The following is a 115343-nucleotide window of genomic DNA, read 5'->3' as shown; positions in this document are numbered from 1 at the left end:
GGGCGAGGGGGATCTGGAGGAGGGCGCCCGCGAGCACACCGATGGCAGCGACGAGGTAGTCGGTGCAGTAGATGGTGACGAGCCCGCCGGCGATCGCGGCGCCCAGCGTGGGGCTCAGGAGCGAGAGCGCGGCAATGACCAGCACGTGCACGGACCAGTGCTGCGGCTCGAGGCGGTCGGCGGCCCAGTAGAAGTACTGCAGCGGCACATCGGCCATCGTCGGCACGGCCGCGTCGGTGACGGTGCGCGGCTCGGGTGTGCCGGGCTGGTCGTGGCGCTGGAAGAAGGGCACGAGCACGCTGGCCGTCTGCGCGGGGTGCGTGAGGGGCAGGAAGTGGTTGGCGTCAAGCAGGGCGAGCGAGGAGTTGTCGACGGTGGCGTGGTGGTGGAACGCCGCCTTGACGGGCAGCATGCAGTCGCGCCGCCCGTGCACGATGAGGGTGGGGGCGGTGAGCCGCTTCATGATGGCGCGGAGGGGGCGCTGGTCGCTGTCCCAGAAGTTGCGGAGGAAGGCGGTGCGGCGGGTGTAGGTGTCGTAGTGGCCGAAGTGGGGGAGGAGGTCGGGGATGGCGAAGCCCGCGAAGCCGATGGCGTACTTCACGTGCTCGAGGGTGTAGCTGCCCGAGCCCTCGACCTTCTGGTCGCCCACGGCCGCGAGGAGGGTCAGGCTGGCGACGCGGTCCTTGAGGGCGTCAGCCAGGTGGAGCACGACGCCGCCGCCGTTGGACCAGCCGACGACGTGGGCGCGGGTGATGTGGAGCTGGTCAAGGAGCTGCGCGATGCGCCGCGAGTGGGCGAGCATCGAGTGGTCTTCGATGTCGCGGGAGGAGTCGCCGAAGCCGGGCAGGTCGACGGCGATGACGCGGTAGCCGTGCTCGGCGATCAAGGGGGCGAGCTTGTCGAAGAGGGAGGCGCGGCCGGGGGAGCCGTGGATGAGGAGGACGGGGGGACGGGAAGTCGGAACTGGGAAGTCGGAAGTGGGAATGTTGGGGGTGAGAGCGGAGGTTGTTTGCGTGGGTGAGTCGCTCCATAGCGACGAAGACGTCGCCATGGCACCCATCGGAGCCATGGCACGCGGGGAGGCAATGTCGCGGTCGGGGGTCCACTCGAGGTAGGCGACGCGTTCGTCGGGGGCGCCTTGGGTGGGGCTGGTGACGGTGACGGTCTTGGCGCCCGGCACCGGTGGGGGTGGGGGCTTCATGAGCGTCACGGCGTGCGACGCGGCGAGGGTGACGAGGTAGGCGAGGACGAGCCAGAAGCGCCAGGAGTGCTTTGGTTGCGGCTGCGGGAGGGGCGCGGGAGCGGGGGTCGTATCCGGGCGCGGGTGGACGTGCACCAGCGTGCGGCGCTCGACGAGGCGGCGGCCACGGACGCGGTGGGCGTGCCGCGCGGGCCCGAGTTGGCTCGGTGGTTCGCTCACGCGTGCGGGGTTCCGGCGGCGGCGCTCTCAGCGGAGATCGTGGGCGTGATGGGGGTCACGAGCTTGCGGGCGCGGATGTGGGCGGCGCCGAGCTGGCCGCAGGCGCCCATCATCTGGCGGCCCTTGGTGCGGCGGCGCTTGGCGAAGATGCCGGCGTTGATGAGGGCCTGCAGGAACTGCTCGACGTGCTCCTCCGTGGGGGCCGGCCACGGCGAGTTGCGGCGGGGGTTGTAGGGGATGAGGTTGAGCAGGGCGCGGGGCTTGCCGCGGTCGGCGGTCTTGAAGGGGAGCAGCCACGCGGCGAGCTGCTCGACGTGCTCGGGGCGGTCGTTGACGCCGGGGATGAGCACGTACTCGATGCAGAGCTTGTTGCCCGCGAAGCGGGGCCAGTCGAGGAGGACCTGCTGGAGGTCGGCCATGTTCCACGACTTGTTGATGGGCATGATCTGGGCGCGCACCTCGTCGTTGGGGGCGTTGAGCGAGAGGGCGATGTTGAGGCGGTGCCAGCCCTCCTGCTTGATCTGCTCGGCCATCTTGCGGAGGCCGTCGACGTTGCCGACGGTGGAGATGGTGATCTGGCTGATGGGCACGTGGGGGCCGTTGTGGTCCTTGAGCACGGCCACGGCCTGCATGACGGCGTCGTAGTTGTGCATGGGCTCGCCCATGCCCATGAAGACGATGTTCTTGGGGGCGATGCCGACGACGTGGCGGGCGTTGTACCACTGCGAGACGATCTCGGCGGGCGTCAGCGAGCGGATGAGGCCCATCTGCGCGGTCTCGCAGAAGCCGCAGCCCATGGCGCAGCCGACCTGGCTGGAGACGCACAGGGTGTAGGTGCTGAGGCCGAGGGAGCCGATCATGGGGATGAGGACGGACTCGACTTCAAGTGGAGGAGTGGAGGAGTGGGGGAGTGGAGGAGTAGTGGAGGTGGGGAGGTGGGGAGGTGGGGAGGCTGGTTTGAGGGCGGGGGTGCCTTCGACCTGGGTGAGGAACTTGACGACCTGGCCCTCGGGGGAGTCCTCGCGGAGGGTCTTGGTGATGGGTGGCAGGGCGGCGTGGGCGATCCCCGACTCGAGGGTGCCCTGGCGGAAGACGGCGCGGTAGGCGGCCAGGGCCGCGGGGCGGAAGACGCCCTGCTCGCGGCAGGCACGAACGAAGTCCTCACTGGTCAGGCCCAGGGGGTCGATCGGTGTTTGCAGCGGTTTGAGGTGGGGTGCGGGCGGCACGCCCCGAGTGTAGGTGGAGGTGCAAGCGGGCCCGGGGCGGGTGTTTGACTCAATGGAGCGGTGGCGCGGAGCGAGCGTGGGGAGTGGGGGGTCCGAAAACCCCCCTGCACGGAGGGCGGAGCGGGCATCGGAAGGGTTTGAACGATCCGTCGAAGGGTTTGAACGATTGGTCGAAGGGTTTGAGGTGTTGGTCGAAGGGTTCGAACGATCGGTCGAAGGGCTTGAGGTGTCGGTCGAAGGGTTCGAACAATCGGTCGGAGGGTTCGAGGTGTTGTTCAAACGGTTCGACAGCCCCTCCAAACGGTTTGATGGAGCCTGCGAAGGGCTTGATGGCCCCTCCGAACGGTTTGATGGACCCTCCAAAGGGCTTGATGGACCCTCCAAAGGGCTTGATGGACTTTCCGGAGGCTTGGGGTGCTGTCCAGACGGCCTGAGCGGCGGGCGGCGGGGCTGTTTATGCCGGTTGCACGGGGCGGGCGCATCTGTAGACTGGGGGTGCACCCGGCCGGGTTCCTGGCCGGGGGGTTGTCGTAGCGCGGCGTGGGGAGCAGGTCGTCGGCATGCCGTCACGGCAGAGGGAATCGGACCATGAAGACCGGGCGTCGGGCGTTCACGCTGATCGAGCTGCTGGTGGTGATCGCGATCATCGCGCTGCTGATCGGGATCCTGCTGCCGGCGCTGGCCAAGGCGCGGGAGTCGGGGCGGACGGTCAAGTGCCTGAGCAACATCCGGCAGATCGGCACGGCGTCGTTCAACTACGCCACCGATTACAAGGACCAGATCTGGCCGATCGCGCCGCGGGTGAGCTGGCCCAGCGGCGCCCGCCAATGGAACCCCACGACGGACCCGACGATCGAGCCCGAGGACCGCAACGTGGCGATGTGGGCCCAGATCGTGCCCGGCATCTACTACGGCCGGCATCTGCCCAACCACGGCATCCGCCGCCCCGGGTTCCTGTTCGAGTACGCGAGCAACGCCCACGAGATCGCCGAGTGCCCGACGAACAAGCGCAAGGCCGCGAACGGCGCGGACCGCACCAACATGTGGAACCTGCGCACGGGCGTGCAGTTTGACTACACGATGATCGACGAGCTCGAGGGGCTGAAGCTGGGCACGCAGGCCAAGGTGGGGTACGTGCCGCCGCAGGCGCCCACGCCCAACATCCTCACCTCGCTGGCGCAGGTGCAGTCGCTGACGATGATGCCCGGCGTGCCGCTGTTCATGGAGGAGAGCACGCTGATCTGGAACCAGGTGTACCGCGACGGGATGTTCGGGAACCAGGACCAGATGGCGGTGCGGCACGGGTTCGGGGCGCACGTGGCGTACGTGGACGGCTCCTGCGGCCTGTTCCTGCCGCCGAGCGACCGCAACGAAAAGGTGCAGAACCAGGTGCAGGACTTCGAGGCCAACGACCTCTACATCAGCACGCGGTTCACGGCCAACTCCTGGTTCAAGCTGTCAGACCCGGCGACGGACTTTGAGTACGGGTGGGCGAACAACCCGCGGTAGGGTCGGGCTTTTCTCGGACAACTCGCGGGGTGTGGACAAGGGGACACCATGCGCACGCGTGCCTTCACTCTCATCGAGCTGCTCGTCGTCATCGCGATCATCGCGCTGCTGATCGGGATCCTGCTGCCGGCGCTGGGCAAGGCGCGGGAGGTGGGGAAGGACACGGTGTGCAAGACGCGGCTGGGGCAGGTGGCCAAGGCCGTGAACCTGTACGCCAACGACTACAAGGAGCGGGTGTGGCCGCAGTTTGACTGGAACAAGGCGCCGTACCAGCTCACCGGCGGGCCGCCGTCGGTGGGCAAGGGCGTGGCGTACGCGTACATCGAGAACGTGGGGCAGACCTTCGAGTGCCCCAAGAACAAGCGGGCCAACATCACGGGGACGCAGGCGACGTTCATCAACCCCGACGACGCCCAGCAGTACGGCATCACGCCGATGGGCGTCTTCTTTGACTACACGATGATCGGGCGGTTCCAGGGGTACCAGATCGGGCGGCAGGTGCAGGTGGCGTACTTCAACACGCCGAGCATCTACGCGCCGACGGTGAAGCCGCCGCTGATCCTTGGCAACAACACGGTCATGACGCCGATGAACGGCATCCCGATCTACGCCGAGGAGAGCTCGTACTGGAACAACACGGGGATCACCGACGGGCTGTTCGGCAACGGCGACCAGGTGACGCACCGGCACTTCGGCAAGAGCAACGCGGCGTTCGTGGAGGGGCACGCGGGGACGCTGAACGTGCCGTATGCGCAGCAGGGGGAGACGCCGCGGAGCCCGTACGACTTTGACTGCAACGACCTGTACGTGAACGCGAAGAACACGTGGCTGCGGCTGGAGCCGGACAACGTGGACAACCGGGTGAACTGGCAGGTGGGGTTCGGGATGCGGCCGTACGGGTGGGTGAACAGCCCGACGCCGTAAGGCGGGGAAACCGAACACGGAGGGGACAGAGGGAGGACGGAGGACACAGAAGGGAATCAGGGGGGATAAACAGGGTGACGGCTCATTCGAGCTTCCTCCTCTGTTCCCTCCGTCTCTGCTTCGTGCACTCTGTGTTCGGCCTTGGCCTTACCTCCCCGCCTGCATCCAGAGGTTCATGCCGAGCTCGAAGTGGCCGATGCGGGTCTTCGCGGGGTCGAAGGGGGTGCGCTGCATGATGGCGCGGACCTTGGCGGGGGAGTAGCTGTCCTCGTGCTCGTCGATCTCTTCCTTGCTCACGGCGCCGACGGTCTTGAGGGCGTCGAGCACGGGTCCGGTCCAGCCGGCGGGGGTGGTCATCACGTAGACACCGCGGGGTTTTAAGACGCGGTGGATGTCGGTGATGAGCATCACGAGGCGGTCGACGCGGATGTGCTCGAACACGGCGAGCATGGTCACGGCGTCGAAGTAGCCGCTCTCGTAGGGCAGGCGGTCGCTGGCGTAGGTGTCGAAGTTCCTGAGCTGCACGCCGGGCACGGCGTCGTGGACGTTGACCAGCTTGTCGACGCCGTGCTTCTCGGCGAAGCGGGTGGTGGTGAGGAAGTAGGGGAAGCTGCCGCAGCCGATGTCGAGGATGCGGCCTTGGCGGAGGGGCTCGGGGATGAGGGCGTTGGCCTTGCGGGCGCGGAGTTTGGAGAGGGTGTGCTCGAGGAAGCCGTGGCCGCGCGTGACGCGGGTGGGGGCCTGCGGGGCGGTAGGGGCGGTGGGGGGCTCGAGGGTTTGCGTGGGCACGGGGGGGTAGGGTACACGGGGGAGATGTCGGATGTCGGAAGTCGGATGTGGGTCAGGAGGTGGTCCGTGGGTCCCTCGCACCCATCTGGGAGGGGGAGGTAGGATGTTGGTTTGTCCGCGCAAGGAAGCGTCCGCATGAAGCTGTCGATTGTGATTCCGGTGTACAACGAGGCCGCGACGGTGGAGGGGCTGCTGTCGATCGTGCGGTCGGTGGACATCGGCAACATCGAGAAGGAGATCGTCGTTGTCAATGACTGCTCGCGGGATGGGACGCGGGAGAAGCTGGAGTCGTTGAAGGGGCCGATGGGGCTGACGGTGCTCCACCATGAGGTGAACCAGGGGAAGGGGGCGGCGCTGCGGACGGGGTTCGCAGCGGCGACGGGGGACATCGTGATCATCCAGGACGCGGACCTGGAGTACGACCCGCACGAGTACCCCAAGCTGATCCGGCCGATTCTTGATGGGCACGCGGACGTGGTGTACGGCTCGCGGTTCGTGGGCGGGGAGAGCCATCGGGTTTTGTACTACTGGCACTCGCTGGGCAACAAGTTTTTGACCACGCTCAGCAACATGCTGACGAACCTGAACCTGACCGACATGGAGGTCTGCTACAAGGTCTTCAAGCGTGAGATCATCAAGAACATCGCCATCGAGGAGAACCGCTTCGGGTTCGAGCCCGAGATCACGGCCAAGGTGGCGAAGATGAAGTGCCGGATTTACGAGGTGGGCATCTCGTACAGCGGGCGGACGTACGAGGAGGGGAAGAAGATCGGGTGGCGCGACGGGGTGCGGGCCATTGTGTGCATCGTGAAGTACAACCTGCTGCGGTAGTCAAGGCGGGAAGTGGCAAAGTGGCAGAGTGGCGAAGTGGCAAAGTGAGGTGGAACGACTCGCTTGCGCACTTTGCCACTCAGCCACTTTGCCACTTTGCCACTTCTCCCTACGATCCGCCCTATGCCTACCGAATCCAGATGGCTCCCCGTTTCTCAGGCTCTCAAGGCGGCGCCCGGCACGAACGTGACGGTGAAGGGCTGGGTGCGCACGCGGCGTGACAGCAAGGCCGAGGGCGGGATGTCGTTCATCGCCCTGCACGACGGGACGTGCTTCGACACGATCCAGATCGTGGCCAAGGCGGACCTCGCGAACTACGCGGCGGAGGTCGCGAAGCTGGTCACGGGGGCGTCGATCGAGTGTGACGGCGTCATCGTGACCAACCCCAAGGGGGGCGCGGAGATCGCCGCGACGGCCGTGCGGGTGGTGGGGTGGGTGGAGGACCCCGACAAGTACCCGATCCAGCCCAAGCCGCACAGCTTTGAGTACCTGCGCGAGGTGGCCCACCTGCGGGTGCGGACGAACACGTTCGGGGCGGTGGCCCGGGTGCGGCACTGCCTGAGCATGGCGGTGCACCGCTTCTTCCACGAGCGCGGGTTCTACTGGGTGCACACGCCCATCATCACGGGCAGCGACTGCGAGGGCGCGGGGCAGATGTTCCGCGTGAGCACGCTGGACGTGATGAACATGCCGCGGGTGGGAAGTGGGGGAGGGACGAGCCCGACGCGCGAGCGAGGGTCTGCTTCAGAGCCGCTCAAGGACCAGGGCGACAAGCTGCAGGCTGCCGTTGTCGGTGCGGGCGCGGCGCGTGGCGGTGACGCCCGTACCGCCGAGCAGCACGCCCAGGCCGGCGCCCTCGGCCACGCGATGGGGCACGGGACCGCCAAGAGCACGCCGCAGGAGGTTGGGATCGACTGGTCGCAGGACTTCTTCGGCAAGGAGGCGCACCTGACGGTGTCGGGGCAGCTCAACGTCGAGACGTACTGCTGCGCCCTGAGCAATGTGTACACGTTCGGGCCCACGTTCCGGGCGGAGAACAGCAACACCAGCCGGCACCTGGCCGAGTTCTGGATGATCGAGCCGGAGATGGCGTTCTGCGACCTGCAGCGCGACAGCGAGATCGCCGAGGACCTGCTCAAGTACGTCGTCCGCGCGGTGCTGACCGAGCGGGCCGACGACATGAAGTTCTTCGATGAGCGCATCGAGAAGGGCATCATCGAGCGCCTCAAGCACGTGATGGAGACGCCCTTCCGTCGCCTCAACTACACCGAGGCGATCGAGATCCTCGAGAAGGCGATCAAGGACGGCAAGAAGTTCGAGTACCCGGTGAAGTGGGGGACCGACCTCCAGAGCGAGCACGAGCGCTATCTCACCGAAGAGCATTTTAAGCAGCCCGTGATCCTCATGAACTACCCCAAGGGGATCAAGGCGTTCTACATGCGCCTCAACGACGATGGCAGGACCGTCGCGGCCATGGACGTGCTGGTGCCCAAGATCGGCGAGATCATCGGCGGCAGCCAGCGCGAGGAGCGGCTGGAGGTCCTCGATGCGCGCCTCGACGAGATGAAGCTCGACAAGAACGACTACTGGTGGTACCGCGACCTGCGCCGCTACGGCACCGTGCCGCACGCGGGCTTCGGCCTGGGCTTCGAGCGCCTGATCCTGTTCGTCACGGGGATGCAGAACATCCGGGATGTGATCCCCTTCCCAAGGGCGCCGAAGCAGGCGGAGTTCTAGGTGGCGGCTGCGGTGTCTTTGCGTGCCATGGCGACGTCTTCGTCGCTATGTGTCTTCGCCGCGGACGCGGCGCACGGCCTTAGCCGGGGGTGGCGTCCTCGACACCCCCGGTCAGCGTTGCAGCATCCGACCGCCCCAGCGGGGCGGGTGCTGCCCTCCAGCGCGGGACCAGCAAAGCGATCCCACCTGCTAGGAACAAGAAGCTAGCAACCAGCCATCCATACTGGTGCGGAAGCGTCATGCGGCGGACCACCTGAGCGTGCTGCGCATTGACCAGCCACCGCGCGATGCTGTCGGAGTCGCGACCCGGTGCTTCGAAGCCCGCCATCTTGCATGCCTCCGCAAGGCGATCTGCATCAACAGACATTGCGATGATGCCGGCTTCGGGCGGCTGACGCAGGTAGGCCGACGCGGGCGGGACCGAAGCAAACAATGCTATGACAGCAAGGAAAAGTGCGCAGGGCGCTGCGACGACGAGCAGGATGCCGATGAAATTCCGCATACCTGAGCCTACCACCAGCCGCATCTCGCTGATGCAAAAAAGGCTCCCGCCGCTCTTTCGACTCCGCGCTCAAGGCACCAGGCCGCACTCGGGGCATTGGGCGTTTGTGGCGATGCCCTTGAGGTCGTACTCGCATTGGAGGCAACGGTTCAGCCGACGCAGCTTCCGGTCGCGGAGGATGGGCCACCACCACATCAACGCCCACCCGCCGCCAGAGAGGAGGCCGAGCGCTGCGATCATCAAGTCCGGAAGTGTGGGTCCGTCACGGATGATCGCGATCCCCACGAGTACCAACGTCGCGGCGAACATCAATGTCGCGAACCACTTGACCCAGTGGTACGCCCGCTGATGGTGGGCCGTGCGGCGCATGTCCCCATGGTACAACCGCGGCGATGCAAAAGGGGCTGCCGCTCCTCTTGCGACTCCTTGCTCAAGGCACGCCGCACTGGAGTTGCTCGCACGGCAGGCCGTAGGCCTCAAAGGTACATCGAGACAAGCTCGTGAAGAGGTGGTGGTCGTTACCATGGGCCGATGCGTGGCACCAAGTACTTCTGTATTCTCTTCGGCCTTGTCCTCCTCGTCGGGTCGGTGATCCCGGTGCCGCTCCCGCTGCTATTTCAGACGCGGGCGGGGTTCGCCGCCAGTGGCCTGTTGCACACGTGGCTGCGCGACGGCGTCATCATCCCCGTTCCAGATAAGCTTGCCGCAGAGCCTGAGATGCACAGCATGTCGCCCACACGCGACCCTGCGGGGTACCTCGAGGCACGGCTGCATTGGGCCGCAGCTATTCATGCGGGGGCGCTCGCCCGGTACGTGTGGTTCGGGATGATGGCGACGGGTGCCGCATGGATCGTTGTAGGAATCCGTATCCCTGCTCGATTGCCGGGCGGTCGAGAGAGTCACCTGTCGCCCGCGTGAGGGCTGAGGCAACTGGGCGGCTGTCCCCCTTGCGAGTGCTGGTCAAGGCACCTGGGCGCACTCGGGGCAGCGCGCCTTCGCCTCGATGCCGCGACGGTCGTAGCCGCACGAGGGGCAGAGACCGGGGGCGGTCCTCGTTGTGCGAGGCCACTGCACGAGCGAGATGATCAGCGGGAGTGGCACTAGGGGAAGAATGGTCACGTAGAAGTAGCGGACGCCCGACCAGTTGTGGCCCGCGTCGCACCAGCGGAGAGGCGGGAGGTCAGTGGCGAAGCCGCGGTAGTACCAGGGCCCGCCGGGGGCGAGTGAGCCGGGCGGGCTCAGCGCCGGGTCCCAGGTCTCGATTCCGAATCGCGCCAGATACAAACCGAAGCGCCATCCGTTGCCCTCGATCATGAGCGGGGATGCGTAGCTCCACATGATGAGCAGCAGCAGCGCGAGGTGCGCGGCAAGCCAGATCTTTGCTGCTCGTGGGCGGGGACGCGGCATCGGTCGAGCATGGTACTTGAAGGAGCGCGGGGCGGATCGGTGGCGTCGTTTGCCCGAGACCCGTGCTCCTCCGCCCCTGTCGGGGCGGCTGAAGTTTGCGCCCGCTTTCCACGGGTTGCGCTCGGTCGCTATGGCGACCGTCGCTCCACCCGTGGCAACACTCCTTGGCCCCGTTCGGGGCCCACATGAACGCGGCTACCGCTCGGAACGAGCCCGGAACGCAGTGACGGGGTTGTGGGCGGCCCTGCCGGCATGATCGCAAGGAGGGCCCGCTCACTTCGTTCGGGGCTCGTTACGAACGCCGCGTGACTGTCCTGCCGCACATGGCATCGGGGCGGTTACCGAGCGGATCCTCACTGGGGCGAGATGGTAACCAGGGGCCGGAGAGGGCTGAACTCCGGCTGCCCCCGCCTACACTCCGGCCCCAACCTTTCCAACGGAGAAGAGCCTCATGCGGCGTGCGAAGATCAGCGTCATTGGTGCGGGCAATATCGGCGGCGAGTGTGCGCGGTCCATCGCGATGAAGGAGCTGGGCGACGTCGTCCTGCTGGACATCCCCAACAAGGACAAGCCCGAGCTGCACATGCCCAAGGGCAAGGCCCTGGACCTGGCGTGCTGCGGGCCGGTGGAGAGCTTTGACGCGCGGATCACCGGCACCTTTGACTACGCCGACACGGCCAACAGCGACGTGGTGGTGATCACGGCGGGCCTGCCGCGCAAGCCGGGGATGAGCCGCGACGACCTCGTGCAGGTCAACACGGGCATCGTGAAGAGCGTGGCGGAGAACGTGAAGAAGTACTCGCCCAACGCGGTGGTGATCGTGGTGAGCAACCCGCTGGACGCGATGGTGTACGTGGCGTGGAAGGTGACCGGGTTCCCGGCGCACCGCGTGATGGGGCAGGCGGGGGCGCTGGACGTCGCCCGCTACAAGACGTTCCTGGCGTGGGAGCTGGGCGTGTCGGCGGAGGACGTGCAGGGCATGCTGCTGGGCGGGCACGGCGACGACATGGTGCCGCTGCCCAACCGCACGAGCGTGAACGGCATCCCGGTGTCGGCGCTGCTAAGCCCCGAGAAGATCCAGGCGTGCGTGGAGCGGGCCAAGGTCGGCGGCGGCGAGGTCGTCAAGCTGATGGGGACCAGCGCGTGGTACGCGCCCAGCGCGGGCACGGTGGAGATGGTGGAGGCGATCGTGCGCGACAAGAAGCGCGTGATCGCGTGCGCGGCCTACTGCGGGAACGAGTTCGGCGGCGCGGGTAAGGGCTACTTCGTCGGCGTGCCGTGCGTGCTTGGGGATAAGGGCGTAGAGAAGATCATCGACTTCAAGCTCGACCCGACGGAGCAGAAGTTCATGGACGAGTCGATCAGCCACGTGAAGGACCTGGTGGGGGTGGTGCAGAAGCAGTTCCCCGAGCTGGCCTGAGAGCTGCTTGAGACCCTCGCGGGAGTTGGCCGAACCCCCTCCCGGATCGAGTTCCATCAACAGGTGATGCAGGGCCGCCCGAATCCTCGGGCGGCCCTTTTTTCTTTACGCGGCCCCCGAACAACCCCCTCCACCCGGCAAAGAATCACGGCCACGGGCTTTCCGGCCCGGTTTCTTCCATTGGAACCCGAACCTATGACGCACAAAGCCAACCTTGCTCTGCTCGTGACGCTCGCCGCGGGGACGCTGGCCACCAGCGCGATGGCGCAGTTCCTCCCGCCCAACCAGCCGACGCCGCCCGCCCCGCAGGCCCCGGCCCCAACGCCCGCGCCCGCCCCGCAGAAGGCGCCGGCGTCGACGACGGCCAAGGCGCCCGACATCAAGACCCCGCTCACGTTCAGCGATCAGGAGATCGCGGCGGTGGCGCAGATGCTGACGGGGTGCTGGAAGGCGACGATCCCGGGCTCGGGCGACGTGGTGATGGGCGCGGCCCCGGTGACGATCAAGGGGATGAGCGACTGCCTGTACTCCGAGCTCTCCCGCGCGGACGCGATGAGCCGCCCGTTCCGCCAGACGATCCTGCAGATCCACAAGGTCAACGGCAAGGTGCGGGTGAAGACGCTGGAGTTCGTGAACAAGGAGCGCACGAACCACCTCGCCGGGCTGTGGGCGGCGCCGGACGCCTTCCCGCAGACGATCAGCCCCGACGACCTCAAGATGACGATGGACGTGGAGTTGAGCAAGAACGGCGACACGTACCACGGCAGGACGGTTGAGCCGCACCCCACCAACATCGCCAACGCGGTGGAGATGACGGGCGAGCTGAAGCTCGACGGCAAGACCTTCTGGACCGCGGACCGCGGCTTCGACAAGGAGAAGAAGCAGGTCTGGGGCCCGGCGATGGACGCCGGCTACGAGTTCAGCCGCTTCGACCAGGGGCCGCAGACGATCCGCATCGAGGGCGGCGTGATCGTGGTGGACTACCCGGGCGCGCCCGCGGGCACCCCCGCGGCCCCGGGCCAGACGATCACGGTGGACTACATCGGCTACCTCGAGAACGGGAACCGCTTCGACGCGTCGTACGAGCGCGGCGTGCCGTTCGCGTTTACCAAGGGCGACCCCAAGCTGCAGGAGGGGTGGAACCGCGCGATGTACGACGCACGCAAGGGTCAGGTCCGCCGCATCGTCATCCCCGGGCCGCTCGCAGTCGAGCGCAAGGACGCCAAGGCCCCCGCGAACACGACGCTGATCTACGACGTGCGGGTGCTGGATGTGGGCGCTGCACGCCCGCCGATGCCGATGGTGCAGGGCCCGGGCGCGGTGAAGCCGGGTCTGCAGCCGGTCGACCCCGGCAGCCAGGACCCGGGCTTCCTGAAGGCGCAGGAGAACTTCCGCAGGATGCAGGAGGAGCGGCGCAAGAAGGAGGCCGAGCAGGCTAAGCCGGCGGAGAAGCCGGCCGAGAAGCCGGCCGAGCCCGCGCCGAAGAAGTAAGCTCAACCCGAGGAAGTCCCACGTCAAAGGCCCGCGCGTGCGGGCCTTTTTTGTTTTGCTGGGCGGCGGGGCGCACGCCCGCTCTTCACGGGCCGCCTGCCGCCTCTACGATTGCCGCAGATGGCCAAGGACTACTACGACATCCTGGGGGTGGGCCGCGGGGCGAGCGCTGACGAGATCAAGAGCGCGTACCGCAAGCTGGCCCGCAAGTACCACCCGGACGTGAACAAGGACGCGGAGGCGCAGAAGAGGTTCACCGAGGTGCAGCAGGCGTACGACGTCCTGAGCGACGAGCAGAAGCGGAAGCTGTACGACCAGTTCGGGGCGGCGGCGTTCGAATCGGGGGGGCCGGGCACGGCCGCGGGTCAGCAGCAGCGGACGAGGGGTGGTGGGGGCGGCGGCGGGGCGCACTACACGTGGTCGAACGTCGGCGGGCCGGGCGGCGGGCCTGGCTTCGGGTTTGACCCTGACACCGAGGACATGAGCTCGATCTTCGAGTCGATCTTCGGCGGGCGGGGCGGCAGTCCCTTTGGCGGCGGCGGTGGAGGTGGGGGGGCCGCTGGCGGCGGGCGCACGCGGTCGCGTTCGCGCGGGGGGCCGGGCGAGGAGTACGCGCGACCGGCGCCCGACGAGGTGCGGCAGGACGTGACGATCGACTTCATGACGGCCGCGAAGGGCGGGGTGCAGAAGCTGCGGGTGACCGAGGACGGCAAGAGCCGCACGATCGAGGTGTCGATCCCCTCGGGGGCGGAGGAGGGGCAGCAGCTGCGCGTGCGCGGCGGGGCTGGGGGGCGCGACCTGATCCTGCGTCTGCACATCGGGACGCATGAGCTGTTCCGGCGCGGCGAGGGCGAGCAGGCCGGCAAGGGGCTGGACCTCACGCTGGAGCTGCCGCTGACCATCGCGGAGGCGACGCTGGGGGCGACGGTGTCGGTGCCCACGCTCACCGGGCCGGTGGACCTGCAGGTGCCGCCGGGGACGGCCAGCGGCAAGAAGCTGCGGCTGCGGGGGCGTGGGATCCATGACCCGCAGGGGCGGCACGGGGACCTGTACACGGTGATCCGAATCGTGCCACCAAAGGGCGGGGACCTGACGCCGGAGCAGCGCGAGGTGCTGGCGGAGATCGCGCGGGTGACGCCGCCGGTGCGGCGGGGCGATGGCTGGCCCGCGTCGGGGTAATCGCGCAACTGACGGCGGGGCCGGACCTTGGACCGCGGCACCGCCGTTTCCGCGAATCGGTCAAGGGGACACCCCTGACACTCCGATTGACTCTCGGCCCCTTTGATGTAACAGTGGACCTGCGACCGGGATACGCAGGGGAGGTCGTCCGGGGGTCGGGGGGTTGGCTCGCGAGTCGGGCGCCGCAGCGCGGCCCCGGACCAGGAACGCCCGCCTTTGCTCAAGCAACGACACCAGCTCTTCGTCACGCTCCTGTGCCTTGTCGACGCGGTCGTCATCGCGGCGGCGTGCTATGGCGCGTGGATCGTGCGGCGGCTGGTGATCGAGGGCTCGTTCCCGCGCCGGCCGTTTGACGCGACCACGTGGTGGGACATCGCAACGCCGTGGGTGCGGGAACCGATCGCGCCGTTCGCGGTGCCGATCACGCTGTTCATGCTGTGGAACATGGGGCTGTACCGCCCGCGGCGCGACCGCGGGATGATCGCGGAGCACGGGGAGGTGTTCCGGGCGGCGCTGTTCGCGGTGATTGCGCTGATCGTGGTGACGGCGGCGCTGGGCACGGACTTCGTCGGCGGGTGGGATACCTCGGGGCGGGTCGAGTTCCTGGGCATGTCGCTGGACGCCAGCCGCGTGCAGCTGGGGCTGGTGGCGCTGCTGCTGCCGAACATGCTGGCGCTGCACCGCGTGGCGTTCCGCTGGGGGCTGCGGGCGATCCGTCGCAGGGGCTGGAACCTGCGGCACGTGGCGGTCATCGGCGTCGGGCGGCTTGGGCGGATCGTGTGCCGCACGCTGGACCGCAACTCGTGGACGGGTATTCACGTGGCGTACTTCCTGAGCCACCAGGATCACCACCACGGCGTGCAGACGTGCGTGGGGCGGCCGGTGGTGGGGGGGCTGGCGAGGCTCGAGGAGGTCTTCGACAAGCGCAAGCCCGACGCGGTGTACCTGGCGATTCCCACGTCGCGCTCGGCGATCGTGCCGAGCCTGCTGAAGCGGCTGGAGCGGTACGCGGTGGATGTGCGCATCGTGCCTGACGTGCACCCGCGGTACATGCCGCAGAACATGCAGGTGGGCGTGCTCGAGGGCATGCCCATCCTGAGCGTGCGCGAGAGCCCGCTCAACGGGATGGGCGGGGCGGTGAAGCGCGGGCTTGACCTCGCGGGCTCCTTCGCGGCCATCGTGCTGTTCGCGCCGCTGATGCTGCTGATCGCCGCCATCGTGCGGGCGACCAGCCCCGGGCCGGTGATCTTCCAGCAGCGGCGGGTGAGCCTGGGCGGCGAGACGTTCAATATCTTCAAGTTCCGCACGATGTACCACGCGGAGGACGAGAGCTCGCCCACGTGGACGCGCCGGGATGATCCGCGGGTGACGCCCGTGGGCCGGTGGCTGCGGAAAACGAGCCTGGACGAGCTGCCGCAGCTGTTCAACGTGCTGCTGGGGGACATGAGCCTTGTGGGGCCGCGGCCCGAGAGGCCGGAGCTGATCGCGCGGTTCAGAGACGACTGGCGGGGCTACATGCTGCGGCAGCACGTGAAGGCCGGGATCACGGGGTGGGCGCAGGTGAACGGGCTGCGGGGCGACACGTCGCTGCGGAAGCGGCTGCAGCACGACCTGTTCTACATCCGGCACTGGTCGCTGGGGTTTGACCTCAAGATCCTGTGGCTGACGGTGTTCCGGGGGTTTGTGCACCGGAACGCGCACTGAGCGGACCCGCCAAGGGCAATAGGACCTATAGGACTCATAGGACCTATAGGAATGTACGGTAAGATCGCGTATGAGCATTGCTGCGCAATCGGAGAAGGGTGGTGCACGTTCCCAGTTCGACCGCGAGCTGGAAGAGCGGCTGGTCCGCTACTGCCGCGTTGACACGCAGAGCGACGAGAAGTCCTCGACTTCGCCCAGTACGGAGCGGCAGTTCGGGCTGCTGCGGATGCTCGTCGATGAGCTAAAGGCGATGGGAGCGCAGGAGGTCACGCTCACCGACTACGGCGTTGTGCTGGCGACGATCCCCGCGACGGTTAAGACGACGGCCCCGACGGTCGCGTTCCTCGCGCACGTGGACACGGCGCCCGCGTACAACGCGACCGGCGTGAAGCCCATGGTGCACCGTGCCTACGCGGGCGGTGACATCAAGCTGCCCGACGACGCCGCGCAGGTGCTGTCGCCGAAGCAGTTCCCGTACCTCGCGTCGAAGGTGGGCGACGACATCATCACCGCGAGCGGCACGACGCTGCTGGGCGCGGACGACAAAGCGGGCGTGGCCATCATCATGACGATGGCGAACCACCTGCTGCGGAACCCGTCGATCCCGCACGGCACGATCCGCGTGGCGTTCACGCCCGATGAGGAGATCGGGCGCGGCGTCGACAAGCGGCTGCCGGCTGACCTCAGGGCGAAGTTCGCCTACACGCTCGATGGGGCGGAGGCGGGCGAGGTGGTGTTCGAGACGTTCTCGGCGGACAAGGCCGTGGTGCACATCGAGGGGGTCTCGATCCACCCCGGCAGCGCCAAGGACAAGCTGGTGAACGCGCTGCACCTCGCGGCGAAGATCATCGACACGCTGCCGCAGGTGACGCGCACGCCCGAGACCACCAGCGGGCGCGAGGGGTTCATCCACTTGTACCAGATGAGCGGCACGGCGGCCGCGGCGGACCTGAGCTTCATCCTGAGGGACTTTGAGCGCGATGGGCTGGCGGCGCACGGGGCGCTGGTGCAGCAGGTGTGCGCGGCGGTGCAGGCGACCGAGCCGCGGGCGAAGATCACCTGCACGATCACGGCGCAGTACCGCAACATGCGGTATTGGCTGGAGAACGACATGCGGCCGGTGGAGCTGGCCAATGCGGCGTGCCGCGAGATGGGGCTGACGCCCCTGGCCACGCCGATCCGCGGCGGCACGGACGGCTCGCGCCTCACCGAGATGGGCGTGCCCACGCCGAATCTCTTCACCGGAATGCAGAACATCCACGGCCCGCTGGAGTGGATCAGCGTGCAGGACATGGCGCTGTCGACCCAGATGTGCCTGAGGCTGGTGCAGCTATGGGGGGCGGAGACCGAAGTCAGGACTTGAGGCGTGCGATCGTGGCCGTGGTGCTGCGGCCCTCGACCAGGGGGATCAGCGCCACGCGCCCGCCCGCGCGTTCGACGATGTCGGCCCCGACCACCCGGTCCTTGGTGTAGTCGGCGCCCTTGACCAGCACGTCGGGCTTGAGGGCCCTGATCAGCTCGATGGGGGTGTCGTCGGAGAACAGCACGACCGCGCCCACCGATTGGAGGGCCCCCAGCACGCGGGCGCGGTCCTCCTGGTTGTTCACGGGTCGGGTCGGGCCCTTGAGCCGGCAGACGGAGGAGTCGTCGTTGAGGCCGACGATGAGGAAGTCGCCCTCGGCCGCGGCCTTCTCGAGTAGTGCGACGTGCCCGCTGTGCAGGACATCGAAGCAGCCGTTGGTGAAGACGACCTTCTGTCCCTGCTTGCGGCGGGCGGCGACCTCGAGTTTCGCCTGATCGAGCGTGCGGAGCTTGCCCTCGACGTGGCTGTATTGCATGAGCAGCGAGTGGTGCACGCGCTCAAAGGGGATCGGCTGCACGCCGAAGACTTCGACCTCCAGCCCAGCCGCGGCGTTGGCGAAGCGGACCGAGCCGTCCCAGTCGATGCCGTTGGCCCGGGCCGCGGCGAGGCCGGCGAGGAACATATCGCCCGCGCCGGTGACGTCGTACACCTGGCGGGCGATGGTGGGGATGGCAACAGGTGTGCCGCCGGCCCGCTGATCGCCGGAGCGACCGTCGGCCTCGAGCAGCAGCGCTCCGTGCCGGTCGAGTGTGAGGACGACCGCGTCGAGTTCAAGGTCGGCCAGCAGGCGGCGGGCGAGCGCGGCGTTGTGCTCGGGTGAGCCGCCGTCGTCACAGCGGATGCCGGTGGCGACCTCGGCCTCGGTGCGGTTGGGGGTAATGGCGGTGGCGCCCTTGTACTTGCGGTAATCGACGCCGCGGGCAGGGTCGACGAATACCGGGACGCCCACGCTGCGGCAGCGCGTGATGATGTGCTGGCACAGCGCGTGCGTGCACACGCCCTTGTTGTAGTCCTCGATGCACACCGCGTCGGGCTTGGGCGTGCGGGCGAGGGCTGCGTCGAAGGCGTCGGTCATCTGGCGCACCACGCCCGCCGAGAGGTCCTCCCGCGACTCGTAATCCACGCGGAACATCTTCTGCGGGTGGCGGGCCTGGGCGAGACCGACGAGGTTCTGCTTGAGCGTGGTGGGGCGGGAGGCATCGCGCACGAGCGTGTCGGCGGAGACGCCGTGCTGCTCGAGAGACTCGCGCAGGACACGCCCCGCGGCGTCGTCCCCGATGACGCCGAAGGCCTGCACGCGCCCGCCGAGCGCGGCGAGGTCCATGCAGACGTTCGCGGAGCCGCCTGGCTGGCTTTCTGTGCGGCGGACGTGGAGGATGGGCACGGGCGCATCGGCGCTCAGGCGCTCGGCATCGCCGAACACCTGCTGGTCGAGCATGAAGTCACCGACGACCAGGGCCGTGAACGAACGCCATTGGGCGAGCTGTGCGAGCAGGGCTTCCATGCGGAGCTAAGGGTAACCGCACGAGGCCCCACCCGCCGAGTTCGCAGTCATGGGAGGGTGCCGCGCCCCCGCAGGATGGGCGCGGTGGTGATCGCGAGGACCACGGCCGCGATGCCCACCAGGGTGTAGACGGTGCGGGAGGCGCCGCTGCCATCCCCGAACAGGGCGGCGACAAGGTCAAAGTTGAAGGCACCGACGAGGCCCCAGTTGAGCGCACCGACCAGGACGAGGATCAACGCCGCGACGAAGAGACCTTTCATGACGAGGCTCCTGGAATGCGTGCGGCAGTGCACGCGTCCAATAGCATCGCGGGGCCGCCGAGGACGGATGCTGGTTCCCGGTGAAAACCCCGCGAGGGTGTTCTCAAGGGGCGGGCTTGCGGGCGAGGTCGCCGGCCACGACCACGCGCCCATCGACCCGCACGATCGCGGCGTCCTGCCCGCTGGCGAGGAGAGCTTCGAGCAGGTCGTCGTCGGTCGCGGTTGGGGCGCCAGTGGTGCGGGTCTCAACGCGATGGGCGATGCCCTTGGAGGTTGGGACGAGTTCGAGGGCGACGGTGGGTTCCTGTCGTTGCGCTGAGTGCGTGGTGGTGGGCTGTTGGGCGGGCGTGTGCGTTGATGCGTCGCGGTAGCTGGCCATTGCGTGCTCGGTGCTCGGTGTCAGGGGGGCGGGGTGCGAGGTCGCGAGTGTCCATGCCGCCGCGCCGGTTGCGAGCGCGATTACCAGCAGGCCGCCTGCCGCGGTGAGCCGGCGGCGCACACCGCGACGCACGACCACCGGGCGGAGTTCCTGGAGCAGCCGCTCGCGCCGGTCCACGGCATCGCGTCCCAGGCGTCCCTGATCAGTGGGCTCGAACGTCACGGCCACACCTCCTTCGCCAGCCCGCGGAGGCGCTGGAGCGCCCGCCGAACCCGTCCGTGGGCGGCGTGCTCGCCGATTCCCACCGAGGCCGCGGCCTCGCGGAGCGTGAGTCCGTTCACGACGCGCTGCATGAGCAGCAGGTGCTCGGTTTCGGGGAGCTGACGCAGCGAATCACGCAGCCACTGCAAGTCCTGCCGCATGCCCGCGTCGGCGTGTTGCTCCGAGGTTGCCACTGCCTGCTCGCGCCGCCTGGCCCGCTGCTCGCGGCGGACGAGGTCCACGGCCGCGCTCACGCACGCCCGCGAGAGCCAGGCGGCCAGCGCTGCCTCGGTGTGCAGCTCGGGGATGCTGCGGGCGGCGCGGAGCATGACCTCCTGCGTCACATCGAGGCAGAACGATTCGTCGCGTCCGGTGAGGCCGCGGGCGTAGGCGTAGACGCGCCCGAACCAGGCGCGGTACAGGACCTCGAAGGCCCGTGCGTCGCCGCGAGTGGTGCCGCGGGTGGCCCAGGCGATGTCGAACCCCCCGGCCTGGCCGAGGGGTGACGCGGCAGGCGCGGGGGGCTCGGGTTGCGACTGGGTGGGCATGTGGACCCGCATCGCGGGGTTCATGGTCGTCACCTGTGCTCAGCGGGCGGGCTTCTCATCGGTCGTGGGCCTGGGCCTGGACTTCTGCACGATGGGTCCCTTGGCGGGATTTGCGGGGTCGAGCAGCATGCGGCGGACGAGCCGCTGCGCGGGCTGCCCGCCCGTCACCACCAAGGTATCGCCCTCGGCCCGGATCGCAACGTTGCTCTCACCCCGGAGAAGCTGCGCCGCGGCGGATTCAAGGCTGGTCGCGAGGGCCTTGAGGTCCTTGCCGGTGATCGAGGCGGAGGTGTACTCGACAGTGGAGCGACCCTGGGGGATCTCACCGAGGCCTTCGTCGGAGCGCCCTTCGTGGGCCGCGGCCTCGCCGAAGCGCTTTTCGACCGACGCGACGCGGGCCTGGGCCATGGCCATGTCGATGCGCGAGGCCTCGAGTTCCGCCTTTGCACGATCAAGCACGGCCCGGCCGGAGGACACATCCTCGGGGGCCACATGCCCCTCTTTCCGCATCGCTTCGAGCTTGGCGACCTCCTCGGACGCGCGGACGACGTTCTGCTCCAGCAGGCGTGTGCGGATCGCGTGCTTCTCGGCCTCGGCCCGCACCTCATCGAGGTTCACCTGCCCGGCCATCGCGTCCTTCATCGCTTTGCGGCGGGAACGCATGTCGTTCTGCATGCGGTCGATGACGCTGCTCGCGGCCTGAATCTGCGGGATGGAGCCGCGGACGATGAGCAGGCCCGAGTCGGCGTGGAACTTCATCTCGGCGCTCTCGGCATCGCCGTCGGCCTGGAGGGCGGTGCGCACGGCGGTGATGACGACGTCGGGCTCCACAGTGAAGCGGGCGTTGGGCGGGTCGCCGGGCAAAGGCTCGGTGAGGTCGCGGAGGGAGAGGACCTGGATTTGAGACAATTGCGCAGGCTTGGCGGCGTTGGGGTCGGCCTGCACGCGCCCGTCCGAAACGCCGAAGGAGTTCCTGCCGATGTGGTTCACCAGCAGGGCGCCGCGGGGTTCCACCGCCCATTCGAGGCAGCGGACGGCGCTCTGCACGTCGGCGTCACGGAGGGAGATCTCCCCGACCTTCATGTTGAGCAGGGACTCGGGGGCGACCACGTTGACCGTTTCCGGGCGTGTGGCTTCGCGGAGGGTGGCGATGTACTCGCGGAGGCGTCCACCGGGGAAGTCGATGCTGATGCGGCCGTCTGGGGTGCGGGCGGGCGCCTCCTCGGCGGTTTGCTTTGCGGGGGCTCCGGTCTGTGCCTGAGCGAGCGGGGTGAGCGTCGCGGCGGCGAGGCCGGCGAGGGTAAAGAGGGTGAGGGCGGTGCGGGCCGTGCGGTGGCGGGTCATCGGGGGAATCTCCTGAAGTCAGCAGGAAAACGCCGCGGACGCCCGTTCTTGGCGCGGAATGGTGATGAAATCGGAGGCTGAGGCGGGTCAGCCGTTCTCGAGGGCTTTGACACCCATGGGGAGCGAGAAGCGGTCGCGGGTGCGGGCGTACTCCAGCCCGCCCATGCGGCCGATTGCGTCGAGCCTCGCCGGGTCGATGTGGTAGCGGTCGTTGATGAGGTCGTCGCGGACCCAGACGTGCACCACCTCGCCGAGCACGATGTTGCCGCCCGCGGGCACGCCTGGATTCGTGCGGAGTACTTGTATCGTGCGGCACTCGTAGGAGATTGGCGCTTCGAGGACGCGTGGGGGCTTCACGAGGCGCGAGGGTGCGGGGGTGAGGCCGACGAGGTCGAACTCGCTGTGGCCGTGGGGGAGCGGCTCGGCGGCTCCGGCAACCTGACGCGACATGGCCTCGCTGGCGATGTTGACGACGAACTCGCCGGTGCCGCCCTCGCTCACTGGCCGGGCGTTGAGCAGCGAGTCCTTCTCGCCGCCGTCGGGCTTGTTGGCGGGGCAGAAGAGCATGGTCATGGGGGCGCTGCCCACGGCGCAGAAGAACGAGAAGGGCGCGAGGTTGAGCTTTCCGTCCGGGGAGATGGTGGAAACGAAGGCGATCGGTCGGGGCACTATGCCGCCGATGAGCAGCTTGTAGCGGTCGGCCTGGGAGAGGGCGGTGGGGGAGAGTTCCATGGCGGCCAGTCTAGAGGCGTTCGAGACGTCGGCGGGTGGGGCGGGCCGTGCGTCCGCTACCATGGCGGCGTGGCCAAGCGACCCAAGAAGACGACCGAAGTTGAGCTCCCGCCGCCCGCCCCCCCGGAGGGGCCGCGCCCGATCCCGATGTCGAGCATCATCGGGCAGGACCGTGCGATCGGCATCCTGATGGAGGCGCTCAAGCACAAGCGGATCCACCACGCCTGGATCTTCAATGGGCCGCCCGGCGTGGGGAAGTTCACGACGGCGCTCGCGTTCGCCGCCCTGCTGCTGGACCCCACGACTCAGCTGACCTTCGGCGGCGAACTCCTCGCGGACCCCGACTCGCAGGTGCAGACACTGGTGCGGGCGGGAACGCACCCGGACCTGTTTGTGGTGAACAAGGAACTGGCCCGCTTCAGCGATGAAAAGTCGGTTCGGGACTCCAAGCAGATCTCCATCGCCAAGCAGGTGGTGGACCAGTTCGTCCTGCAGCCGGGGGCGATGGCGCCGAGCGTGCGCAACGAGGGGGCGGCTGGGCGCGTGTTCATCATCGACGAGGCCGACCTGATGAACGCGGCCTCCCAGAACGCACTGCTCAAGTTCCTGGAGGAGCCGCCCGAGCGCATGGTGATCATCCTGGTGACCTCGAGCGAGGAGCGGCTGCTGACCACGATCCGCAGCCGCGCCCAGCGGGTGTACTTCGGCTCGCTCGGTCAGCGGGGGATCGAGGAGTGGCTCGCGCGCCAGGAGCTGGAGATCCCCGACGACGAACGGGCGTGGCTGATCCGCTTCGCGGAGGGCTCGCCGGGCGTGCTGAGGCTCGCGCACGACGGGCGGTTGTACGAGTGGTGGCAGCGGCTCGAGCCGATGCTGCGGGAACTCGAACGCGGGCAGTACGCCGTCGAGCTTGGTCCGACCATGGGCGAGCTGGTCAAGGGCTGGGCGGAGTCATGGGTCGCGGCCCACAAGAATGCGAGCAAGGAAGCGGCGAACAAGGCGGGTGCCGACTGGATGTTCCGCCTTCTCGGCAACCACTGGCGCTCGCGCCTGGCGAAGGCGGCACCGATGGGCAAGTCCGGGCCTTACCTCGCGGCCATCGACGCCGTGCACAACGCCGAGCCGGAAATGGACTCGAACGTGAACATCGAGTTCGTGATGGAGAAGCTCAGCTCGGAGATGACGGCGGTGTTCGCGGAGGCGGCCGCGGCGGCGAAGGCCTGAGCGGCGGGATACGCGAGTGCTTAGCCCTGGAGGCTGAGGGCGGGGCGTGCAGGTGCGTTGGGGGCAACAGTCTCGGCGGGCTTGCGGCCGCGCTCTTCGGCGACCTTCTGCATCAGCAGCACCCACGTCTCCCGCTCGAACTGGAGCAGCTCCACGGCCTTGTCCAGCTTCTCGATGCTGCGCTCAAAGCCGGCCTCAACGAGCAGCTGGAAGATGAACGAGTACACCGCTCGTACCTGGTCGGCCAGCTGCGGGTTGGGCTCGCGGCGGATGGTGGTCATCAGCTCGGTCACGATGTCGCGGCAAGCCGTGAAGCCGTTGAAGGCGTGTTCGGGGTTCTTGTTCGTCAGCCCTTCCCGGGCCTGCATCGCGTACTTGAGCGACCCGTCCAGCAGCATGAGCCGCAGCTCCTCTGGGCTGGCGGTCAGGACCCGCGTCTTGAGGTACTCGTTCGCGGGCTTGCTGGGGGTCGGGGTGGCGGTCACGCTTGGCATGCCTTCCAGATCGGTTCTTATCGGGGGCGACTTAAACCACTACCGCGTGCGGAGGGAGCCGAGCGAGCTGAGGGCGGAGGACTGGCTCTGGAGCTGGCCCACGGCCTGCTCCATGGCGAGGAACTGGCGGCGGAGCGTTTCCTCCTTGGCCGCGAGGCGGACGTCGATGGCGGAGATGCGGTCGTTCTGGAGCTTGATCTGGGCCTCCAGCCCCTTGCCGCGGAGGGTGAGCACGCCGTCGACGGTGTCGAGGTACTTCTCCACCATCTGCTCGAACTTGCCCATGACGCCCAGGGACGAGAACGTGCGGCCGGAGTTGGGGTTGCGGACACGGTTGCCGTTGCCCAGGTCGATGAAGGTGTCGTCGGCCTGCACGCGTGCGGCGAAGAGGGCCTCTACGCCCGAGGGGTCGGTGGCGAGCGCCTCGCGGAACTTGTCCTCGTCGAGCTCGAGCTTGCCGCCGGTTGTGATCTTGAGGCCGACCTCGGTCAGCTGGTCGTACTGGCTGACGATGCTGTCGGCTTCCTCGTTCAGGGTGGCGTAGAGAGTGGAGCGCAGCTCCAACGTGGTGCCGTCGCCGGTGAGGGGGCCGGCTTTGTTATTGGTGGCGTCGTACTTGGTCTGGGCGCTGATGCGGTCGAGCACGGTGTTGAATGCGCTCACGAACCCCTTCACCGCTTCCAGCAGCTTGGTGGTGTCTGAAGCGACGTTGAGCGTGACCGCCTCGGGGCTCGCGGCCTTGAGGTCGATTTTGACGCCCGGGACCAGCGTGTCCACCGTGTTCGTCGTGGCGATGACCGCCACCGCCCGAGCGGGGTCGGACGCGCCGTAGAACACTCGCGAGTTCTGGCCCACGTCGAGGGTGCTGAACCCGAAGTCGGCGCCCACGGCATCGAAGATGAACCGACCCGCCTCGCCCGTGGCGGTGCTCGAGAGGCTGAGGCGGAAGGGCGTCAGGCCCGAGCCGTCGTTGATGATCGACGCGCTCGCGCCGACCTTGGCCGCGTTGATTTTGTCAGCGACCTGCTGCAGCGTGTCCGCCGCTGAGAGCGTGACTGTCCGCTCGTAGCTGCCGTTGATTTTGTTGCTCGCGCCGACATCGCTGGCCTCGCCCGCGATATTGAGGGACTTGGCCACAGTGCTGGAGGTGTCGCTGATCTTGATCTTGGCCGTGCCAGCGGCGCCGCCGCCGGTATCCTCGATGATCTCGATGCCGTCGCCGGTGGCGTTGATCCGGGCCCTGATCTTGAGCGTGGCTGAGCCGGTGCTGGTCGCGTTAATTTCGTTGATGAGGTCGGCCACGGTCAGCGTGTCGGAGCCGATGTCGTACTCCTTGCGTGAGCCGAAGCCGTCGGTGATCGTGAACTTGCCGGTGCCGATGCCGCGTCCGTTGTTGAGGGCCGACACCGGCGTGGCCAGTGAGATGTACTGCCGCTGGAGGTTGCCGGAGGACTTGGTCGCGCTCGCGATGCCCGCGGGGTCGGTGGCAATGCCCAGGCTCGTCGCGGTGTCCTGGCCGTTGGTCCCGGTGATGATGAGGTTGCTAGAGCCGCCGGTGTTGTCGGTAATGGTGAAACCGGTGCCCTTGGAATCCAGCGCGATGGAGAGGCGCGGGCGGCCGTTCGCCCCGGTGCCCGACGCCGTCTCGATCTGGGCGAAAATGTCCGTCAGCGAGGCGGTGGTGTCGATCGTGAGGCTGAACGCCGTGCCGTCGCGGGCGGTGATGTTGAGCACGCCGTCACCCGAGAGCCCGCTGCCGCCATTCAATCCAGTGGCAAGGGTAGTGTTGAGCCCGGCAAACACCCGCCGGCCGACAACGCTGCCGCCCACCGTCGCGGTGGTCAGCCCCAAGTCGCGGGCGGTGGTGGAGTTGTTCTCGGTGATCGTGAGGGGCTGCGTGCCGGTGCCGTCGGTGATCAGCAGGCGCCCGTTGCTTTGGTCGATGGACGCGGTGACGCCGGTCACACCCGCGGCCGTGAGCGCCGCGTTGATGCGGGTGACAACACCGCCGACGGTGGTCACCGCGCCCTCGGTCTTGACGGTCTCGGTGCCTTGCGTGGTGTAGACGTCGCCGAGGTTTACCTGCACGTTGGTGGGCGTGGCCCCGCCGACGCCAATCGTGAAGCTGTACGCTCCAGTGCCGATGGTGCTCTTGATGGCAACGCCGTTGCCGTCATTGAGGGCCGAGAGCGGCGTGTTGGTGCCCAGGCCGTAGATGCTGCTGCCGGTCAGGGTGCCGGCGGTTGCTGAGCCCGCGATGCCGAGGCTGGTCGCGGTGGTGTAGCCAGTCGCGTCGGCGACCTGCATCGTGCCGCCGCCGCCGGCGGTGTCCTTCAGGATCAGCCGCCCGCCCTGCACCGACGCGGTCACCCGCGCCGTGCCGTTAGTATTGATGGCCGCGAGCACCTCGCCCACGGTCACGGTCCGCGACAGGTCAACCGTTGCCGCCGCCCCCGATGAGTCGGTGATCACGATCTTGCCGCGCGACACGCCCTGACCGCCATTCAGCTCCGTGAGCGCCACATCCCGGTCCAGGCGGGCCTTCGTGCTCTCAAACGTGAGGCTGGTCGCGCCCACCGCCGCGGAATCCCGGTTCGCAAACCCGCGGCTGAGCAGCTGCTGGCTGGTGACCAGCCGGTCCACGATGAACGTGTAGCTGCCCGCGGTCGCGGTGGTCCCGGCGGTCGCGGTGAGGATGTCCGAATCGGTAGACGTCGCGGTCTTGAGCTGAAACGACTTGCTGGTGCGGAACGCCGCGGCCGCGGTCTTCAGGGCCGTCAGGCGCGAGTTGAGGTCCAGGTACGCCGCCTGCTGGAACTGCAGCGACTGCACCCGCAGCTGCACGAGCTGCTTGGGCCGCTGCTCCACGGCCATGAGCTGCGAGATCAGCGAGGCGCTGTCGATGCCGCTGAAGATTCCTGTCCCGGTCGTGATCCCTGCCATAACGCTCCCTGCTCAGTTCGGCCCACTTCAGGCCGCCGTCGGACGCCACCGCAGCGCCGGTGCCATGTCCGACTCAATCCATCGCGGCTCGCCGGTCTTCATGCCGAATGCCGGCGTGACCACTTCCCGCTTGCCGCCGCGGTGGCCGGGCAGGTCCAGCCCCTCGCGCCGCAACCGCAGCAGGTCGGAGGCCCATCCCGCGAGCACGCGCGTAAACATCACGCGGGCCTGTACTTCGATCGCGCTGGCGGGCGGGATGGGGGCCGGCATCGCTGTTCCCCTGGGTCTGTGGTTGGCGGCGGTAGGGTCCACCCGGATGGATCGGCGACTTGGGGGGGCCGCCTTCACTCCAAAGGCTGATAACCGCGACCGGGCGTCCGTCTGGCGCACCGGGACGCTCACCACGGCGTACAGATTCCCCCGCCCCGCCCCACGCCGGGCGGCCGCAATCGCCGATGGAATGGAGCCCATGGTGTCCCCCAAGCCGGTCAGACTCGCTGTCGGCCTCCTCTGCGCCGCCCTTGCCCTGAGCGGGCTCGCCCTCGCGGGCGCGGCCGTAGGGATCGCGCCCAAGGTCAACTGGGTGCTGCTGGGCTTCGAGATCGTGATGGCGACCGCGGGGGTGATGGGCGTGCTGTTCGCCTTCGGCAAGTTCCAGGATGCGCCGGGCCTCGCGCTGGCGAGCGTGGCGGGGACGGTGTTCGTCGCGGCGGTGCTGGGCTACTTCGGGTCCGACCGGCGGATCGTGACCAGCAGCGGGGGAGAGGTGCCGCTGAAGTGGTTCCTGGTCTCGCGCGTGCTCGCGGCCTTCGCGATCGCCCTCATGGGCGCGATGATCGTGCTGCTGCGAAGCCGCAAGTCGCTGTCGTACCTCGCCAAGGCAGCGCTGACCGGCGGGCCGGTGCTGCTGGTGGGGGCGGCGTACGTGATCGCTCCGGGGCGGGTGCGGGGGGCGCTGGGCGCGCTGCCGGGGTGGGCGACGCTCGTGGCCCTGGGCATGGCGGGCGTGGTGGGGATCGTTCTGATCTCGGCCAGCATCCACCTGCTGATCCGTGCCTTCGAGGAAGGCAGGACCGAGCAGGCCTGAGCCTCACCGGTAACTCGGCGGAAAATGAAAACACGCCCTCGCGGGCGTGTGTTGTTGCTGGCACGAGGTCGGGGCAGAAGCCTCAGACCGTCATGATCTCCTTGGTCTTCTCCTCGACGCGCTTGTCCACCTCGTCCTCGAACTTCTTGAGGAGGGTCTGGATCTCTTCGTGCAGAGTCTTGATGTCGTCCTCGGGCAGGCCGCTCGCCTTCAGGCCGTCGGCGTGCTTGTTGGCGTCGCGCCGCACGTTGCGGATCGCGACCTTCGCCTCCTCGCCCATCTTCTTGATGCGGGCCGCGTCTTTCACGCGCCGCTCCTGGCTCATGGGTGGGATGTTCAGGCGGATCTGCTTGCCTTCCATGACCGGGTTGATGCCCAGCCCGGCCTTCTCGATCGCCGTCTTGATGGCCGCGACCGCGCCCTGATCGAAGGGCTTGATCAGGAGCTGGCTGGGCTCGGGAACGCTGATGCCGGCGATGGCCTTGATGTCGGTCTGCGAGCCGTAGTAATCGACCTTGATGAACTCGACCATGGCGGGCGAGGCCCGCCCGGTGCGCACGCCGCGCAGCTCGTGCTTGAGGTGCTCGAGCGCCTTCTCCATGGTCTCTTCGGTCTCGAGCAGGATCGTGTCAGGGTCGGTGGCCATTCGGTCAACTCCGGCAGGTAAGGCCGGATCATAGATGCATCGGGTGCGATGCGTGCGGAAGAGCGGTTACAGCAGCCGCAGCGCCCGCAGGTCCTCCACGGGCTCGTCAAACGAGCAGCTGCCGAAGGAGAGGGCGAAGTTCTCCCGCGCCACGGCGGCGTCGGCCACCGTCACCATGTGCTCGCGCCAGGCGAGGACGGTGTCGCTGAACTTGAAGTCGGCGGGGTCCTCGCCCCCGAGAATGGCGAGGGTCACGGCGGGGTCGGGGTCGTGGGCCTGGAGCACGGCCGCGGCCATGAACAGGTTGAGGAACCCGTGCATCTTGGTGGTGGGGGCGTCCTTCTCGTAGGTGAGGCGGTGCACGGATCGGACGGGGTGGTGCAGGCCGGCGGTGGCCTTGAACGGCACATCCGCCTGCGCGCAGGCGTGGAGGAACTGCGCCACTTCGTTGATCGTGGGGAACGCGTTGGCGACTACGCCGCCGGTGCGGATCTTGGCACCGGCGCCCGTGCCGGCGAGGGCCGCGATGAAGCCGCGGCAGTCGCCCGCGCCGCCGACGCTCACTGGGAACTCGAAGAACGCCAGCAGTTCCTCAGGAAGGATGTCGAGGGCGGCATCAATCTGGTTGACGTCTGTCACCTTGAGTTCGACCTGATCGACCATCGCGACGCCGTTGGCTTCTTTGGAGTGATGGGCGTTGAACGCGGCGATCTCGTCCAGGGCCTTGTCGATGTCGCCCTCGATGAGGGCCGAAACCTGCCAGTCGGAGAGCCCTTCGCTTCCGGTGCGGTAGCCGCTCGTCGCAAACGTGCCCGGCATGAGCGGGGCCGCGGCCTTGGAGAACTCCTTGAGGCGGGATACCGGGCAGATGAACCGCCCGAGCATGAACTCGTGCTCACCCATCTTGCAGCGGTTGTAGTTCTCGACCGCCTTGTCCATGTCCAGCTTGGCGGGCGGGAACAGGCCTGCGTAATCGATCAGGTCTGAAAGGAAGGTTTTGAGCGAGCCCTTCATGCACGTCCCTTCGTGCCGCTCACGCGGCTTTTCACTGCGTCTCACCTAGCCCGCTACTTGGCTAACTTGGCCACCAACCGCCAGACATCCCGCTGCGACATTGTGCGCCCGGTCCGCTCGCAGAACGCCTGCACCAGGTGATCAAATCTCGCGTCAAAGGGCAGCTGATCACGCTGCCCCAGCGTACCCACCTGATCGACCACCAGCCTGGTCAGCAGGGCTTCATCCTCCGGCGTCACCTTGGGCGCTGGCTCGGACGCCCGCCCCATCCGCGGGAGCTTGCCCGCCTTGCGGAGGTTGTGCAGGCGGTGGAAAACGGAGCGCCGGTCGCGCCCGGCCGGCTCGCCGGCGGCGGCGTACAGCGTTTCGAACTCGGGTGTGTACGGCAGGTCGTCGAGCGTGCGCCCCGCCGCCTGGTACGCCTCGATCAGCAGCTGGTCCTCCTGCGCGAGGCTGGGCTTGTCGGCGTCGCCGCCACCGAAGAGGCTCATGGCTTGGCCTTCTCCGCGGCGAGCGGGTTGCCCACCCACTCGGCGATCCACAGCTGGCTGCTGGCCTTCTCTTCGCTTTGGATCTTCGGGCCGCGCTGGCTGGTCCACATCATGAGGTTGCCGTCGGGGGAGAAGCTGGGGAGGATGTCGGCGCCGCTGGCCTGCGTGATGCGGACGTGCTTGAGGGACTTTGGGTCCCGGCCGCGCCGGAGGGCGTCCATGTCGCACTCAATGGCGAACACCTCGTAGTTGCCGTGGCTGACCTCGCTGGTGCCGTAGACGAGGTACTTGCCGCTGGGGTGCCAGTAGGGGCACCAGTTCACGTGCTCGTTGTCAGTGAGCTGGTACTCGCGCGTGATGCCTACGGGGACCCCGTCCTTCAACTTGAGGTCGGCGACAAAGAGCTGCAATAGGTCGTTGCCCTTGCGGTCGGAGCGGTAGCAGATGGACTTGCCGTCGGGGGAGAAGAAGGGCCCGCCGTCGTAGCCCTTGGCCGTGACGAGGGCGTGCTGCTTCTTGGTTTGAGTGTCGTAGATGTAGAGGTTCGCGTCGGGCTTCTGGCCCTCCTTGCGGTCCTCGATATGGGCGTAGAGCACGAAGCGCCCGTCGGGCGACCACGAGCCCTCGGCGTCGTAGTTGGGGCGGGTGAAGAGGGGCTTGGCGTCGGAGGCCTTGTACGTGACGACCTCGGTGCGCTTGCCGTCGGGCGACTGGTCCACGGCCAGCTGCTGACCAATACGCGCGGTGACGATCTCCATCTCGTCGGGGAACATCCACACGTACTTGCGGGTGCCGACCTGGAAGCCGGACTTGGCCTCGTCCCTGGGCGGCTGCACGGTCGAGCCGAAAAGGACCTCGAAGGTCATCGGCGACTTTGGATCAGCGGGAGCGAACCAACCGCAGGTGTTGGCCGAGCCCTCGGGGCTGACGCGGATCGGCGTCTCAACGCCGGTCACGAGGCCGGTGAAGCGGTCGCGCTTCAGCTTGGCCACGTACATCGCGTAGAAGGGGCTCGCCTCCTTGCCCTCCTCGGGCACCGGGACCGCTTGGAAGATGATCCAGTTGCCGTCGGGGCTGAAGTACGCCTCGCCCGCCTTGACGAACTCCTCGCGTTTCGTCAACTGCACGTGGTTCCGCAGCACGCCCCTTTCGAGCGACTTCCACTCCAGCGGCGCGGTCGCCTCCGGCTGCGGCTGAGCCGCGGCAGTGGGGGAGAGGCCGGCGAGGCACGCGAAAACAGCCAGGGCAGCAAACATCGGCATGGCCCATTGTTGGCGGGGTGAATGCACCCAACGAGCCCCATGCGCGAGCATGGGAGTGTTCCCGCGAAGGTCGTCATGCCGCTGATGGTCTCCTTTGCTCGCGCAAAGGGCTCGTCAGAGGCATCGGCGCCATCCTGACCGTCCCGACCCGCCTTCCTTCCGTGCTCTCCGTGCCTCCGTGTTTGGTATTACCCTCCCCCGCTGGAACCGATCCCCGTCATCCTCGCCACGCCCCGGTTCGTGGTCGTCGACAAGCCCTCGGGCCTGCTCTCTGTTCCCGGCAAGGGTGAGCACAAGCAGGACTGCGTGCCCGCCCGCGTCCGTGCCATGTTCCTCCACGCCACCGGTCCGCTCGTCGTGCACCGTCTCGACATGGAGACCAGCGGCCTGCTCGTGCTGGGGCTCGACCCCGACGCCCAGCGCGACCTCTCCGGCCAGTTCGAACGACGCGAAACCAGTAAGAAGTACATCGCCCTCCTCCGCGGCGATCTGCCCACCGACCACGGCCAGGTCTCCATGCCCATCCGCCCCGACATTGACAACCGCCCGCACCAGATCATCGACCCCGTGCACGGCCGTCCCTCGCTCTCGCACTACCGCGTGCTCTCGCGCGAGACCGACCGCACGCGCGTGGAGTTCGTGCCTATCACCGGGCGCTCGCACCAGCTGCGCGTGCACGCCGCGTGGGGGCTCAGGCACCCGATCATCGGCGACGTGCTCTACGGCGACGGCGAGGGCGAACGCCTGATGCTGCACGCGAGCGAGCTGGGGTTCAAAGACCCGGAAACGGGCCGCTGGGTCGAAGTGCGCAGCCCCGTGCCTTTCTAGAGCCGCACGACCTCGCTCTCGCTCGCGGTCAGGCCCAACTCAACCAGCACCTGCGTCATCCCCTCGACGTCGCGCTCATCGAACGCGCCCACGTCGTAGCTGTCGACGTCGAGCACGCCCTCGCACCGGCCGTGCTCATCGACGAGCGGGATCACCAGCTCCGACTGGTCCTTGGGGTCGCACGCGATGTAGTTCCCGCCCAGCGTTCGCACGTCTGCGACGAGGATCGACTTCCGCGTGAGGTACGACCGCCCGCACATGCCGTGCAGGCCAATCGGCGAGCACGCGGGCTTGGGCTCGCGGCACACCAGCACCATCTCGTCCTTGTCGTCGACTTTCAGGTAGAACCCCACCCACGAGATCGGCCCCCGCGCCGAGCCGAACTCACCCCATAGAAGCTCCACCGCCTTTGCCATGGCCTGCCCCGGCGTCAGCCCCGTGCACGCCCGCGCCGCCGCGATCACAGGTTCATAATCACGCATGACCAAACGTAGGAACCGCGACCGTCAGGGAGCGATACAGCCCCGCTTCGCAGCTGTGCTCCCCGCCAAAAACAACCCCGCCCGCGTCTTCGCGGGCGGGGGCACAAGTCATTCGTATGTCGGAAAGCCTTACAGCGTGGCCGAGGTGTACGGCAGCAGGGCCATGAACCGGGCCCGCTTGATCGCCTGCGACACCATCCGCTGCTCGCGGGCCGAGGTGCTCAGGCGCTTGCGGCCCAGGATCTTGCCGTTGGGGCTCATCAGGCGGCGGAGGGTCTCGACGTCCTTCCAGTCGACGAAGGTGTCGCCGGTGGCGGAGACGTGGGCGACGCGGATCTTCTGAACGTTACCGAAGCGGGGGAACTTGCTCATGGAGTCTCGTTTCCGTCCTGGTCATTGGGCCCGTCCTTCTGGCCGGCAACACGCCGGGTGGACAGGCGACGGTGGGAGGGGATGTTAGGTCAGGACCCCGGCAGGGTCTACCGGCGTTGGGAAGGGCCAGGAGGGCTCTAGCGGGTCGACTCCCGGTCGATCGCCAGCGGGCCCGGCCCCCACACCAGCACCGGAACCGCCATCGCCAGCAGGACCACGTCCCGCCAGATCTGGCACATGCCCAGCGTCTCGCCGCACGGCCACTCCAGCTCCCCGAAGCAGGTGCACGACACGCTCAGCTGCACGCCCATCTTGATGCGGATCAGCACCGATGCGATCATCACGATGAACGCCACCAGCAGCGCCCCAATGAGCAGTGCCGAGGCCCGCGCCCACAGCCCGATCACCAGGAACGCGCCCGCCAGCAACTCGATCCACGGCATCGCGAAGGCCGTGAACACGGTCAGGTAGTCCGCACGCTCGGGGATGAGCTTGAAGGCCGCGATGGCCTCGGCGAAGCCCTGCGGGTCGCGCAGCTTCATCACGCCGGCCACGATGAACAGCCCGCCCAGCACCACGCGGCACGGCAGCACCAGCCAACCCATCGGCCTCACGGTCGTGGAGGTCGCCATCAGTTCCCTCCGATCGGCGGCTTGCCCGTCTGCGTCGGGTGCCCGGCCTTCACCCACTCCGGGTAGCCGTCGTGCATGATGCGGGCCTGCATGAAACCGGCCTGCTGCAGCAGCCGCACCAGGTTCTTGGAAGCGTCGCACATCCCGCCGCCGCAGTACACCACCACTGGCGCGTCACGGTCGAGCACGCCCATCACCTCGCCGCCGCCGGGCGTCGCGAACGACTCGGTCGTCAGCCACAGCGCTCCCGCCACGTGCCCCTCCTCGTACTCATTGAGGTGGCGGGCGTCGAGGAACACCACGCGGTTGTCGTGCAGCAGCTTCGCCTGCGCGATGGTGATGTTGATCTCGTCCATCGGGTCCGCCGCGGCGGGCGGCGGGGGCGTGGGTGGCTGCGACGCGGGCGTGTTGCCGGTCCTTGCCGGTGTGCTCGAAGGAGCACCCGCAGGCGTGCCGCTGGTCGCAGGAATCCCGCTTGGCGCGGGGGCCGGGTTGCCCTTGTTCGCGTAGGCGTCCCAGTCGATGACGCCGGGCTGCAGCAGCCTCAGCGTCACCGGCTTGTCGCTCACCTTCGCATGGATGGTGGCGTGAAGACCCCCGGCGATCACGCCGAGGGTCACCAGAGCCGCCGCGCGGTAGAGGAGGAGTGAGGGCATGGCTCAGCGGTAGAGCGAGCTGGGATTGGCGGCCCACGGATCAACCGGGGCGCCGGTGGGGTTGTTGAACTTCTGCGCCGGGGCCTGCTGCGGCACGTTGGCGAAGCCGTTGTAGGGGATCTTGAAGCTCTTCTCCTCCGCGCCCTCGACGTTCACCACGATGTCACCGCGGAAGCCCGACTGCACGCTCGGGGCGGTGCCCGCGAGGGTGATCGTCCACGTCTGCGGGTTGCTGCCCGGCACCTCGGCGAAGGTGATCTCGTTGAAGATCTTGGTGCCCAGCGCCGCTTCTTCCGCCGACACGATCTTGAACGGCTTCCCGGCGCGGCTGGTCACCCGCACCGACGAGTTCACCGGCGAGCCCGGGGGCACGTTGAACATCTGCACGATGCGGGGCATCACGTTGAAGTCGCCCACCACCTCGCCGCTCACGCCCAGGTTCAGGAACCGGGCGGGGTCGCTCGTGCGCACCGTGACCTGGCCCACGATGTTGCCGACTTCGGCCGTGGGGAGCAGCGTGACCTCCATCGGGATCACGAACAGCTTCTCGTCGCCCACCATCTCTTCCTTGATCTGGTCGGTCTTGATCTCGGCCTTCACGTTCGGGTTGCTGGCGGTGGCCTGCGTGGGGGCCAGTTCGCCCTTGCGCGAGTAGATCTTGATGGTCGACTTCTGCTCCTTGCCCTTGGGCGCGTTGTAGAACGTCGCCGCGGCGGGGTCCAGGTACATCATCGGGCGGATGTCCGAGTGCACGGCCAGCTGCACCGACGGCGTCGCCGGGTCGTTGCTCTGCACCGTGACCATCGTCTGCTGCTTGCCGCGCCGGTTGTGCGGGTCATAGGTCACGCTGATCTCGCCGCCCTCGCCCGGCTCGTACTCCTTGTCGGCCAGGGCGGGGACGGTGCAGCCGCAGGAGCCCGAGACCGTGCCGATCTTGAGCGTGGTCTTACCGGTGTTGGTGAACTTGAACACCGTGGTGACCTTGTTCTCGTCGGTGATGACGCCGAAGTCGTGCGAGTTCTTGTCGAAGGAGATCTTGGGGGCGTCCGCGGGGATGTTCGCGCCCGGGACGGGCTGCGCGGGCTGGGCCGGGTGCGGGTGCGAGTGGCCGGCGTGGCTGTCCTGCGCACGGGCGAAGGGAACGGCGACGGCGAGACCGGCGACAGCGACGACAGCGGCGGTGCGGAGGTTCATGAGGCTCGTCTCCTGTTGAGTCCAGTGAGGTCTGAGGTGTTCCAGGGCTGCCCCGAGGGGCCGACGCCGGTTGTTTGTCGGTCGGCGCAGCCTGTTCGGTGAGGTTCAATAACCAAATAGGGGAGTCAGCAGGCGCGGGAACCGGGCTCCGGGGCCGTGCAGGCCCTTGGGCCCCCAGCGTAGGTCCGATCAGTCGCGGCCCTTCCGCTTGGGCCACTTACACTCCCGCAGAATGCTGCGGATCGGTCATATCACCCTGCCCACGAACCTGCTGCTGGCCCCCATTGCGGGGTACTGCGACCTGGCCTTCCGCACCGTGTGCCGGGAGTGGGGGGGCGTCGGTCTGGCCTGCACCGACCTGCTCAGCCCGCAGGGCCTGCTCCGCGGCACCGCCACCAGCCTCGACCTCGCCAAGACCAACGACTTCGATAAGCCCGTGGGCATGCAGCTCTACGGCAGTGACCCGGAGATCATGGCCGAGGGCGCCCGCTGGGCGGTGGAGCACGGCGCCACGATCGTCGACATCAACATGGGCTGCCCGGTCGACAAGGTGACCAAGAAGGACGGCGGCAGCAAGCTGCTGACGGACCTCTCCCGCGCAGTGGCGATCGCGGAGCGCGTGAGGAAGGAGCTGGACAAGCTCCCGCTGAGCGAGGACGAATGGCAGCGGCGGCAAGGGCCAGAAGTGGCAAAGTGGCAAAGTGGCGAAGTGGCAAAGTGCGGGCACGAGTCAGTGCCTTCTCCTCACTTTACCACTTTGCCACTCAGCCACTCTGCCACTTCTTCCCGCACCGTCCCCCTCACCTGCAAGATGCGCCTCTGCTGGCACGACGCCGACTACCAGGCGGGCAACGCCTGCTCGCCGCACCTCGCGCGTGCACTCGCCGACGTCGGCGTCGCCGCCGTTACCGTGCACGGGCGCACCACGGAGATGAAGTTCTCGGGCGAGTGCCAGCGTCCCGGCATCGCCCGCGTGGTCGAGGCGGTCAACGGGGCCATCCCCGTGATCGGCAACGGCGACGTGCGCGAGGCGGTTGACGCCGTGACCATGATCCGGGAGACCGGCTGCCAGGGCGTGATGATCGGGCGCGGCGCCCTCTCCACCCCCTGGATCTTCCGCGACTGCTGGACGCTTCTGACCGAGGGTTACGTGCCCGCCCCGCCGGGCGAGACCGAGATACTGGGCACCATGCGGCGCTACTTCGACCTCATGCGGCAGACGCGCGACGACCGCTACGCCATGTTCCAGATCAACCGGCGCGTGACGTGGTTCGCCAAGCGGCTGGGCCCCTGTAAACCCTTCAAGGAGGCCGTCCGGACCGCCCGCGCCCCCGACGAGGTCTACGCCATCTTCGACCGCTACCTCGCCGGCGACCTCCGCGGCGGCCGCCACGAGGTGGAAGAACAGGAAGCCTGAGAGAACAGGAACCCTGAGCGTCAGCAATTGCAAGCCGCGCCTCCGCGGCTTTCCGCCACCGTCGGCTATCCCCGGTTGCCTTCCGTCCCGTGTCCTCGCTGCACCCATCCCACGCGCCCTCTTCAGGCCATTGCTCCACCGACGCCGCCGATCTACGCTTCCTTCCCTGCAAGAGCATGCAGCAGGTGAATATCCACTCGTTCTCTGAGCAAAACACCATGACCACCCACCCCGACGTGTTCGCCGACGCCCTCAAGCGCCTCGAAGTCGCCTCCAAGCACGCCGACGTCCACGCCGAGACCCTCCAGCGCCTCAGCCTCCCCAAGCAGTTCCTCGAAGTCTCCATCCCCGTCCGCATGGACAACGGCAGCCTCCAGGTCTTCACCGGCTACCGCTGCAAGTACGACGACACCCGCGGCCCCGCCAAGGGCGGCATCCGCTTCCACCCCGACGTCAACCCCTCCGAGGTCAAGGCCCTGGCCTTCTGGATGGCTTTCAAGTGCGCCGTCGTCGGCCTGCCCTTCGGCGGCGGCAAGGGCGGCGTCATCGTTGACCCCACCAAGCTCTCCATGGCCGAGCTCGAGCGCCTCAGCCGCGGCTACATGCGCGCCATCGCCTGGGCCGTGGGCCAGGACATCGACGTCCCCGCCCCCGACGTCAACACCAACCCCCTCATCATGGCCTGGATGTGCGACGAGTACGCCATCGTCAAGGGCCACCGCGAGCCCGGCGTCATCACTGGCAAGCCCGTCGCCATGGGCGGCTCGCTCGGGCGCGAGGACGCCACCGGGCGCGGCGGCTTCTACTGCCTTAAGGAGCTGCAGGCCCGCATGGGCTGGGACCTCACCAAGCAGAAGCGGACGATCGCGGTGCAGGGCTTCGGCAACGTGGGCGACCACTTCGCGCGCCTTGCCGCCCAGGACGGCTGGACCGTCGTCGCCGTCTCCGACCGCAACGGCGGCGTATACAACCCCGCCGGGGTGCCCGTGCTCAAGCTGGCGGAGAACAAGACCAAGACCGGCCTGCTGCCCCCCATCTCCGTGGCCGGCGCCGGCTGCACCCCCATCAGCAACGAGGCCCTGCTCGAGCTCAATGTCGACGTGCTCGTCCCCGCCGCCATCGAGAACGTCATCACCGAGGCCAACGCCTCCCGCATCAAGGCCCCCATCATCATCGAACTGGCCAACGGGCCGGTCACCAGCCAGGCCGACGCCATCCTCAACTCCAAGAACGTGATCGTCGTCCCCGACATCCTGGCCAACGCCGGCGGCGTCACCGTCAGCTACTTCGAGTGGGCCCAGAACAAGGCGGGCTTCTACTGGACCGCCGACGAGGTCCGCGAGCGCCTGGAGATGATCATGCGGCGCGAGTTCTCCGCCGTGTACGAGATCATGCGCAGCAAGAAGATCGACATGCGCACCGCCGCCTACGCCCACGCCCTGCAGCGCCTGGGCCCCGCTCTCGAGAGCACGGGCACCGCGCAGCGGTTCGCCAAGGAGTAGACCGGGCGCGATTAAGGGAAGGGTGAAAGCTCTTGCATCCTGGGCCCATACCGCTGGGCGCGCGGTATCTTGCCGCCCGCATGCGTGCTCTGCTCCAACTCAGCCCCGCCGCCCGCCGGCGGGTGGCCATCGAAGTGCTCATCGGCGCCGCTTTCGCCGCCACGGGATTGGGGATGCGGCTGCTCATCGACCCGGCCGTGGGCACCCGCCAGCCTTTCCTCCTTTCACTGTGCGCCGTGATCCTTGCCGCGTATTGGCGGGGGACGTTCGCGGCCACGACGGCCCTCATCATCGGGCTGCCGCTCTGCACACTCCTCTTCGTGGAACCGCGGGGCACGCTGGTGGTCAGCGGAACCGCCGAGCTCCTCAACCTGCTCTTCTCGATCATGATGGGGCTGCTGATCGTGGGCGTAACCCGCCAGCGCGGGCACGCGCGCCGGCGTGCCGCGAACGCCGAACGGGACCTCCGGGATCAGGAGGAGCTGCTCAAGGTCGCCACCGCGGCCGCGCGCCTGGGCGTGTGGAGCTGGGACGTCGCCACCGGGACGATCTACCGCTCCCCGGAGCTCGAGCGGATCGTGGGGCTTGAGCCCGGCAGCGTGGACCGGTCGCGGGAGCCGATGGCCACCCGCGCCATCGACGAGGACAGGGCGCGGGTGCACGCTGCCCTCGCGGAAGCTGTCCGCACCGGCAACGAGTTCGAGGTCGAGGGCCGCTTCCTGCGGGCCGACGGCGTGGTCCGCTGGATGTACTCGCGCGGCCGCCCGCTGGTGGGCCCCTCGGGCAAGGTCGAGCGCGTGGTGGGGGTGGGGCTGGACATCACCGAGCGCAAGGCCGCGGAGGAGAGCCTCCGCCGCAGCGACGAACGCTTCCGCCTGGCCCTCTCCACCAACGCCGTCATCGTCTACGAGCAGGACGAGCAGCTCCGCTACCGCTGGGTCTACCCCGACAACTCCGACCAGCACCGCCGCAGCATCGGCAAGACCGATCTTGAGCTGGTGGGCGAACCCCACGGCACGCGGCTATACGAGCTCAAGCAGCGGGTCCTGCAAACCGGCGTCCCCGAGCGCCACGAGATCGAGGTGCCCCTGGAGGCCGGCGTCTTCCACTACGACCTCATCATCGAGCCGCGGCGGGGGGCGGACGGCAAGCCCAACGGCGTCATCGGCGTTGCCACCGACATCACCGCCCGCCGCGTCGCTGAGGCCGCGGAGAAAGCCAACCAGCAGCGCCTCGACCTCGCCCTCTCGGCCGCCCACATGGGCATCTGGTCGTGGGACTCGCGGCGGCAGCGGCTGGAGTGGTCCAAGGAGATGTTCACGCTGCACCAGGCGGCGCCCGGCGTGACCTCGCTCTCGGGTGAGGAGCTGCGGGCTTTCGCCGAGTCCCTGGTTCACAAGGACGACTTGCCCCGCCTGAAGGCCACCATCGCCCGCAAGCTCGAGCGCAACGAGGACTTCGACCTCGAGTATCGGGTGACGCTCAACGGCGAGGAACGCTGGATGTGCACCCGCGGCCAGAAGATCGACCTGGGCCACGGCCAGTTCCAGGTGCTGGGCGTCGTCATGGACATCACCCACCGCAAGCAGGTCGACGAAGAGCTCGCCCGCTACCGCCGTGAGCTGGAGAACCTCCTCGCCCAGCGCACGCTGGCCCTGCAGGAGCTCAAGGCCTCTCAACAACAGCCACCACAAGCGCCGCGCCCGGTGCGCGCCTCCTAGCCTGACTTATCGCGCCGCATCAACGTGGCGCGCTGCGGATTCGAAGTCGCGCGTGGCAGGGCTCGCCGCCCTGCCCGACCACGCCCCGGCGCAAGCGTGCACCGGCGCCGCCGGGTTTTTGCGGCGCGGGCCCCGCCCCCGCGCCCTCCGCGAGAGGCCCTCTTCCGCAGGAACGACAGAGGGCCCGCGCTCTCCCGCGCGGGCCCTCTTCAATTTCACTGTTCCCTTTTCACTCTTCCCTTTTCAGCACGTCCCCCCGCCCAGCACGCGGAAGAAGGCCTCGATGTCCTGGTCGGTGCCGATGTCGCCGTCGCCGTTGAAGTCGGCGCCCGCGTGCCAGCAGGTGTCGCAGCAGGTGCCGCCCAGGCAGGCGAAGAAAGCCTCGATGTCCTGGTCGGTGCCCGAGTCCCCGTCGCCGTTGAAGTCCTGCGGGCCGCACGAGGGCGGGGTCACGGGCGTGAAGGCCCGCACCCGCAGCAGCGACGCGTTGTTGCTGCCGCCCGCAGAGGCCGTGGCCGCGGGGTCGGACTTGAGGCGCGACGCGAAGTAGCAGTAGCCATCGTCCAGCAGCACGGCCTGCTCCTGCATGAGGTGCACGTACAGGCTATTGTCGGCGGTGCCGTCGGCGTCCAGGTCCACCGGCTGGCTCTCGCGGGCGATGATGGTCGTGCCGTCGGCGACGATGATGTCGTCGGTCAGCGAGGACGCGTTGCTGTTGCCCATGACGACGTAGTGCCCGCCCGCGGCCCCGCGGGCGGCGCGGAAGGGGGTCTCCCACAGCTCGGTCGAGCCGGGGATCACGGGCGCGCCCGAGCGGGCGATCACGACGCCGTTGCGCACCACCCAGCGGACAGCGTCGGCGTTGCGCCCCATGGCGAACCACGTGCCGTCGGGGTCCATCCAGATGCCGCCGCCGCTCACGCTCTCCATCTGCGAGACGGGGGAGGTGAAGCCCGAGCCGGGCAGCACGCTGCCCTCCTGGATCCGCACCACGCCGTCAACGACGACAACCTGGTCGATGGTGGTGTCCACGCCCACCTTGCCCAGGGCGATGTAGTGCGTGCCGCTGTCGTCCACCATCAGCCCGTTGGTGTCCAGGTCCTGCCAGTTCTGGTCCGTCGGGGTCGACTGCCCGGTCGGCGCGCTGTTGAACATGTCGATCAGCACCGAGTCGCCCGAGAAGGCCGACTCGCTCGTCCCCTGCACCGGCCCCACGGCCGCCATGAACGAGACTGTGCCGTCCGCGGCGATGTTCGCCCCATTGAAGCTGCCGGTGTACAGGTTGCCGCCCGGGGCTGCTTCGCCCGGGCGCACCAGCGTGAAGGCCGAGCCGTTCCACGTCGCCAGCCGCTGGTCGGTCGCGGTGGCGCCCGCGGGCCCGAAGCCCATGGTCCACCGCCCGCCGTCGTTCATCCGCGGCACCGCCAGCCCGCTGAAGTTGATGAACTCCTCCAGCCCCGTGAACGGGTTGGTGCCGATGGAGGTCACGCCCTCCTGCGCCAGCACCTGTGTGGTGCGTCCCGTGCCGAGCACGAACACCTGGTCCTGCGCCCCCACGCCGGTGTTGGTCGTCGCGACCGTGTACCACTGGTTCGTGGTGGCCGTGCGGTACAGCTTGTTGCCGAAGTTGGTGTACTTGGCCTCCGGGAAGTTGGGCAGCCCGCCCGGAACCAGCGACAGCGGCGAGCTGCTGGCGTTCAGCCCGTTCAGCCCCGCGACCTCCACCATCTGCGCCTGCACGCCCCCGGCCAGCACCACCATGGCGAACACACAACCACCAGTGACGAGTTTCTGCACGGATCCTCTCCCTTATTGACCGCACGAATAGATGACCGCCGCACGGAACGCACGGCCCCTTCCATACGTCCGCAACAGATGTTTGGCCGCACCGATCCCGCCAGATTCCCTTGGCGGCAACGTCCTCAAACCATCCATTACGCGGCAGACCCCCCATCCTCACACCCACCCCCACAATGCGGCGGTATCCTCTAGGTCCACCAGCCCATGACCCTCGCCGAGTTCCTCGCCCATCACCGCCTTACCGAGAACCCCTTCCGGGGCGAGGAGGCGCGCTCGGACCCGGTCTTCGGCCGCATGAGCGGGCCCCCGCCGCTCGCTCCCGGCCGCATTGAGCACAGCCACGAGCTCCTGCACGCCGACTTCGAGAAAATCGTCGGCGACCTCCGCCGCCCCAGCAGCAGCGTGGTCTTCGGTGAGAAGGGCAGCGGCAAAACCGCCATCCGCATGCAGATTGCCTCCAGGGTGGCCGAGCACAACCTCGCCAACCCCGGGGCCAAGGTCCTGCTCGTGGCCTACGACGACCTCAACGGCGTGCTCGACCGTATTCACGAGCGCGTCGGCGGCAAGACCCCGCTCGAGTCGCTCCAGAAGGTCCGGCTGGTGGACCACCTCGACGCCGTCCTCGCCGCCGTGGTCCCGCGCTTGAGCGACGCCATCCTGGCCCAGGGCCCCGAGCCCGTCGAGCTGCCCGCCGACCCCAAGGAGCTGCTCAAGCGCCTCGACATCACCCTGCGGCGCGACCTGCTCCTGCTCCAGGCCCTCTATGACCGCCCGGAGAACGCCGCCGAGCGCACCATCGACATGCGCCGCCGCCTCAAGTTCCTCCCGCCCCTGCGCATCATCAGCAACAACGCGGCCCTGGTCGTGTTCCCCCTGGCGATCCTGGCCGCGTTGCTGTGGACCAAGTTCGCCCCGCCGCCCAGGCTCGACAGGCAGCTCGCCGCCATGGTCCTCGCGGGGGCCGCGGGCCTCTACGCCATCTTCGCCCTCAAGGTCGGCGTATGGGACCGCTGGAAGCTGCTCCGCACCGCCACCCGCCTGCGCCGCCAGATCCGCGTCGTCGCCCGGCGCGACGAGTCCTACGGGCGCTCCCTCCGCGAGATGCCGCCCAACGCCCGCGGCGTGCAGTACCTCCCCGTCACCGACAGCGACGAGCCCCGCTACGGCGCCATCGACCGACTGCGCCGCGTGCTCCGCGCCCTGGGCTATGTCGGGCTCGTCGTCATCGTTGACCGCGTGGACGAGCCGACGCTCATCAGCGGCGACCCCGACCGCATGAAGGCCGTGATCTGGCCCATGCTCAACAACAAGTTCCTGCAGCAGGAGTCGATCGGCTTCAAGCTGCTGCTGCCCGTCGAGCTGCGGCATGCCGTATTCCGGGAGAGCTCCGCGTTCTTCCAGGAGGCCCGCCTGGACAAGCAGCACTTTGTCGAGAACCTCCAGTGGACCGGCACCACGCTGTTTGACCTCTGCAACGCCCGTATCGCCGCGTGCACAAAGACCGGCGAGAAGCCGCCGGACCTCATGGACCTTTTCGCCGAGGACGTCACCCGCCAGGAGCTGCTTGAGGCGCTCGAGCGCCTGCACCAGCCCCGCGACGCCTTCAAGCTGCTCTACCGCTGCGTCATGGAGCACTGCGCCAGCGTCACCGCCGCGCAGAACGAGTGGAAGATCCCGCGCCACACGCTCACCAATGTGCTGAAGTCAGAGACCGAGCGGGTGCAGCAGATGTACCGGGGCATCCGCCCGGCCTGAGTCTTCTCGTATAAGTCCTATAGGTCCTATGGGTCCTATAGGACCAATCCGGGACCGCATCTTGCTCACCGCTCCAGCTCGCACCGGATCCCAAACCGGTCACAGATCGGGTGCTCGCGGCAGCACTTCCCCCCCGACCGCCGCGCCGAGCACGCCCGCCGCCCGTGCCAGATGAGCATGTGGCTCACCTCACACCAGCTCTCCTGCGGGAACAGCGCCATCAGGTACCGCTCGACCATCGCCACCGTCGAGCCCTCGGGCACCAGCGCCAGGCGGTTGCTCAGCCGCTCGATGTGCGTGTCGACGACGAACCCCGCGTTGATGCCGTACGCGTTGCCCAGCACCACATTCGCCGTCTTCCGCGCCACCCCTCGCAGCGTGAGCAGCTCGTCCATCGTCCGCGGCACCTCGCCCCCGAACCGCTCGACCACCGCCTTCATCGACTCGTGCACCGCCCGTGCCTTGTTGCGGAAGAACCCCGTCGTCCTCACGTACGGCTCGATCTCCTCCGGCGTGCTCGCGGCGTAATCCGCCGGCGTGGGGAACCGCTCGAACAGCGCGGGGGTTGCCTTGTTCACGCCCACGTCCGTGCTCTGCGCCGACAGGATCGTCGCGATCAGCAGCTCGTGCGGCTTCGTGTAGTTCAGCTCACAATGCGCGTCGGGGTAGTGCTCGCGCAGCGCGTCCAACAGTGAGAGCGCCCGCTTCTTCTGCGGGGCGGACACCTTTGGCAGATCGAACGGGTGCTCCGGCTCGGGGCTAGCGGCTGGACGCCGCGGCGTCGTCGCCGCGTCTTCCGCCTTTGCCATCTTCTTCGTCTTGCGCTTCGGTGCCTTCGCCATAACCGCTCACGAACTCGCCGGTCGCGAACCTGCGGTACCCGCCGCCGTCCCACTCGCTGGCGCCACCGGCTTGGCCGTCCCCGCCCCGCTTGTCGCGACTCCACCGCCAGCGACGCTCGTCGCGCTCCCAGCCCGCGCCACCACCGCCTCCCGCGTCAACGTCCACGCCGCCACCGCCAACGCCACCACCAGCGCCACCGCCGTCACCGCCAGCGTCCCCGACGCCGTGGGATGATCCGCGTTGAACGCCTGCGCGAACACCTCCGCCCGCTGGTTGTCCCCCGCCTCCGCTGCCTTCCAGTACTGCCCGACGTTCGCCGCCATCCGCGGGCGCAGCACCAGCACGCTGTACCCCAGCACCATCAGCAGCAACCCCGCCGTCGCCCACCGCGCTCCCGCAGCCACGTACGTCAGCTGCTTGTGCACGGTCAGGAACACCAGCGACGTCACGCACGCGATGAGGCACAGCCCCTCGCCGATCGACGACAGCACGAACCCGCGGTTGGCGATCCGCCCGGCCGCGATCCGCCAGTGCTCGCCCGTGTACGCCTGGTACTTGCCCAGCGTCGGCTCCATGTCCCGCATCATCGGGAACACCGTCGCCGCCATCAGCCCCGTCATCACGATCAGCCCCAGCCACACCGCCAGCGAGGCGATGTACACGGTCTCGAGCGCGGCCCGTTTAGGCGTCATGCCCCCATGGTAGTGCCGCCGCGCTCGGGCCTTCCCCGGCATGCTACAACATGGGGACGTGTTCACGCTCCGCACCAGCCTCTCGCTCACCGGCATCACCGAGCCAGTCACCGACGCGCCCGGCCCCCGCGCCCTTATCGAGTGGGGCGCGGCCCTGGGCTACCGCGCCGTGCAGCTCGACGCCGCTCTCCCCGGCATCCGCCCGCGCGAGCTGGACCGCTCCGGCCGGCGCGACCTCGCCTCGCTCCTCCGCCGCTCGCAGCTGGAGTTCAGCGGCCTGGACCTGTGGATCCCCGCCGCGCACTTCCTCGACCCCGCCCAGCAGGACCGCGCCGTCTCAGCGGTGGTGGGGGCCCTGGAGCTCACCGCCGAGCTCGCCCGCCTCACCAGCGGCACACCGCTCGTCAGCATCGCCCTGCCCGAGAAGACCGCCCCCACGCTGCTCGACTCACTCCGCTCCGCCGCCGAGCTCCACGGCAGCACCCTCGCCGACCACTCGTGGCCCTCCCGGGGCGGCGAAGGCCCGCTCGCCATCGGCATCGACCCCGCCGAGCTCCTCGCCGCACGCCTCGACCCCGCGGCCGAGGTGCCCAGGCTCCCCGTCACGCCCGCCGCCGCGCGCCTGTCGGACTACGCCAACGCCGGACGTGTCGCTCCCGGACGAGGACAGCTGGACGTTCTCGCCTACCAGATCGCCCTCTCGACCAAGGGCTACCGCGGCTTCGCGGTGGTAGACCTGCGCCGCGTGCGCAACCAGGCCGATGCCGCACGCCAGGCGCTCGAGGTCGCGTCCAGCGCACCCTGAGCTGCGAACCGTACAGGAAGAACAAACGGCGCCCATCGGCGACGTTTGTGCGCAAAATCGTCGACATACCAGCGTTTTCACCCCGCATGCCTACCCAAACAAAGGCCGTGCGGGTAACGTTCCCCTGTGACCAGCAAGCCCTTCAAGGTCGTCTCGCCCTTCGCCCCCATGGGCGACCAGCCCACCGCCATCGAGAAACTCGCGGCGGACCTCAACGCCGGCAGGCCCGCGGCCGTGCTGCTCGGCGCCACCGGCACCGGCAAGACCTTCACGATGGCCAATGTCATCGCCAAGGTGGGCAAGCCCACGCTCATCATCAGCCACAACAAGACGCTTGCCGCCCAGCTGTTCGAGGAGCTCAAGGAGTTCCTGCCTGAGAACAGCGTCAACTACTTCGTCAGCTACTACGACTACTACCAGCCCGAGGCCTACATCCCGCAGCGCGACATCTACATCGAGAAGGACTCCTCGCGCAACGACGATCTCGACCAGCTCCGCCTCGCCGCCACCAGCAACATCCTCTCGCGGCGCGACACCGTCGTCGTCGCCTCCGTCTCGTGCATCTTCGGTCTGGGCAGCCCCGAGGCCTACGGCGACAAGGTGCTCACGATCACCAAGGGCATGCGGGTCGACCGACGCAACTTCCTCCTCGCCCTCAGCTCCATGCAGTACGCCCGCAGCGAGATGGAGTGGAAGCGCGGCCAGTTCCGCGTGCGGGGCGACGCACTGGACATCTGGCCCGCGTACGAGAAGTACGCCGTGCACATCGAGCTCTTCGGGGACGAGGTGGACCGGCTCGAGCTGATCAACCCCACCAGCGGCGAGATCCTCGCCGAGGAGCGCACGTTCCACCTCTTCCCCGCGGTGCACTACGTGATGCCCGAGAACCAGCTGCACAGCGCCCTCGACGCCATCCGCGCCGAGCTCGATGCTCGTGTCATGGAGTTCCGCAGCCAGGGCAAGCTGCTGGAGGCCCAGCGACTGCTCTCCCGCACCAAGTTCGACCTCGAAATGCTCGCCGAGACCGGCACCTGCCCGGGCATCGAGAACTACTCGCGGTTCATGGATGGGCGCGCCCCCGGCGAGCGGCCCTTCTGCCTCATGGACTACTTCGACTACGCGCCGTCACGCGGCAGCGACGGCCACCCGCGCCTGGGCGGCACCCGGCGCGACATCTCCGAGCGTCTGACCGCCGACGCGAGCATCGCCGCGATGACCGACGGGCCGGTGATCACCCACCCGCGCCGCCCCAACTTCCGCGACTGGCTGCTCATCATCGACGAATCGCACGTCACCATCCCGCAGATCAGGGCCATGTTCAACGGCGACCAGGCCCGCAAGACCGTGCTCGTTGAGCACGGCTTCCGCCTGCCCTCGGCCCTCGACAACCGGCCGCTTCGCTTCGAGGAGTTCGAGGCCATCGTGCCGCAGGTGATGTTCGTCTCCGCCACGCCCGCGAAGTACGAGCTGGAGCGCACCGGCGGCGAGGTGGCCGAGCAGGTCATCCGCCCCACCGGCCTGCTCGACCCGCAGGTGGAAGTGAAGCCCACCAAGGGCCAGGTGCCCGACCTGCTCGAGCAGTGCCAGGCCCGCGTGGCGGGCGGCGAGCGCGTGCTCGTGACCGCCCTCACGAAGCGGCTCTGCGAGGACCTCGCGTCGTACATGGCCGAGAAGGGCCTGCGCGTCCGCTACCTCCACAGCGACATCGAGACGCTCGACCGCATGGAGATCCTCGCCGACCTGCGCCTGGGCAACTTCGACATCCTCGTGGGCGTCAACCTGCTGCGCGAAGGCCTCGACCTGCCGGAAGTCTCGCTCGTCGCCATCCTCGACGCCGACAAGGAGGGCTTCCTCCGCTCACCCACCAGCCTCATCCAGCTCATGGGGCGTGCCGCCCGCAACGTCAACGGCAAGGTGATCATGTACGCCGACCAGATCACCCCCGCGATGCAGGGCGCCATCGAGGAGACAGAGCGCCGGCGCGTCAAGCAGCTCGCCTACAACGAGGCCCACGGGATCACCCCGACCACCATCAAGAAGGCGGTCCGCCGCGGCCTTGAGGAAGAGCTCAAGGCCCGCAAGCGCGCCCGCGAGGGGATCGCTACAAACGAGCCCGAGTTCGAGATCGACGAGCTCATCAAGGAGATGGAGGGCGAGATGCTCGCAGCGGCCAATGACATGGCCTTCGAGCGCGCCGCAATGATCCGCGACCAGGTGCTCAAACTCCGCCGCAAGCGCGAGGAGATCGCCAAGCACGGCGGCAGCACCAAGATCCGACGCTCCGAGGTCGAGAACGCCAGTCACCGCGGCAAGAAACGACCCGAGGCCAAGGCCGGCATGCCCGGCTCCCGCGCGGGAAAGCGCCGCAAGGGACGCTGAACTCCTGTTAGACTGCCGCTCATGGCCAAGACACTCACCGAGTTCATGGGCGAAGTTCCGCGCGTCTGGAACACCGTCGCGTTCTCCGCCGCGCTCGTCGTCAGCGGCTACGGCTGGTTCACCTACAGCAACGTGTACCGGTGGGTGAGCGAACTCCAGTTGGCCACGCTGGGCTCGTTCAGCACCAAGCTCAGCGTGCTGCTCACCGTGCTCCTCAACATGGTCATCTTCGGCGCCCTCGTGCGGCTGCTGGTTTCGCTGAAGGTCATCCGCAGAGCCACCGACGCGGAGGTGCAGGCGCACGTCGAACGCACGATGGCGCAGCGCCACGGGTTCAAGTCCCCGTACCTGTTTCCGATCATGCTCGCGCCGTGGGGGCTCATTGCGCTCGGCGCGGGCCTCTGGGCGCACCTCGGTGGCAAGGAGGTCGAGGCGACCAGAGTCACGCACGCGCAGGTGCTCAAGGGCGACATCCCGCGGGCGAACTACATCACCATCGGCGGCCACCTCGTCCCCGATGGGGCAGTGTCGTACGGGTCCACCGGGTCGGTGGATAACTACATCCCTCTGCTGCCACTCGATTGGGACGTCGGCCAACCCATCAAGGTCTTCGTGGAGACCAGGGAGGTCCTGCCCGAGTCGATCCGCGAGGTGACCGGGATGAAGTGGCCGCTGGGGTTGCCCGGACCAGTGCGGGCAGAGTTCGAGAAAGTGGGTCTCGATGTAAAAAACGCGATCCTGATTAAGCTCGGCTCGACCCCTCCCGACTGGGCTCGGACCAGCCTGTTGATGTTCATTGTCGGCGGGGTAATGCTGGGCATCGCCGCAGTCACAGGGGCGGCAGCCCTGGTGGCCCACCGGCGCGAGCGTGCGGCGGAATCCCAGACGGTTGATGCACCACAACCCGCGCCTCCTGCCTGACTCATCCGCATGCGCAGGATGGTGACTCCGCGGGGGCGGAGGTGTCGCATGAACCTGTGCGTGAGCCGCAACCTCGACGACATCACCCCGTCGCGGCTCCCCCCGCTCGACGCTACGCCCGGCGTGCTCCGCCTGCTCTACGTCGGCATCCCCATCATCGGGTTCGGCACCCTCACCCGCGAACTGCGGGCCTTTTGCGAGCACCGCCCCGACGTCCATGCCGTGCACGTGTCGCTGGTGAACAGCACGCCGATGAAGTGCCTGAACCGTCTGTCGCCTATCCCCTGGAACTGCCACCTCCGCGTCTGGCGCTCGGCCCAGATGTGGCGGCGGAAGCTTTACCGGTGGTGCCGCCCCGGCGGGCCGCTGGACATCCGCCGCTTCGACGCCGTGCTCGTGTCGCCCCAGCCATACGCGTGGGCCTTCTGTGACCTCAAGGACGCGGGCCACGACTTCACCCTCGCAGTGAACATCGACGCCACCACCGCCAACATCGTCCGCGACTTCGGCGACTCGCGACTTACCACCTTCGCCCTGCACCGGGCCGACCAGCACGTGTTCGACCACGCCGACCTTATTACCTGCATGGGCAACTGGTCACGACACTCGGTGGTGAACGACTACGGCGTCCGCCCGGAACGCACGATGCTGGTCCCGCCGATTGCCCCGCCAGTCACCACCCACGCCCGCCACGACCACGCTGGCCTGCCCCGGATCGTCCTCGTCGGCCATGACTGGAAGCGCAAGGGGGGGCCCGAGCTGCTCGCCTGGCACCAGCAGCACTGGCGCGACCGTGCCGAGCTGCACTTCATCGGCGGCGACGGCATCCCCAAGTTCCGCTCGCCGCCCCGCAACGTCACCTTCCACGGCCGCCAGCCCCGCGAGCGGGTGATGCACGAGCTGCTCCCCGGTATGGACCTCTTCGTCATGCCCACAAAGCGTGACATGTCGCCCTGGGCACTGCTGGAGGCCGCGGCCATCGGGCTGCCGGTGGTCAGCACCCGCGTGGGCGGCGTGCCCGACCTCGTCGACGACGGCATCACCGGCTTCCTCGCCGAGCGAGACAACCACGCCGGTTACATTGCCGCCATTGAGCGGCTCATCGCGGACCGCGAGCTCCGCCGCCGCATGGGCGAGGCGGGGCGCGCCCACGCGCAGCGGTTCAATCGGGAGGCGGTCTACTCGCGCCTGATCGACCGCCTCAAGTCGCTGTACCATGCCCCCGCCCTCGCCCCCGCAGCCTAGGTCGGGAACCCGCCCTTGATCCGCGCCCTCAGTGCCAACCTCACCAGCATCACCCCCGACGTGCTCGCCGCCCTGCGGAGCCCCAGCGGCCGCACGCGCATCCTCAGCATCGGCGTCAGCCAGTTCGGCCTCATGACCTACCTCCAGGAGCTGGAGAAGTACTGCGCCGGGCGCGACGACGTCGAGCTCGTCTACGTCACGATGCACAACTCGCTGCTGGAGCGCCTCTGGAGCCGCTTCCCCAACCCCCGCAGCAAGGCCCGCATAGCCGAGCGCATGGTGAGCATGTGGCGGCGGCGGATGCGGTCCTGGCTAAGCCCCCGCGGCCCGCTACCAGTGGACCTCTTCGACGCGGTGGTCGTCTGCCCCCAGCTGTACGCGCTCGGGGCTGTCGATGTGAAGCGCGCCGGTACAGCGACCAAGCTAGCAGTCATTCTTGACGCCACAGTCGCGAACACGATTCGTGACATGAATGACGATGGGCCTGTGCAGCGGCGGCTGCTCGAAGAGGACCGCGCGATCTTCCAGACCGCCGAGCTCGTCGGCTGCATGAGCACCTGGGCGGCCGACTCGGTCCGCAACGACTTCGGGGTCCCGCCCGAACGCATCTGCCCAATGCTGCCGACCGTCGGCATCGTCGACCTGCCGCCGCGCCCGCCGGTCGATCCCAGCAAACCTGTCAAGCTTGTCTTCGTTGGCCGTCACTGGTGGCGCAAGGGCCTGCCCGAGCTCCTGCGTTGGCACCAGCAGCACTGGGCGACCCGCGCCGAGCTGCATGTCATCGGCAACGAGGCCGAGCTGACCATCGCCAAGGGCGCCCGCAACGTGATCGTGCACGGCACCGTTCCGCGCGAGCGGCTCATGCGCGAGCTCATGCCGGCCATGGACCTGTTCGTTCTCCCCACTGTGCAGGACATGTCCCCCGCGGCGATCGCCGAGGCCATGGCGGCGGGGTTGCCGGTTGTCAGCGCCCGCCTCGCCGGTATCCCCGACATGGTGGTCCATGGCGAGACCGGCCTGCTCGTCACCCCTCGCGACGAGGCTGGTTACATGCAGGCAATCGGCTCGCTGATTGAGGACCCCGCTCTCTGCCGCCGCATGGGTGAGGCCGCGCGGCGGCGTGCCGAGACCCACTTCCGGCGCGAGGTGGTCTACGGCCGTTTCGTCGACCGCCTGATTGCACTGACGCTGCCCGCCGCAGGGAAGCCCGCCCCCGCGGGCTACAGTCCGGCGTGAGCACTCAAGGCCGATACCCGGGCTTCTTCAGCCGCCTGCGTTTCTACCTGATCGGCCTGGCGATCGGGCTGATGATGCTGGGCTTCTTCCAGCTGAGCAAGCGGAATGAGGCCGCGCGGAACCAGGCCCAGGCCGAGCGTGCCGGCCCACCGAAGCAGCCCGCGAACGACCCTCTCTTTCCGCCCTTGCCGGGTGGCGAGTTGAAGAAGTAGCCCGGGAATCCGTCTGGACAGGGCCTGCCTTCACATCCGGCCCAACTACGAACGCGAAGCAAACAAGCCCGGTACCATCGCGGGCACGGAGGTTCCATTGGCCCCACAGGGAAGTCCAGCGGTGAGCGGGCGGAAGAAGACTCAGGCGGGCAACGACGGGGTGAACGGTAAGGCGGAGGGGTTCATCGAGCCCCGCCCGGTGGTGGCCGGCGCGCCGTTGCTTGGCCCCTGCGCCACCATGCGCACGAGCGCCAGCGCCGATGCGCAGCGCTCCATCCGCGTGCGCGGCGCCCGCGAGCACAACCTCAAGAACATCGACGTCACCATCCCTCGCGACAAGCTGGTGGTGATGACGGGGCTGTCGGGGTCGGGGAAGAGCTCGCTGGCGTTCGACACGATCTTCGCCGAGGGGCAGCGGAAGTACATGGAGTCGCTGTCGGCGTACGCGCGGCAGTTCCTCGATCAGCTGAAGAAGCCCGACGTCGATGAGATCGAGGGCATCCCGCCGACGATCGCGATCGAGCAGCGCTCGGCGAGCAGCAACCCGCGCTCGACCGTCGCGACGACGACCGAAATCTACGACTACCTGCGCCTGCTGTACGCGCGGTGCGCCCGCCCCTACTCCTGGGCGGTGACCAAGACGAAGAAGGACGGCACCGTCCTCGAGCGCTCGGGCAAGCCGATCTCTGCGACCAGCAGCACGCAGGTGGTGGACGCGATCATGGGCAAGCCGTCGGGCACCCGCCTGATGGTGATGGCGCCGGTGGTCCGGGGCAAAAAGGGCTTCCACCGCGAGGTGCTCGAAGAGCTCTCGTCGCAGGGGTGGAATCGCGCCCGCGTCAACGGCACGATCGTCGATCTGCGCGACGTGCTGAAGGAGCCGGGCGAGAACCCGCTGGGCCTGGGCCGCCACGAGAAGCACACGATCGAGGCTGTGATCGACCGCATTGCCCTCGCGCCCGACGGTCGCCAGCGGCTGGCGGAGTCGGTGGAGGCCGCGCTGCGGCTGGCCAACGGGGTGATCGTGATCTCGGTGGAGTCGCCGGGGGACAACGGGCAGAGCACGTGGATGGACCAATCGTTCTCCACACGCTTCAGCGACCCCGAGCACCCCGAGGTGGCGCTCGAAGAGCTGGCGCCACGGCTGTTCTCGTTCAACTCGCCATTCGGGGCGTGCCCGGCATGCAACGGGCTGGGCACGATCCTCGAGTTTGACCCTGACCTGGTGATCCCCAACCGCTCGCTGAGCCTGGCCGAGGGGGCGGTGGCGGCGTGGTGCAAGAACGGGCCGGTGCGGGCGTGGTTCAACCGCAAGCTGCGGCGGTTCTGCAAGGACTTCGCGGTCTCGTTCAATGACCCGGTCAGCGGCTTTTCCCCCGATCAGATGAAGGCGCTGCTGCACGGCAGCACAAAGCCGAAGTTCGAGGGCGTGATCCCGAACATTTCCGACTGGTGGAAAAGTACGGAGAACACGGGTGTCAAGGAGTGGCTGTCCACGTTCCTCTCCAGCTCGCCCTGCAACACCTGCAACGGTGATCGGCTGAGGATCGAGGCGCTGCATGTTCTGCTGGATAGCACGCATGGTGTGGAGAGCGAAAAAGCGTGCAGCGGCACGGTCATCGGCCGCCCGGAGAAGGCCGCGAAGACGGTCCACCACCTCAACATCGCGGAGCTCTCGCGGCTGACCATCACCGAGGCCGCGGCGTACGTCAATGGCCTCAAGCTGTCGCCCGAGCAGACCGTGATCGCCGAGCCGATCCTGAAGGAGATCAACAACCGCCTGCGGTTCCTCGCGGGCGTGGGGCTGGAGTACCTCTCGCTGGACCGGCGCACCGGGACGCTCAGCGGCGGCGAGGCCCAGCGCATCCGCCTGGCCTCGCAGGTGGGCTCGGGTCTGGTGGGCGCGTGCTACGTGCTGGACGAGCCGACGATCGGCCTGCACCAGCGCGACAACGCGCGGCTGATCTCGACGCTGCGGCACTTGACCGACATTGGCAACACCGTGATCGTCGTCGAGCACGACGAGGACATGATCCGTGCTGCGGACCACCTGATGGACATCGGCCCCGGCCCGGGCGTGCACGGCGGGCGAGTGGTCGTGCAGGGCACAGTCGACGAGGTCATCAACCACCCGACCTCCATCACCGGCGACTACCTCGCGGGCCGGAAAAGGATCGAGCTGCCCCGCACCCGCCGCAAGCTGACCGAAAAGAACGCGATTGCCATCAAGGGCGCCCGCGAGAACAACCTCAAGAACGTTGATGTCTGCTTCCCCCTCGGCGGGCTGGTCTGCGTGACGGGCGTGAGCGGCTCGGGCAAGTCGACGCTGGTCAACGACATCCTGCTGGCGGCCGCGAAGCAGGAGCTTCTGGGCTCACGCACGAAGCCCGGCAAGCACGCGTCGTTCAAGTGGCCCAAGACCCTCGACCGCGTGATCGAGGTGGACCAGAGCCCGATCGGGCGCACCCCGCGGAGCAACCCGGCGACGTACACCGGCATCTTCGACGAGATCCGCAAGGTGTTCGTGCAGACGAAGGAGGCCAAGATCCGCGGCTACAAGCCCGGGCGGTTCTCCTTCAACGTGCGGGCGGAGGCGGGGGGCGGCCGGTGCGAGGCGTGCCAGGGGCAGGGCCTCAAGAAGATCGAGATGCACTTCCTGCCCGACGTGTATGTCGAGTGCGAGGTCTGCCGCGGCAAGCGGTACAACCGCGAGACGCTCGAGGTGACGTACCGCGGGCGGAACATCGCGGACGTGCTGGACATGACGGTGGAGGAGGGGCTGGAGTTCTTCGCCGCGCACCCGAAGATCGTGCGGTTCCTGCAGTGCCTGCACGATGTGGGGCTCGACTACGTGAAGCTTGGCCAGCCGAGCACGCAGCTCTCGGGCGGCGAGGCCCAGCGCATCAAGCTGGCGACGGAGCTGGGCAAGGGGCAGAGCGGGTCGGCGGCGGTGGAGCCGCTCGCCCAGGGTGAGGGCGATCCCGAGGAGGGCGACGCCCTCGCGGCGTACGCGTCGGCCAAGAAGAGCGCGAAAAAGGCGGCTCCGAAGGAGACGGCACTCGGCAGCAGCCCCTACGGACACACGCTCTACGTGCTCGACGAGCCCACCACTGGCCTGCACTTCGAGGACATCCGCAAGCTGGTGAACGTCATGAACCGCCTCGCCGATGCGGGCAACACGCTGGTCGTCATTGAGCACAACCTCGACGTCATCAAGTGCGCGGACTGGCTCATCGACCTGGGGCCCGAGGGCGGCGAGAAGGGCGGCACCATCGTGGCCGTCGGGACTCCAGAGCAGGTTGCGAAGGTCGGGGCCAGTCACACAGGGCGGTACCTGGCCCCGATGCTGAAGGCGTGAGCCCGGCGCCCGATGTGTACAACCAGCTGAATAGCGCGCGCGTCCGCCCACCCGGCTTCACATTGTTTCAGTACGCGGTGTGGCCCACGTTCACGCGGACCGATCACGGTGCAACCTGACAGGAGGTTGTGCCATGCCTAATCAGAGCAACAGTCGCGGCGGTCGGAACAGTGAAGGGGGCGGCCGCGGGCGGAATGGTGGGAATCGCGTCGGCGGGAGCCGCGGCCGTAGCGGTGGAGGGGGTCGGCGGGGCTCGTCGCAGGCCGGCAGCGCGAGCGTCACGCGCGACCACGATGAGATCCGCGAGTGGGCGGAGGAACGCGGCGGCTGCCCGTCGTCGGTCGAGGGCACCGGCTCGCGGAACGAGGCTGGCGTGCTGCGCATTGACTTCCCGGGGCGCGGCGAGGACCGCCGCATGAACCACATCAGCTGGGACGAGTTCTTCGAGAAGTTCGACGAGAACAAGCTCTCGTTTCTCAAGCAGGACTTCACCGCGAGCGGCGGTGTGAGCCGCTTCAACAAGTTCATCTGTGCGGATGATGAGAGAAACTCGGGCGGCGGACGATCTTCGCGCGGGAGCAGTGCGCGCGGGAGCAGTGGCGGTGGCGGAAGTAGCCGTCGCGGCAGCGGATCGCGCGCCAGCTCTCGGGGTAGTGCGAGCAGCCGCTCCAGTGGCGGTGGTTCGAGCCGGTCAGCTGGAACGCAGAGCGGGTCACGAGGTGGGTCGCGCTCGGAAGGAAGGTCCAGCTCTCGGCGCGGGACCAGCAGTCGCGGTGGCGATTCAGGAAGCAGCAGCACCAGTGGCGGCTCGCGCCAGGGCTCCAGCAGCAGGACGCGGTCGAGCGGGCGTACCACGTCGAGCAGCCGCTCAGGCTCTCGCTCGGGTAGCAGATCAGGGTCCGGCAGCCGCTCAGGCTCGAGCAGCCGGTCGAACTCGGGCAGCCGCTCCAGCGGGTCCGGCAGTGGCTCACGTTCCTCCAGCAACTCCGGCTCACGCAGCGGCTCCAGCAAGGGAGGTCCCGCTGGCAGCTCGCGCGGCCGCGGGATGAGCAGCAGCCGACGCGGCACGTCCGAGCGGTCCGGCCGCAGCAGCGGCGGGCGGCAGTCCGGCACATCCTCGCGCTCGGGATCGTCGCGATCCCGCAGCGCCGGTTCCCGTTCCAGCGACCGCGGGTCATCCAGCAACCGGAGCAGGGGCAGCAGCGTGTCCCGTTCCCGCCAGGGCGGCAGCAGCCGACCCAGCGGGCGCAGCTCGGGCCGGCGCGGCAGCAGCTCCAGCGGCGGCCGCTCGCAGGGCGCCCCCGGTCGCTCAGTCACCAGCGTGAGCGTGGGCGGACGCGGCGACGACTGCGAGTGCTGATCCCAACAGATTCCTCGGGTGGCACGACCCTTCTGGGTCGTGCTGTCTTTTGGAGCAGCTCACGATGAGGCACGACCCGAAGACGGATCGTGCCACCCGGTGCGCAATGTCGCCGATCACTCCTTGTCGCAGATGTAGATCTCATGCCCCGGGCGCGACATCACACGCAGCCCGGCGGAGCGCAGCATCGCCTCGCAGCAGGCCGCGTTGGGCACCCACCAGTTGGTCTGATCGGTGGCGAACGAGTGCTCGATGAAGCTCATCCGCGGCCAGCCCGGCTGTGACAGCCGCTCGCGCTCCTCCAGCGGCAGGTCCTCGGGCGCGTCAGCCACCTCGTCGTCGGCTGTGGTGAGCGTCTGGAACACCATCGTGCCCGCCGTGCGTGCCGCGGCGATGTCGAGGCCGAGAAGCGGGTGCCGCAGGTGGTAGAAGACGCCCATGAACAGCACCAGGTCGAAGGCCGCGGGCATGCCCTCGTGCTCGTCGGCGAGGTCCCAGATGCCGAGCGCGTGGTAGTGGATGCGCGACGCGAGGCCGTGCTGCGCGGCCACCCAGCGGGCCTGCTCCAGGTAATGCTCGTCGGGCTCGATCGCGTGCACCTCGGCGCCGCGCCGGGCCAGCTCCAGCGAGTAGAAGCCGGCGTTGCAGCCGATGTCGAGTGCGGTGCGCCCGCTGAGGTCAGTGGGGATGTGGTCCTTGATCTCCTCCCACTTGAAGCGCGGGAAGTCGCCCAACGGGTGGTTGGGCGCTGTCTGCTCACCGGTGGGCAGCTTGATGTTGTGGAACCACGGCGCCAGCGACGCGATCCGCGCCTCGGTGTCGCTGCGCGGCGTGATGGGCGGGGCCTGGAGGTTGAAGTTGGGGCGGGCGTGGGTGGTCAAGTGCGGTCTCGCTGGTGGGGTGAACGGGTGCCTGGTCATCGGGCGGGGGGCCATCGATCAGGCGGCTATCACGGCGCGGTTGTTCCGGGCGCGGGCCTCAGACACGTGCTGCTCGAACTCCATGGCCCGGTGTTCGGCCGTGTGCTCGCGGAGAATCCGCTGGCGGGCCCGCTCGCCGATGGCGCGGCGCTGGCCCTCGGGCATCGTGGTGAGCAGGCGAAGCACCTCCTGCGACGAGTCCGCCAGCAGGATCTCGCTGCCGGGCTCCAGCACCTCCTCGATGCCGGCCCAGATGTCGGAGATGATGGGCGTGCCGCACGCCGCGGCCTCGAAGAGGCGGACGCTGGGCGAGTAGCCGGCCTTGCGCATATGGGCGCGCGTCACGTTGAGCGTGAAGCGCTGCGAGGTGTAGAACGTGCGGTGGCGCGAGGGCGGCAGGTGCTCGATGCGGCGGACGTTCTCTGGCCATTCGATGTCGTCGGGGTACTGCGGTCCTGCGACGATCATGCGCAGGGCGGGGTCGGCGAGCGCGGGCCTGATGAGCAGGTTGCGCACGCCGGGCTGGCGGTCGGCTGAGTAGGTGCCGAGGTACCCGAGGTCCCACTTGGGCTCGCGGTCCTCGGTGTGGGGCCTGTGCACGGCGGGGTCGACGAGGCAGTAGAACGCGCGTGCCGCGGGCGAGCCGTAGGCGCGCTCGATCTTCCGCAGCGTCGGCCCGCCGGTGAAGGAGAGGTACACGTCGAAGTAGGGCACCTGGTGCGGTGACAGGTATTCGCACGTGCCGTCGGCGAGGGCTGCGAGCGTCACTGGGGTGTCGATGTCGTAGAACACACGCACGCCTTTCGCGGCTGAGCGCAGCCACTCGGCGACCTGTATGCCCTTTGGCACGTACGACCCCAGCACGACCACGTCGGCGTTGCGGACGACGCGGGTGAACCGCTGCTTGAGGTCCTGCAACGAGCGGTACAGGTGCGTGCGGCCCCACGGCGGCTTCGGCAGGTCGCGGTTGTCGGCGTACCACGGGCGGTCGCGCTCGAGGAAGGTCACCTGGTGGCCGCGCTTCGTGAGCGTGCGCATGAGGCCGCGGTAGTTGGTCGCGTGCCCGTTGCCCCAGGACGAGGTGACGGAGAGGCCGAGGAAGACGATGGAGAGTGGCGCGCTCATGGGTGGTCGTGGTTACGCGGCGGCGGTGGTGGGGGTGTCGGGTGGGGATGAGGCGCCGCCCGGCGGGAGGTCAGCACCTCCTCGACCTGGAGCGCCCGGTGCGTGTACGTGTGCTCGGAGAGGATCCGGATGCGGGCGGCCTCGCCGATCGCCCGTGCCTTCTCCGGCGTGAGCGTTGCGAGCAGCTCGGCGACCTCATCGCCGCTGCGGGCAACCAGGCACTCGGAGCCCGGCGTGAGGAAGTCACCGATCCCCTCCCAGTAGTCGGTGATCAGGCAGGCGCCGGCGCCAGCGCACTCGAAGACGCGCGTGGCGGGCGACCAGCCGTTGCTGGCCATGCTCTCGCGGGTGACGTTGAGCACCGCCAGCGGCGTGCAGTTGAGGGCGTTGTGGTCGGTGGTGTACACGTGCCCCAGCCGCCGCACGTTGGCCGGCACGTTCTTGTCCTGCCAACCGTTGCCCGCGAGCAGGAAGGACTTGCGCGGGCACAGCGCCGAGGGCCTGAGGAAGAACTCCTCGACGCGGGCCTCGCGGTCGGGCAGGCGGTTGCCAAGGAACGTGAGGTCGGCGGCGAACCGGTCATCGCGCGGCACGGGGAAGTGCGTGGTGGGGTCCAGGGCGTTGTACACGGGCACGCAGTCGCGGGCGCCGAGTGCCTTGTAGCGGTCGATGACCGGCTGCGCCCCGCCGTACGTGAACACCAGGTCGTACTTCGGGATCAGCGGCCGGAACGGGTCGGTGCGGTCGCCCTCCACGCGCGACAGCGTAGCGGGAGCATCCACATCCCAGAACGCTACCGCGGTGCGCACGGATTGGAGCCCGAGCACCGCCTCCTCAAGCAGCGCGTCGTGCACGCCCACGCCGCTGGCCTTGATCACGACGTCGCTACCCCGGGCCTGCTCGACCGTGGCCCGCACCTGCGCCTCGGTGGCCGGGTCGTACACGACCACCTCGGCCCACGATGGGTTGGGCAGGTCGCGGTGCTTCTGGCGTTCGAAGGCATCGGGCTCGTAGAACGTGACCTTGTGGCCGCGCTCGGCGAGGGCACGGATCAGCCCGCGGTAGTACGTGGCGGCGCCGTTCCAGTAGGCGGATACCAGGCTGCTGCCGAAGAACGCAATGTTAAGGGGTGCACGGCTCACGCGGCGGCTCCTAGCTCTCTGCGGGCGGGGGCGAACGTCGGCGTCGTGTCCAGCCCCAGTTGTCGGCACACTTCCATCAGCTCGTCCACGCGGTGCGAGCAGGTGTGGCGTGCGAGCACGGTCTTGAGGCCGCGGGCGGCTATGTCGTGGCGTTCCTCGGAGCTGTCGAGGAGGCGGCGGAGCGTGCGGGCCATCTCGTCACCGCTTGTGACGGAGGCGTAGTCGCCCTTGGTGAACAGCCGCTCGCAATCGGGCCAGGGGGCGCTCACCAGCGGGGCCCCGCACGCGAGTGCCTCGAACACGCGGATCGTCGGGATGCCCGGCAGGAGGGTCGTGTAGTACCGGCGCGGAACGTGGATGGCGATCCGGTGGCGGGCGTACACCGCCGGGGCGGCGGCGTTGCTCAGCCACCCGCCGTAGCGGATGCCCGCATCCTTCAGGGCAGCCAGGGCCGTGTCGGGGTAGCGCACGCCGTGCACAGTGGCCTTGAGGCCCAACTGCTTGACCGGCTTGATCAGGAACTCCTCGAGCTCCTGCGTGCGTTCCTCATCACCCCAGTTGCCGATCCACAGCACGTCGGCGCTGGGCGGGGGGTGCACGAGCGGGCGGAACACCCGCGTGTCCGCGGCCTCGTGCCACGTCCAGGCATGCCGCACCCACTGACGCTCGAGGTACATCTTCCGCAGCACCTCGCCGAAGACCAGCGCGCCGTCGAAGTGCGACAGGTCGTACCGCGCCATCTCATCCGGCTGGCTGACGGCACGGTGGTGGGTGTCGTGGAACAGCAGGCGTGCCCGCGGGTGCAGGGCCCGGTACTTCCCCAGGCGTGCGATCAGGTCGTGGTCGTTCCACTCGTGGGCGATGATCAGGTCGACGCCGTCGAGGGCGCGGTCGAGGTCCAGGGCCGCGGGGCTGTAGATGGTGCTCCGCAGCGTGGGGTACGCGTCGTGGAAGGGCTCGAGCCCCGCAGGCCCGTGGTCCCGCAGCAGGTTGTCGAGGGACCAGTTGCTCTCTTTCTCGTACACCTTCACCTGGTGCCCGCGTGCGAGCAGCTCGCCCGCGTAGCCGCGGAGGAAGTGGGCGTTGCCGTGGTTCCAGTCGCTCAGCAGCGAGTGGTAGAAGAGTGCGATCCGCATGTGTCACTTCCGTTCGTGGTCTCAACCAGCTGTGAGTACAGGTGGGCGTACGCCGCGCCGAAGCGGGCCACCGAATAACACTGCGCCTGGCGTGCCGCGGCCCGCGCGCACGCCGCCAGCCTCTCCGGGCTGTTGATGAGTCCACGCACCGAGCGCACGAGGGCGCCGCTGTCCGTCGGGTCAAAGAACACCGCGGCCTCGCTCCACAGCTCCCGCAGCGTCGGGATGTCCGCCAGCACCAGGGCGCACCCTTGGTGCGCGGCCTCCAGCGGCAGCAGCCCGAACGGCTCGTACCGCGCCGGGTGCACGTAGATGGCGGCGCGTGCGAGCGCCTCCTGCATCTCCCGCTGTGACAGCCGCCCGAGCTGCTGCACAGTCGCCGGCAGCACCGCCGAGCCCACCGGCCCGCGCGTATCGCCCGCGATTCGCGTGGGCCATGGGATGTGCGCCGCCGCCTCCGCTACCACCCCGATGTTCTTGGCCTCGTCCCACGCCCGCCCAGCGGCGAGCACGGCCTGCTCTTTCCGCAGGCCGTGAACGGATGGCACATCAGCCGCGTTGTGGATCACCTGCGCCCGGGGCAACCGTCGGTACAGCCGCTGGTACTCGGCGAGAATCGCGGCCGAGGGCGCGATGAACGCGTCCGCGCACGCGATCCCGCGCGACACCTGTGCCCGGTACTCATCCCATTCCGGCGGCGCTTCGCCACCCTTCACCGCCCGCCACCAGGAGAGGCAGCAGGAGTGCCCGACCACCACCGCCGGCCCCGCGAACCCGCACGCCCCGTGCGCGTAGCCGTTGAGGTGCACCAGGTCGGGCCCGTCCCGCGCCTCCAGCGAACGCAGCCACTCGCCCGCGGCCTCCACGTCCGCCCACGGTTCGGTCATCCACTCCAGCCTGTAGTCCGAGACTTCCAGCCGCACATTCGCCAGCGCCGCAGCGTCGGCCACCTGATCGCGCGACGGGCGCGGCCCCATGCACGCAAGCGTGTACTGCACGCCGTACGCCTGCATCGCCCGCGCCAGCGTGAGACAGTACGACCACACGCCGCCGACCGCGTCCGCCGTCATCAGCACCTTGAGCGGACGCTGCATCATGCCTCGTACATCCTGTCGAGCACCTCCGCCACGCGCACCGCCGACTCCACCGAAGGGTCGTACCTCGGGTTGCGGGCCAGCTGCCGCGCCCACGCCACCAGTGCCCGCCCCTCCCACGCGTCCGGCGGCTCCACCAGCACCTCCCGCTTGTCGCCGTGCATCCGCTCGCAGCGGAAGTCAAAGAATGAGCCGTTCACGTTGCTCACGCGAACCGCCCCGCGCGTGCCGTGGAACACGGCCTCGATGATCGCCCCCTGCCCGATGCTCGCCCACCACGAGCACGCCAGCCGCACGGTCGCCCCTCTGGCTGTGGTGAACTGCCCCACGGCGTAGTCCTCCACCTGGTGCTCGTGGTCGCTCAACGCGACACCCTGCGAGACCAGACGCGCCCAGACCTCACGCACCTCGGGATTCCCCAGCACCAGCAGCGCGTAGTCCACCAGGTGCACACCCAGATCGATCAGGCATCCGCCGCCCGCAAGGGCCCGGTCCTTGCACCACCCCTTGTCCGGCCCGTACGCGTTGTGGAACGTGAGGTCGACCGCGTAGATGTCGCCCAGTTCCCCGGCTTGCACGATCGACAAGGGCCGTGCGAACGCCTCCACATGCCGGTAGGAGAAGTCGATCCCCAGCAGCCGGTCGGCGGTGCGGGCCGCGTCGATGATCCGGCGCGTCTCCGCGGCGTTGCGCGCCAGCGGCTTCTGGCAGAACACCGCCACGCCGCGCTCGAGCGCCTTGAGGCACTGCTCCGCGTGCAGCCCGCTGGGCGTCGCGATCACAATCCCGTCCAGCCGTTCCTCCAGCAGTTCCTCGATGGCCAGCGCAGTCGCCGCTTCTGGCGCTATCGTCGCGGCCTCCGCCAGCGACGCTGCAGAACAGTCAGACAGAGCAGCGACGGGCGCCGCGCCGGATTCGACCAGCGTCCTCAGCCGCCGCCGCCCGATCCAGCCCAGCCCGAGGAATCCCAGGCGCGGAATGCGGACCTGCCGCGATGTCGCGTCGCCCGTCACCTCTGCGGGAGCCGCCTCAATCTCTGCCGAGCTTGGTGGTGTCATGGTCTCTCCTCCAATAACCGCAGGCCTGCACCTCAGGGCCTCACGATCGCCTTCAGAAACCCATCCGGCCGGTCCTTGGCCGCGCTAAGCGCATCCCCCAGCCGCTCCAGCGGGAACGCGTGCGTGCACAATGGTGCTGGGTCCATTCGCCCCGCCGCAACCTCGTCGATGGCCAGCCGCATGCCCTCCACGTACACCTTGGGGTCGCGCTCGTGGGCGTTGATCACGTCCAGCCCGCGCCAGTTCCACAGGAACATGTTCACCGTGCGCGGCCCATCCTGGTGGAACCCGGCGATGATCAGCCGCCCGCGCTCTTTGGTCAGCTCCGTCGAGAGGTCCAGGGCCTGCTGCACCCCCGCGGCCTCGACTACGACGTCGCACAGCGTTCCGCCCGTGAGCGACTTCACCCGCTCGATGACCTGCCCGTTGTCTGTGAGAGCCACCGTCTCGGGCACGCCCTGTTGCCGGGCAAGCGCGAGGGCCGACTCGCGTCGCGAGATCGCGATCACCCGCGCCCCCGCCGTGCCCGCCAGCTGCGCGATGAGCGCCCCCATGAACCCATATCCGACGATCGCCACCGTGTGGTGCGCCTCGATCCCGCTGCGTCGGAATACGTTCATGGCGCACCCCAATGCCTCCGCGGGCATCGGCACCCCGTCGAGGCCCGCTGGCAGCGGCACCACGTTGGGCGCGTCGGCCACGTCGTACTCCGCGAACGCCGCGTACGAGAGCACGCCCACGCGCTGGCCCTTGTGCAGATCGGTCACTCCCTCGCCGAGCGCATCGATCACGCCCCAGCCCTCGTGCCCGGGCTTGCCCGGCTCCAGCGGGTACCGGAACCAGGGCCGCCCCTCCCATGCCGGGATGTTGCTCCCGCACACGCCGCACCCTTCCAACCGCACCCGCACCTGCCCCTTGCCGGGCTGCGGGATCGGCTGCTCGCGGACCTCGAACGTGCCGGGGCCGGTGATGACCCCGACACGCATCGTCGTTGTCGCGCCCGCGTGAGCCGCGGGGCGTGCCTGCAAGGTCGTCATACCGCGGCCCTCTCCTGCGTCGCCCCCGCCGCCGGGTGCGTGATGTTCGCGTTCGTGATCAGCCACTGGTGCAGGCGGGCCACGCCCTCGCGCACGCCGACCCTGGGCGACCAGCCCGTCGCCTTCTTGAAACGGCGGGTATCGCTCACGAACCAGCGCTGGTCGCCGGTGCGCCATGGGGCGTGCGTCGTGCGCGTGGGCCGCCCCGCGTGCGTCGCGGTAAGCGAGAGCAGCTCCAGCAGGCTCACCGTGTGCTCGGGCCCGCCGCCGATGTTGTACGCCTGGCCGCGCGTGGTCTCGAGGTGGTGCCGCGCCAGCAGCATGGCGTCGAGCAGGTCATCCACGAAGAGCGCATCGCGCACCTGCCGCCCGTCGCCGTAGATCGTGAGCGGCGTGTCCTCGATGGCCGCGCGGATGAAGTGGCACAGCCACCCCTGGTCCTCGTTGCCGCACTGGCGCGGCCCGTAGATGCACGACATGCGGAACACGCAGGTGGGCACGCCGTAGCTGTGGGCGTAGTCCAGCACGTACTGGTCGGCCGCGCCCTTGCTGCACCCGTAGGGCGAGCAGAACTCCAGCGGCCGCTGCTCGCCGATGCCGCGGGCCCGCAGCGTGGGGTCAGTCGGGCTGTAGCGCTCGCCGTCCTGCGTGAGGTCGACATCGGTGAGGTTGCCGTACACCTTGTTGGTGCTGGTGTACAGCACGGGGCAGGGCCGACCCAGCCGCCGAACCTCTTCGAGCAGGTTCAGCGTGCCGCGCACGTTGACGTCGAAGTCCTGCTCGGGGTCAACCAGCCCGGTGGTCACGGCGACCTGCGCGGCCAGGTGGAACACCTCCGCCGCGTCGCGGACTGCTGCCTTGAGGGCGCGCCGGTCGCGCACGTCCTCCTCGCGCACATCCACCAGGCCTGGGTAGCGGCCCGTGAGCTCCTCGATGTTCCGTCGCACGCCCTCGCGGGAGAGGTTGTCGTAGACGATCACCCTCTGGCCCGCGGAGGCGAGCCGGTTGGCGAGGTTGGAACCGATGAATCCGGCGCCGCCCGTTATGAGCGTGGCCCTGGGCTTGTGGTGGCCGTTGAGCTTTGTGAGACGCGTGGGCGAAGCCTCCACATGGTGGCCGTTGCCGTTCGGGTTCGTGGCGCCATTGCTGCCCACATCCGCCCCAACAACTGGCGCCGCTGCAGCAGGCCCCGCAACACCCGCAATCGTCAACCCCCGGGCAGCCAGCTCGCCCGCCGCGGCCTCCACGCGGTCCACCGCCACCTGCCCGCGCAGCCAATCCGCCAGCTCCGCCAGCCCCTCCTCGAACCCAACCCGCGGCTCGTACCCCAGCAGCTTCCGGGCCGCGCTGATATCGGCAAAGCAGTGGCGGATGTCCCCCGTGCGGCACTTGCCCGTCACCTCCGGCTCGATGTGCGGCTTTCCGATCACGCGGGCCAGAGCCTGCGCCACCTCACGCACCGTGAAGCTCTCGCCGCTGCCGACGTTCAGCGCCTGGCCGACCGCCGTGTCGCTCCCCAGCGCCAGCACGCACGCCCGCGCCACGTCGTGCACGCTCACAAAGTCGCGCTTCTGTTGACCGTCCTCGAAAATCAGCGGCGGCTTGTTGTTCAGCAGCCGGCTCGCGAAGATGGCCAGCACGCCGGTGTACGGGTTCGACAGCGCCTGGCGCGGCCCGTACACATTGAAGAACCGCAGCGCCACCGTGGGCACCGAGTACGCCTCGCCGAAGACCAGGCACATCCTCTCCTGGTCGTACTTGGACAGGGCGTAGACAGAGGCCAAGTTCGGGACCTTCTGCTCCGGCGTGGGGACCGGCTCCAGCGTGCTCCCGTCCTCCTGGTACAACTCCCAGCCCCGGGCCAGCGACTCGCGCGTCCGATTGCCGGGGTCGATCACCATGCCGCCCGCGGTGCGGTACCGGCCCTCGCCGTAGATGCTCATGCTCGACGCGACGATCAGCCGCTTCACCGGCTTCTTGAGCAGCGCCTCCAGCAGAACCGCCGTGCCGCGGTCGTTCACGTCCATGTACTCGGCCATTTCGTACATGCTCTGGCCGACGCCCACGCGGGCCGCGAAGTGGTACACCGCATCGACGCCATCGAGGGCCTCGAGCACAACCTGCATATCACGCACGTCGCCCCGGATGAGCTCAACGTCCTTCGACAGGTACTCGGGCCGCTTCTGCCCGTCGCCGTGGACCTGCGGGATGAGCGAGTCGAGAACGCGGACGCGGTGGCCCTTGCTGAGCAAGCCGTCCGCAACATATGAGCCGATAAACCCGGCTCCGCCGGTGATGAGGATGCGCACTTGGGCCTCCGTGGAAGTGGCCCGAGTGTTCAGCAGCCCGTTGAGGCAGCGCTGAAGCTGGCGTGAACCAGCCGGACGGGGTCCGAGCGCGAGTTCTCACCGTCTGAAGCATCGCGCCGGGTGGGCCCGGTGATCACCAGTAGACATACCGCCTGAACAGCCGCGCTTCCTTCACCGGCAGCGCATCCACATCGGGCACGAAGTAGCGGTTATCGTCGGTGTCCAGCAGCATCTTGCCGCGGGCGCCGAAGTCCTGGGCCCGGTCTGGCTGAGCCCGCACCGCGAAGCGCACCGGCCCTAAGTCGGTCTGAGCGCAGATGTTCAGGAAGTTGCCCTTCTGGGAGATCGACTCGATCGAGAACACCGTGTGGACGAGGTAGCGACGCCGCAGCGCGTCGCGGATGAGCTGCTGCGCCTCCTCCGGCCAGCGGCCCAGGTAACGAATCACCCCGATCTCCACCTCGCGGCCGCTGGAGTCGAGGTGCCGCAGCGAGATGAACCCCGCGGGGAAGTGGATGGGCATGCACCGCAAGGCGTACACGCCGCCGTAGATGCGCTCGTTCTTCACCGTCACGTGCAGCGTGTTCCAGTTGCCCAGATGGATCTGGGCCAGTTCGGGCTCCAGCCAGCGGACCTTGTGGCCGCCGAGGGGCGGCAGCGGCGAGGCGTCGCTCGCGTCCTCATTCACCGCACCCGGCACAGCCTCGCTCGGCTCCGCTTCAGCGTGGACCTCCAGCGAATGCCCTTGCAGCCGCAAGAGGTTGATGTAGATTCCATCCCGCACCACCAGCTCGTCGTGGGTGCCGACCTCGGCCACCTGGCCGCGGTCCATGACGATGATGCGGTCCGCCCGTCGCAGCGTACTGAGGCGGTGGGCGATCGCGATGGTGGTGCGGTCGCGCACGACCTCGTTGAGGGCGCTCTGGATCAGGGCCTCGCTCTCGGCGTCCACGCTGCTGGTCGCCTCGTCCAGGATCAGCACCTTGGGGTCGGTCAGCAGCGCCCGCGCGATGCTGATCCGCTGCCGCTCGCCGCCGCTGAGCCCGGCGCCGCGCTCGCCCACCCACGTGTCATAGCCGTGCGGCTGCCGCATGATGAAGTCGTGACAGTTGGCCATCCGCGCGGCCGTGAGCACCGCCTCGGGCTCCGCGCTCGGCCGCCCGTAGGTCAGGTTCTCCGCGATGCTGCCGCGGAAGAGGAAGGGCTCCTGCAGCACCACTCCCATCTGCGGTCGCAGCTCGTTCTGGTCCACCTGCCGGATGTCAACGCCGTCGATCAACACCCGCCCCTCGTCCACGTCATAAAACCGGCTGAGCAGGTTGACCACGGTCGTCTTGCCTGACCCGCTGGCGCCCACAATGCCCACCATCTCCCCGGGCCGGATATGCAGATTGACCCCCCGCAGCACCGGCGTGTGGCGGCTGTACCCAAAACTCACATCCTCGAAGCGGATGTCGCCCTTGACCGTGCCCAGCTTCACCGGCTGCACCGGCGAGGCGTTGGCCAAAGGCGCATCCAGGATTTCGAAGATGCGGTTGGCCTGCGTGACGAACCCCGTCAGCCAGTTGGTGAACTGCGGCAGGGCCGCCAGCGGCCCGTAGAACATCCACAGATAGCCGAAGAACGCCATCAGCTCGCCCAGCGAGAGCCGGCCCTCCAGCACCTCGCGCCCGCCGAAGTACCACACGATCCAGCCGCCCATCTGGAACACAAGCCCGATCACCGGGTTGAAGGTGGCGATGGACATGTCGACGTGGTGCTTGGAGTCCCGCAGCCGCGCGCTCACCTTGCGGAAGCGGTCCAGCTCGCGCTCCTCCTGGTTGAACGCCTTAACGACACGGATGCCCGACAGCATGCCCGAGAGCGTCCCCGCCTGCTTGCTGCTCGCGTCCCACGACACGTAGTACCGCGGGTAGACGTAGCGCCAGAAGAACACCGTGCCGCCCATCACGAACGGCGCCGGCAGCAGCGCGTACAGGGCGAGCTTCACGTCGATCGCGAACATCATGAGCGCGACGCCCACCACCATCAGCAGCTGCAGCAGGAAGCCGCCCGTCAGCTGCCACAAGAATCCGTGCAGGCTCTCGGTGTCGTACGCCACCCGGCCCATGAGCGAGCCCACCTGCTGCTTGTCGTAGAAGCCCACGCTCAGCCGCTGGAGGTGGTCCACCAGCCGCGTCCGCATATCGCTGGTGATGGCCGTGCCGACGCGGCTGCCCAGCCGGCCATTGAAGATATTCACCACCGTGCGCAGCACCTGTACGCCAGCGAGGGTGCCGACGACGCTCAGCAGCAGCGTCATAGCCGCGGGCATCTGGTCGGCCGGCAGTGCCCCGCCCGCGTGCTCGCCCCGGGGCAGCACGTGGTCGACGAGGTAGCGCGTGAGCTGCGGCGACACCAGGTCCAGCGCCACGCCCACCAGCAGCAGGGCCATCATGACCGCTGCCTGCTTCTGGTAAGGCTTCATGAGCTTCACCATCCGCGTCAGCACCGCGCCGCGGTTGACGCAGTGCGGGCAGCTGTCGCCAGGCTGGTCGAGCATCACGCCGCACTTCTCGCAGCGGCGCGGGTCGTGCTCGTCCTCCGCGTGGATCGCGACTGCCTCGCCCTTGCGCAGCGACTCCAGCTTGGGCACCACCTTCTCGAAGCGGTATGCCTGCCGGTTGCTATAGCGGAGCAGATCGAAGTACGTCCCGTCCACTTTGGCCGCGAGCGTTCCCGAGCCCACGCCCGCCACGGTGCGGATCTCTGTCGCCTTCTCCAGCGGCAGCTGGATGACCTCACCGTCTTCCTCAGGGACGACCCACATCTGCTCGCGCGTCGCGGCCAGCCAGTGCCGCCGGTAGAACCCCGCGCGGTCGATGTCCGTCGGCGTGCACAGCACCAGCGGTGAGCCGTTCAGCCCCGCCTCGTACAGCCGCCGCCGCACGCCCTCGGGGGGCGTCTGCAGCAGCTTCTCGCTGCCCTCTTCCGGAATGTTGACGTTCGCGACGATGACGCTCTCTCCATGCCCGGCTCGGGGCGGTGTGCGTGGGCGGTGTTTCTAGCGTCCACGCCCGCCGATGTGCGGCAGCGCGGCATGAATGGGTGAATGGCCCCACCGGCTCGGGCCGCCTCAGCTGGTGCAGCCGCGCGATGAGCCCGGTGCTCCTGAGCCGGGAATCACCGCACCAACAGAGCGCCCCCGGACCCGGGGTGTAGCCTCCGGCAGCATGATCGTGTTCGGCGACCCGAGCTTCTCCCGGCCCGCCTCGGAGCTGGTGCAATCACTGCGTGAGCGCCTGCGGGCCCTCGCGGGGGATCGCACTCAGAGCGAGTCAGTGCGCGAAGCGCTGATTTTCTCGGGCCAGGTCGAGCAGGCGATCGCCGACGCCGCAGACGCGCAGCCCGGGGATTCCGACCTCGCCGCCTCCCTCCTGTGGTGCGAAGCCGCCACGGACGCACTCGCGGCGATGCTGATCGCCGATGCTCACCATCGCACGCGCGATCACAATCACTCCCTTGCCGCTCTGCGGTGGCATCACGGCGGAGCGCCCGCCGGTAGCGCAGTAACCGTCAAAGTTCCCGAGGGCTACGCCTTCTACAGCCTCTACCCCGACCAGTACGCCGCCGCGGCCTGCGCCTGGGCGCGCGTCAATCACGCTGCACGCTGCGGTCCCGTCCTCATCATCGGCCTCCGCAGCATCGGCACCTCGCTCTCCGCGGTCGTCCGCGCCACGCTCGCGCGGGAGGGCTGGCGCGCCACCCGGCTCACCATCCGTCCCAATGGAGCGCACACCGATCGCACCGTTAAACTCCCGCCCGTCCCGCTCCCCAAGGTCACCCGCGTCCTCATCGTTGATGAGGGCCCGGGCCAGTCCGGCACCTCCTTCGCTGCCGCCGCTCAAGCCGTGCACATGCACGGCATCCCACGCGAGCACATCTGCTTTCTCCCCAGCCACCAGAACGAGCTCGGCGCCGCAGCAACTGCCACCGCCCGTGAGTGGTGGGGGAGCACCACCAAGTACACTGCGTCGACGAACGTGCCGATCCTCGACGGACGATCCCTCCGCGACCACCTTCGCGAGCACACCCGCCATCTCCTGGACGACGACGTCGACGAAGGCACAAACCTGAGTGGCGGCCTCTGGCGCTCGCACACCTTCAAGTCCGAGCGCGAGTGGCCCGGCGTATTTGCGCTTCTTGATCGCGAGAAGTACCTCTACCGCGCCAGGTCCACCCGCAGGGCCATCCTCTGGAAGTTCGCCGGCATCGCCACCGGAGCCGACGGCCTGACCGGCTCGGAACGCGACCTCCGCCGCCTCACAGTCCTCGCCCGCGGCGGCCTCACTCCCGCGGTCCTCGGCTCAACCCTCGGCTTCATCGCCTTTGAGTGGACCAACGCCCGCCCGCTCACGCGGGCCGCCCTCTCAGCGCGTGTCCTCCACCACATTGCCAGGTACCTGACCCACACCCCCGCTCCGCCCCTCAGCCGGGACGAGACCCGCGCCGCCGTCGCGCGCGCCACGAACATCCTTTACTGGAACACAAAGAAGTCGCTCGGCGATCAGGCCGCAGAGGTGGCGCAGCAGCTCTGCCACGAAGCGCACCGGCTCCACCTCGACGATCTCACCTCCGCCGCGCCCGACGGCCGCCTCGCCCCGCACGAGTGGATTCTCACGCCCGATGACCGCATCCTCAAGGCCGACGCGGCCGGGCACGCGCACGACCACACCGCTGTGGGCCCGCAGCCCCTCGCCTGGGACCTCGCGGGCACTAGCGTCGAGTGGGATCTGACGGCAGAGCAGTCCGAACAGTTCGTGTCACTACTGCGAGCCAGCGGCGAGCACGACCTCCGCCCCGATCTCCTCCGCTTCTGCATCGCCGCATACGCCGCGTTCAGGCTCGGCTGCTGCGCCATGGCCGCGGACTGCGCCGGGCGCGATGAAGACGAGCGCACCCGCCTCCAACGCGAGCAGCGCTACTACGAGCGCCACTTGCGGCGAGCGCTGAACCTACAGCCTTCCGTTGACCAGTAACATCCCGCTGACATCCGACATCCGACATCCGACATCCGACATCCGACATCCCCTCACCCCATCACCACCTCCCCGGTCCCGTTCACCCCCAGCACCCACGGCCCGCCCTCCTCCACGCGGATCACCGTCACCGACGCCAGGCTGATCTCGATCCGCAGGAACAGGTCCAGCGGCACCCCCAGGAAGTACGCAGCGGCCGCCTTGATCACATCGCCGTGGCTCACCAGCGCGACCACATCATGGCCGTGCACCTCCCACAGCCGCAGCATCTCGCCCACGATCCGCCGCTGCACGTCGATCATCCGCTCGCCGCCCGGCGCCCCGCTCCCGCTGCGGAAGGTGTTCCACTGCTTCCACCGCTGATCGGCGTCCAGCACATCGAACGTCTTCCCGATCCACTCGCCGAAACCCACCTCCGCCAGCTCCTCGCGGTAGGTGACCGGCAGCTGCAGACGCGCCGCCAGTGCCGCCGCGGTCTGCTTCGTCCGCTCGATGGGGCTTGAGTAGATCGCCTTGACCGGCACCTTCGCGACCCGCTCCACCATGGCCGCGACCTGCTCGTGCCCCAGCGGGCTGAGCTTCACCGGCGTATCGCCCGCCAGCCTGTCGCCGCCGAGCAGGTGCGCCCCGTGCCGGATGAGCAGAAACGTCGCCATGCCTACGCCGCGTGCCTCCGTCCCACGCTCCACCCCAGCATCGACCGCCCCACACCCACCCCCTCTACCCCGAACCACTCGCACAGCGTGGCACCGACATCCGCAAAGGTCTCGCGCACCCCCAGCGCGCCCGCCTCAACCCCAAGCATCAGCACCGGCACCTCCTCGCGCGTGTGGTCCGTCCCGCGGAACGTCGGGTCGTTCCCATGATCCGCCGTGATGATGACGAGGTCCTCCCGCGAGCAGTGGGGGAGCAGCGTCCCCAGCCACTCGTCGAACTCCACCAGGGCCCGCGCGTACCCCTCCACATCTCGCCGGTGCCCGTACACCGTGTCAAAGTCCACCAGGTTCGTGAACACCAGGCCCGGCTCCCCGCGCCGCCACAAGTCCAGCGTGCACTCCATCCCCTCGCGGTTGCTCGCCGTCGGGTGGCTCTCGAAAAGGCCGCGCCCGGCGAACAGGTCGAACACCTTCCCAACGGACCGCGTCGCCACGCCCGCTTCCAGCAGGCAGTCCAGCACCGTCCGCGTCGGCTCCATCGAGTAGTCATGCCGGTTCCCCGTCCGCTGCCACGCGCCCTCCGCACCAACAAAGGGCCGCGCAATCACCCGTCCGATGCGGTACGCATCCGCATGCCGGCGTGCCACGCGGCACACCTCGTAAAGCTCCTCCACTGGCACCACACCCTCGTGCGCAGCGATCTGCAGCACCGAATCCGCCGACGTGTACAGGATCAGCCTCCCCGTCGCCACATGCTCCGCCCCCAGCTCATCGATAATCCCCGTCCCGCTCGCGGCCTTGTTCCCAATGAACTCAACCCCGCACTCCTGCTCAATCGCCCGCACGAGCTCCTCGGGAAACCGCTCGAACACCGCGAAGGGCTCCTCCAGCACGCACCCCATCAGCTCCCAGTGCCCGGTCGTGCTGTCCTTCCCCCTCGCCCACGGCCTCATCCGCCCATACGCCCCCACAGGTCGCCCCACCAGCCGCGTCCCGATCACCTGCCCCATCCCCAGCCGCCACAGGTTGGGCAGCTCGATCCCGGTCCGGTCCAGGATGTGCGGCAGCGTGCTCGCGCCGACATCCCCATAGTCCGCCGCGTCCAGCGCGGCGCCTACTCCCACGCTGTCCAGCACGATCACGAGCGCCCGTCTCACGTTCCACCCTGCTGCGGCGAGTGCACCAGCGCCGCCGCTCCCACCCCGGCCCCCTTGCTATGCCCTGCCGCGGCGCGCCCCGGCAACGTAGCCGTCGCGCCCGTCACCATCCGCCCCGGCGCATACCGCCGCACCATCCGTGCACAAAAATCCGCGAACTCCCGCGGGTCCTTGGGCGGGCTCGTGTGGTGCGGCTCGATGCCCCGCGACTCGGGCGTGAAACAGAACGTCCCCGTCACGCGGAACTCCTCGAGCGTCCGCATCTGCCGGTCCAGCCACGCGTCCGCCCCCTCGCGCAGCGAGTCCGACCACGACAGCCCCGTCCGCAGGTACTTCACCCCCAGCTCCCGCATCACCTTCGCGCCGTCATCCAGGCGATGGTCCTCGAAGTGGAACCACTGGCACAGCCCCATCCAGTCCGTGTGGTTCGCGAACTCCGCCAGCCCCGGCTTGCACGCGCCGTCCTCGCGGATCAGACCCATGTAGAAGTGCCGGTAGTACGAACTGCCCTCCGCTTCGCGGTGGCGCGTCGTCGCCGGCCACGCCTTGGGCAGGTCGAAGAGGCTATACCAGTGCACGTGGCTGCACTGCCCCTGCAGCAGCTCGGCCGTGCGCTTCACGCCCCACGCCTGCACCTCCTCCGCCCCGAAGGTGCTCACGCCCACCTCGCTCACCCAGATCGGCAGCTTCGTCACCCGCCGTATCTCCTCCAGCTTCGCCGGCCACTCGTGGATCTGCCAGTGGTTCCAGTCGAGCGGGAAGCCGTGCACGCCGATGGCGTCCACGTGCTCCAGCACGCCCTGCCGCTCCATGCGTTCCACGAACAACGGGTCGATCGGGGACATCCCGCCCAGCACCCGAGGCAGCCGCGGGTTCTCCGCCTTGATCGCCTGCGCCGCCAGGATCACCATCTCCGAGAACATCATCCAGTCCTTGTCGATGGTGAAGTCCCAGTGCGACTTGTTGTTCGGCTCGTTCCACAGCATCACCGCTTCGAGCATCGATCACTTCCCTCCGTTCCTGTGCGCCAGTGCCGGCGCATCCAGCGCCGCCTCCCGTGCGTGCGGGCCGCGCGACAGCACCGCGATCGCCTCGCGGTAGCCGTTCAGCGTGCCCACGTCCACGTACGCCTCGCCCGCCTTCACGCCCAGCGCGCTGCCGCCCTCGGCGAGCCACGCGTTGATCAGCGTGCCCATGTATTCATCGCGCCGGCCCGGCCGTTGCCACAGCGCGTGCAGGTCGTGCAGGACCGCCCCGGGCATCTTGAACGCCCCCCACACCCAGCGCGACCGCGCGTCCTTCTGCTTGACCTGGATCTCCTGCACACGGTTGTGCCGATCGGTCACCACCGCATCGAAGAACTCCGGCCGATCCACCTCGAATAGCAGGAACGACAGCTCGCCGTCGGGCAGCATCGCCATTCCATCCACCGGGAACCAGATCGTGTCCGGCAGCCCGATGAGCACGTGCTCGTCCCGCCCGATCAGCGGCAGCGCCCGGAAGATCGCGTCGCACAGCCCCTTCGCCCGCCCTTGCACCACGTACGCGATGCTCGCCCCCCCGATCGAACCCGCGTAGTAGTTCACGATGTCGTGCTTGCCCGGCGAGATCACGAAGCACAGCTTCGTCGCCCCACCCACGATCATCCGCTCCACGATGTACTCGCTCACCGCCCGCGGCCGCTCCACCCCCTCCTCCACCCGCGAACCCACCGGCAGCAGTTCCTTGCTGAACGCCAGCGGCTGGATCCGGCTCCCGATGCCCGCCGACGGGATGATGCCCCACATCTCAGCCTCCCCTCCCGGCCGCCAGGGCCGCCGCATCATCGATGGCAGTACGTGCGCCGAGCGCTCCTGCAACCGCACGCTCGAAGTCCTGCGCCCGCCGCTCCGACGTGTGCTCGCTCAGGGTCCGCTCCCGCGCCGCCTCCGCCACGCGCCGCAGCTCCGCGTCGCTCAGCTCGATGGCGGCGATGGCGTCGCCGCTGCTGCGCGCCACCAGCACCTCGCAGCCGGGCTCAAAGAACGCCTCCAGCCCCTCGAACCAGTCGGTCAGCACCGGCGCTCCGCACGCCGCGGCCTCAAACAGCCGCCCCGAGGGGCAGTAGCCGTACTCCGCCATCGCCTTCCGCGTCACATTCAGCGTCAGCCGCGACGAGCAGAAGAAGTGCGGGTGCTGCGGGGGCGGCATGTGCCGCACGAAGTAGATGTTGGGCGTCCACGGGAAGTCCGCGGGGTACTGCGCCCCGCCGATCAGGAACCGCCGCTCCGCCAGCTGTTGCGCCGGCTGTATGAACAACTTCTCCAGTGCCTGCTGCCGGTCCGCCGCGTACGTCCCCAGGTACGACAGGTCCGCGCGGTACTGGTCAACAGCGTCAACCGGGTGGTGCACGGCTGGGTCCACATGCCCGTAGAGCGGGGCGACACGCCGCGCACCCAGCGTCGTGCGCAGCTGCTCCAGCGCCCGCCCCCCCGTGTAGCTCAGCACCAGGTCAAAGTCCCCGAGCCCCCGCTCGGGCAGGTACGCCGGCACCTGCCCCGCCTCCAGGTTCGCCAGCGTCACGCCCGTATCGAGGTCATAGAACACCCTCGCCGCGGCCGATGACGACAGCACCAGGTCGCTCGCCGCCCGCCCATCAGGGCAGTACGACGTCACCATGCCCACGTCCGCGTCCGCGAGGTGCCGGCGCGCCAGCTCCAAGGCATCGCCAAACTCGCCGTAGAAGATCAGCTCACCGTCGCGCAGCTCGTGCAGGTCGCGGTGGTACCCCGCGTAGTACGGCACGTCCTTCTCGAAGAACACCACGCGGTGCCCGCGCCGCGCAAGGGCCGCGATCAGCCCCCGCCACAGCGTGGCGTGCCCATTGCCCCAGGAGGAACTCACGGTCAGGCCGAAGACGACGATCTTCATCGCACGTCACCCATTCCGCCCGGAGTGGCCGTTCTTGTTGTGCTTGCCGTTCCCGTTGACGCCCGCCTTCGCCTTCTTCGCGTGCCCGTTGCCGCTCGCGGCGTGCCCGTTCGAGTGGCTGCCCACGTCCCCATTCGAGTGCTCACGCCCGTTCGCATGCCCATTGCCCGCGTCCCGCCCCGGCGCGACGGCCGGCACCACGATCCGCGCCTTCGCGATCTTCGCCACCTTCTTCGCGCCAGGCGTGGATGCATCGCCGCGGATGAAAGCCTCCGTCCGCTCGAACGCCTCCGCGTCCGTGAACTGCTCCGGCGGGCTCTTCATGAACGCGCTGCTCGGCCCGATGAGCGCCCCGCCCACGCCCCGGTCCATCGCCAGCTTCGCGCACCGGACCGCGTCGATCACCACCCCAGCGCTGTTGGGCGAGTCCCACACTTCGAGCTTCAGCTCGCACGACAGCGGCACGTTCCCGAACGTCGTTCCCTCCATGCGGATGTAGCAAAACTTGCGGTCCGCCAGCCACGGCACATAGTCGCTGGGTCCGACGTGGATGTCCTTCTCCGGCAGCTGATAGTCAAGCTGGCTCGTCACCGCCTGCGTCTTGCTCACCTTCTTGCTCTTGAGCCGCTCGCGCTCCAGCATGTTCAGGAAGTCGGTGTTGCCCCCGAAGTTCAGCTGGTAGGTCCGCTCCAGTTTCACGCCGCGCTGGCGGAACAGGTTCGCCAGCACGCGGTGCGTGATCGTCGCGCCCACCTGACTCTTGATGTCATCCCCCAGGATCGGCAGCCCCGCCTTTTCGAACTTCTCACGCCACTCCTTGCGCGAGGCGATGAACACCGGCACGCAGTTGACAAACCCGCACCCCGCGTCCAGCGCCGCTTGGGCGTAAAACTCAGTCGCCTTCTCCGACCCCACCGGCAGGTAGCTCACCACCACGTCCGTGTGGGTCTCCCGCAGCACCTTCGCCACATCCACCGCGCCCGCGTTGCTCTCCTCCACCACGCCGTCCAGGTACACGCCCAGCCCATCCAGCGTCGGCCCGCGCTGCACCATCACGCCCGTCCGCTTCACCTCGCTGAACTTGTACGTGTTGTTGGGTTCCGCGAACACCGCCTCCGCGAGGTCCTTGCCCACCTTCGTCGCGTTCACATCGAACGCCGCCGAGAACTCGATCTGCCCCACGTGGTACCCGCCCAGCGTCACGTGCATCAGCCCCGGCACGAACTCGCCCTCGGGCGCGTCCTTATAGAACGTCACGCCCTGCACGAGCGAGGAGGCACAGTTGCCCACCCCGACCACGGCGACCCTGACCGTCTTCGCTCGCATGCGGTGACTCACCTCGCTGCCGCGCTCCACGGACGAACTGCACGCCCGCGGGCATCGACGCGGCCAAGAGTGGTGCCCGCTGATTCGATGCCGGTGAAGAAACCGTGATTGCCCGGCACTGCCGTCAGGCGCAGTGAGCACCACTCGGCGCGCGTGCGCGCTGCGCCGAGTCGAGCCTTTCACCGTGTGGGCGAGTGGCGCGGTCGGGCGATACGACTCACCAACAGGGCCGCGCAACTCCAAAAACAACAGCACCCCTCGCGGGGTGTGTCTTCCATCTGCCGGTTCAAGTGGAGCGGAGGAGAGTCGAACTCCCGACCTCATCATTGCGAACGATGCGCTCTACCAACTGAGCTACCGCCCCGGAGTGGAGGCGATTGTACCCACGTCACCTCGCGTTGTCGGCCCCGCGCACCTCTCCACGGCCAGCGCCGCACCGAGCCACCGCGCCACGCGCAATCCTCCTCCACAACCCGCCGAGCGGCGCGAACATCCCCATTCCAGCCGGTATACTGTTATTGATTCTCCATTCTCATCTGGCCCACGCCCGCCCCGGAGGCCCGCCGCCATGTGGAAACCCCTCGCACTCCTCCTCGCCGCGGCCCTCCTCGCGCTCGCCCTCACCAGCCCCCTCACCGCGTGCAAGCAGACACCCCCCGCGAAGGTGCCCCGCACCGTCAAGGCCGTGGTCACCGTCGCCCCCCTCAAGTCCCTCGTCGAGCCCCTCCTCCCGCCTGGCAGCTCCGTTACGATCCTCATGCAACCCGGCCGCAGCGAGCACGGCTACGAGTTCACCCCCGCGGACGTCGCCGCTCTCGCCGACGCCAACCTCGTTGTCTACGTCGGCCTCGGCCTGGAGGGGCAGCTCGAGTCCATCCTCGCCAAGCAGAACGCCCCCAACCGCGAGCTCGTCTGCTTCGCCGAAGCCGTGGGCCTCAAGTCTGACCACGACCACGCCCACGATCACGACCACAAGCACGACCACCACGCCCACGACGATCATGACCACGACCACGCCCACGACGAGGTGAACCAGGACCCGCACCTCTGGCTCGACCCTGTCGTCGTCGAAGCCTTCCTCCCCACGCTCTCCGCCTCCGTGCTCAAAGCCTCCTCCACGCCCGGCTCCTCCATCGAGTCCGACCTCGCCCGCGTCGAGGCCGCGACCACGAAGCTCCGCACTCGCGTCCACGAGGTTCACGAGGCCTGGAAGTCCCGCCTCGAGCCCTACAAGGGCCGCGCGGTTGTCACCCACCATAACGCCTTCGCCCGCCCGGCCGCCCGCTACGGCTTCAAGGTCGCCGCCGTCATCCGCGAGTTCGATTCCGACCCCACCCCCGCCGACCTCGCCAAGGTCGCCGACGCCATCCGCGCCCACAATGTCTCCACGATCTTCATTGAGCCGCAGTACAGCCCCGCGGCCGCCAACAAAATCCGCGACATCGCCGGGGTCACCGTCAGCACCCTCGACCCCCTCGGCGACGGGGACTGGTTCGCGATGATGCAGCGCAACCTCGACGCCCTCGCCAAGGGCCTCGAGTCCGCCTCGCCCGCCCCCGCAACACCGACCACCACGGGCGCCAAGTGACCTCCAACGCAATCGAGTTCACCAACGTCTCCTATGCCTACCCCCGCCCGCCGGGGGACCCGGCCCCGCCGCGCCTCGCCCTCGACCGCATCACCCTCGCCGTCCCCGATGGGCAGCGCCTCGGCGTCCTGGGCCCCAACGGCGGCGGAAAATCCACGCTCCTCAAGCTCACCCTCGGCCTGCTCGAGCCCCTGTCCGGCGAGGTCCGCGTCCTGGGTCTCGCGCCAAAGGAAGCCGCCCGCCGCCGCCTGATCGGCTACGTCCCCCAGCGCTCCGCCGCCGAACTCAAGTTCCCCCTCACCGTCCGCCAGGTTGTCGAAATGGGCGCAACCCTGGGCCTCTCACCTTGGAAGTCGCTCTCGCGCGACCAGCGTGCCACCATCGACCGCGCCCTCGAAGCAGTGGGGGCCTCCGACATCGCCTCTGCCCACATCGGTTCCCTCAGCGGCGGCCAGCTCCAGCGCGTCCTGATCGCCCGCGCCCTCGCCTCCGCCCCCAGGCTCCTGCTGCTCGACGAGCCCACCGTCGGCATTGACGCCGTGGGCCAGCAGCAGTTCGCATCGCTCCTCCAGCACCTGCACGACGACCTCAGGCTCACCGTCATGGTCGTCAGCCACGACATCCGCGCCGTTGCCGCTGGCTGCGACCGCGTTGCCTGCCTGTCCCGTACGCTGCACTTCCACGCAGCGCCGCAGGGCCTCACCCCCGCCGTGCTCGCCGAGGTCTTCCGCCACGACGTCGCCGCGATCTTTGGCGACGTCCACGTGGACGCCCACAGCGCCGCCGCCTGCACCGACCCCGCGCACCACCACCAGCCCGCGCAAGTCCCCGTCACCATCCGCGTGGAGAAGTCCGCGCGATGAACACCTTCCGCTACTTCTCCGATGCCAACATGGCCGGCGCCCTCTGGCCCGTGGTCGTCACCGGCCTCGCCGTCGCCATGCTCTGCGCGCTCCTCAGCGTGCTCGTCGTCCTCAAGCGCCTTGCCTTCATCGGCCAGGGCATCAGCCACGCCGGCTTCGGCGGCATGGGCCTGGCCGCTGTCATGGGCCTCGCCGCCGCTGCGGCCGCGGGCTCCCCCTCCGCCTCCGTCGGCCAGTTCCTCGTCGTGCTCGCCTTCTGCCTGCTGTCCGCACTCCTCATCGGGTTCCTCAACGAGCGCGGCCAGGCCGAGTCCGACACCGCCATCGGCATCGTCCTGGTCGGCACCATGGCCATCGGCATCGTGCTCATGCGCGCTGCCCGCAGCCGCGTCAACGTCGAGAGCTTCCTTTTCGGCGACCTCCTGGCCGTCAACTGGACCGACGCCGCCATCGGCTGGTCCGTCACCGCCGCCATCCTCCTCGCCCTCTGGGCCGCCCGCCGCCCGCTGCTCTTCTGGAGCTTCGACCCCACCGTCGCCCGCGCCCTGGGCGTGAGCGACCGCCGCATGAACCTCCTCCTGATGTTCCTGCTCGGCCTCGCCACCGTCACTGCCATGCGCCTCGCCGGCGCCGTCCTCGCCACCGCGATGCTCGTGCTCCCGGGCGCGATCGCGCTTCGCCTCAGCCGTCGCTGGGCCGCCGTCCTATGGCTCGCCGCCGCGGCCGCGCTTGTAGGCATCCTCGGCGGCCTGCTCGTCAGCCTTGAGCTCAGCTGGCCCCCCGGCGCTGCAATCGTTACGGTTCTTTGCGCCCTCTTCGCGCTCGCTTGTGCGCCTGCCCTCACCCGACGCGCCGCCTGACAGAAGGCCTGAGCGTCATCGAGGGCTCGGCCCGCCGCGGGCCGACTCCTCTACACTGCTCGCGCCATGAAAGCCGAAACCATCCTCGCCGAGCTCAACCGCCTCCGCAAAGACCTCAAGGAGGACCCCACCGACATTGAGTGGCTCACCCTCCACCACGCATTCATCTACATCAGCTACAAAATGGGCGACTTCCAGAAGTACCTCGACCAGGAAGCCGCTAAGGGTTCCTTCAAGCCCTTCGAATCCGAGTAAGGCATCCCCGTCAGACCTATGGGACCTATCCCCCAACCCCAAATTCTCGAAACTATTTCCAACCCTCGAACGTACTCATTCTCGACACTTGAGTATCACGCGGCCGAGCCGGCCACATCCCGGGAAAACCCGGTACGGCGGCAAGGCCTCGTGACGACCGCTTCTGCTGGGCCACGACGGCCGACGGAATCGGGCGATGTGCCGCGGGTGACGGCCCGCGGGGTAAGAGTTCGGCGGCGGCCCCGTACAGGGTCGCGGCGGCCGAAAGGGCTCTTGCAGAAGGAGGTGATCCAGTGACGAATTGTGACTGTACTCGAGGGCTGCGTCGCTAAGACGTGCTCGACGGAGCCGTTTGACGCGGCCCCCTACGGAACCTGTGAAGGAAACGTCGACCGGCCATCCCCGCAGGGATGGCCGGTTGTCTTTTTGCCCGTGCCACCGAGATGTCCTCATCTCGGTGGCTTCCTGGTGCGAGCGCCACGTGCCGCTCACGCCAACTCGTTCACCAGGTCCTGTGTCGTCTGCTCCGCCGCCGACACGATGCCGTACGCCAGCTCCACGGCCGAACTGCTGTCCACGATCGCCGTCGCGATGTCCAGCCCGAGTCCCACGGCCATGTCCACGTACTTGATCGCATCCGGCAGCCCGTCCTTCATCTTCTTGAGCGCGTCCTCGTACGCCTTCTGGCGCGCCTCGGCACGGTTGATCGCCTCGTTGGTCTTCACCGTCGCCTGGATGATCTTGTCCAGCGCCTTCTCCACCTCCGCCAGCTTGACCGAGACCTTGCCCACTTTCTGCGCCGGCAGCGTCTTCTTCGCCTGATCGAACTTCTTCGACCACGCCTCCTGCACATCCATCGCCTCGTAGATCTTCTCCGAAAGGCCGCGCGACTTCTTCTCCAGCTCCGCGATCTTCACCTTGTGCACCGCCACGTGGCCCGTACAGTTCTTCAGCGACGGCCCTTCGATGCCCACCACCTTGCTCGCGACGTTCAGGCCAATCTCCTTGGCGCCCTGCTTGACCTTCTGCGCCTTGGTCGCGTTGGCCAGGTCCTGCTGCATGATCTTCTTCAGTACGATCAGCTCGGCCTGGATCAGCTTCGCCATTTTGTCCGCGTCGATCGCCAGCTTCACGCATTCTTGCGCGATCGTCACCCCGCCCTTCACGATGCCGACGATCCCAAGCGGCGTCAGCGCCCCCGAGCTCAGCACCGACACCGCCGCGCCCCCGGCGACCAGGATTGCCGTCACCCCGATCTTGGCCCCCGCTTTGATCCGGAAAACCTTCAGCTCGGACTGCCCCTGCTTGAACTTCTCGTAGAGCTGCACGGCCTCGTCGGCCATCTCGTCGCCCGCGATCTCCAGCCGCTTGTTGACGGCCTGCTGCAGGTCCCGCGAGAACGCGTCCGCGGCCTTCTTGTCGAACTTCTTTGCCTTCGTCTCCGCCGTGGTGATCGCCTTCAGCAGGTCCACCACCGCGGCGTCCGCCTTCTGCTTGGCCATGCTCTGCAGCTTCTGCAGCCACGTCGGGTTCTTGGAGAGGATCGCGTACAGCTTGTCGTCCAGATCAATCACGATCTGGATCGTCATGCTCTTAGGCAGCGTCACGTACTCAAGCTTGGCCTTGCCCTGGAGCTGCTTGCCCAGGTCGAAGTTCACCGCCGTCCACTTCTTCATGACCGCTCCTCCTCAACTCCCGCGCCACCGGTCCGGGTATGCGCCGCGAGCATACCAGCTTCACCCATTCCGTTGTCAATAGAGAGCCGATCGCGCAAGCGATCCCGTCCGCCCTCCAGCTGCAAACGCGCACCCTCAAATCCTCCGCCAGCACTCGCCCGCTCTCTACCCCCGCTCCCTTCGCGCCTTCGCTCCCCTTCGCGACCTTCGCGTTCCCTTCCCGCCTTCGTCCGCCAACCTCCGCGGTGGACTCCCCAAAAACAAACAGGCCCCGGCGTCACCGCCGGGGCCTGCAGAACTCACTCGAACAAAGTCTCAGTGCCGCGCCGGAACCGCGACCCGCCCGATCATCATCCCGTAGAACGAGCGGTACACAAAGAACGCCGACACCGCGAAGAACAGCCCGGTCAGGGCCATCGTCAGCGTCGTGTGCGTCTCGCCGTCCTCGCCCTTCATGCTCACCGCCAGTTCCACGGCCAGCAGGCCGAACAGCGTGGTGAACTTGATCACCGGGTTCATAGCCACCGAGCTGGTGTCCTTGAACGGGTCGCCGACGGTATCGCCCACGACCGTGGCCGCGTGCAGGTCGCTGCCCTTGCCGCGACCGGTTCCCTTGAAGGCGGGGTCGGTCTCGACAATCTTCTTGGCGTTATCCCAGGCGCCGCCAGCGTTGGCCATGAAGATCGCCTGGTACAGGCCGAACAGCGCGATCGACACCAGGTACCCGATGAAGAAGAACGATTCGTAGAACGCGAACGCGAGCGTCGCGAAGAACACGCCCAGGAAGATGTTGAACATGCCCTTCTGCGCGTACTGCGTGCAGATGGTCACCACCTTCTGGCTGTCCTCAACGCTCGCCTTGGTCGAGCCCTCGAGCTTGATGTTGGCCTTGATGAACTCCACCGCGCGGTACGCGCCCGTGGACACCGCCTGCGTGGAGGAGCCGGTGAACCAGTAGATCACCGCGCCGCCCGTGATCAGGCCCAGCAGGAAGGGCGGGTGCAGCAGCGACAGCTTCGCAAGGTACTGGGTCTCCAGCCCGTGCGTCAGGGCCACGATGATCGCGAACACCATCGTCGTGGCGCCCACCACCGCGGTGCCGATCAGCACCGGCTTGGCGGTCGCCTTGAAGGTGTTGCCCGCGCCGTCGTTCTCCTCCAGGAACTCCTTGGCCTTCTCGAACTCGGGCTTGAACCCGAAGTTCTTCTGGATGTCCTCGTTGATCCCCGGCGTCGTCTCGATCGTCGAGAGCTCATACACCGACTGGGCGTTGTCCGTCACCGGGCCGTAGCTGTCCACGGCGATCGTCACCGGGCCCATGCCCAGGAAGCCGAAGGCAACGAGGCCGAAAGCGAACACCGCCGGCGCCATCATGATCGTGCTGCCGTGGTCCTGCATGCCCGGGAAGTAGTTGCTCACCCAGTATGCCAGACCCATCAGCACCATGATGGCGATGCCCAGCCAGTAAGCCGAGAAGTTGCCGGCGACGAAGCCCGACAGAATGTTGAGCGACGCCCCGCCCTGCTCCGAGCTCGTCACGACCTCACGAACGTGCCGCGAGTTGGTCGAGGTGAACACCTTCACCAGCTCAGGGATGATCGCGCCCGCGGCCGTGCCGCAGGTGATGATCAGCGACAGCTTCCACCACCAGGTGTTGTCGCCCGCGATCGTCGGGATCAGGTAGTACGAGGCCAGGAAGGTCAGCACCACCGACACGATCGAGGTCAGGAACACCAGCGTCGTCAGCGGGTGCTCGAAGTTCATCTTGGGGGCGTTGCTATACTTGGCCTTGGCCGCGGCCTCGTTGAGGAAGTAGGACAGGGCGGACGCGATCACCATGATGATGCGCATCGCGAACAGCCAGACAAGCAGCTGGATCTGGATCGTCTGGTAGTCCGGGCCCGCGGTGTTGGCGTTGATCGCGAGCATGATGAACGTGATCAGGGCCACGCCCGTGACGCCGTAGGTCTCAAAGCCGTCGGCGGAGGGGCCCACCGAGTCGCCCGCGTTGTCACCCACGCAGTCGGCGATCACGCCGGGGTTGCGGGCGTCGTCCTCCTTGATCTTGAAGACGATCTTCATCAGGTCGGAGCCGATGTCCGCGATCTTCGTGAAGATGCCGCCCGCGATACGCAGGGCCGAAGCGCCCAGCGACTCGCCGATGGCGAAGCCGATGAGGCACGCGCCCGACACCTCGCCCGGCACCCACAGCAGGATGCCCAGCATGATCAGCAGCTCGACCGAGATCAGCGCCATGCCGATCGACATGCCCGCCTTCAACGGGATCGCGTAGCACGGGAACGGCTTGCCCCGCAGCGACGCGAACGCCGCGCGGCTGTTGGCGAACGTGTTCACGCGGATGCCAAACCACGCCACCCCGTACGAGCCCGCCATGCCCAGCAGCGAGAAGGCCAGAATAATCGCGACCTTGCCCATGGACAGGCCCGTGCCGCCCTCGGGGTTGGGCACCAGCCAGCCGAAGTACCAGCCCACCGCCACCGCGATGAACGCCCAGAGAAGCATCAGGAACTTGCCCTGCTGCACCATGTAGCTCTTGCACGTGACGTAGATCAGCTCGGAAACGTCGAGCATCGCCTTGTGCACCGGCATGTTCTTGAGCTGCGCGTAGATCAGCAGGCCGAACAGCATGCCCAGCGCGGACACGACCACGCCCGCCAGCAGCAGCTGGTCACCGCCGACGCTGCCGTTGAAGAACTTCACCTGCCCCACGTCCGGCAGCACGAGGTTGGCCTCGCCACCGCCGTGGTGCTTGCCCGCCTGCTTCACGGCCTCGCCCAGCGGCCGGATGTCGACCTTTGGCGGATCGCCCGCGAGGCCGGTGTTCTGCGCAATTGCTGCGGGGCTCAGGAAAGACACCAGGGCGGCGAAGAGCACACCCAGGCACCACAAGGACTTCTGCTTGGTCACCAGGAGGGACATCTCTTTGGGCCTCACGAGTAGGGGGATTTTTGTGGATCCAGAGACCGACAGCGACGGCGTGTTTAACACACAGGATCAGGGGGGTTGATGGACGGAACCCCGGCGTCGCGGGAGTGAAAGCTCTAACGCAAACGGCACGCCGGAAGGGCGTGCCGTGGTTCAACGCTTAGTCGCGCTTCTCGGGCTTGGCGGGCTTGGCCATCGGCCCAAGCTCGGTCTTGATGCGGCGGACCTGGCTCTTGCGGGCGGCCCGGCGGCGGCGCTCGGAGGGCTTCTCGTAGAACTCCTTGCGCTTGATGTCCTTCGTCAGGCCTTCCTTCTCGCACAGCTTCTTGAAGCGGCGCATCAGGCCCTCGACACTCTCGCCACCACGGGACTTCACTCGGATCGCCATAAAGGTTCGCACCCTTCTCAGTCGGTACCACAGCCTTCCGGGAGACAGACCCGGCAGGGGGGTAAGTAAAGGATGCGTCAGGGCCGGGATCAACCCCCACCCAGAGCAACCTGCCGTTGTGGCCCCCCTCCGGCGTGGGGGTGGGTTGGGGAAGGGTGTTGGCAAACACTACCCGGAACCTACCGATTCATCCTCGCAGCCCAAGGCTGCCGATCTGCTGCTCATTCTTGCGCCCCCGGAGCCCCCGATGAACCCCCGCCTCCTGCCAATCCTTGCCCTCGTCACTCTCCTCCCCGCCTGCTCCCCCGAGGTGAAAACCCACGGCCCTCGCCAGGACGTCACCGCCACCTACCACAACGCCGCCCTCTCCACCAGCCTCGCCCCGACAGCACGCGTCCCGGCCGTGATCGCCGCCGCCGACCAGACGCTCCGCGCCCGCGGCTACGCCGTGCAGCGCAGCACCGCCACCGAGGAAGCCGGCGAGCTCATCGCCAACGCCCCCCGCTACAACAACTACCCCCGCGTCCGCGTCCGCGCCACCCGCGCCGATGCCGCGACGCTCCTTGAGGTCAAGGTTGAGCCCTTCGGCGACCAGGAGCTCTCCCGCTCGGTCCTCGATGGCATCCTCCAGAAGCTGGGGCAGTGACCTCCCTTATACTTGAGGTATGACCACCTACCGCGGCAAGATCGAGGCGGGCAAGATTGTCCTGAAGGACATGCCCAGGTTCCCGGATGGGACCGAGGTTGAGGTCACTCTTACGCAGCTTTCCCCCTCAAATGGGCCCGCATCGCCTGCCAGCCCTGCGCCTGCTGACGACGAGGATGACCCCATTTTCCATATTGCTGACCGTGCCGTGAAGACGGGGATCCCGGACCTGGCCGCCGAGCATGACCATTACGCGTACGGCACGCCGAAGCGCCGCGATCAGAAGCCACAGTAACCGATGCCAGAACAGGTCTTCATCGACTCCGCCGGTCTGCTTGCCATCCTGAGCGAGGATGACGAGCACCACGCGAAGGCGGTCACCTTGTTCGCGGAACTCAACCGGACCGCAACCCGGTACGTGACCTCCGACTTTGTACTCGGCGAGTTTCTAGCGTCGGCGTCCCGAGTCATCATCCGTGCGGAAGCGGCGATCACCGTCGATCAGCTGCGTCGCTCCGCCCGCGTGACCATTGTCGAGGGGACGCGGGTACTCTGGGACCGCTCTTTCGATCTGTACAAGAGCCGCCCAGACAAGCAGTGGTCACTTGTTGATTGCTCCAGCATGCTGCTCTGCGCGGACTTCAACATTCATCGGGTTCTCACGACCGATCACCACCTTGAGCAGGCCGGGCTCGTCCGTCTCCTCCGCTGAGGTCCTTCCTATGAACCGAATTGCAACGCCGCTCCTCGTGCTGGTCGCAATCGTCTTTGCCGCCCCCCTCGGCTGCTCCAAAGCCTACTACCGCACCATGGAGGCCTTCGGCAAGGAGAAGCGCGACATCCTCACTTCCCGCGTGAAGGAAGCCCAGGAGGGGCAGGAAGAGGCCAAGGAGCAGTTCGAGTCCGCACTTGACCGCTTCAGCAAGCTCGTCAACGCACCCGACTCCGACCTCCGCAAGGCCTACAACCGCGCCAAGGACGACTTCGACAGGAGCGAGTCCCGCGCCAACGCCGTGCGCGACAAGGTCGACGCCGTGGAGGAGGTCGGTCGCGACCTGTTCAACGAGTGGGAGCGCGAGCTCAAGGAGTACAGCACCGAGGACGCCCGCTCACGCTCGCGCCGCCAGCTCCAGGAAACCCGCCGCCGCTACGACCAGATGCTCGCCGCCATGAAGCGGGCCGAGGCCTCCATGGACCCCGTGCTCGACCGCTTCCGTGACGCCGTGCTCAGCCTCAAGCACACCCTCAACGCCGAGGCTGTCGCCGCCCTCCGCGGCACCGTCTCCGACCTCGAGGACGAGGTCGAGTCCCTCATCAAGGACATGGAGCGCTCCATCGAGGAGAGCAACCGCTTCATCGCACAGATGCAGAAGGCCGAAGAGTAAACGGCGCTTCAGCCCAGGTCCGCGTCCCCGATCTCGGCATTCGTATACACCTTCTGCACGTCGTCGAGGTCTTCGAGCGCATCCACCAGCTCCAGCACGCTCTTGGCCTGCTCGCCCGCGACCGCCACGCTGTTGTCCGGCACCATCGTCAGCTCGGCCGCGCTGATCGCCAGCCCCGCCTTCTCTAGCGCTTCCTTCACACCGTTGAAGGCCGGCACCTCGGTCAGGATCGTCCATGAAGCATCGTCCTCGCCGGCGTCCTCCGGTGCCTGTGCGTCGAGCGCTCCCGCCTCGATCGCCAGCTCCATCATCCGCTCCTCGCTCACGCCCTTCGCCATGACCACGATCTGCCCCCGCGGCTGGAACATGTACGCCACGCACCCCGACGCCCCGACGTTGCCCCCCGCGTCGCTGAACGCGTTCCGCACGTCCGTGATCGTCCGCGTTCGGTTGTCCGTCAGCGCATCCACGATCACCGCGACCCCGCCCGGCGCGTACCCCTCGTAGCGGATCGTCTCGTAGTTCGCCGTGTCGCCCCCGCCCGCCCCCTTCTTGATCGCGCGCTCGATCGTGTCCCGCGGCATGTTGGCGTACCGCGCTTCGTCGATCGCGTACCGCAGCGACAGGTTCGAGTCAGGATCGGGCCCGCCGTGCTTGGCCGCCACGATGATCGCCTTGCTGATCTTGGTCCACACCTTGCCCCGCCGCTTGTCGACCACGGCCTTGCGGTGCTTGATCTTGCTCCACTTGTTGTGCCCAGCCACTGATTGCCCTCGCTGTGAACCTCGACCCCGCGCGCCTCAGCGCGCCTGCACCTGCACGCCGGGCGCCAACGGCGCCACGGGCACTTCCCGCCCTTCCTTGGCCGCGCTCAGCTTCGCCCGTACCTTCTCGCGCTCCTCCTCCACCAGCGACTTCCGCAGCTCCGTCATCGGATCCTTCGCGATGAACTCCGCCAGCCGCTCGCTCAGGATCTGCTCGGCCTGTTGCCACAGCACCTTCGCGTGCTCGCGGTTCTCATCCTTGCCGGTGCGCCACAGCGCGTCCGCATAGTGGTCAGCCAGAGTCGGGTTGACCGGGTCGTCCGCGGCTGCCAGCGCCAGCAGCGTCACCGCGCCCTGCTGCGTGAGGTTCCCATCCGCATCCACCTCATCGACGATGTGCCCCTTCTTATACAGCAGCCAACCCATCGAATCGATCACGCTCGCCTCGAGGCTCAACTCCGCGTATGCGGCGCGGATGAGCCTGTCCGCGTCCTCGAGGTTCTCGCCGCGCTCCAGCAGCTGGTAGCCGAGGTCATTCGCCGCCCAGGGGTGATCGGGCTTGAGCTGCAGGCACAGCCGGTACGCCCGCTCCGTGACCTGCTCGCGCCCGCGCGACGGCACAAGCGAGCCGAGGGCATACAGCAGCTCCGCCTTCTGATCGTTCAGCTCGTGCGGGACCTTGATGTGCGCTCCCAGCCGCCGCTCTACCTCCTCGATCAGGAGCTGCACCTCGTCCGCATCGGTGAGCTCCGACGCGAACTGCTCGACATCCGCCGGCGTGCCGCGCACGGCGACCACGCGCAGCCACTCGAAGTACATCGCCGCGAGCGCGGGCCGGATGTGCCGGGCCGCGGCCGCCGCGAAGCGGATGTGCGGCCCTCCGTCAGTCCTTTTCTCGAGCTCCGAGAGCACCAGCACGTAACCGTCCAGCGGCCGCGCCGGCGCCTCCTTCGCCAGCGCCTCGACGGCCTCGATCAGCCGGCGCGGGTCGTCGTAATGAGAGGCCGTGAGCAGCACCAGCCGCAGCCGATGCAGATGATCGCCCATTGGCACCCGCCCAGCGATCAGCTCCAGCAGGTGCAGCGCCGACTTCACGTTCTCGGGGTCGAGTTCCGCCAGCTTCTGCGGCTCCATCCGCAGCACCACCGCCGCGAGCCGGCTCATCTGATCCTTTGTCAGCTGCAGGTCGGTGGGGACGCCGTTGACCAACGTGCTCGTCGCCTCCGCCACCTCCCCCCGGTGCACCAGCAGCTCGGCGAGCTCGATCGACCCGTCGATCCCACGGGGGGCTCCCCGCAACCGCTCGAGCGCCAGCCGTTCCGCGACCTCCGGCTTCCCCAGCGGCTCGCGCGCAATCCACTCGCGCATGCGTGCGACTTCCGGCGATGGCCACTTCGCGAGGCGAGAGGCCAGCAGCGACTCGGCCTCTTCACCCTTCCCCTGTGCCGCCAGCACCCGCGCCAGGCTCGCCACCAGGAGCGTCGAGTCAGGGCGAGCCTCCAGCCGCTCGCGCAGCCACCGCTCCCCGCGCTCCGTCACCGGCGGATCGGCCTTTGCCGCCCGCTCCCACACCGTAACGAGCAGGTTCATCACCGACCCGTTCTCGTTGTGCTCGCTCAGCAGGCCGAGCAGCTGCGTCTCCGCCGGCGCCCACTGCGACCGGGCGATGAGCTCCTGCGCGTTGATCCCGCGGATCACGCGGCTGCTGGGGATGTTCTGCCGCAGCTGCCGCGCCACCGCCGTCAGCTTGGCCTCGTCCGCCAGCGGCCCCTCCGTCATGTACAGCGAGATGAGCGGCTCGTACACCCGCTCATCGAACCGGTCCCGCTCCAGCGCCCGCCGCAGATACCCCTCCGCCCGCGCCGGCTGCTCCGTGCGGATGGCGAGCTCCGCGGCCAGCAGCAGGTGCTCTGTCGCCGGCGCAACGCCCGACTGAGCCAGCAACGCGTCGATCTTCTCGAGCGCCCCCGCGAACTGCTGCAGCACCTTCAGTGTGAGCGCGTGCGCCTCCATCCCCCGCGCCGTCTTCAGCCCGGCAAGCCGCTGCTCCGCGTCCTTCGCGACGTCCCACTTACCGCACGCGGCCGCGCACGACGCCCGCAGCGCCAGCCCGCCCGCCACGTACGGCTCCTTGAACTCCCCCTCCAGCCGGGCCAGCCCCAGGTCAGGGCGTCCCAGCTTCGACACGATCGCCGCGTACAGCAGGCGCGCCGCCGGCGAGCGGTCCTTCGCCAGCATCTCCACCGACGTGTCCACCCCCTGCCCGCGGTTCAGCAGTACGCCCGCGTACACCTCGGCCGCGATTGGGGCCGCGCTCGTCAGCGCCAGCGCCTCCTTCACGCGACCGCGCACGTCCTCCGCCGCGTACGCGCCCAGCACCTCCGCAGCAAGGTCCGCGTCAAAGGGCGACTGCGTCAGCCGCAAGCGCAGCGCCCCACGGGACGCATCCCCCGTCAGCGCCGCGGCCCGCGCCCGCGCCAGCCGGTTCAGCACCGTCGGCGTCGCCTGCGGCCCCATCGACGCCGCGACCTCATCCACCGCCTCCGCCAGCCGCGGCCCGACCTCCGTGTTCCGCGCCAAGTACGTGATTACCGCCATGTGGCGGTCCTCGACGCGCCCCTCCGAAGCCCGGATGTCGTTCACCACCACCAGCGCCGCGTCCGCGCTCCGCCCCTGCTTCAGGTGTGCATACACCTGTTTGGCCACCAGCGCCTGCGGGTCCAGCGCCGTCGCCTCCGCCGCTGCTGCGTACGCGCTCGCCGCCCGCCCGAACTCACCCAGCCGGAACGACACATCACCCACCCGCTGCCACAGGTCGCCGCGCCGGCGCAGCACCTCCGCCAGCTCGTTCCGCAGCGGGCTCGCCGCGATGCTCGCCACCGGAGTCCGCAGCCCCGCCTCCAGCAGATCGCGAGAAGCGGTCAGATACCCGAGAGCCCCGAGCGCCTCCGCCAGGTCGACGTCCAGCAGCTGCATGGAACCCGGGTCGTTGTTTGCCGCCGCGTGCCCCCGCGCGGGCGCCAGCTTCTTCGCCGCGTCCTCGTACCGCTTGGCCCGCAGGTCTTCGCGTGCGACCAGGACAGTCACCCGCGTCTCGCGGCTGCCCAGCCGGTGCGCCTTCTGGAACGACGTCATCGCCGACGTCCGACGCCCGAGCTCCAGCTGCGCCTGCCCCAGCTCCCTCCACACCTCCGGCGCATTAGGGTCCAGGCGCGCCGCGGACTCCAGGTCCGTCACCGCCTTCGCCGCCTGCCCCTCTAGCAGCTTTGTCCGCCCGCTCACATACAGCCGCAGCGCCTGAGGGTTGCCGCCTGCGTCACTTTGCGCCCCCTTCTTTGACTCCTGGGCCGAACTTCCCGCCGCGTCCTCCGATGCAGGCGCAAACTCCGCCAGCACCTCCGCCAGCGCCCGGCGCGCCCGCGGGTGCGCCTCATCCCCCAGCGGCGACAGCACGCCTGCATCGACACCGGGCGGTGCGGGCAATTCCAGCGCCTTGCGATCAGGGCTGCGTGACTGCCGCTCCGCAAGCCTGCTCAAGCTCTCGTACCGCGGGGCCGCCGTAGTCGCAGGCCGGCCATCAGCACCAGTGCTGGCCGTCGCCTCTGCGGTGCGCGCCTCCGCCCTCGGCTTCCCCGCGCACCCCCAGCCCGTTACCGACGCCGCCAGGCCCGCGGTTGCGAGCAGCGTGCGCACCCATCTCGCCACTCCACGCACGTCGGACGTCGACATTCTCAGCTCCCACTGCGCGGCTTGGTCTTGGCCTTCTTTGCTGGCTCGGCCTTCCGGGCCGCTTCGGGCTTGCGGGCGGGCTCGGGCTTGCGCGCCGGCTCGGCCGCACGCCCCTTGGCAGCCCCCTTGGCCCCGCCGGCCTCCTTCGGCTCCTTCGCGTCGCCCTTGCCGTCGTGCCTGACCTCCGCCGCCTGCACCTGGATCGTTACTGGGCGCTTGTCGCGCTTGGGCGGATGCCCATGCTCGTCCGACCACGCCTGCAACAACAGATGCGCCTCGAGGGACTCTTCCGCCTTGATATGGTGCGTCAGCCAGCTCGCCGCCTGCTCGACCGGCGTCTTCTCAGCGACCACCTGCTCTTCGACCAGCAGCGTCAGCAGCCGCTCATCCACGGGAACCCCGTGCCCCAGCCCCGATACGACGCACACCCGCGAGGACACGTATGGCGGGCACCCCGCCAGCCCATCCAGATACTGCCGCGCCTCCCGCTTGCCCCCCTCGGACAGGTGCTTCAGCGAGATCGCGTGCTGCCGCTGGTAGATGTCGTTCAGCGTGCTCCGCAGCCGCATCGCCCGCTCCACCGCCAGCGGGTACTTCTCCCCGATGATCTGTGCGACCTCGTCGGCGACGCACACCCGCAGCTCGTTGTAATCAACCACCGCCTCGCGGACCCGCTTGAGCGCGTTGCGCGCCTGGGCCGTGCTCGCCTCCCACAGCAGCATCGAGAACACCAGCTGGTGCACCAGCGCGTCGAACTCATCCGCCGGCTCGGGCGTCACCACCGGCGCCGCCAGCTCGGCGTGCTGCCCCCGGAGCTTCTTGAGTAGCGCATTCAGCTTCTTCGTCGGGTCCACACTCACGGGTTGCCCTCGTCGGTCCCCGGCGTCCCGGGCGGACTCTCCGCATTGTTCCCCTCCGGCTCGGGCGGCGGCGGGGGGCGGGTGGCCAGGTCCTGCCGCACCTTGTCCAGTTCCTTCAGGATCGCCGCCTCCTTCTTGAGGGTGCTGTCCAGCCGGAAGGCGAAGTGGGGGAGCGTGCGGGTATTGACGATCTCGCCGACCTCGTGCCGGATGTGCTTGGCCGCGCTCGACAGGCCGTGCAGCGTCAGCTCCGCCTTCTCCTGCGGCAGCACCGATACGTTGATGACCGCCTGCGACAGGTCGGGCAGCACGCGCACGCTGGTCACCGTGATCAGCCCGCCGATCCGCGGGTCGCTGAACCCGCGGGCGAACACCTCGCGGACGCCGCGCTCGATGGCGCTGGTCAGTTGCTCCAGCCGATGGCTCAACGGAGTCCCTCCGGTTTCCCGTCACCCGCGATCGCATTCTCACCGAGCCGCAGCATCTCCGCCGCGAGCTCCTCATCATGCTCGAGCGCCGCAAGCGGATCGACGCCTTCGGGCAGCGGCTCACCCCGCGGATCGTGCAGCACCTCGCGGCTGAACCCCGAGAGCTCCGCGTCGTGCAGGGCTCGCAGCTTCGCCATGATCCGGTCGAGCGTCTGCCCGATGTGCTTGCCGTCGTTCCCGACGACCGCCAGGGCCATCCGCGCCACGGACATCTTGTCCTGGAGCGCGACCTCCGCCACCGACACCATGTGCTCGCGGTGCAGCTTGTCCTTGAGCGAACTGACCACCCGCCGCTTGTCCTTGATGGACTCGGCGCCGCGGATGAGCAGCTCGAACTGGAGGATGCCGATCACCATAGGGAAATTCGCAATTCAGCAAAGGTGCAAAGGGCAAATCCGGACGACCTCTTCATTTGCCCTTTGCGATTTGCACCTTTGCCCTTTACTTCTTCGCGGCCTCCGCCCCCGCCAGCGTCCGCTTGAACTCCACCTTGCGGTAGCACTCCAGGACGTCGCCCTCCTTGATGTCGTCGTACCCGTCGATCTTCATGCCGCACTCCATGCCGGCACGGACCTCCTTGGCGTCGTCCTTGTGCCGCTTGAGCTGGGCCAGCTTGCGGTCGTGCTCCACCACCACGCCGTTGCGGGTGACGCGGATGAGCGCGTCGCGCTGCACCTGGCCGTCGGTGATGTAGCAGCCCGCGATGTTGCCCACCTTGGTGACCTTGAACACCGCGCGGACCTCGGCGTGACCCAGGACCTCCTCGCGCACCTCGGGGGCCAGCATGCCCTCCGCCGCCTTCTTGAGGTCGTCGGTGATGTCGTAGATGACCTGGTACGTGCGGATCTCCACGCCCTTGGCCTCGGACAGCTGCCGCGCCTTGCCGCTCGGGATCACGTTGAAGCCGATGATGATCGCCTTCGACGCGTCCGCCAGAAGCACGTCGCTCTCGGTGATGCCGCCCACCGCCGCGTGGATGACGCGGGTCTTGACCTCGGGCGTCGCGATCTTCTCGCACTCGCCCTTGAGCACGTCCACCGTGCCCTGCTGGTCGGTCTTGAGGATGATGCGGATCTCCTTGACCGCGCTCTCCCCGCCCTGGGCCGTCTGCATCTGGCTGAACAGCGAGTCCAGCGTGAGCTTGGGGGCCGCCAGCGCCGTGTGACGCTCGCGCTGACGCCGCTGCTCCGCCGCTTCCTCGGCCTGCTTGAGGTTGGCCGTCACGAAGAACTTGTCGCCCGCGTCGCACACCACGTCGATTCCCGACACCTGCACCGGCATCGGAGGCATCGCCTCGCGCACCCGCTTGCCCTTGTCGTCCGTGATGTCGCGCACCTTGCCGAAGGAGCGCCCCATGACGATGAAGTCGCCCACCTTCAGCTTGCCCTGCTGGATGAGGATGCTGGCGACCGCGCCGCGACCCTCCTCCATCTTGGCTTCGATGACGGTGCCCTGGGCCGCGCCGTCGAAGTCCGCCTTGAGCTCCAGCAGCTGCGCCTGGTAGTCCAGCGCCGTCAGCAGCTCGTCGATGCCTTTGCCGGTCACCGCGCTGGTGCGCACCACTTCCGTGTCGCCGCCCCACTCAGCCGGGTTGAGCCCGGCCTTGGCCAGCTCGCCCAGCGTCTTCTGCACCTGCGCCTCGGTGGCATCGGGACGGTCGATCTTGTTGAGCGCGACCACGATCGGCACCTTGGCCGCCTTCGCGTGGTTGATCGACTCCACCGTCTGCGGCATCACGCCCTCGGGGGCCGACACCACCAGCACGACGACATCGGTCATCTTCGCACCGCGGGCACGCATGCTCGTGAACGCCTCGTGGCCGGGCGTATCCAGGAACACGACCTGCCGCTTGTTGTTCTCGACCTCGACCTCCGCGACGAACGCGCTGGTCTTCTGCGTGATGCCGCCGGCCTCGCCCGCCGCCACGTTCGCGTTGCGGATCTTGTCCAGCAGGCTCGTCTTGCCATGGTCCACGTGCCCGAGGATCGTCACCACCGGGCCGCGCTGGCGCTGGTCCTTCGCCTCGCGCTTCGCGAACTGGTCCGACACCGTCTCCTCCGCTGTGCGGGCCTCGACCACCTCCAGCTCAATGTCGAAGTCCATCATGATCTCGACCGCCTTCTCCACCGCGATCGGATCGTTGATCTTGAGCATGATGCCCTGCATGAACAGCTTCTTCGTGATCTCCGAAGCCTTCACGCCCGTGGAAGCCGAGAGGTCCTTGATCGTGAACGGGGCCGTCACGCGGATGCGTCCCTCGGCGGCCGCGTCCTGTGCGGCCGGCTGCCCGGGCTTCTTCAGGTCCTGCTTCCGCTTCTTGAGGAACCCGCCCGCGCGGGCCAGGCGTGCCTCGCGCTCGATCAGGTCCTGTTCGCTGAAGATCCCCTGCGTAGAGCCCGACCACTCCGCGCCGCTGCGACCACGCCGACGATCCGGCACGCCCTGGCCGCTGCTGCGCTTGGCCGCCGCGGCCCCCGCGCCGCCGCCCCTGCGGGCGTTGCGACGATCATCATCACCACCGCCGCCGCCCGGCATCATCCCTGGCCCGCCGGGACGAGGTCCCATCGGGCCCGACGGCCCACCAGGTCCCATCGGCCGGTTCACACGCGGGCGTGGCGGCGCCAGCACTTCCGGCGCCTCCACGCGAACCACCTTGGGCCCCGATAGCTTCACCGGTGCACGCACCTCGAGCTTCGGACCCGCCGGCGATACACCCGTCGGCCGCAATGGCACATTCATCGGCGCCGGCTTCACCGGCACGTTTGGACGCACAGGGGGGCGCGACGGCTCGTTCCGAGTCGGCGTCGCCGTTCCCGCACCGCCACCCGGCCCCTCGGGGCCCTGCGCCGCAACGTCCGTGGGACGGCTCGCGGCCGCCGCGGGACGCTCCACCTGCGTGGGCTGAGGCATCGGGATCGCCGCGGGCGCCGGCGCCTGCGTCGGGCTCGGCGTCGGTGTCGCCGTGATCGTGCTGGCCGGCTGCGTGCTGATCGTCGGCTCGATCTTCCGCGCCTTCACCTCGACCGCGGGCGTCACCGGCTGCGCCTTCACCTCGGACGGCGCAACTGGGGCAGCAGTGGGAGCTGTCGGCGTGACTGCGGGCATCGGCGCCGCGATCGGCTCGGACGGAGCATCCGCCGGCGCGTCGACCGTGACCGTGGTCGTCGCCGCCGTGTCCCCGCCCTCATCCTTCGACGAGGCCTTCTTCCGGCGCGGAGCCTTCGTGCGCACCTGATCCAGGTCCACCTTCTCCGACGTCTCGATGGCGGTCGCCGTCCCGCCCGAGGTGTCGTGCTGGGTGAACCACTCGCGGATGGTCTGCTCCAGACCCGCGGAGATGGTGGACATGTGGTTCTTCACCGTCTCCACCGGGATCCCCTCGGCGTGGCACTTGGCCACGATCGCCTTGGAGTCCACGCCCAGGTCTTTCGCGATTTCGAAGATGCGCTTCTGCTTGGCCAATCAATGCTCCAGAACCAGCCCGATCACCACCGAACCACCAACACCACCGACCCATCCACCAATCACCGCGTCGTCACCGACGCGTGGATCACTCGTTCAGAACTCAGCCCTGCCCCAGGATGTCCGCCGCACGCGCATCCGCGTCCGGGGTGACCTCCTTCGCGGGTGCCGGAGCCGCGGCCCCAGCGCCCAGGATCGCCGCCGCCGCGGCCTCGCCCGCCTCGCCGGCGTTCGCGGCGCCGCCTTCGGCCAGCAGCTTGGCCGCGAGCTCGGCCTCCTCCTTGGCCTTGCGCTCCTTTTCTTCCTTGTCCTTCTGCTGCTGGGCCGCGACTTCCTTCGCCTTCACCGAGCAGATTTCGACGATCTGGGCCGCCTTGGCCTCGTCGATCTCCAGCTCCGTCATCAGCACTTCCTGGCCCACCTCCTCAATATCGAACACGCTGACCATGCCCAGGGCCGCCAGCTTGTCCGCCATCTGCTCGGTGATGCCCTCGACGCTCTGAATCGTCGCGTACATCGTCTCGACGCCCTTGGTGAACTCCTCGGGGGTGAGAATGTCAACGTCCCAGCCTGTCAGGCGGGCCGCGAGCCGCACGTTCTGCCCGCGCTTACCGATCGCCAGCGAGAGCTGATCATCGCGGACAACCACCGTCGCGCGCCCCAGTTCGAAGCACAGCGAGACTTCCTGCACCTCGGCGGGCTTCAGCGAGTTCTGAATCAGGATCTGGCTCGACTCGTTCCAGCGGACGATGTCGATCTTCTCGCCGTTGAGCTCATCGACGATGTTCTTGATGCGGCTGCCGCGCACACCTACGCACGCGCCCACCGCGTCCACCTTGCTGTCGATGGACGCCACCGCGATCTTCGTGCGGTACCCCGCCTCGCGGGCCATCGCCTTGATTTCGATGATCTTCTCCGCCACCTCCGGCACCTCGACCTCGAATAGCTTCTTGATGAAGTCCGGGTGCCCGCGGCTCAGCACAATCTTGACCTGGCTGCCCGCGTCCCGCACATCGAGGATCATGCACCGCACCCGGTCACCCGCCGCGAACTGCTCGCCGGGGATCTGCTCGCTCCGCGGCATGAACCCCTCGGCCCGATCGATCGTCACCACCAGCGCCCCGCCCTCGTACCGCTGCGCGACGCCCGTCACGATCTCGCCCATCCGCTTGCTGAACTCGTCGAAAATGCTCGACCGCTCATCGTCGCGGAACTTCTGGATCATCACCTGCTTGAACGTCTGCGCCGCGATCCGCCCGAACGCCACCGGCGGCATCTCCAGCGGGGCCCCGTGGCGCGTGAGGTTGAACTGCCCGCTGATGGGGTCCAGCGTGCACGCGAACTCCTCGGTATCCAGGGTGTTGAAGTACTTGCGGGCCGCCGACACCATCGCCTGCTCCAGGTCCTTCACCAGCACCTGCTTGTCGATGTTCCGGTCACGGGCGATCGAGTCGAGAATCCGCATCATTTCCTGGGTGTTGATCACTGCCTTCTGCCTTTCTGATTGCTGAGATGTCGAGTTGCCGAGATGTCGAGCCGAACGTGAACTCCAAAAACACAAAGGCCACGAGCACCGCGCCCGTGGCCCACGCCCCGCCCCCAGTCGACCTGGCGGCGGAACCTCCGGCATTGCCCCCTAGCCCCTCACGAGTATTCCTCCTGAGGACGGGGCAACCGACCCACGACACGGGGGTGTCGTGTGATCAGCCGGCATGGGTGTGGGCCACAAACAGCATGATGTCGCTCCCGGACCGCCGACACGGGGACCAACCCCGGGCCAGAGACCCGAACACAGTCCCGAAAGAGTAGGGGAGTGCCGGAGTCGATTCAATACCCCGGCCAATCACCCAGTCCCCCCCAGCCCTCCTCAGTCCCCAAGCTCACCCGGGCTCGCCGGCTGGCGTCGAGCCCGAATGCTTAGGACCCGCACCAGACCAGGCTCAATCACAAAGATCACGCGGGCGCTCCCGATGAACGTCACTCGTTAACTCCGACAGCGCGACGACGTTGTTGGCTTGCACCATTGGTGGCCCTCGCCATCAAGGTACCAATGAAAAGGCCCCTCGCCGGGGAGCAGCGGGGGGCCCGAGAGAAGAGGGAAGTAGCTGAAGAAAGTGCCGTCGCGAGCCCGCTGTAGGGGAGTCAGCAGGGTCCGCCACCCAGCACGCGGAAGAAGCTCTCGATGTCTTGATCAGTCCCGAAGTCGCCGTCACCGTTGAAGTCGCTGCCGCCCTCGAAGCACGTGGGGCAGCAGCTCCCGCCCAGGCACGCGAAGAACGCCTCGATGTCCTGGTCCGTGCCGATGTCGCCGTCGCCGTTGTAATCAGCGGTCCCGCACACCGGCGCGTTGGTCTGCACCAGCCGCATCGCGATCGGGCTCTGAAGGCTCGTGAAGTTGCCGCTGGTCCCGCGCGAGCGTGACTGCAGCCCCGAGGCCCCGTGGTGGATCGAAGCCGCGAAGTTGATCGGGTCCTCCGCGACCAGCCGCACCCAGTACCGCCCCGGCTCCAGCGTCACGTTCAGCGGCGCGTACGCCCAGCTCTCAAACCACGGGCTGAACCGCAGCGTTAACGACGTGGTCGCCAGCGGCGCACTGGTCTCATCAGGACGGGACGTCACCGGGTTTTCCGGGAACACCGCCACCAGCACCTCGTTCTCCACCACGTAGTTCGACGTGTGCCCGTCTATCCCGATCTCGCCGATCCGCCACGTGGCCGTCACGTCAAAGGGCTGGAACACCTGCCACTGGCTCGGCCGGCCCAGCGCCCGCCCCTGCCCGCTCGACAGGCTTGCGCCATGGTTGAGTAGGAAGTTCCGCGTAGGGCAGGCGCTCGCCTCGCACGTGTCCACCACGCCGTTGTTGTTGCAGTCCGCCGCACCGCCCGCGATATCCGCGCCGTCGCCGACCCCGTTCCCGTTGCAGTCCTGCAGCGCCGGCGTGACGTCGCCGGTGGTCAGCGTCATCGCGATCGGCGCCAGCCCCGTCGGGCTCGTATAGATCGTCTGCACGCCCGTCCCGTCCAGGTTCAGGCTCCGCACCGTGCCCGCAAGCTCATCACTGATGAACATCTTGCCCAGCGCCGGCGCCAGCAGCAGGTCCGTCAGCCCGCTGGAGCCGCTCGTGTCGTTGTACGAGCAGTCGAACACAATCTCAAACCCGGTGTTGTCCAGCCGCGCCCGCGCCACGTGATCGGTGATCGTGTCGCCGTCGATCCAGTAGATGTACCCCGCCGCGTGGTGCAGCCCGATCGCCCGCGCCTGGCTCACCCCCGTCACCACCGTCTGCGCCGCCCCGCCGTCCACCGGCACCCGCTTGATCTGCCCCTCCACGCAGAAGTACACGAAGCCGTTCGTCGCATCCACCCGCGGCGACAGCACCACCTCGGTCGCCGGCGCCGCGTACATCGTCACGATGTTCGAGCCGTCCGCGTTCATCCGCTGCAGCTCGTTGTTCGTCGAGTAGAAGACCCGCCCCGCCGCATCGCGCGACGTTCCGCGGGCAAACCCGCCGACCCCGCTCAGGACCGTGTGCCCCGACCCATCCAGCCCCGCCTGGTGCACCTCGCTCCCGCCGCCGCTGTCCATCCACACCAGTGTGTTGTTCGCCGCGTTGTAGCTCACGCCCATCGGCAGCCAGTCCGCCGCCGGCAGCAGGAATGCCGTCTGCGGGTTGCTCCCGTCCAGCCCCATCCGCACGAACCGCGCGGCCTCGTACTGGTACTCCGCCAGGATCAGCTCCTGAGCACTCACGCCCGCCGCAAACCCCGCCATGGCCAAAAGACCCGCGACACACATTCGAGTGGACATGACCTCTCCTTTGTTTGGTGCTGACGTGTTCGGTGTTCATGCCGGCGCCCGCGGGTGATCCGCGCCCGGTCTCTCACGCCCGGGCCATGGGGCGACGCCGAAGGTACCTTTTTCCGAGAATCTGTGCAAGCATTTGTACAAATCCTTGTACAATGTTTTTCACCCGCCCCGGTTCCCTCGGGGCGGCACCCAGAGGCCGCCGATATGTTGTCCGGGATGGCTCCACGAGCGTCAACGTGCAAGAGGTCAAAGGCCGACGCGCCCGCGCCGGTCCTGGACCAAACCTTCGAAGCCCGCACGCTGCAAGTGCTTGCGCAGCTCCGCGGGGCCGTTCAGTCCCTCATCGCCGCCCTCCCCGTCGAAGCCCCCCGCGCCGTCGACCTCCGCCGTGCCCTCAACATCGACGCCGCCCTCGCTTGGCAGATCTTCTCCCTCGCTAATCACCAGGACCTGCTCCGCACCGGCCGCCTCGTCCCCAAGGCCGGCGCCATGCGACGCTTCGTGGAGTCCGCCCAGTCCGCCGGCACCTCCGCCGCGGCCATCGCCGACCTCCAAACCGCGTACCAGCAGTTCGAGGTCGCCGTGAAGGACGTCGCCGGCGACCGCCGCACCTTCGACGCCATCCTCTCGGGCCTCTGCCCCGACGACGAGAGCGCGCTGCTCCGCCTGCGCCGCGCCGCCTTCCGCGCCAACGCCTCCGTCTGGGGCGTCAGCGCCCGTGCCTCCATCCACTCTGTCATCTTCTACGAGCGCCCTACCGGCGAGCACGACTGCCTCGGCATCCGCGGGCGCGTCGGCCTCCGCAAGCTCCAGGAAGGCGCCTCCATCGGCATCTACGCCTCCAGCCGCACCTGGGGTGGCTCCACCTGCCCCCCCGATTCCGGCGCCGACGTCGCAGTGGACGGCTGCACCCTGCTCCCCGAGTACTCCACAAAGCCGCTGCCCAAGATCACACGCCTCGAGGGCCCCGACGGCCTCTCCCGCGACTACGTGCAGCTCGAAAAGCTCGGCCGCTCCGGCGAGGTCACCGTCTTCTGGCGCAACCTGACCCGCAACTTCCCCGGCGGCAGCCGCACGCCCCCGCACGGCATCACCGCGCCCTGCCTCGAGCCCTCCGAGGTCCTCCTCCTCGACCTCATCATCCCGCACGGCTGGGTCAACCCTTCTACCACCTCCGTCTGGGTCACCCCCGAGAGCAGCCGCTACGCCACCGCCCACCACGGCCTCGTGCCCCACCGCCTCCCCTTCGAAGGCTCCGCCGAATACCTCGGCACCAGCCTCCAGTCACTCCGAACCACGCACATGCCCCGCTACCACGAGATGGTCACGCAGCAGCTCGACCTGCTCAAGTGGCACATCCCCTTCGACATCTTCCGCTGTGTGGTGAACTACCCCGTCCTGCACTCGGCCGTCAACCTGTGCGTCGGAGCGATCTAAGAGAGTCGTTGCGACCGTCGACGACGACCACCATGCAGCATCAACCCAGCTGCGGCTACCAAGCTTGTCGCCGGGGTTGGCACCGGTCGCGTCCACAGCAACGCTTCGTTGCGGTTCCGAGTCGTGTTGAACCCATATCCAGTCACGAAGATCGTCTGACCATCGCTCCAGATGCCGGTAGCGATGGTCTCCGCCCATGATCCAGTCAGCACCGTTGCGAGATCCTCAGGGCTCGATGTTGCGCTGTTCCACATCGTCGCATGCCGATGTGCCCCCACATGCATCTCACCCGCTAATCGTCCTTGGTGAATCGCTCGAATGGCGCCTTCAACCGACGGCCCAGCCAGATAACTCATAGACGCCGCAGTTCCACTCCAGATCACCGGCCGTCTGAAAGACCCGGAGGTTGCACGTTCGTACCCAACCTGAATTCCACCCTCGACCGCAAGTGCTTCCGAGTAGTAGGAGGACGGGGTGAGATTGATGTACGAACCGGCCGTTCCGCTCCAGAGTGCGGCCTGGCGCAAGTTGCCATTGAAGTTGGTTGTGGAGCCGACCTGCTGACCACCAGCAACTCCCCAGGCAAAGCTCGCCTCGTTGAGCGGCCCTGGATGGAGGTCCACTGCGGATGCCGATGAACCGCTCCAGACCGTCGCGTGATAGCGGCCGGTCGAAGGGACGAGCGCGTATCCGGCCTGCTGCACACCAGAAGTAGCCATGACTTCGGAGAGGCTGGCCCAAACGGGGTGAATGTCCTGCGCCGATGCAGCTGTTCCGTGCCAGATCGTGGCGCGGTCCCAACCTCCGTAGTTTGCCGATCCGGCCTGCTGACTTCCGAATGCCGCGTTCGCCTTCGACCTTCCAGCGCCAGAGGGGTTGAGATTCACCCAGGACTGAGCCGATCCGTTCCACAGGACGGCTGCGTCACTTGGGATGCCAGTACTCAGTCCGACCTGCCCGCCGGATGACACCCCACTGGCCACAGAAGCACGGTTGGCTGGGTTGAGGTAGGCGACGGACCATTGAGCGTGCGATTGGCCGCTGAGAACCAGCGCTGTAACCGCAATGCTCGCACGAGCTTGCCAGTTCGGAAACGGCATGTCATCTCTCCCGACCGCCCCGCGGCGGCTCCTACACAGACTAGTCGGACCAATGGCTACCCGCAAGCCTACTTGCGTTAGACCCGGTGTTCGTCGGCAGGGCAGAAGCTGGGAGAACTCAGAGTTCACCTGTGAAACCCGAGACTGGGGCTCAAGGTCAACGCTCTTCGCTAGTGGTCGCCCGCAACACCTTCAGCGCCCGGTTCCCCCGGAACTGCCCGATCTGCGCCACGAACTTCCGCTCCCCCTCCACACACACCGTCACCGGCGTCGCCGCGGGCTTCTCCGTCACGATGATGTCGCCAACCGTGAGCTCCAGCAGCTCCCTTAGCGTGATCGTCGTCTCCGCCAGCAGCCCCGTTACGTTCAGCGGTGCCCGTGACAGCGTCCGCGAGATCTGCGTCTCAATCTCCTTGCTCTTCTGATTCTTCGCGGCCGCGAACCAGCTCTGGCTGCTCAAAACCTCCATCACCGGCTCGATCACGTTGTACGGAATGCACAGGTTCATCGTCCCTGCGCGGTTGCTCATCTTGAGCTCAAACCCGATCACCACCACCACCTCGTTCGGCGGCACGATCTGCACCAGCTGAGGGTTGCTCTCCGTAGCCGACACCGTGAACGTCAGCTGCTTGATCCCCGCCCACGCCTCCGCCAGCGCCACCAGCCCGCGCTTCGTCACGTTGCTGATCAGCCGCGTCTCGATCAGCGTCATTGGCCGCTGCGGGATGAACAGGTCCTGCGTCGTCCCCCCCAGCAGCCGATCGATGATCGGGTAGATGATCAGCGGCGAGATCTCCAGGCACATCTGCCCCTCGAGCCCCTCCGCCGTGACCAGGTTGAACGACGTCGGGTTCGGCAGACCGCTCGTGAACTCCGAGTACGTCATCTGCTCGCACGTCGCGACCTTCACCTCCACGATCGTCCGCAGGAATCCCGAGAGCGACGCCCCGAAGTTCCGCGCAAACCCCTCGTGCAGCGTCTGCAGCGCCCGCATCTGGTCCTTGCTCACGCGCTCCGGCCGCTTGAAGTCGTACGGCTTGACCTCCGCCGACTCCGCCGCCCCGCGCCGGCCCCGCGCGAACACCGGCGCGTCCTTCCGCTCCTCCTTCACCTCCCCGGCGTCCACCGCCGCGAGAAGCGCATCAACCTCATTCTGATCCAGCACGTCAGCCATGACGCTCCTGCCTCAACCGGGGCACCCGTCCGCCCGCAATCCTTTCTTATCGGCCCACCCCCGTCCCGCGCTACAAACCACACGCCACCCTACCCCACACCCCCCGGGCAAACCCGCCTCCATGCCGGGTCGTACCCTTCCCATATGAAACCCGCCCACCCGGCGCTCCACCCCCGCGCGCTCCGCTTCCTCCTCGCCTTCGCCGCCGCGCTCGCGGCCTTCGCCCTCCCCGCCCACGCCCTGGAAGCCGTTGAAGTCACCGCCACCCCCCAGCACACACAGGTCGCTCCCGGCGGCACCCTCGTCGTCGCCATCACCCTCGACCACGGCGACGAACTCCACAGCTGGCCCGCCAGGATCACCGAACTCCCCAAGGCCATTGATGAGTTCGCCATCCGCACCAGCATCGACCCCGCCAAAGACATGCCTGCGGGCGTCCACCTCACCGGTGTCCAGTGGCCGACCTCCAAGCCCTACAAGGCTCCCAACCCCGACGGTAACGGCACGATCGAGGCACCCGTCTACTCCGGCAAAGCCACCGCTTACGCCGTCCTCAAGCTCGACGCCTCCATCAACCCCGGTGACCTCACCATCCCGCTGAAAGTCCGCAGCCAGTCCTGCAACGACGACGTTTGCTTCCCACCCAAGACCTTCACCCTGCCGGTGAACATCACCGTCGCGGCCCAACCCTCCGCCGCCGCGTCCGATCCCACCCTCTTCGCCGGATTTGATCAGGGTAAGGTCACGCCAACCACCACCGCTCCGCCAGCACCGCTCGGCAACCCAACCCAGCCCGCCGCCGCTCCCTCCGCCAACCCGGCTCCAGCCCCAGCACCCCCGCCCGAACTCACCCAGCGCAAGTTCCTGGGCATGAACGTCGGCAGCAGCCTCCTCATCCTCTTCCTCCTATCCGTCCTCGGCGGCGCCGTCCTCAACCTCACCCCCTGCGTCCTCCCCATCATCCCCATCAAGATCATGACCCTCGTCGAGCACTCCGGCGGCTCCAACCGCCGCGTCGTGCTCGGCCTGTGGATGGCAGTGGGGGTGGTCGCCTTCTGGACCGCCGTCGGCCTGCCAGTCGTCATCGCCCGCATGGCCTCCAACGCCGCGCTCGACCCCACCCGCTTCATCTTCGGCACCTGGTGGGTCACGCTCGGCCTTGGCGTCCTCATCGCCCTCATGGGCCTGGGCATCATGGGCCTTTTCAGCCTCAACCTTCCACAGTCCGTCTATCTCATCAACCCCAAGGCCGACACCGCCCGCGGCTCCTTCTTCTTCGGCGTCATGACCGGCGTGCTCGGCCTGCCCTGCTTCGGCTTCGTCGCCGGCGGCCTCCTCGCCGGCAGCGCCGCACTCCCCGCCTCAACCATCTTTGCCATCTTTGTGGGCCTTGGCATCGGCATGGCCGTGCCCTACCTCGTCCTCTCCATCAACCCCGCGCTCGTCAAGCACCTGCCGCGCACCGGGCCCGCCAGCGACCTCGTCAAGCAGGTGATGGGCTTCCTCCTCCTCGCCGCCGCCGCCTACTTCATCGCCGTGGGCATCAAGACCTTCCTCGCCGTCAAGCCCTGGTACCACGGCTCCATGCCCTTCTGGTCCGCGGGCCTCTTCGTCGCCATCGCCGCCCTCTGGCTCCTCCTCCGCACCTGGCAGATCACCAAGGGCCCGTTCCGGCGCGTGACCCTCAGCGTGCTCGCGATCGCCGCCGGCTGGGGCGCCATCGCCTTCGCCTACACCTACGCGCAGTCCGACCGGCGCGACTATGACGCCCGCATGGCCGCCCTCAAGAACGCCGCCCCCGGCCAGCTCATCCCCGGCGCCTGGAGCCCCTTCGACCGCTCCCTCCTCGAGAAGGCCCGCACCGAGGGACACACCGTCATGGTCGACTTCACCGCCGACTGGTGCCTCACCTGCAAGTCCCTCAAGCGTGGCATCCTCGACCAGGACCCCGTCCGCACCCGCCTCCGCGACGTCGTCCTCCTCGAAGCCGACGTCACGGCCGATGAGGCCCCCGCCTGGGACTTCCACAAAGAGCTCGGCCAGACCGGCGTTCCCACCCTCGCCATCTACGGCCCCGGCCTCACCCAGCCCGTCATCCTGAACGCCTACACCCCCGAAACCGTCATCGACGCCCTTAACAGGGCGGCCACCAAACCTCTGACCCAGCGGTAGGCTTTCCCGTTGCCAACTGCCTTCTTCCCATTGCCCATTGCCCCATCCCCATTGGCCGCCCCGCCCATTGACACCTCGCCCCAGCCCGTCTACGTTTCTCTCCCCCTGAACCCGTCCGCCCACGCGGCCGATACAGGGTCTGACAACCCGCGGGTGTAGCTCAGTGGTAGAGCGTCACGTTGCCAACGTGAAAGTCGAGGGTTCAAGTCCCTTCACCCGCTTTCCGCTTTTCCCCCCCGAACGGCCCGGCTCCCCCCGCTGGGCCGTTCCCTTTTTTGGACCACGGCGCCTCTCCCCACCCCGACGCTGCGATGTGCCGCGACGCCGGGACTGAGCGAGTCCTCGAGCGAAGCCCCGGATTGGCCGCCAGCATCGAGTTCCGCAGCCGTCCACCTGCTCCCGCCTTCCCTTTCGCGCCTTCGCTCCCCCTTCGCGACCTTCGCGTTCAAAGTCCCCCTCCGCGCAACTCCGCCCCCTCCGCAACCTCCGCGGTAGTGCCTTCGCGCAAAAAAAACGGCCACCACACGGCGGCCGTCTCGAACGATCATCAACCCCTGACGCTTACTTCCCCCCGCGCTTGATCTCCTCGCGCCGCTTCGGGTCCAGGCACTCCGGATCCTCCTCCTGCGCGAAGTGCTCCATCTTCCACTTCGTGACCGCCGCGTCCAGCGCCTTCTGCGACGCGGGGTTGCTCTCATCCAGCGTCACCCGCGCCGTCTTGCTCGCAAAGTCGACCTTCGCCGTCTTCACGCCCGGCACCTCGACGAGCTCCTCCTCGATGTGCTTGGCGCAGTTCTCGCACGCCATCCCATCCACCTTGAACACCGCCGTGCGGACATCCGACGACCGGTGCGCGGAGTTACACCCGCCCGCCACCAGAGCCATACCCGCCACCGCAACGCCGATGATGTGATGCTTCATGCCCCGATCCTACGACGCCGGGACTGAGGCGTCCTCGCCGAAGTCGCGGGTTCGTGCGCACAAATCCCGTTCGCCCATTGTCTCAATGCCTCCAAGCCTTCCCCCTTCGCGCTCTAAGCGTTCAAACTCCCCCTCCCTCCGCGAACCCCGCCCTTCCGCGCACCTCCGCGTACCCGCCTTCCTCTTCGCACCTTCGCTCCCCTTCGCGCCCTTCGCGTTCCAACCTGCTTCCCCCTCCGCGTTCCAACTCCCTTCCCCCCTCCGCGAAACTCCGCCCTTCCGCGCAACTCCGCGTACCCGCCTTCCACTTCGCGCCTCCGCCCCCTTCGCGTTCAAAAACAAAGGCCGCCCGCGCACAGCACGGGCGGCCCCTCCTCCCTCAATCACTAAAAAACCTCAGCAGCCCCCGCCCCCCAGCACGCGGAAGAACGCCTCGATGTCCTGGTCTGTGCCGATGTCCCCGTCGTAGTTGAAGTCCGAGTGGCACCCCTCGCAGCACGTCCCGCCCAGGCACGCGAAGAACGCCTCGATGTCCTGGTCCGTGCCATAGTCGCCGTCGGCGTTGTAGTCGCTCGACCCGCACCGCTGCACCACCGTCAGCGTCACCCCATGCGCGTCATAGCTCGCGGCCACCGTGCTCGAGTACGGCGCATCCGGCTCCTCGATCTGTCCGAACTCGCCCGTCAGAGTGCCGTTCACATCCAGCACCCGGTACGTGGTCCCCAGCGGCGCGGCCGAACTCCACTTCACCCGCAGCTTGCCCGCGATCGACGCGTTCCCCGTCACCCGCACGTGGTCGTACTGCGTGGTCTGCACCGGCCCCGCCAGGTCCACCTCAAACGTGCCGCCCGAGGTCTGCGTGTAGTTGGAGTGGATCGTAATCTCGCCCGCGCCGCCCGGGCCCGACCCGACGCCCGCGCCCAGCACGCCCGCGTTGTTAGTCACCACCGCTTGCACGCTGCCGGCTCCCTCAAGCCGCCCGCCCGCCAGCGTCACCGATCCGCCGCCGATCCCGCCGCCCGACAACTGCGTTACGCCCGCGGTCTGGAGGAGCCCGCCGTGGAAGTACGTCCAGCCGCCCAGCAGCTCAAACCCGCCCGAGTTCTCGATCGGGAAGAAGAACTGCGCGTTCCCCCCCGTGGTCTTCCGGGCCGTGGCCGTGTTGTTGAACACCTTCGCCCCGCTGCCCGCCGCCCAGTAGGTGTTCTGGAACTCGACCGTCCCGCTGTTGGTGAACGTGAAGTTCTCGAACATCCGGCCGTACCCGCTCTGCTCCACCAGCGTGCCGGTGTTGTGCAGCGTGCCGGTCAGGGTGAGGTTGGCCCCGTTCCACACCATCTGCCCCGCGTTCGTCAGGGTGTGCGGGCCCGTGTTGATCGCGCCGGCCTGCACCTGCACCGGGTTGCCGCCGAAGGTGAGCGTGGTGTCGTCCGCGAGTGAGAGCCCGCCCGTCACCCACACCGACCCGCTGTTCACGCCCGTGTACTGCCCGCGCAGGGTGGCGTTCTCGAACAGCAGCCCCGCGGACCCCACCGTCCAGCTGCCCGCGGGGGATGATGTCACCAGCCCGCGGAAGTACGTGTTCCCCTGCTGCAGATCAACGCTGGCGTTGTTCACGAATGGCAAGAAGATCTGGGCGTTCGCGCCCGTGAGCTTGCGCAGCACACCGTTGTTCACCACCTGCGAGCCGCTGCCCACCCAGTAGGTGTTGTGCCACTCCAGCACGCCGCTGTTCGTCAACGTCGCGTTGACGAATGTGCGCCCGTACCCGCTCGTGTCCGACAGCGTGCCGGTGTTCACAATCGTGCCGCGGAGGTCCGTGTTCGCCCCATTGAGCACCATTCGCCCCTGGTTCGTCAGCGTGTACGGCCCGGTGTTCAGGTCGTTGCCGTGCCACTCAAACGCGTTGGGCGCCGAGTTGATCGTGGTGTCAGCAGAGAGCGCCAGCGGCCCGCTGCCCCGGAACGTGCCGTTGTTCGACACCCCGAACCGCCCGCTCAGGGTCATGTTCCCCAGCTCAAGCCCCGCCGCGCCGATCGTCCAGCTCGACGCGGGCGTTGAGTTCAGCGTCGTGTTCCGCCAGTACGCCCACCCCTCCTGCACGCTCACACCCCCGTTGTTGACGGTGGGCAGGAACATCTGCGCGTTGGAGCCGGTGGTCTTCAGGATTGTCCCGTTGTTGGTGAGCAGCGCCCCGCCCTCGGGCGCCCAGTACGTGTTCCGGAACTCCAGCGTGCCGTGATTGGTGAACGTCGCGTTCTGGAACGCCCGCCCGTACCCGCTCGTGTCCATCCACGTTCCGCTGTTCACGAACGTCCCGTTCAACGTCAGGTTGGCCCCGTTCAGGACCAGCAGCCCCTGGTTCGTGAACGTCGACGGCCCGGTGTTGATGCTGCCCATGTGCCACTCGAGCGGATTGCCCGTGATGTTGAACGCGGTGTTGCCGCTCACCGCGATCGCGCCGTGCATCCGCACCGCGCCCGCGTTCGTGCCGTTGAACTGGCCAGACACGGCCATGTTCTCGAACTGCAGCAGCGTGCCCGCGCCCACGCTGTACGCCGCCGCTGGTGTCGATGTCACCGTGTTGTTCCGCAGAAACAGCCCCCCGCCCTCGACCTGCACCGCTCCCTGCTGGTTCAGGTTCATGAACAGCTGCGCGTTGGACCCCGTCGTCTTCTTCAGCAGCCCCGTGTTCGTCACCAGCGCCCCGCCCGCGCCCGGCGCCCAGTAGCTGTTCTGGAACTCCAGCGTCCCGCTGTTGTTGAGGGTGAACGCCTCCAGCGAGCGCCCGTACCCGCTGATGTCCACGATGGTTCCCTGGTTGTTGTAGGTCCCCGACCACGTCAGGTTCGCCCCCACCATCCGCATCGTGCCCGTGTTCGTGACCGGCTGCACCACGCGGAAGTCGCCGCTGTGGATGTCCATCACGGCCGCGCTCGTCATGTCCAGCGCGCCGACGTTCACATTCCCGTTCACCACCACCGACGCTCCGCCGAGATGCACCACATCCGCCGTGCCCGGGGTTGGCAGCCCGGAGCTGCAACCCGTGTAGCCCCAGTTGTTGTAGTGCACCCACCCGCCCCCGCTGCACTGCGGGCCCGGCGCACAATCCTGGTACCAGTTGTTGTTGCAGTAGGGCGCAAACGTGAAGTCCGCCCGCGTCACCCCCGCCACTGCCCCGCCCGCCGCCAATGCCACAACCGCCGCCCGCTGAGCGCGCACCTTCATTGCCGATCTCCTTGTGCCGTGTCGAGCGGGGCCGACGAAACCTCGCGGCCCCCGCGGAAGGCCGTAGAGCGACCGCGCACCTCTCCTGACAGCAGGCGACGAAAAATAAAATCCCCCGTCCGAGGCCCGCCAATCCGCCCCGCACTCCCCCGTTACCGGGCCTCAACCCGCAAAAAACACCTGCCGTTCGGGGCTTTCTCGGATAATCTACCCCCGCAATGCTCTCGCACTCCGCCACACAATCCATCCTCCTCGCGAGGCTGGCCGACTCCCAGGACCCGACTGCCTGGGCCGAGTTCGTGGAGCGCTATGCCGACCTCATCCGCCGCTTCTGTCACCTCCGCGGCCTCAGCGACGCCGACACCGAGGACACTCTTCAGGACGTGCTCCTCTCCCTCACCAAGTCGATGCCCGGCTTCCGCTACGACCCCTCCAAGGGCAAGTTCCGCTCCTACCTCAAGACCGTCGTCGTCCACGCGATCTCCAAAAAGCTCCTTCAGAACCCGCGGCATGCACGCCTATCTGCTGTCGGCTCCACCGGCACGCCCGCCGACGAGGCCGACGAGGCACTCTGGGAATCCGAGTGGCGCCAGTACCACCTCCGCCGCGCCCTCAAGACCATCGAGGCCGAGTTCTCGCACAGCGACCGCCAGGCATTCGAGCGCAACGCCCTCCGCGGCGAGCCGGCGCAAAACGTGGCCGATGCCCTCAACATCTCGGTCGACAGCGTCTACCAGGCCAAGAGCCGCATCTCCCGCCGCCTCTCCGCCCTCATCCGCCAGCAGGTCGAAGAAGAGGGCTGAGCGAAAACCTTTCAGCAACACGCCCCGATCAGCCCACTTGTAGTGCATGGACCGCGCTGCCCACAACCCCGTCGACGCGACCTCGAGCGTGGACCGCTCGAGTCTCGGGTCCAACTCGCAGTGGTTCCTCGACGAGAACGAGCTGCTGACCGAGCTCCGGCGCGCCCGCATCACCGTCGACGCCACGCCCACGCTCCCCAACTACACCGGCATGGCCGAGGTGCAGCGCGGCGGCCAGGGCATCGTCTACTCCGCCACCCACACGCCCACCCGCCGGCCGGTCGCCGTCAAGGTCCTGCACCCGACCGCGCTGACCTCCCACAACGCCCGCCGCCGTTTCGAGCGCGAGGTCGAGCTCGCCGCGGCCCTCCGCCACCCAGGCGTCGTCCGCGTCTACGACAGCGGGGCCACGCCCGACGGGCGCCTCTACCTCACCATGGAATGGGTCGAGGGCGAGACGCTCGACGCCGTCGCCGTCAGGAACAACCGCGACCAGCGCCTCATCGCCGACCTCATCGCCCGCGTCGCCGAGGCCCTCAACCACGCCCACCTCCACGCCGTCATCCACCGCGACCTCAAGCCTTCCAACATCCGCCTCTCCAGGGACGGCACGCCCACCATCCTCGACTTCGGCCTTGCGACCGCCTCGACCCGCGACCTTACCGAGATCACCGCCACCGGCGCGTTCCTCGGCTCCCTCCCCTGGTCCAGCCCCGAGCAGGCCCTGGGCCGCCACGCCCAGATCGACACCCGCACCGATATTTACTCTCTGGGTGTCGTGCTCCACCAGCTCCTGACCGGCGAGTTCCCCTACGACGTCAAGAGCGACATCCGCACCGCCCTCAACAACATCGCCGGCGCTCCACCCACGCCGCTGCGCAAGGTCCGCGCCGACATCCACGAGGACCTAGAGGTCATCACCGCCAAGTGCCTCGCCAAAGAGCCCGCCGAGCGGTACCAGACCGCCGCGGAGCTCGCCCTGGACCTCCGCCGCTACCTCGCGGGCGAGCCCATCGCCGCCAAGCGCGAGTCGATGTGGAACACGATGCGCCGGCAGGCTGTGCGCTACCGTGTGCTCGCCTGGGCGGGCGCCGTCGTGCTCATCGTCTCCAGCCTCTCGCTCGTCGCGGTGATGCGGTACGCCGACACCGCCGCGCTCGAGCGCGACCGCGCCCAGCAGGCCTCCATCCATGCCGAGAACAACCTCAGGTTCCTCACCCAGATGCTCCACGCCGCCGACCCCGAGGCCCACGAGAGCGGGCGCGACGTCCGCGTCGTCACCATCCTCGACCGCGCAGCGGCGACGGTCGACCAGGACCTGAAGCACGACCAGGCCGCGCTCGCGGACATGCACGCCACCATCGCCCGCGCGTACGCCGCGCTGGGCCTCTTCCCCCAGAGCGAGCATCATTCCCGCGCCGCGCTCCACATCGCCCAGAACCATGAGGAGATGGGGCCCGACCACCCCAAGACGCTCGAGTACGAGGCCAACGTCTACGACGCGATGCTCCAGCAGTCCAAGCTGCAGGAGGCCGAGCCGCTGCTGCGCTTTCTGATCGCCCGCATGGACACCGTGCTGGGCCCCGCCCACAAGAGCACCATCCTCGCCCGCAACGACCTGGGGGTCTGTTGCCGACTGCTCAACAAGCTCGACGAGGCCGAGTCCACGTACCGCGCGGCCCTTGCCAGTGCGGGCGCCGACACGGACCCCGAGACCATCCTTGCCCTCCGCAACAACCTCGCCTCGCTGCTGCACTCGCAGGCGCGGTACGCGCAGGCGCAGGAACTGTACGAGCAGGTCCTCGCCGACCGCACCCGCGTGAGCGGCAAGGACCACCGCGAGACCATCGTCGTCCTCAGCAACCTGGCCACGCTCCACATGGACCAAGGCCACTTCGCCGACGCCGAGAAGCCGCTCCGCGAGGCCTACGAGTCCTCGGTTAAAGTCCGCGGCCCTGACCACCCGACCACGCTCACCCTGCAGCACAACTTGGCCTTCGCCGTCGAGAACCTCGGCCGCACCGACGACGCGCTCATCCTCTGGCGCGAGATCGTCGAGCGGCGAGGGAGGGCGCTCGGCGCCGACCACGCGCACACGCTCGTCTCGATGTCCAACCTCGGGTCGCTGCTCTCCCGCTCGGGCCAGGGCGAGGAGGGCGAGCGCTACATGAAGCAGGTGCTCGAGCGTCGCACGGCCACCCTCGGCGAGCGGCACATGGACACCATCATCACGATGGGCAACCTCGCGAACGTCTACATGAACTCCGGCCGGCCTGCACTCGCCGAGCCGTGGCTGCGAAAAGCCGTCGAGCTCGCGCAGCCGGAGCAGAACATCGTCCCCGAGAAGCATTGGCTGCGGTTCGCGTACATGGGCAATCTCGGCCGGTGCCTGTGGATGCAGGGGCGGAAGGACGAGGGCGCGCCGCTGCTGAACACGGCGATCGCGGAACTGACTGCACGTGTTGGCGCGGATCACCCACAGACGAAGAACGCGAAGAACAATCTGGCGAAGCTGCAGGCGCCGTAATCACGAGAACAGGACGGTGCGTGCGCCGCGGGCTTCGTGCTCGAGGAGCCAGCGCTTGCGGTCGAGGCCGCCGCCGTAGCCGTGCAGGCCGCCGTCGCTGTTGATGATGCGGTGGCAGGGGATGACGATCGCGATGCGGTTGCGGCCGTTCGCCAGGCCCACGGCCCGCGCGCCGCCGGGCTTGCCGAGCTCGTCCGCGACCTCTCCGTAGGAGCGGGTCACTCCGTAGGGCACGCGCCGCAGCACGCCCCAGACGCTCTGCTCCCACGCGGTGC

Annotated in this window: 96 protein-coding genes and 2 tRNA genes (2 of these 98 only partly in view); 38 read left to right on the top strand and 60 right to left on the bottom strand. The window is 68.2% G+C overall.

Annotated elements, in window-relative coordinates; all coding sequences use genetic code 11:
• A protein-coding gene (locus tag VD997_09750) for an alpha/beta fold hydrolase (GenBank protein HYE62269.1) crosses the window boundary here: on the bottom strand, positions 1 to 1420 show its 5' end (the start). It extends 1448 nt beyond the left edge of the window; only the first 1420 of its 2868 coding nucleotides appear in the window; it begins with the start codon at positions 1418 to 1420; the stop codon falls past the left edge of the window.
• Positions 1417 to 2646: a 23S rRNA (adenine(2503)-C(2))-methyltransferase RlmN gene (gene rlmN, locus VD997_09745; protein HYE62268.1), complete on the bottom strand. Its 1230-nt coding sequence runs from the start codon at positions 2644 to 2646 to the stop codon at positions 1417 to 1419. Before rlmN ends, VD997_09750 begins: the two co-directional genes overlap by 4 nt.
• Positions 2647 to 3234: 588 nt before the next feature.
• Between rlmN and VD997_09740 the strand changes: the two genes are divergently transcribed.
• On the top strand, positions 3235 to 4155 hold the full coding sequence (locus VD997_09740; GenBank protein ID HYE62267.1) for a prepilin-type N-terminal cleavage/methylation domain-containing protein: 921 nt from the start codon (positions 3235 to 3237) through the stop codon (positions 4153 to 4155).
• A gap of 48 nt (positions 4156 to 4203) precedes the next feature.
• Positions 4204 to 5079, top strand: a complete 876-nt coding sequence (locus VD997_09735; GenBank protein ID HYE62266.1) for a prepilin-type N-terminal cleavage/methylation domain-containing protein — start codon at positions 4204 to 4206, stop codon at positions 5077 to 5079.
• Positions 5080 to 5226: 147 nt separating this feature from the next.
• Here VD997_09735 and VD997_09730 read toward each other — a convergent pair whose 3' ends face one another.
• A complete protein-coding gene (locus VD997_09730; protein ID HYE62265.1) occupies positions 5227 to 5868 on the bottom strand; it encodes a class I SAM-dependent methyltransferase in 642 nt (213 codons plus the stop codon).
• A gap of 135 nt (positions 5869 to 6003) precedes the next feature.
• Here VD997_09730 and VD997_09725 point away from each other — a divergent pair, with 135 nt between their 5' ends.
• Together VD997_09725 and asnS are read left to right on the top strand one after the other, a co-directional pair.
• Positions 6004 to 6699, top strand: a complete 696-nt coding sequence (locus VD997_09725; GenBank protein ID HYE62264.1) for a glycosyltransferase family 2 protein — start codon at positions 6004 to 6006, stop codon at positions 6697 to 6699.
• Positions 6700 to 6822: 123 nt separating this feature from the next.
• Positions 6823 to 8436, top strand: a complete 1614-nt coding sequence (gene asnS, locus VD997_09720) for an asparagine--tRNA ligase (protein HYE62263.1) — start codon at positions 6823 to 6825, stop codon at positions 8434 to 8436.
• Between the two features lie 79 nt (positions 8437 to 8515).
• Here the strand turns inward: asnS and VD997_09715 are convergent, their stop codons facing one another.
• Together VD997_09715 and VD997_09710 are read right to left on the bottom strand one after the other, a co-directional pair.
• The gene (locus VD997_09715) at positions 8516 to 8938 is read right to left on the bottom strand and encodes a hypothetical protein (protein HYE62262.1); all 423 of its coding nucleotides are present in this window, start codon (positions 8936 to 8938) and stop codon (positions 8516 to 8518) included.
• Between the two features lie 69 nt (positions 8939 to 9007).
• Positions 9008 to 9307, bottom strand: coding sequence for a hypothetical protein (locus tag VD997_09710; protein HYE62261.1), 300 nt, complete (start codon positions 9305 to 9307; stop codon positions 9008 to 9010).
• Positions 9308 to 9469: 162 nt separating this feature from the next.
• Between VD997_09710 and VD997_09705 the strand changes: the two genes are divergently transcribed.
• Positions 9470 to 9856, top strand: a complete 387-nt coding sequence (locus tag VD997_09705) for a hypothetical protein (protein ID HYE62260.1) — start codon at positions 9470 to 9472, stop codon at positions 9854 to 9856.
• Between the two features lie 42 nt (positions 9857 to 9898).
• Here VD997_09705 and VD997_09700 read toward each other — a convergent pair whose 3' ends face one another.
• Positions 9899 to 10345 carry a hypothetical protein gene (locus VD997_09700; GenBank protein ID HYE62259.1) on the bottom strand — a complete coding sequence of 149 codons (447 nt, stop codon included), beginning with the start codon at positions 10343 to 10345 and terminating at the stop codon, positions 9899 to 9901.
• Positions 10346 to 10796: 451 nt separating this feature from the next.
• Here VD997_09700 and mdh point away from each other — a divergent pair, with 451 nt between their 5' ends.
• From mdh to pepT, 5 genes are all read left to right on the top strand, one after another.
• A complete protein-coding gene (mdh, locus tag VD997_09695; protein ID HYE62258.1) occupies positions 10797 to 11765 on the top strand; it encodes a malate dehydrogenase in 969 nt (322 codons plus the stop codon).
• A 195-nt stretch (positions 11766 to 11960) separates the two neighbouring features.
• Positions 11961 to 13256 carry a CpcT/CpeT family chromophore lyase gene (locus VD997_09690; protein HYE62257.1) on the top strand — a complete coding sequence of 432 codons (1296 nt, stop codon included), beginning with the start codon at positions 11961 to 11963 and terminating at the stop codon, positions 13254 to 13256.
• 120 nt (positions 13257 to 13376) lie between these two features.
• Positions 13377 to 14435 (top strand): DnaJ C-terminal domain-containing protein, encoded by a 1059-nt coding sequence (locus tag VD997_09685; GenBank protein ID HYE62256.1) that lies wholly within the window; start codon positions 13377 to 13379, stop codon positions 14433 to 14435.
• 216 nt (positions 14436 to 14651) lie between these two features.
• The gene (locus tag VD997_09680) at positions 14652 to 16139 is read left to right on the top strand and encodes an undecaprenyl-phosphate glucose phosphotransferase (GenBank protein HYE62255.1); all 1488 of its coding nucleotides are present in this window, start codon (positions 14652 to 14654) and stop codon (positions 16137 to 16139) included.
• Between the two features lie 70 nt (positions 16140 to 16209).
• Positions 16210 to 17502, top strand: coding sequence for a peptidase T (gene pepT / locus VD997_09675; GenBank protein ID HYE62254.1), 1293 nt, complete (start codon positions 16210 to 16212; stop codon positions 17500 to 17502).
• On the opposite strand, the gene rfaE2 is transcribed toward pepT, so the two are convergent.
• The 6 genes from rfaE2 to VD997_09645 form a co-directional block, all read right to left on the bottom strand.
• Positions 17492 to 19006: a D-glycero-beta-D-manno-heptose 1-phosphate adenylyltransferase gene (rfaE2, locus tag VD997_09670; protein HYE62253.1), complete on the bottom strand. Its 1515-nt coding sequence runs from the start codon at positions 19004 to 19006 to the stop codon at positions 17492 to 17494. The two genes, pepT and rfaE2, sit on opposite strands and share 11 nt — an antisense overlap.
• A gap of 47 nt (positions 19007 to 19053) precedes the next feature.
• On the bottom strand, positions 19054 to 19266 hold the full coding sequence (locus VD997_09665; GenBank protein HYE62252.1) for a DUF378 domain-containing protein: 213 nt from the start codon (positions 19264 to 19266) through the stop codon (positions 19054 to 19056).
• A gap of 103 nt (positions 19267 to 19369) precedes the next feature.
• On the bottom strand, positions 19370 to 19867 hold the full coding sequence (locus VD997_09660) for a hypothetical protein (protein ID HYE62251.1): 498 nt from the start codon (positions 19865 to 19867) through the stop codon (positions 19370 to 19372).
• On the bottom strand, positions 19864 to 20478 hold the full coding sequence (locus tag VD997_09655; GenBank protein HYE62250.1) for a sigma-70 family RNA polymerase sigma factor: 615 nt from the start codon (positions 20476 to 20478) through the stop codon (positions 19864 to 19866). The genes VD997_09660 and VD997_09655 overlap by 4 nt, the downstream gene beginning before the upstream one ends.
• Before the next feature lie 15 nt (positions 20479 to 20493).
• On the bottom strand, positions 20494 to 21798 hold the full coding sequence (locus VD997_09650) for a hypothetical protein (protein ID HYE62249.1): 1305 nt from the start codon (positions 21796 to 21798) through the stop codon (positions 20494 to 20496).
• 87 nt (positions 21799 to 21885) lie between these two features.
• A complete protein-coding gene (locus VD997_09645; protein ID HYE62248.1) occupies positions 21886 to 22530 on the bottom strand; it encodes a flavin reductase family protein in 645 nt (214 codons plus the stop codon).
• A gap of 69 nt (positions 22531 to 22599) precedes the next feature.
• Between VD997_09645 and VD997_09640 the strand changes: the two genes are divergently transcribed.
• Entirely contained in the window at positions 22600 to 23754 is a 1155-nt protein-coding gene (locus tag VD997_09640; GenBank protein HYE62247.1) for an AAA family ATPase, read from the top strand.
• 20 nt (positions 23755 to 23774) lie between these two features.
• Here VD997_09640 and fliS read toward each other — a convergent pair whose 3' ends face one another.
• From fliS to VD997_09625, 3 genes are read right to left on the bottom strand one after another with little or no spacing between them, the layout of a single operon-like run.
• The gene (gene fliS, locus VD997_09635) at positions 23775 to 24248 is read right to left on the bottom strand and encodes a flagellar export chaperone FliS (protein ID HYE62246.1); all 474 of its coding nucleotides are present in this window, start codon (positions 24246 to 24248) and stop codon (positions 23775 to 23777) included.
• A 39-nt stretch (positions 24249 to 24287) separates the two neighbouring features.
• Positions 24288 to 27191 carry a flagellar filament capping protein FliD gene (fliD, locus tag VD997_09630; GenBank protein HYE62245.1) on the bottom strand — a complete coding sequence of 968 codons (2904 nt, stop codon included), beginning with the start codon at positions 27189 to 27191 and terminating at the stop codon, positions 24288 to 24290.
• A gap of 27 nt (positions 27192 to 27218) precedes the next feature.
• Entirely contained in the window at positions 27219 to 27461 is a 243-nt protein-coding gene (locus tag VD997_09625) for a hypothetical protein (protein ID HYE62244.1), read from the bottom strand.
• 199 nt (positions 27462 to 27660) lie between these two features.
• Between VD997_09625 and VD997_09620 the strand changes: the two genes are divergently transcribed.
• Positions 27661 to 28278, top strand: a complete 618-nt coding sequence (locus tag VD997_09620) for a hypothetical protein (protein ID HYE62243.1) — start codon at positions 27661 to 27663, stop codon at positions 28276 to 28278.
• An 82-nt stretch (positions 28279 to 28360) separates the two neighbouring features.
• On the opposite strand, the gene frr is transcribed toward VD997_09620, so the two are convergent.
• The 4 genes from frr to VD997_09600 all read right to left on the bottom strand — a co-directional run bounded on the left by frr (position 28361) and on the right by VD997_09600 (position 31691).
• On the bottom strand, positions 28361 to 28924 hold the full coding sequence (frr, locus tag VD997_09615; GenBank protein ID HYE62242.1) for a ribosome recycling factor: 564 nt from the start codon (positions 28922 to 28924) through the stop codon (positions 28361 to 28363).
• A 66-nt stretch (positions 28925 to 28990) separates the two neighbouring features.
• Positions 28991 to 29983, bottom strand: a complete 993-nt coding sequence (locus tag VD997_09610) for a hypothetical protein (GenBank protein HYE62241.1) — start codon at positions 29981 to 29983, stop codon at positions 28991 to 28993.
• An 8-nt stretch (positions 29984 to 29991) separates the two neighbouring features.
• The gene (locus VD997_09605) at positions 29992 to 30429 is read right to left on the bottom strand and encodes a hypothetical protein (GenBank protein HYE62240.1); all 438 of its coding nucleotides are present in this window, start codon (positions 30427 to 30429) and stop codon (positions 29992 to 29994) included.
• Positions 30426 to 31691, bottom strand: coding sequence for a hypothetical protein (locus VD997_09600; protein ID HYE62239.1), 1266 nt, complete (start codon positions 31689 to 31691; stop codon positions 30426 to 30428). The genes VD997_09605 and VD997_09600 overlap by 4 nt, the downstream gene beginning before the upstream one ends.
• A 240-nt stretch (positions 31692 to 31931) precedes the next feature.
• Between VD997_09600 and VD997_09595 the strand changes: the two genes are divergently transcribed.
• On the top strand, positions 31932 to 32519 hold the full coding sequence (locus VD997_09595) for an RluA family pseudouridine synthase (protein ID HYE62238.1): 588 nt from the start codon (positions 31932 to 31934) through the stop codon (positions 32517 to 32519).
• Here the strand turns inward: VD997_09595 and VD997_09590 are convergent.
• The 5 genes from VD997_09590 to VD997_09570 form a co-directional block, all read right to left on the bottom strand.
• Entirely contained in the window at positions 32516 to 33001 is a 486-nt protein-coding gene (locus VD997_09590; protein ID HYE62237.1) for a GAF domain-containing protein, read from the bottom strand. The two genes, VD997_09595 and VD997_09590, sit on opposite strands and share 4 nt — an antisense overlap.
• 129 nt (positions 33002 to 33130) lie before the next feature.
• Entirely contained in the window at positions 33131 to 33373 is a 243-nt protein-coding gene (gene rpsR / locus VD997_09585) for a 30S ribosomal protein S18 (GenBank protein ID HYE62236.1), read from the bottom strand.
• Between the two features lie 137 nt (positions 33374 to 33510).
• Positions 33511 to 34005, bottom strand: a complete 495-nt coding sequence (locus tag VD997_09580) for a DoxX family protein (protein ID HYE62235.1) — start codon at positions 34003 to 34005, stop codon at positions 33511 to 33513.
• Positions 34005 to 34661 (bottom strand): rhodanese-like domain-containing protein, encoded by a 657-nt coding sequence (locus tag VD997_09575; GenBank protein HYE62234.1) that lies wholly within the window; start codon positions 34659 to 34661, stop codon positions 34005 to 34007. Before VD997_09575 ends, VD997_09580 begins: the two co-directional genes overlap by 1 nt.
• 3 nt (positions 34662 to 34664) lie before the next feature.
• Positions 34665 to 35855 (bottom strand): DUF1573 domain-containing protein, encoded by a 1191-nt coding sequence (locus tag VD997_09570; GenBank protein HYE62233.1) that lies wholly within the window; start codon positions 35853 to 35855, stop codon positions 34665 to 34667.
• 232 nt (positions 35856 to 36087) lie between these two features.
• On the opposite strand from VD997_09570, the gene VD997_09565 reads away from it, so the two are divergent.
• The 3 genes from VD997_09565 to VD997_09555 all read left to right on the top strand — a co-directional run bounded on the left by VD997_09565 (position 36088) and on the right by VD997_09555 (position 40495).
• A complete protein-coding gene (locus tag VD997_09565; GenBank protein ID HYE62232.1) occupies positions 36088 to 37272 on the top strand; it encodes a tRNA-dihydrouridine synthase in 1185 nt (394 codons plus the stop codon).
• Between the two features lie 176 nt (positions 37273 to 37448).
• Positions 37449 to 38774, top strand: coding sequence for a Glu/Leu/Phe/Val dehydrogenase (locus VD997_09560; protein HYE62231.1), 1326 nt, complete (start codon positions 37449 to 37451; stop codon positions 38772 to 38774).
• 80 nt (positions 38775 to 38854) lie between these two features.
• Complete coding sequence (locus VD997_09555) at positions 38855 to 40495, top strand: PAS domain-containing protein (protein HYE62230.1); 1641 nt, start codon at positions 38855 to 38857, stop codon at positions 40493 to 40495.
• A 243-nt stretch (positions 40496 to 40738) separates the two neighbouring features.
• Here the strand turns inward: VD997_09555 and VD997_09550 are convergent, their stop codons facing one another.
• Positions 40739 to 42292, bottom strand: a complete 1554-nt coding sequence (locus tag VD997_09550; protein ID HYE62229.1) for a hypothetical protein — start codon at positions 42290 to 42292, stop codon at positions 40739 to 40741.
• A 207-nt stretch (positions 42293 to 42499) separates the two neighbouring features.
• Between VD997_09550 and VD997_09545 the strand changes: the two genes are divergently transcribed.
• A complete protein-coding gene (locus VD997_09545; GenBank protein HYE62228.1) occupies positions 42500 to 44050 on the top strand; it encodes a hypothetical protein in 1551 nt (516 codons plus the stop codon).
• A gap of 65 nt (positions 44051 to 44115) precedes the next feature.
• On the opposite strand, the gene nth is transcribed toward VD997_09545, so the two are convergent.
• Both nth and VD997_09535 read right to left on the bottom strand, forming a co-directional pair.
• Positions 44116 to 44892, bottom strand: a complete 777-nt coding sequence (gene nth / locus VD997_09540) for an endonuclease III (GenBank protein ID HYE62227.1) — start codon at positions 44890 to 44892, stop codon at positions 44116 to 44118.
• Positions 44893 to 44898: 6 nt separating this feature from the next.
• Positions 44899 to 45585: a hypothetical protein gene (locus VD997_09535; protein ID HYE62226.1), complete on the bottom strand. Its 687-nt coding sequence runs from the start codon at positions 45583 to 45585 to the stop codon at positions 44899 to 44901.
• Between the two features lie 58 nt (positions 45586 to 45643).
• Between VD997_09535 and VD997_09530 the strand changes: the two genes are divergently transcribed.
• The 7 genes from VD997_09530 (at position 45644) to uvrA (ending at position 55741) form a co-directional block, all read left to right on the top strand.
• Positions 45644 to 46390 (top strand): hypothetical protein, encoded by a 747-nt coding sequence (locus VD997_09530; GenBank protein ID HYE62225.1) that lies wholly within the window; start codon positions 45644 to 45646, stop codon positions 46388 to 46390.
• Between the two features lie 126 nt (positions 46391 to 46516).
• On the top strand, positions 46517 to 48769 hold the full coding sequence (locus tag VD997_09525) for an excinuclease ABC subunit UvrB (GenBank protein HYE62224.1): 2253 nt from the start codon (positions 46517 to 46519) through the stop codon (positions 48767 to 48769).
• 21 nt (positions 48770 to 48790) lie between these two features.
• Positions 48791 to 49690, top strand: a complete 900-nt coding sequence (locus VD997_09520; protein ID HYE62223.1) for a hypothetical protein — start codon at positions 48791 to 48793, stop codon at positions 49688 to 49690.
• Positions 49691 to 49738: 48 nt separating this feature from the next.
• Positions 49739 to 50935, top strand: a complete 1197-nt coding sequence (locus VD997_09515) for a glycosyltransferase family 4 protein (GenBank protein HYE62222.1) — start codon at positions 49739 to 49741, stop codon at positions 50933 to 50935.
• A gap of 15 nt (positions 50936 to 50950) precedes the next feature.
• Entirely contained in the window at positions 50951 to 52171 is a 1221-nt protein-coding gene (locus VD997_09510; GenBank protein HYE62221.1) for a glycosyltransferase family 4 protein, read from the top strand.
• Positions 52168 to 52383 (top strand): hypothetical protein, encoded by a 216-nt coding sequence (locus VD997_09505; GenBank protein HYE62220.1) that lies wholly within the window; start codon positions 52168 to 52170, stop codon positions 52381 to 52383. Before VD997_09510 ends, VD997_09505 begins: the two co-directional genes overlap by 4 nt.
• A 97-nt stretch (positions 52384 to 52480) precedes the next feature.
• A complete protein-coding gene (gene uvrA, locus VD997_09500) occupies positions 52481 to 55741 on the top strand; it encodes an excinuclease ABC subunit UvrA (GenBank protein ID HYE62219.1) in 3261 nt (1086 codons plus the stop codon).
• A 141-nt stretch (positions 55742 to 55882) separates the two neighbouring features.
• Here uvrA and VD997_09495 read toward each other — a convergent pair whose 3' ends face one another.
• The 10 genes from VD997_09495 to VD997_09450 form a co-directional block, all read right to left on the bottom strand.
• Positions 55883 to 57058 (bottom strand): hypothetical protein, encoded by a 1176-nt coding sequence (locus tag VD997_09495; GenBank protein ID HYE62218.1) that lies wholly within the window; start codon positions 57056 to 57058, stop codon positions 55883 to 55885.
• Positions 57059 to 57217: 159 nt separating this feature from the next.
• Positions 57218 to 57982, bottom strand: coding sequence for a TIGR04290 family methyltransferase (locus tag VD997_09490; protein ID HYE62217.1), 765 nt, complete (start codon positions 57980 to 57982; stop codon positions 57218 to 57220).
• A gap of 57 nt (positions 57983 to 58039) precedes the next feature.
• Complete coding sequence (locus VD997_09485; protein ID HYE62216.1) at positions 58040 to 59146, bottom strand: glycosyltransferase; 1107 nt, start codon at positions 59144 to 59146, stop codon at positions 58040 to 58042.
• Positions 59143 to 60288 (bottom strand): glycosyltransferase, encoded by a 1146-nt coding sequence (locus tag VD997_09480; GenBank protein HYE62215.1) that lies wholly within the window; start codon positions 60286 to 60288, stop codon positions 59143 to 59145. Before VD997_09480 ends, VD997_09485 begins: the two co-directional genes overlap by 4 nt.
• Entirely contained in the window at positions 60285 to 61424 is a 1140-nt protein-coding gene (locus tag VD997_09475; GenBank protein HYE62214.1) for a glycosyltransferase, read from the bottom strand. Before VD997_09475 ends, VD997_09480 begins: the two co-directional genes overlap by 4 nt.
• Positions 61391 to 62521: a glycosyltransferase family 4 protein gene (locus VD997_09470; GenBank protein HYE62213.1), complete on the bottom strand. Its 1131-nt coding sequence runs from the start codon at positions 62519 to 62521 to the stop codon at positions 61391 to 61393. The genes VD997_09475 and VD997_09470 overlap by 34 nt, the downstream gene beginning before the upstream one ends.
• The gene (locus VD997_09465; protein HYE62212.1) at positions 62518 to 63576 is read right to left on the bottom strand and encodes a Gfo/Idh/MocA family oxidoreductase; all 1059 of its coding nucleotides are present in this window, start codon (positions 63574 to 63576) and stop codon (positions 62518 to 62520) included. The genes VD997_09470 and VD997_09465 overlap by 4 nt, the downstream gene beginning before the upstream one ends.
• Before the next feature lie 32 nt (positions 63577 to 63608).
• Positions 63609 to 64613, bottom strand: coding sequence for a zinc-binding dehydrogenase (locus tag VD997_09460; protein HYE62211.1), 1005 nt, complete (start codon positions 64611 to 64613; stop codon positions 63609 to 63611).
• Positions 64610 to 66922 (bottom strand): SDR family NAD(P)-dependent oxidoreductase, encoded by a 2313-nt coding sequence (locus VD997_09455; protein HYE62210.1) that lies wholly within the window; start codon positions 66920 to 66922, stop codon positions 64610 to 64612. The genes VD997_09460 and VD997_09455 overlap by 4 nt, the downstream gene beginning before the upstream one ends.
• Before the next feature lie 133 nt (positions 66923 to 67055).
• Positions 67056 to 69851: a DUF1854 domain-containing protein gene (locus tag VD997_09450; GenBank protein HYE62209.1), complete on the bottom strand. Its 2796-nt coding sequence runs from the start codon at positions 69849 to 69851 to the stop codon at positions 67056 to 67058.
• 283 nt (positions 69852 to 70134) lie between these two features.
• On the opposite strand from VD997_09450, the gene VD997_09445 reads away from it, so the two are divergent.
• Entirely contained in the window at positions 70135 to 71940 is a 1806-nt protein-coding gene (locus tag VD997_09445) for a hypothetical protein (protein ID HYE62208.1), read from the top strand.
• A gap of 53 nt (positions 71941 to 71993) precedes the next feature.
• Here the strand turns inward: VD997_09445 and VD997_09440 are convergent, their stop codons facing one another.
• From VD997_09440 to VD997_09410, 7 genes are all read right to left on the bottom strand, one after another.
• Positions 71994 to 72596 carry a histidine phosphatase family protein gene (locus VD997_09440; protein HYE62207.1) on the bottom strand — a complete coding sequence of 201 codons (603 nt, stop codon included), beginning with the start codon at positions 72594 to 72596 and terminating at the stop codon, positions 71994 to 71996.
• Positions 72597 to 72598: 2 nt separating this feature from the next.
• On the bottom strand, positions 72599 to 73753 hold the full coding sequence (locus VD997_09435; GenBank protein HYE62206.1) for a phosphopentomutase: 1155 nt from the start codon (positions 73751 to 73753) through the stop codon (positions 72599 to 72601).
• A complete protein-coding gene (locus tag VD997_09430; protein HYE62205.1) occupies positions 73750 to 74754 on the bottom strand; it encodes a hypothetical protein in 1005 nt (334 codons plus the stop codon). Before VD997_09430 ends, VD997_09435 begins: the two co-directional genes overlap by 4 nt.
• Before the next feature lie 3 nt (positions 74755 to 74757).
• Positions 74758 to 75540, bottom strand: coding sequence for a sugar phosphate nucleotidyltransferase (locus VD997_09425; GenBank protein ID HYE62204.1), 783 nt, complete (start codon positions 75538 to 75540; stop codon positions 74758 to 74760).
• A 1-nt stretch (position 75541) separates the two neighbouring features.
• Entirely contained in the window at positions 75542 to 76663 is a 1122-nt protein-coding gene (locus VD997_09420; GenBank protein ID HYE62203.1) for a glycosyltransferase, read from the bottom strand.
• A gap of 6 nt (positions 76664 to 76669) precedes the next feature.
• Positions 76670 to 77989: an inositol-3-phosphate synthase gene (locus VD997_09415; GenBank protein HYE62202.1), complete on the bottom strand. Its 1320-nt coding sequence runs from the start codon at positions 77987 to 77989 to the stop codon at positions 76670 to 76672.
• Positions 77990 to 78280: 291 nt separating this feature from the next.
• Positions 78281 to 78353, bottom strand: a tRNA-Ala gene (locus VD997_09410).
• Between the two features lie 204 nt (positions 78354 to 78557).
• On the opposite strand from VD997_09410, the gene VD997_09405 reads away from it, so the two are divergent.
• The 4 genes from VD997_09405 to VD997_09390 all read left to right on the top strand — a co-directional run bounded on the left by VD997_09405 (position 78558) and on the right by VD997_09390 (position 81555).
• Positions 78558 to 79577: a metal ABC transporter substrate-binding protein gene (locus tag VD997_09405; GenBank protein ID HYE62201.1), complete on the top strand. Its 1020-nt coding sequence runs from the start codon at positions 78558 to 78560 to the stop codon at positions 79575 to 79577.
• The gene (locus VD997_09400) at positions 79574 to 80440 is read left to right on the top strand and encodes a metal ABC transporter ATP-binding protein (GenBank protein HYE62200.1); all 867 of its coding nucleotides are present in this window, start codon (positions 79574 to 79576) and stop codon (positions 80438 to 80440) included. Before VD997_09405 ends, VD997_09400 begins: the two co-directional genes overlap by 4 nt.
• Entirely contained in the window at positions 80437 to 81300 is an 864-nt protein-coding gene (locus tag VD997_09395) for a metal ABC transporter permease (protein HYE62199.1), read from the top strand. Before VD997_09400 ends, VD997_09395 begins: the two co-directional genes overlap by 4 nt.
• Positions 81301 to 81366: 66 nt before the next feature.
• Positions 81367 to 81555 (top strand): hypothetical protein, encoded by a 189-nt coding sequence (locus VD997_09390; GenBank protein HYE62198.1) that lies wholly within the window; start codon positions 81367 to 81369, stop codon positions 81553 to 81555.
• Between the two features lie 488 nt (positions 81556 to 82043).
• On the opposite strand, the gene VD997_09385 is transcribed toward VD997_09390, so the two are convergent.
• The 3 genes from VD997_09385 to rpsU all read right to left on the bottom strand — a co-directional run bounded on the left by VD997_09385 (position 82044) and on the right by rpsU (position 86565).
• Complete coding sequence (locus VD997_09385; protein HYE62197.1) at positions 82044 to 83231, bottom strand: hypothetical protein; 1188 nt, start codon at positions 83229 to 83231, stop codon at positions 82044 to 82046.
• Positions 83232 to 83546: 315 nt separating this feature from the next.
• Positions 83547 to 86171 carry a sodium-translocating pyrophosphatase gene (locus tag VD997_09380; protein HYE62196.1) on the bottom strand — a complete coding sequence of 875 codons (2625 nt, stop codon included), beginning with the start codon at positions 86169 to 86171 and terminating at the stop codon, positions 83547 to 83549.
• Between the two features lie 166 nt (positions 86172 to 86337).
• The gene (rpsU, locus tag VD997_09375; GenBank protein ID HYE62195.1) at positions 86338 to 86565 is read right to left on the bottom strand and encodes a 30S ribosomal protein S21; all 228 of its coding nucleotides are present in this window, start codon (positions 86563 to 86565) and stop codon (positions 86338 to 86340) included.
• Positions 86566 to 86812: 247 nt separating this feature from the next.
• On the opposite strand from rpsU, the gene VD997_09370 reads away from it, so the two are divergent.
• The 4 genes from VD997_09370 to VD997_09355 are packed head-to-tail and all read left to right on the top strand — an operon-like array spanning position 86813 to position 88596.
• A complete protein-coding gene (locus VD997_09370) occupies positions 86813 to 87211 on the top strand; it encodes a hypothetical protein (GenBank protein ID HYE62194.1) in 399 nt (132 codons plus the stop codon).
• A 19-nt stretch (positions 87212 to 87230) separates the two neighbouring features.
• Positions 87231 to 87506: a hypothetical protein gene (locus VD997_09365; protein ID HYE62193.1), complete on the top strand. Its 276-nt coding sequence runs from the start codon at positions 87231 to 87233 to the stop codon at positions 87504 to 87506.
• 3 nt (positions 87507 to 87509) lie between these two features.
• Positions 87510 to 87923: a PIN domain-containing protein gene (locus VD997_09360; protein HYE62192.1), complete on the top strand. Its 414-nt coding sequence runs from the start codon at positions 87510 to 87512 to the stop codon at positions 87921 to 87923.
• Positions 87924 to 87933: 10 nt separating this feature from the next.
• Entirely contained in the window at positions 87934 to 88596 is a 663-nt protein-coding gene (locus VD997_09355; GenBank protein HYE62191.1) for a DUF2959 family protein, read from the top strand.
• Positions 88597 to 88604: 8 nt separating this feature from the next.
• Here VD997_09355 and VD997_09350 read toward each other — a convergent pair whose 3' ends face one another.
• From VD997_09350 to VD997_09315, 8 genes are all read right to left on the bottom strand, one after another.
• Positions 88605 to 89360, bottom strand: a complete 756-nt coding sequence (locus VD997_09350; GenBank protein ID HYE62190.1) for a YebC/PmpR family DNA-binding transcriptional regulator — start codon at positions 89358 to 89360, stop codon at positions 88605 to 88607.
• A 36-nt stretch (positions 89361 to 89396) separates the two neighbouring features.
• Entirely contained in the window at positions 89397 to 93089 is a 3693-nt protein-coding gene (locus VD997_09345) for a hypothetical protein (protein HYE62189.1), read from the bottom strand.
• 2 nt (positions 93090 to 93091) lie between these two features.
• Complete coding sequence (locus VD997_09340) at positions 93092 to 93949, bottom strand: hypothetical protein (protein ID HYE62188.1); 858 nt, start codon at positions 93947 to 93949, stop codon at positions 93092 to 93094.
• Positions 93946 to 94377 carry a 30S ribosome-binding factor RbfA gene (gene rbfA / locus VD997_09335; GenBank protein HYE62187.1) on the bottom strand — a complete coding sequence of 144 codons (432 nt, stop codon included), beginning with the start codon at positions 94375 to 94377 and terminating at the stop codon, positions 93946 to 93948. Before rbfA ends, VD997_09340 begins: the two co-directional genes overlap by 4 nt.
• A complete protein-coding gene (locus tag VD997_09330) occupies positions 94374 to 94793 on the bottom strand; it encodes a DUF503 domain-containing protein (protein HYE62186.1) in 420 nt (139 codons plus the stop codon). Before VD997_09330 ends, rbfA begins: the two co-directional genes overlap by 4 nt.
• Before the next feature lie 85 nt (positions 94794 to 94878).
• Complete coding sequence (gene infB / locus VD997_09325; GenBank protein ID HYE62185.1) at positions 94879 to 97899, bottom strand: translation initiation factor IF-2; 3021 nt, start codon at positions 97897 to 97899, stop codon at positions 94879 to 94881.
• A gap of 103 nt (positions 97900 to 98002) precedes the next feature.
• Complete coding sequence (gene nusA / locus VD997_09320; GenBank protein HYE62184.1) at positions 98003 to 99367, bottom strand: transcription termination factor NusA; 1365 nt, start codon at positions 99365 to 99367, stop codon at positions 98003 to 98005.
• Positions 99368 to 100041: 674 nt separating this feature from the next.
• Positions 100042 to 101706: a hypothetical protein gene (locus VD997_09315; GenBank protein HYE62183.1), complete on the bottom strand. Its 1665-nt coding sequence runs from the start codon at positions 101704 to 101706 to the stop codon at positions 100042 to 100044.
• Between the two features lie 216 nt (positions 101707 to 101922).
• Here VD997_09315 and VD997_09310 point away from each other — a divergent pair, with 216 nt between their 5' ends.
• Positions 101923 to 103143, top strand: coding sequence for a hypothetical protein (locus tag VD997_09310; protein HYE62182.1), 1221 nt, complete (start codon positions 101923 to 101925; stop codon positions 103141 to 103143).
• Here VD997_09310 and VD997_09305 read toward each other — a convergent pair.
• On the bottom strand, positions 103140 to 104243 hold the full coding sequence (locus VD997_09305; protein HYE62181.1) for a hypothetical protein: 1104 nt from the start codon (positions 104241 to 104243) through the stop codon (positions 103140 to 103142). The two genes, VD997_09310 and VD997_09305, sit on opposite strands and share 4 nt — an antisense overlap.
• 157 nt (positions 104244 to 104400) lie before the next feature.
• On the bottom strand, positions 104401 to 105417 hold the full coding sequence (gene fliM, locus VD997_09300; GenBank protein HYE62180.1) for a flagellar motor switch protein FliM: 1017 nt from the start codon (positions 105415 to 105417) through the stop codon (positions 104401 to 104403).
• Between the two features lie 144 nt (positions 105418 to 105561).
• On the opposite strand from fliM, the gene VD997_09295 reads away from it, so the two are divergent.
• On the top strand, positions 105562 to 107589 hold the full coding sequence (locus VD997_09295; GenBank protein ID HYE62179.1) for a thioredoxin family protein: 2028 nt from the start codon (positions 105562 to 105564) through the stop codon (positions 107587 to 107589).
• 149 nt (positions 107590 to 107738) lie between these two features.
• Positions 107739 to 107810: transfer RNA gene (locus VD997_09290), tRNA-Gly, on the top strand.
• 340 nt (positions 107811 to 108150) lie between these two features.
• On the opposite strand, the gene VD997_09285 is transcribed toward VD997_09290, so the two are convergent.
• Both VD997_09285 and VD997_09280 read right to left on the bottom strand, forming a co-directional pair.
• Positions 108151 to 108510, bottom strand: coding sequence for a heavy-metal-associated domain-containing protein (locus VD997_09285; GenBank protein HYE62178.1), 360 nt, complete (start codon positions 108508 to 108510; stop codon positions 108151 to 108153).
• Positions 108511 to 108906: 396 nt separating this feature from the next.
• Complete coding sequence (locus VD997_09280; protein ID HYE62177.1) at positions 108907 to 111738, bottom strand: hypothetical protein; 2832 nt, start codon at positions 111736 to 111738, stop codon at positions 108907 to 108909.
• A 218-nt stretch (positions 111739 to 111956) separates the two neighbouring features.
• On the opposite strand from VD997_09280, the gene VD997_09275 reads away from it, so the two are divergent.
• Positions 111957 to 112541, top strand: a complete 585-nt coding sequence (locus VD997_09275) for a sigma-70 family RNA polymerase sigma factor (GenBank protein ID HYE62176.1) — start codon at positions 111957 to 111959, stop codon at positions 112539 to 112541.
• A gap of 46 nt (positions 112542 to 112587) precedes the next feature.
• The gene (locus tag VD997_09270) at positions 112588 to 115068 is read left to right on the top strand and encodes a serine/threonine-protein kinase (GenBank protein HYE62175.1); all 2481 of its coding nucleotides are present in this window, start codon (positions 112588 to 112590) and stop codon (positions 115066 to 115068) included.
• Here the strand turns inward: VD997_09270 and VD997_09265 are convergent, their stop codons facing one another.
• On the bottom strand, positions 115069 to 115343 hold the 3' portion of the coding sequence (locus VD997_09265) for a methylated-DNA--[protein]-cysteine S-methyltransferase (GenBank protein ID HYE62174.1). Its footprint extends 301 nt past the window's final position; 275 of the gene's 576 nt are visible here — the last part of the coding sequence; its start codon lies off the right edge, out of view; it ends in the stop codon at positions 115069 to 115071.

It is taken from the genome of Phycisphaerales bacterium, from assembly GCA_035627955.1.
Lineage (GTDB): Bacteria > Planctomycetota > Phycisphaerae > Phycisphaerales > UBA1924 > JAEYTB01.
Note: the sequence above shows the minus strand (reverse complement) of the source record. Positions and strands in the feature narration are given on the sequence as shown.

What these genes read in the sequence shown, in the direction of transcription:
- VD997_09740 (HYE62267.1), top strand. Translation starts at nt 3,235, where the DNA reads ATGAAGACCGGGCGTCGGGCGTTCACGCTGATCGAGCTGCTGGTGGTG.
- VD997_09735 (HYE62266.1), top strand. Translation starts at nt 4,204, where the DNA reads ATGCGCACGCGTGCCTTCACTCTCATCGAGCTGCTCGTCGTCATCGCG.
- VD997_09725 (HYE62264.1), top strand. Translation starts at nt 6,004, where the DNA reads ATGAAGCTGTCGATTGTGATTCCGGTGTACAACGAGGCCGCGACGGTG.
- asnS (HYE62263.1), top strand. Translation starts at nt 6,823, where the DNA reads ATGCCTACCGAATCCAGATGGCTCCCCGTTTCTCAGGCTCTCAAGGCG.
- VD997_09715 (HYE62262.1), bottom strand. Translation starts at nt 8,938, where the DNA reads ATGCGGAATTTCATCGGCATCCTGCTCGTCGTCGCAGCGCCCTGCGCA.
- VD997_09710 (HYE62261.1), bottom strand. Translation starts at nt 9,307, where the DNA reads ATGCGCCGCACGGCCCACCATCAGCGGGCGTACCACTGGGTCAAGTGG.
- VD997_09705 (HYE62260.1), top strand. Translation starts at nt 9,470, where the DNA reads ATGCGTGGCACCAAGTACTTCTGTATTCTCTTCGGCCTTGTCCTCCTC.
- VD997_09700 (HYE62259.1), bottom strand. Translation starts at nt 10,345, where the DNA reads ATGCCGCGTCCCCGCCCACGAGCAGCAAAGATCTGGCTTGCCGCGCAC.
- mdh (HYE62258.1), top strand. Translation starts at nt 10,797, where the DNA reads ATGCGGCGTGCGAAGATCAGCGTCATTGGTGCGGGCAATATCGGCGGC.
- VD997_09690 (HYE62257.1), top strand. Translation starts at nt 11,961, where the DNA reads ATGACGCACAAAGCCAACCTTGCTCTGCTCGTGACGCTCGCCGCGGGG.
- VD997_09685 (HYE62256.1), top strand. Translation starts at nt 13,377, where the DNA reads ATGGCCAAGGACTACTACGACATCCTGGGGGTGGGCCGCGGGGCGAGC.
- pepT (HYE62254.1), top strand. Translation starts at nt 16,210, where the DNA reads ATGAGCATTGCTGCGCAATCGGAGAAGGGTGGTGCACGTTCCCAGTTC.
- rfaE2 (HYE62253.1), bottom strand. Translation starts at nt 19,006, where the DNA reads ATGGAAGCCCTGCTCGCACAGCTCGCCCAATGGCGTTCGTTCACGGCC.
- VD997_09665 (HYE62252.1), bottom strand. Translation starts at nt 19,266, where the DNA reads ATGAAAGGTCTCTTCGTCGCGGCGTTGATCCTCGTCCTGGTCGGTGCG.
- VD997_09655 (HYE62250.1), bottom strand. Translation starts at nt 20,478, where the DNA reads ATGAACCCCGCGATGCGGGTCCACATGCCCACCCAGTCGCAACCCGAG.
- VD997_09650 (HYE62249.1), bottom strand. Translation starts at nt 21,798, where the DNA reads ATGACCCGCCACCGCACGGCCCGCACCGCCCTCACCCTCTTTACCCTC.
- VD997_09645 (HYE62248.1), bottom strand. Translation starts at nt 22,530, where the DNA reads ATGGAACTCTCCCCCACCGCCCTCTCCCAGGCCGACCGCTACAAGCTG.
- fliS (HYE62246.1), bottom strand. Translation starts at nt 24,248, where the DNA reads ATGCCAAGCGTGACCGCCACCCCGACCCCCAGCAAGCCCGCGAACGAG.
- fliD (HYE62245.1), bottom strand. Translation starts at nt 27,191, where the DNA reads ATGGCAGGGATCACGACCGGGACAGGAATCTTCAGCGGCATCGACAGC.
- VD997_09625 (HYE62244.1), bottom strand. Translation starts at nt 27,461, where the DNA reads ATGCCGGCCCCCATCCCGCCCGCCAGCGCGATCGAAGTACAGGCCCGC.
- VD997_09620 (HYE62243.1), top strand. Translation starts at nt 27,661, where the DNA reads ATGGTGTCCCCCAAGCCGGTCAGACTCGCTGTCGGCCTCCTCTGCGCC.
- frr (HYE62242.1), bottom strand. Translation starts at nt 28,924, where the DNA reads ATGGCCACCGACCCTGACACGATCCTGCTCGAGACCGAAGAGACCATG.
- VD997_09605 (HYE62240.1), bottom strand. Translation starts at nt 30,429, where the DNA reads ATGAGCCTCTTCGGTGGCGGCGACGCCGACAAGCCCAGCCTCGCGCAG.
- VD997_09600 (HYE62239.1), bottom strand. Translation starts at nt 31,691, where the DNA reads ATGCCGATGTTTGCTGCCCTGGCTGTTTTCGCGTGCCTCGCCGGCCTC.
- VD997_09590 (HYE62237.1), bottom strand. Translation starts at nt 33,001, where the DNA reads ATGCGTGATTATGAACCTGTGATCGCGGCGGCGCGGGCGTGCACGGGG.
- rpsR (HYE62236.1), bottom strand. Translation starts at nt 33,373, where the DNA reads ATGAGCAAGTTCCCCCGCTTCGGTAACGTTCAGAAGATCCGCGTCGCC.
- VD997_09580 (HYE62235.1), bottom strand. Translation starts at nt 34,005, where the DNA reads ATGGCGACCTCCACGACCGTGAGGCCGATGGGTTGGCTGGTGCTGCCG.
- VD997_09575 (HYE62234.1), bottom strand. Translation starts at nt 34,661, where the DNA reads ATGCCCTCACTCCTCCTCTACCGCGCGGCGGCTCTGGTGACCCTCGGC.
- VD997_09570 (HYE62233.1), bottom strand. Translation starts at nt 35,855, where the DNA reads ATGAACCTCCGCACCGCCGCTGTCGTCGCTGTCGCCGGTCTCGCCGTC.
- VD997_09565 (HYE62232.1), top strand. Translation starts at nt 36,088, where the DNA reads ATGCTGCGGATCGGTCATATCACCCTGCCCACGAACCTGCTGCTGGCC.
- VD997_09560 (HYE62231.1), top strand. Translation starts at nt 37,449, where the DNA reads ATGCAGCAGGTGAATATCCACTCGTTCTCTGAGCAAAACACCATGACC.
- VD997_09555 (HYE62230.1), top strand. Translation starts at nt 38,855, where the DNA reads ATGCGTGCTCTGCTCCAACTCAGCCCCGCCGCCCGCCGGCGGGTGGCC.
- VD997_09545 (HYE62228.1), top strand. Translation starts at nt 42,500, where the DNA reads ATGACCCTCGCCGAGTTCCTCGCCCATCACCGCCTTACCGAGAACCCC.
- nth (HYE62227.1), bottom strand. Translation starts at nt 44,892, where the DNA reads ATGGCGAAGGCACCGAAGCGCAAGACGAAGAAGATGGCAAAGGCGGAA.
- VD997_09535 (HYE62226.1), bottom strand. Translation starts at nt 45,585, where the DNA reads ATGACGCCTAAACGGGCCGCGCTCGAGACCGTGTACATCGCCTCGCTG.
- VD997_09520 (HYE62223.1), top strand. Translation starts at nt 48,791, where the DNA reads ATGGCCAAGACACTCACCGAGTTCATGGGCGAAGTTCCGCGCGTCTGG.
- VD997_09515 (HYE62222.1), top strand. Translation starts at nt 49,739, where the DNA reads ATGAACCTGTGCGTGAGCCGCAACCTCGACGACATCACCCCGTCGCGG.
- VD997_09485 (HYE62216.1), bottom strand. Translation starts at nt 59,146, where the DNA reads ATGAGCGCGCCACTCTCCATCGTCTTCCTCGGCCTCTCCGTCACCTCG.
- VD997_09475 (HYE62214.1), bottom strand. Translation starts at nt 61,424, where the DNA reads ATGCGGATCGCACTCTTCTACCACTCGCTGCTGAGCGACTGGAACCAC.
- VD997_09470 (HYE62213.1), bottom strand. Translation starts at nt 62,521, where the DNA reads ATGATGCAGCGTCCGCTCAAGGTGCTGATGACGGCGGACGCGGTCGGC.
- VD997_09465 (HYE62212.1), bottom strand. Translation starts at nt 63,576, where the DNA reads ATGACACCACCAAGCTCGGCAGAGATTGAGGCGGCTCCCGCAGAGGTG.
- VD997_09460 (HYE62211.1), bottom strand. Translation starts at nt 64,613, where the DNA reads ATGACGACCTTGCAGGCACGCCCCGCGGCTCACGCGGGCGCGACAACG.
- VD997_09445 (HYE62208.1), top strand. Translation starts at nt 70,135, where the DNA reads ATGATCGTGTTCGGCGACCCGAGCTTCTCCCGGCCCGCCTCGGAGCTG.
- VD997_09440 (HYE62207.1), bottom strand. Translation starts at nt 72,596, where the DNA reads ATGGCGACGTTTCTGCTCATCCGGCACGGGGCGCACCTGCTCGGCGGC.
- VD997_09430 (HYE62205.1), bottom strand. Translation starts at nt 74,754, where the DNA reads ATGCTCGAAGCGGTGATGCTGTGGAACGAGCCGAACAACAAGTCGCAC.
- VD997_09425 (HYE62204.1), bottom strand. Translation starts at nt 75,540, where the DNA reads ATGTGGGGCATCATCCCGTCGGCGGGCATCGGGAGCCGGATCCAGCCG.
- VD997_09420 (HYE62203.1), bottom strand. Translation starts at nt 76,663, where the DNA reads ATGAAGATCGTCGTCTTCGGCCTGACCGTGAGTTCCTCCTGGGGCAAT.
- VD997_09415 (HYE62202.1), bottom strand. Translation starts at nt 77,989, where the DNA reads ATGCGAGCGAAGACGGTCAGGGTCGCCGTGGTCGGGGTGGGCAACTGT.
- VD997_09405 (HYE62201.1), top strand. Translation starts at nt 78,558, where the DNA reads ATGTGGAAACCCCTCGCACTCCTCCTCGCCGCGGCCCTCCTCGCGCTC.
- VD997_09395 (HYE62199.1), top strand. Translation starts at nt 80,437, where the DNA reads ATGAACACCTTCCGCTACTTCTCCGATGCCAACATGGCCGGCGCCCTC.
- VD997_09390 (HYE62198.1), top strand. Translation starts at nt 81,367, where the DNA reads ATGAAAGCCGAAACCATCCTCGCCGAGCTCAACCGCCTCCGCAAAGAC.
- VD997_09385 (HYE62197.1), bottom strand. Translation starts at nt 83,231, where the DNA reads ATGAAGAAGTGGACGGCGGTGAACTTCGACCTGGGCAAGCAGCTCCAG.
- VD997_09380 (HYE62196.1), bottom strand. Translation starts at nt 86,171, where the DNA reads ATGTCCCTCCTGGTGACCAAGCAGAAGTCCTTGTGGTGCCTGGGTGTG.
- rpsU (HYE62195.1), bottom strand. Translation starts at nt 86,565, where the DNA reads ATGGCGATCCGAGTGAAGTCCCGTGGTGGCGAGAGTGTCGAGGGCCTG.
- VD997_09370 (HYE62194.1), top strand. Translation starts at nt 86,813, where the DNA reads ATGAACCCCCGCCTCCTGCCAATCCTTGCCCTCGTCACTCTCCTCCCC.
- VD997_09365 (HYE62193.1), top strand. Translation starts at nt 87,231, where the DNA reads ATGACCACCTACCGCGGCAAGATCGAGGCGGGCAAGATTGTCCTGAAG.
- VD997_09360 (HYE62192.1), top strand. Translation starts at nt 87,510, where the DNA reads ATGCCAGAACAGGTCTTCATCGACTCCGCCGGTCTGCTTGCCATCCTG.
- VD997_09355 (HYE62191.1), top strand. Translation starts at nt 87,934, where the DNA reads ATGAACCGAATTGCAACGCCGCTCCTCGTGCTGGTCGCAATCGTCTTT.
- VD997_09345 (HYE62189.1), bottom strand. Translation starts at nt 93,089, where the DNA reads ATGTCGACGTCCGACGTGCGTGGAGTGGCGAGATGGGTGCGCACGCTG.
- VD997_09330 (HYE62186.1), bottom strand. Translation starts at nt 94,793, where the DNA reads ATGGTGATCGGCATCCTCCAGTTCGAGCTGCTCATCCGCGGCGCCGAG.
- nusA (HYE62184.1), bottom strand. Translation starts at nt 99,367, where the DNA reads ATGATGCGGATTCTCGACTCGATCGCCCGTGACCGGAACATCGACAAG.
- VD997_09315 (HYE62183.1), bottom strand. Translation starts at nt 101,706, where the DNA reads ATGTCCACTCGAATGTGTGTCGCGGGTCTTTTGGCCATGGCGGGGTTT.
- VD997_09310 (HYE62182.1), top strand. Translation starts at nt 101,923, where the DNA reads ATGGCTCCACGAGCGTCAACGTGCAAGAGGTCAAAGGCCGACGCGCCC.
- VD997_09305 (HYE62181.1), bottom strand. Translation starts at nt 104,243, where the DNA reads ATGCCGTTTCCGAACTGGCAAGCTCGTGCGAGCATTGCGGTTACAGCG.
- fliM (HYE62180.1), bottom strand. Translation starts at nt 105,417, where the DNA reads ATGGCTGACGTGCTGGATCAGAATGAGGTTGATGCGCTTCTCGCGGCG.
- VD997_09295 (HYE62179.1), top strand. Translation starts at nt 105,562, where the DNA reads ATGAAACCCGCCCACCCGGCGCTCCACCCCCGCGCGCTCCGCTTCCTC.
- VD997_09285 (HYE62178.1), bottom strand. Translation starts at nt 108,510, where the DNA reads ATGAAGCATCACATCATCGGCGTTGCGGTGGCGGGTATGGCTCTGGTG.
- VD997_09280 (HYE62177.1), bottom strand. Translation starts at nt 111,738, where the DNA reads ATGAAGGTGCGCGCTCAGCGGGCGGCGGTTGTGGCATTGGCGGCGGGC.
- VD997_09275 (HYE62176.1), top strand. Translation starts at nt 111,957, where the DNA reads ATGCTCTCGCACTCCGCCACACAATCCATCCTCCTCGCGAGGCTGGCC.
- VD997_09270 (HYE62175.1), top strand. Translation starts at nt 112,588, where the DNA reads ATGGACCGCGCTGCCCACAACCCCGTCGACGCGACCTCGAGCGTGGAC.